We start from the raw sequence: 95,407 nt of genomic DNA on the forward strand, positions 1-95,407 counted from the left end.
ACGACAAGAAGACAGCCAGAGATGGAAGTCTTACAGGTATTCATGACAAGAACCATATCACTGAGGAGCCGTATGAGGTGAAAGTCTCACGTACGGTTTTGTAGACGAGTCGGTTGGGTGACTGACCGGCTTAGTTTAATATTATTCCGTTTTTAGTGGCGATTTTTGTAGCTATTGGGATGTTTCGTGCTAGTGGCGCTCTGGATATCCTCACAGCCATAGTTTCTCCCCTTACCTCACTCATCACCCTTCCCCCTGAAGCTTTACCCATGGCATTAATTCGCCCTCTTTCCGGTAGTGGTTCCTTTGGGTTGATGTCGGAAATTGTCAAAAATGACCCGGATGGTTTTCTGTCCTTTCTGGTTTCTACTATGCAAGGTTCCACGGAAACTACCTTTTATGTTATGGCAGTGTATTTTGGTAGTATTGGCATTGTTCGCACCAGTTATACACTTCCGGCGGCGCTGTGTGCTGATGCAGCAGGAATGTTGGCATCTTTGGCAGTCTGTCGCATAATGTTTTAAGTAGATGTATTCTCAGCCAATGAATATCTTTAAAACTGTTGTTACGATCATCAAAGTGATATCGACAATTTTTATCTCCGCTGCCATTGGCTGGGAATTGTGGAATATTTATACAGTTACACCCAGCAGCCTGAATTTTATTTTTTGGCTGGAACGTTTTGCCATTACCGCCCATTTAATTGAGGCGGTGATTGGGGGTTTTTATGCCGGGAGAAAACAAGAAACACCTATCAAATATGGGATTTATACGTTTTTTGTGGGTACGGTTGCTTTGATGGAATTGTTTGCTCCAGAGGAAAACAGTTGACTGTTGACTGTTGACTGTTGACTGTTGACCAGGGTTTAAGAGATCCGACAATCGGGAGACAGGGGTTAGAAACCCCTGTCTGATAGCTAAAGTCGGATAAATCCGACTGGAATAGATGACTAGGCTATCCCCTCAAGATAATCAAATACATGATCTTGCTTGTCACACAGATCCCCGACTTCTGGGCAAGTTATATGAGATTATCTTTAATTATCTAAGAAGTCGGGGATCTTACCCCCCTCCACAGATCCCCGACTTCTGAAACTAAATTATCCCAGACAATCTCTAATTATCTAAGAAGTCGGGGATCTTACTCACCCGCGATCTGCTTGCAGCAGCGCTTCGCTATCGCTATCTTTTCTGGGTGGTTGACTGTTGATGGTCATACCTCTTCCCGGTCAACAGTCAACAGTCAACAAATCCAAAAATACCTACCCCCGAATGACTGTAATATTTCTCCCCTGGGGACTCAGGGTTATTTCGGTGGAGGTGCGATCGCTAATGGGGGGTAAGTTAGGGCGACGGTCAAATATGATTAACCATCCCGTATCTAAATTGAGTCCTGATAAATATTTATCTAATTGTATCAATCCTTTGGGTAAGGGGTCGGCTTTACCCTGTTTCCATACCTTTAATTCCATCCCTAAGACCACATCCCCATACCTTAAACATATATCCATCCTCCCAGAGCCAATGGCGTATTCCCGCTCTAAGCTACCACCACCATTAACAACCCGGTGTAAAAATGCCATTAATACTAAGTGGGGGGCTATTTCTGGGTAGGGAGTACTTTTAAATAATGGCTCTCCATGTTGTCGCCAAAAGTCTAAGAATAAGTCTAATAATTTTTCTGGGATTAATTCACCACTGGTACTCAACCATTCAGGTTCAATCACCCCTAAGGACATAATGGGGGTATAGGCTAAAACTTTAGGTAAAACTTCTCTATATATGGGGTTGGCAATTTCTAAACCTCTGATGGGATGATAGCGACACAATCCTAAATCTAGGAGAAAACGAATATCATCATTAGGTACATCTGGTAATTCTTCCCCAGCTAACATGGGTTGAATAATCGCCTTAACTCTATCTTCTCGCAGTCGCTCTGCTAAACTATCTAGATGGGTGTCTTGCCTTTGAATTAAGATATCTTTAGCTTGATTGATTAAATCTACTGTGATGGGAATATTCACATCTTCTGCTAAATACTCTGTGACTTCCTTAGCTAAAGCATTGACTAACCAAGGTTGACCTTGAGTTAAATCATAGGCGTGGTTAATGGCTTGGTGGGTAAAGATTTGTCCTGTGGCTGCGGTGTGTTGTTCATACAGACTTTTTACCTCTTCTAAGGTGAAATTACTTAAAGTCAGAGAGCGCACCTTGATATTAAAGGGGCTAGAGGTATTTAACCTATCACTACCGCCAGAGGCTACCTTATAATCACGTACATCCCGCATCCCGATTAAGGCTACACATTGGGGGAAACCTTGGGGGCGACGGGGAAAACCATCCCTTAATTGCCTTAAGACAGTAATTAAAGTTTGATTTTGCAGGGAGTCAATTTCATCAATAAACACCACCAACGGGCGCACAGAAGTTTCCACCCAGGCAGTTAAAGCAGTATTTATCCGTTGTCCTGGTAGTGCATTCGGCCACACCGGTGGTTCTAGCTCCTTGGGTAGCCAAAATCTTGCCGCCTCTCGCCAAGCACCTAAAATTGCCTGTTCTGCTATTTCTGGCTGATTGGGAAAGGGCGAGCCTACTTCTGCTGATACCATGACGGCGGTGTACTTACCACTGGCTGTTAATTCCTGTGCTAGGGTGAGCATGGCAGTGGTTTTACCGGTTTGTCTGGGTGCATGGATGACAAAGTAATTCTCTTGCTCAATCAGGCGTTTTAACTCTGGTAACCGCTGACTGGTGGGTAAGGTATAGTGGATATTTGGCTTACAAGGGCCAGCAGTGTTAAACCATTTAGTCATAAAAGTTTAGGTATAGCTTGATTTGATTATAACTCCTATGATTGTTAACTGTTGACGGTTGACTGTTGACGGTTGACGGTTGACTGTTGACTGTTGACGGTAGAGTATTCTAGATAACCCACTAGTCCACTTTCAGTGGACTTTAGCTATCAGACAGGGGTTTTTAACCCCTGGCTAATGACTTTAGCTATCAGACTCTTAATTTATGCCATGGCTTCCTCAAAAATCTATCTTTAGATGGATGACAAACTTATTTAAATCTGATAATTTGATGTTTAATGTAAAAAAAAACACATACTTAACGAGTTACGTATTTTAAGTTAAAATCTCAGTTTTTTGGTTTTCAACGGCGATCATCGCCTAAAGGTAAGGTTTTTGCAGGTATTAAGTGAGGAGAAATTTATGATTATTGAATGGACAAAGCTATTGGGAACTACCAGCGGGGACATAGCCCATGCCCTAACCACAGGGGTGGATGGCTCTATCTATGTTGCTGGTTATACCGAAGGTAACCTAGATGGGCAAACCAATAGTGGGGCTGGGGATGCCTTTATCACTAAGTACCAACCCGATGGCACTAGGTCATGGACAAAGCTATTGGGAACTAGTAGCAGGGACGAAGCCAATGCCCTAACCACAGGGGTGGACGGCTCTATCTACGTTGCTGGTTATACCAATGGCAACCTAGATGGGCGGACTAACAGTGGTAATCAGGATGCCTTTATCACTAAGTACAACCCCGATGGCACTAAGGCATGGACAAGGCTCTTGGGAAGTCCTAGCCAGGACATAGCCAATGCCCTAACCACAGGGGTGGATGGCTCTATCTTCGTTGCTGGTTCTACCAGTGGCAATCTAGATGGGCAAGGTAACAATGGGGATGGGGATGCCTTTATTACTAAGTACAACCCTGATGGCACTAAGGCATGGACAAGGCTTTTGGGAACTGTTTTTTTCGACGAAGCCCATGCCCTAACCACAGGGGTGGATGGCTCTATCTATGTAGCTGGTTATACCAGTCTCAACCTAGATGGGCAAACTAATAGTGGGGGTAGGGATGCCTTTATCACTAAGTACAACCCCGATGGCACTAAGGAATGGACAAGGCTGTTGGGGACTGGCACTTCGGATGAGGCCAATGCCCTGACCACAGGACTTGATGGCTCTATCTATGTAGCTGGTTATACCAATCGCAACCTAGATGGGCAAATTAATAGTGGGGGTAGGGATGCCTTTATCGCTAAGTACAACCCCGATGGCACTAAGGAATGGACAAGGCTGTTGGGGACTGGCACTTCGGATGAGGCCAATGCCCTAAGAACGGGGGCTGATGGTTCTATCTATATTTCTGGCTATACTAGTGGCGACCTAAGTGGGCAACCTAACAATGGGGGTGTGGATGCCTTTATCACTAAGTATAAACCCGATGGTACTAAGGAGTGGACAAAGCTATTGGGAACTAGTAGTAATGAATCTGCCAGTGCCGTGACCACGGGGGTGAATGGCTCTATCTTTATTGCTGGTTCTACCTTTGGCGACCTAAATGGCCAAACTCATAGTGGGAATGGTGATGCTTTTATCACTAAGCTGATAGATGAGGAAATTAACCCTACTTTATCCATAGCCCCTACCAACGCCATACAATCAGAAGGGAACACAGGTACTACACCCTTCACCTTCACAGTTACCCGCACAGGAAATACAGGTACAAGTAGTGCTAACTGGGCTGTAACAGGTACAGGAACCAACCCCGCCAACGCCGCCGACTTTGGGGGAACCCTCCCCACAGGTAGAGTCACCTTTGCAGCAGGGGAAACATCTCAAGTAATTACAGTCAATGTCAGTGGTGATAGGGTAGTAGAACCAGACGAAACCTTTACCGTTACCCTATCTAACCCCAGTAACGCCACTATTACCACAGGTACTGCTACGGGGACAATTCTCAATGATGATGCGAGCCTAGACATCGCCCCCACCAACGCCATCAGGTTAGAAGGTAACACCGGAACTACCCCCTTGACCTTCACAGTTACCCGCACAGGAAATACCACAGGTATCAGCACAGTTAACTGGGCGGTAACAGGTACAGAATTCAACCCCGCGAACGCCGCCGACTTTGGGGGAAATCTTCCCACGGGTACTGTCACCTTTGCTGCAGGGGAAACATCTCAAGAAATTACAGTCAATGTCAGTGGTGATACCGTAGCAGAACCAAATGAAACCTTTACTGTTACCCTATCCAACCCCAGTAACGCCACTATTACCACTGCTACTGCTGCGGGGACAATTCTCGATGATGATTTAACAAATCCCCCTCAACTGGTGATTAACCCTGAAAGCAACAAGGTTACACCAGGAAGGGGAGATATCACCTTAAACTATCGTATTGATAACTTTAACGATTCTCAGATATCTTTTGCAGGATTTTCAATTTACTTTGATAATTCTGAACTGAATATTAACACTGGGGATGTTAATCTGTCTAGTTCTGTGGGGACTATAGTTAGCAAAACCATCATTGATGACACAGCAGATGCTGATAATGACCCTAACACTGATAAGGAATTGATTCTGACTATTAGCCCTCTTGAGTCTACTAACAGTGATAGCGTCTTTGTGAATATTCCCTTTACCACCACATCTGGTTTTGATGGGGAAAGTAGAGTTAACTTTGCTGCTAACAGTGGTAACCCTGGTGTGGATGTATTAGGAGTACCTTCGGTCACAGTCAGTGGACTGGCCGCCGATATTGATGGTAACGGTAGGGTAACAGGTGCTGATTTATTGTTCATTAGCCAATATCTGCTGTTACGGAATAATCCGAATGTGGATGCGATTTTACAAAGTTCTTTTAATCTGTTTAGCACTGAAACCGTGGGAGCCACAAATACTACCGGTGCTGCTTTGAGGAATGCGATTACTAATGGGGTGAACAGATTAGCCTTTGACGTTGATAGTAATGGTCAAGTCACAGGGGGGGATATTTTCTTAATTAACCAAGGGTTGTTACTGAAGAATAACTCTAATGTCAATGCCATTCTGCAAACTACCTTTAATCTATTTACCAGTGAACTCACAGGACCGAGAAACACAGGAGCCGAAATTAATGCTTTTATCTCTGAGTTGCTGGGGTAAATAAGTAACTGTTGACGGTTGACGGTTGACGGTTGACGGTTGACGGTTGACGGTTGACTGTTGAGGGGTCAGGGTTTAAGAGCTACGACCACGGGGAGCCAGGGGTTAAAAACCCCTGTCTAAAAGCTAAAGTCGGATAAATCCGACTGGCTGTTGACGGTTGACGGTTGACTGTTCACGGTTGACTGTTGAGGGGTCGGGGTTTAAGAGCTACGACCACGGGGAGCCAGGGGTTAGAAACCCCTGTCTAATAGCTAAAGTCGGATAAATCCGACTGGGTGTTGACTGTTGATTGTTGACGGTTGACGGTTGACTGTTGAGGGGTCAGGGTTTAAGAGCTACGACCACGGGGAGCCAGGGGTTAGAAACCCCTGTCTGATAGCTAAAGTCGGATGAATCCGACTGGGTGTTAAATATAACTTTATAAATAGGGTTAACAATGATTGCTTAGAGTATTATATATAACCTACCAGTCTACTTTTAGTGGACTTTCGCTATCAGACGCTGAATTTATTCCCCGGTTAATGGCTGTTGACGGTTGACGGTTGACTGTTAACTGTTGACGGTTGACGGTTGACGGTAGAGTATTCTAGATAACCCACTAGTCCACTTGCAGTGGACTTTAGCTATCAGCCAGGGGTTTTTAACCCCTGGCTAATGACTTCAGCTAAATGAGATTATCCCAATTATCTCAGAAGTCGGGGATCTTACCCGCCCAGGTGATGAAAGTCGATCGCATATGCTGTGTTTTTTGTGGCTTTAAATTTAAATTTAAACCTCAGAGTTTTCTGCCACCTAGGTACACAAGTAAAGGTAAAATTAAGAATCTATCTTGAAATCACCGCATCTATAAGCCCCATGTATTGCGATTACCTGGTACAAATTCTGACTGCTCGTGTGTATGATGTTGCCCAGGAAACCCCCCTGGAATATGCCCCTAATCTCTCAAAACGACTGAATAATAATCTCTTGCTGAAGCGGGAAGATATGCAGTCAGTGTTTTCTTTTAAGCTGCGGGGTGCTTATAACAAGATGGTAAATCTGACACCAGAACGGCTAGCTCAAGGTGTAATTGCCGCATCTGCGGGTAATCATGCTCAGGGTGTGGCTTTGGCTGCTAGTCGGTTAGGTGCGCGAGCAATTATTGTCATGCCGGTGACTACCCCCCAAGTTAAAATAGATGCGGTGAAAGCTAGGGGGGGAGAGGTGGTATTATATGGTAATACCTATGATGATGCCTACGCTTATGCTCGTGAGTTGGAGGCAGAAAAAGGATTGACTTTTATTCATCCCTTTGATGATCCTGAAGTGATTGCTGGACAGGGGACAATTGGGATGGAGATTTTACGGCAATACCAGCAACCCATCCATGCAATTTTTGTGGCTATTGGTGGCGGTGGTTTGATTTCGGGAATTGCAGCTTATGTTAAACGATTGCGTCCGGAAATTAAAATCATCGGTGTTGAACCTGTGGATGCTGACGCTATGTCACAATCGCTGAAGGCGGGACATCGTGTACGTTTACCCCAGGTGGGTTTATTTGCTGACGGGGTGGCGGTACGAGAAGTGGGTGCAGAAACCTTTCGTTTATGTCAGAATTACGTAGATGAAGTTATTTTAGTAGATACAGATGATACCTGTGCGGCGATTAAAGATGTGTTTGAGGATACACGTTCAATTTTAGAGCCGGCGGGTGCATTAGCGATCGCCGCTGCTAAAGCCTACGCGGAACGAGAACAAATTCAGGGAAAAACCTTGATTGCTGTAGCTTGCGGTGCTAATATGAACTTTGACCGTCTGCGGTTTGTGGCGGAACGCGCCGAATTTGGCGAACGTCGTGAGGCTATTTTTGCAGTAGCTATTCCCGAAGAACAGGGTAGTCTGCGGAAATTTTGTCAATGTATAGGCGATCGCAATCTGACTGAATTTAATTATCGCATAGCCGACGAAAAAGAAGCCCATATTTTTGTCGGTGTACAAATCCAAAACCGTGCTGATGCAGTCAAAATGGTAGAAACCTTTGAAACTTATGGTTTTAAAACCATTGACTTAACCGATGATGAACTGACAAAATTACACCTGCGCCACATGGTGGGTGGACATTCTCCCCTAGCTCATAATGAATTACTCTACCGGTTTGAATTTCCCGAACGTCCCGGCGCTTTAATGAAATTTGTCGGTTCTATGAGTCCTAACTGGAACATTAGTATGTTCCACTACCGTAACAATGGGGCAGATTACGGGCGAATTGTGGTAGGAATGCAAGTACCTCCCCAGGAAATGCAGGAATGGCAAGCATTTTTAGATACCCTTGGTTATCGTTATTGGGATGAAAGCCAGAATCTGGCGTATAAACTGTTTTTGGGGTAGCTCCCTGTCTACCCCAAATATAAGACAATTTTAGGCTTTTAATTCCGCGTGTTCTTCAAAGATAAAATGTTCATCTCGTCCCTTGATACTGTCGTCTGGCCATTTCACCCAATAATGTCTTTCTTCCAAACGAGCATCTAAAAAGGGATATTCCCCCGGAACAATATTTTCTAAAGTTTCTGGGAGTAAGTCTGAGGATTGATCTGTAGAAGGTTTGAGGATGGTTGGCTGTTTAATGATTAACGTACCAGGTAAACTGGTATCCTCTGGGGGAGGTGGAGGAGCATCTTTACCCACTAAGCCAACTTTGATCGCTTCGGCCATTTTTTCGGCATCAAACAGATCCATATCGGCTTTAGAATCAATAAAGCAACATTCTACTAGAATCGCCGGCATGGAAGTATTCCTGATGACAAAAAAAGCGGGTTTGCTTTTAACTCCTCTGTCCTTAAATCCTAGTTTGACAATTTCATTGAGCACTCTGCGAGCAATAGCTTGAGAAGCATTGCTAATGGCGAAAACTTCTGAACCTCTGGGAGCATTTGTAGGGGAAAACGCGTTGAAATGTATAGACACAAAGATGTCTACTTGATTGGCGTTAGCTTTATTAACTCGTTGACGAAGAGAATCAGGTGATGAGGTGGCGGTGCTAGGAGTGCAATTGATCACACTGTGTCCCAATGCAGTTAATTTTTGCATCAGGCGAGTGCCTACATCTTTAGTTAGGACATCCTCTCTTTTTATACCTACTGCACCAGTATCACGGGGAGGGCAGTTGTGTCCTATGTCAATTCCAAATTTCATACGAGGATTTCCTTAAAGGCTAATCAATCACGGTTTATTGACACTCTCCGGGCTGAATCCCCGGAGATTCTTGGTTCAACGAGTGCACTTACATTAGACACCTTGCGGTACTTAAACCAGAGGTGGTTCTCTCCTAAGCGCGTTAACTTTCCGAGTGCTCCTCGGTAGTTGGATTACTCCAAGAATTTGTTTGACTTAAATTCGCTTGTAGGCTTACTAGTATATGTAAATTTTTATCATACATATATTTTGAAGCCGGCCTTATATTTATAGCCATTAAAAAGACTTATGTCATCTATCTAAAGATAGATATTAGATAAATATTTTTCGTATCTAGGGTTACTATTTGATAGGGTAGGGTGGGGTAAACCATAAAAAACTCAGTACACAGGTAACACAGGATAATCAATCGATCGCCTTTTCGGTGTTCTCCTCCATAATGAATTGTGATAGCCATAGAAGTTTAGAAACGGTAAATATGCACAGCAGCGAAAAACTATCTCTCCCCCTGATGGGTTGCGGCACTTGGGCATGGGGTAATCAACTACTCTGGGGATATAATCAAAGCATGGATGGACAGTTACAAGCTGTGTTTAACCTGTGTGTGAGCAGTGGTGTAACTTTGTTTGATACAGGTGATTCCTACGGAACTGGAAGATTAAACGGACGCAGTGAGTCACTCCTGGGACGATTTACCAAAGAATATCAAGGTGCAAATCAAGATCATATCTGCATTGCGACCAAGTTGGCGGCTTATCCTTGGAGATGGACAAGTCAATCAATGGTCAAAGCTTGTCAGTCATCGGCTCAACGCTTGGGTAAAAATGTTGATTTAGTGCAGATGCACTGGTCTACAGCTAATTATGCACCTTGGCAAGAATCAGGTTTGTTAGATGGTTTAGCTGATTTATACGCACAAGGATTAGTTAAGGGGGTGGGCTTATCTAATTATGGACCCAGACGTTTACAATTTGTACATCAAAAATTTGCGGCGCGGGGCGTTCCCATTAAGACTTTACAAGTCCAGTATTCTCTACTATCTACCTATCCGGTGACGGAATTAGGTCTCAAAGATGTTTGTGATCAATTGGGGATAAAATTAATCGCCTATAGTCCTTTAGCATTGGGGATATTAACCGGAAAATATACAGAAACTGGGAATTTACCCCCTGGTATCCGGGGTTTATTATTCAGACAACTATTACCAGGAGTGCGATCGCTGGTGGAATGTTTGCGGGAAGTGGCAAAATCTAGAAATAAAACTATGTCTCAAGTAGCAATTAACTGGTGTATTTGTAAGGGAACCATTCCCATCCCCGGTGCGAAAAGTGTGGAACAAGCACAGGAGAATATTGGTGCTTTAGGATGGCGGTTAGACTCTGGCGAAATTACCGCATTAGATCAAGCTGCAGCCAGCACAGATAAAAAAATGGTACAAAATATATTTCAAACACGGTAAAAATATTGGTAGAGACGCACGTAATCACATCTCTACCCACAGGCTTAATTTTGGAATCTATGATTTACCCTCAGCTATCGCTATCAGGAAAAACCCATTGAGGTGGTTCCATGATTTTCTTGCGCAGGCGTTCTTCTGCGATCGCCAGCATTTGGTCTAGGGAAGTTTCTTGAATAAATTTGCTTGTGGCTTCTCTAAATTCGATATTGGGGCAATTATCCCCTAAAACGCAGCCGTTAACGCAGGCTTCGGCACAATTGATTTTTTGTTCCATAGTGAATTCCTCTCTAGTGAAAATATATGATCTCAAACTCTTGCTACTCTAAGAGCATATATATATATAAACCCAATACAATTTTTTGCTAAAAAGGGCGCTTATGTCGGAACTCTTAGCTATTACCGGAACCATCGCCGCCATCGCTACGGCTGTGGTTCCGCAACAAGGTAGCGTTACTATTGTACGGGTATCTGGTTCCCAAGCAATGGCGATCGCTCAAACCCTATTTTACGCTCCTGGGGGTCAGGTTTGGGAGAGTCACCGCATCCTTTACGGTTATATTCGTCATCCCCAGACCCAACAATTAGTAGATGAAGCTTTATTATTAATCATGGCAGCACCCCGTTCTTATACTCGTGAGGATGTGGTAGAATTCCATTGTCATGGTGGTATGATTACAGTGCAGCAAGTCTTACAACTGTGTTTAGAACAGGGTGCTAGACTGGCTCACCCAGGAGAATTTACTCTCCGGGCTTTTTTAAATGGACGACTAGATTTAACCCAAGCTGAAAGTATAGCTGATTTGGTGGGAGCGCGATCGCCCCAAGCTGCTCAAACTGCTTTAGCTGGTTTACAGGGAAAATTGGCTCATCCCATCCGACAGTTACGCGCTGACTGTTTAGATATTCTCGCAGAAATTGAAGCCCGGATTGACTTTGAGGAAGACCTACCCCCCCTGGATGATAAAGGCATCATATCACAGATTAATCAAATTGCTGCCGAAATTAGTAAATTATTAGCCACTAAAGATCAAGGTGAACTGCTGCGAACAGGTTTAAAAGTGGCGATTGTGGGACGACCAAATGTCGGTAAGTCCAGCTTATTAAATGCTTGGAGTCAGAGCGATCGCGCTATTGTCACTGATTTACCAGGTACTACCAGGGATGTAGTGGAGTCCCAGCTAGTGGTGGGGGGGATACCTGTACAAGTCCTGGATACAGCTGGAATTAGGGAAACCGTAGACCAAGTAGAAAAAATTGGCGTAGAGCGATCGCGTCGTGCTGCTAGTGCTGCTGATTTGGTATTATTCACCATTGATGCTGCTGCGGGATGGACTGAGAATGATGAGGAAATTTACCAACAAGTAAAAGACCGTCCCTTGATTTTAGTGGTTAATAAAATTGACTTAGTAGAAAATACATCTATTGTATCTAGTAAATATCCTGATAATGTTGAGGAAATTGTTACCACATCAGCGGCTAAAAATCAAGGAATTGATGCTTTAGAAACAGCCATTTTAAAGATAGTTCAAACCGGAAAAATACAAGCTGCTAATTTAGATTTAGCCATCAACCAACGACAAGCCGCAGCTTTAACTAAAGCTAAAATATCTTTAGAACAAGTACAAATGACAATAGCTGCACAATTACCCCTAGATTTTTGGACAATCGACTTACGAGGCGCAATTCAAGCATTAGGAGAAATTACCGGAGAGCAAGTTACAGAATCTGTATTGGATAGAATTTTTAGTAAATTCTGTATTGGTAAGTAAATCTTATGGTGTGGGTAGATTACCCCCTTTTACCCTACAGATTTAATCCCAGATAATCCTGAGAAAGTTACCACAGATAAACACAAATGGGGTAAAATACATTATGTTAATCCTCCATTCATCAAGATGAAATAAATGGCTTTTGGAAATTATCTTAATGCTGCTAATGCCTTAATTGTTGGTGCTAGTCAGGGGATAGGTTTGGGTTTTGTGAAAAATTTATTGGAAGATAGTAGAATTAAAAAAATTTATGCAACCTATCGTCAAAGAGAAACAGCAGGGGAATTAATCACTTTACAAAACCAATATCCTGATAAATTGACTTGTTTATCTATGGATATTACCCAAGAGTCCCAAATTGTCGCAGTTATCCAACACATCAAAGCCGAAGTCAACCAGTTACACTTAGTAATTAACTGTGTCGGAATATTACACGACGACACCTTACAACCTGAAAAAAGTTTAAGACAAATTAATTCAGAAAATTTACTACGCTACTTCCAAGTTAATAGTATTGGTTCTATTCTATTGGCTAAACACCTGTTAACCTTATTCCGCCATCCTGAACCCAGCGTTTTTGCGAGTATTTCTGCTAAATTAGCTAGTATTGGCGACAACCAACTGGGTGGTTGGTATGGTTATCGTGCTTCTAAAACCGCACTGAATATGTTTATGCGGACAGCAGCAATTGAGTATGGGAGAAGTTCCCCTAAAACGCTATTAGTTACTTTACATCCTGGGACAACAGATACAAGTCTATCCCGTCCATTTCAAACAAATGTCACCAAAGACAAGTTATTCTCTGTAGAACGTACGGTTAAGCAACTCTTACAGGTGATTTCACAACTGGAAGAAGGCGACAGCGGTCAATTTTTCTCTTGGGATGGAAGTAGGTTACCTTGGTAGCTGAAATTAACTGACGCTGAGGAAAACCCATGAAATTTTTTATTCCCGCTGCTAATGACCATACCAGAGCGGAAGATGTTTATCACAAGATTGCTCAATTCGCCCAAGCTCCAATTACTCAAAAGCGGATTTGGAAGTTAAGCTGGGTTGAGAACGGTGTCAAGATGGAATCTGAGGTGGGTAGACCTTTACCATTTCCATATCTCACCGGTCAAGAGCTAGTTTTAGCCATTTTTGATTGTGAAAACCTGTATAAAATTTGTACTCTCACTCATGGAGCAGTGAAGGGAACACCTGTGTTAGTGGTAAAAAACTCCCAATGCTCAGTAGTCTATTTTTCCGCTGATATCAATAGTAATTAAATCGGGAGGTTAACTTGTATTTGAACATCAAGAATTATGATTAACTCATGAGTTCCAAGAGGTTTGATTAAAATTTCTACTAACAAGTATTTTGTGCAAGACTCAGCTGATTTAACCCCCGCAACGATTGAGCGGGTAAAACAAGGTGTAGCTGCTGCCAGCGATCGCGCTGTACGGGATATAATCAAAGAAGTTCTTCAGGGTCTGGAAGTTATTAGTCAAGGACATCCAGAAACTAAAATTCATCCCCTGGTGCGTCGTTGGGTATTGCGAACTTTCATCCATACTTTGTTTCGCGTACGGGTGGAAAACCTGGAGAGAATACCGGAAAAACCAGCTATCCTCGCAGCGAACCATCTCCACCATATCGACCCCTTACTACTGCTCGGGGAACTCCCCACCCATCCCCAATACTACGTTCTGGGTGATGCTCGGACTCTTTATAATAAGTGGTGGAAGCGTTTTATATTGCGCTTCGTGGGTGGTGTGATTCCTTTAGAACGTATCTGGAAAGAAGAAATAGCAGTCATAGAAGCAAGTAAGCACCAACGACAAGACCTTCTAGAACTCGCTCAAGCAATTGAGGACAATGTACCCACCGGGGAGGATATCCCCACCCTGCGAAAAATTAACCGCATTGTCCAGGGTTTGTTATCCCGTGGTAACGGACTGGTTGTATTTCCCGAAGGACGCTTAGGAAGCACAGAGGGTCAGTTACATCCTCTGAAGCGAGGAACAGTAATTTATGCTTTGCGGGCTGGTGTACCTATAGTACCAGTCGTAATAATTGGTACACACGACCTGTATTTAGGCAAAAAGTTAACTGTACGCTTCGGGGAACCATTATACTTTTCTCAAACTTCCAGAATCAAGCGTCAGGAAGTAGATTCAGCATTAGAAACCTTACAAAACGCTTTACTGAGTCTGTTACCCACTGACTATGTAGAACCAAAAGGAATTAAGATTTTGCGTCATTTTCTCAATCATATGTTCTGGTAGTTCAGGAGAAGATCACTTCCCACGCCATAAGTTTTGTAACCACTGCAAAACTTTGACAATGATTTCTTCTAACCATAGTATAATTTTATCGAGCCACTCTAGCAGTTTCTCTAAAAGGTGCTTATCATAGCCCATAAAAGTTGCGGGAACTTCTATCCAGTCTGGCGCAAATTCCAGGTTATGGTACTTATTCTCAGTTGTAGCTGGGGAATTAACCCCTGGAGAGGTTTTTACAGACCTTTGCAACCAAGCAGATTTGGTCTGGATCTGACTATCAGACCCACTTAGGGATATGACTGTCGGATCATGACTAAACAAATCATGGAAATCTAACCAGGAATCTCCGACTAAATCTTCTGAATCAGGGTATTTTGCCAGGATTTTTTCCGGTGCTTTCTCCAGTTTTTTATGTTTATTTCCCCCAAAAAAGTAATTAATTGCAGCTGCAATTAAATCCCTAATATTCAGTTTATTAGTTTCTAAACTATCAGCATTGACTGCTATATCCTCTGGTTTGCCATAAATCAATATTTTTAGCTCAGTTTGAGCAATTGCAATCATCTCTTGGCTGCGCTTTTGTATAGGTAACAAAGCCTTGGTTTCCCATTTAGCCACAGATGTATCCAACCAGGAAATTAATTTATTAGTTAGAAATGAATTATTTGGTCTACCTTCCGGCAAAGCTGGTATATTTACTTTACTTATGCCGGTAATTGTTGCTAAAATATATTTTTTAATCTTGCTAATTAATTGACTGTGTGGTTGGTTTTCAGGTAACTGCCAAGGTGGTTGAGAATTTTCTAATTCAAAGATTATCCTGGCGGCTAATTTTGCTTGTTGGTTGGGTGTGAGAATATCTAAAATTTTATTCTCAGTAGTAACAAGTACCAAATTACGACTTACCAAGTGTGTAGCAATTCCCTGAATCACCTGATAGGGTGGGGTGGTTATCCTCCTACTACCATTCCCTAGCCATATGTTACGTTCATTTATAGGTAACGCCACCCTATCGCCATCAGAAAATTTTCTGGGTGGGGTAGGGAGATAACGCCCAAGTTTTGACCGCAAAAACCGGAAAAATCTCACAGGTGCAGATTCAGAGTCAGAAGGTAAACTTCTGACTGCTGCTAAGACTCGTTCAATGGGTGCGTCAGATTTAGGCTCTTGCGGTTGTAACTTCAGTCTGGGTGGTGATTTAGCCTCTAAAGTTTTATTTGCTAATTCTGTGGGATGAAATAATTGGTAGAGGGGGTAAAGCAATATTTCCAGACTCCACTTACTTGCAACTTGCAAATGTCGGAAGGTGTGATCCCACTGTTGTGTCAACCGCCGAGTTTGCTGGTGGACAAAATTTAGTAGTCTACTTTGATAACGACCCAGAGAACCAGACATAATAATGGTGATTTGCTTTTTTTGAGTCTTGTTGAGTGGAGAGACTCCCCCCCAAGAATAATATATGTAATTAACCCTATTTTATCGAAAATATGACCCTGCCCATGTCAAAATCTCACACTGAATTTATTTTGGCAACTATTGAGCAACTGCGCTCTTATTCTCAGGTAAATGTCCAGTCTGGTTGGGTAGGTTGGGAATGTGACTGTCAGATTACTGAAATTGATATATCTAAACTGTCAGATGGGAACCCTGTAAATCTCAATGCTAAAGCCCATATTGCTTGGACAAGGGGTAAAAAGGTGCTGTGGTTGGTACAAAAGTTTGTAGTTACCGCAAATTTACAGGGTTATTCTGTAGCGGGTTTGTCTTTACGCTTGGCTTTGGTGTGGTGGGCCGATGTGGCTGAGATTTATGTGAATGGGGAGTTAGTGCTACAGGGAGATTTATTTGATTGTTCCCCCAGGGTGCTGCTAAGTCAAGGGGTGAAGGCTGGGGATGAATTTGTTGTGACTATACGTTTAGTCAGTCCGGGACATGATGATGGTGCTTTGGTGCGATCGCATCTAATTTATGAGTCTAATGATCATGATCATCCAGATCCGGGTTTTATGGCTGATGAGTTGGCGGTGGTACAACTGTTTTTAGCAAAGTTTGCGCCGGAACGTTTGGTTGATTTGGCGCAGGGGTTGCGGGAGGTAACAAACCCCAGGGGGACACAGATCGCCAACAAGGAGCTACGGGAAGTTTATCAGCGGTTATCGGGGTTGATCAACAGTTTAAATCCTAAAATCTATTTATTAGGTCATGCTCATTTAGATTTAGCATGGCTTTGGCCGGTGAGTGACACTTGGAAAGCGGCGCAAAATACTTTTGAGTCGGTTTTGCGGTTACAGGCTGATTTTCCAGAGTTGATTTTTTGCCATTCTACCCCAGCCCTTTATGCTTGGGTAGAGGAACATCGCCCAGATTTGTTTAGGCAAATTCAAGCCCAGGTAGCAGCTGGACGCTGGGAGGTTGTGGGGGGTTTGTGGGTGGAACCGGAATTAAATTTGATTTCCGGTGAGTCTATTGTACGTCAGCTGTTGTATGGTCAGCGTTATATCCAAGCTAAGTTTGGTAAGTTGTCCCCGGTAGCTTGGTTACCGGATACTTTTGGTTTTTGTGCGACTTTACCCCAGTTTCTAGTTAATGCTGGTATTGAGTTTTTTGTAACTCAAAAGTTACGCTGGAATGATACTAGCCAATTTGATTATGACGCTTTTTGGTGGCGATCGCCTGATGGTAGTCAAATCTTTAGTATGATGTCCGCACTTATCGGTCAAGGCATTGACCCGGTACAAATGGCAACATACGCTTATGAATGGCAAAGCAAAACCGGTTTTAAACAGTCCCTGTGGCTTCCCGGGGTGGGTGACCATGGCGGCGGTCCTACCCGTGATATGCTAGAAACTGCCCAACGCTGGCAAAGGTCTGCTGTTTTCCCAGATTTAGAGTTTACCACCTCACAAAAGTATTTACAGCAAATCCAGGAGCAAGCTAGCAATTTCCTACCTACCTGGAATGACGAACTATATTTAGAATTTCATCGCGGTTGCTACACTACCCATGCAGACCAAAAACGGTACAATCGACGCTGTGAAAACCTCTTATATCAAGCGGAATTATTTGCTAGTTTAGCCTCCCTGATCTGTGGGGTGACCTATCCCCTTGACATCGAAAAGGCTTGGAAACAAGTTTTATTTAACCAGTTTCACGATATTTTACCTGGTTCCTCCATTACCCAAGTTTATCAAGATGCACTCCCAGAATGGCAGCAAGTGGAAGCAGTAGGAACAAAGATATTACAAGAATCTTTATTAGCGATCGCCTCCCAAACCATTCTACCCCCTCCCCCCCATCCCGAATCACAACCGATATTTATCTTCAATGCTCTCAATTGGCAACGTTCTGAGGTTGTCTGTGTCACACTACCTGAATCTCACCCACAATGGCAAGTCTACAACCTTTCAGGACAGCCAATTACTTCTCAAATATCAGCAGACAGAAAACTGCTGTTTCTAGCTCCTGAAATTCCCCCGGTAGGTTACCGCATTTTTTGGCTTTCCCCCACATCCCCAACCCCCCAACCCCCCAACACCCCAGACTGGACTTTAGAAAATGAATTTCTGCGGGTGATAATTAATCCCGACACGGGAGATTTATCTAGTGTATTTGATAAAACCCATCAACGAGAAATTCTAACTGGTGCGGGTAATCAACTACAAGCCTTTAAAGATAGCGGACAATATTGGGATGCTTGGAATATTGACCCCAATTATACCCAACATCCCCTACCACCCACACAACTAAAATCTTTAGCATGGTTAGACCAAGGCCTAGTACAAAGTCGTGTCCGGGTGGTGCGTCAATTAGGTAAATCGGAATTTTGCCAAGATTATATTTTACAAGCTGGTTCGCCATTGCTAAAAATTGCCAGCACCGTTAATTGGCAAGAAAATCAGGTAATGGTAAAAGCAGCCTTTCCTGTAAATGTAGAAGCTGATTTTGCAACTTATGAAATTCCCTGCGGTGTCATTCGTCGCCCTACTCAACCCCAAACACCCGCAGAACAGGCTAAATGGGAAGTTCCCGCCTTGCGTTGGGCTGATTTAACTGGGGAAACTCAGGTAAATGTAAATAATGTAAATACTTATGTAAATATTTATGGTGTCAGCTTGCTTAATGACTGTAAATATGGTTACGATAGTAAAAGCAATCAATTACGCCTCACCCTGCTACGCAGTCCCAACTGGCCTGACCCAAAAACAGACAGAGGACTACATGAATTTACTTACGCCCTATATCCCCACGGGGGTAGTTGGGAAACAGCCAACACAGTTCAGCGTGGGTATGAGTTGAATATTCCCTTACAAGTAGTTATCAATCCCCCCACTACTCAGGATGCTACAACCTCACCTGGTGAAAGTGTGAGTTTCCTCAATTTATCTGCAGCCAATTTAATCTTAATGGCCTTCAAGCCCTCTGAGGACAACCCCCAGCAATTCATCCTCCGGTGTTATGAATGTCAGGGAGACACAGCGCAGTTAAGTTTACAGAGTCATTTAGGGCTAAGTTTGGGAAATGCTGTAGATTTGTTAGAAGCGAAATCATCCCAGCCGCAAAACTCAATCATAGAACCTTGGAAAATTGCCAGTTTTGAGGTGAACAGTGAACAGTAAACAGCCTGCGCACTGTTCCCTCACTCTAGTCTTCGTGGTCTTCAAAGGGGTCTGCTAACTGCTTACTAGGAGGACCGAAGGAAATGTAAATGGCATAACCCGTGATGGCAACTAAGGCAGCGCCAACGGAAATACTAACAATTGTTGCGGTGTCCATAAATGAAGGATTAATTATGAGTGCTATTATGGTTAAATTTGGCCTGAGTCGGCACTGTTTATTTTAACATTTGTTTCGCTGTCACTAAAATTATTTTCCCTATGGCAAGTTATGACTCAGGCGCTTCGTGGTAATAGTAGAATATTACAGAAGATGAAAAAAAGCTTTGGTAACTGAATCTTAGGTGAACTATGGCACAACGCACTAGGTTGGGAGATATACTCAAACCTTTAAATTCTGAGTACGGTAAGGTTGCCCCTGGTTGGGGTACTACGCCTTTAATGGGTGTTTTTATGCTCCTATTTTTCGTGTTTCTGCTGATTATTTTGCAAGTTTACAACAAGTCTCTGTTGATTCAGGACGTAATGGTTGATTGGCGCTCTTTGGGCGGCTAAGTCAATACAGCGCACCTGTACCCGGCTTGTCCGGGTTTTTTTTTGGTTTTATACCAAAAACGTTAGCCTTAAATAAGTCAGCATGATATACATAAGGGGAGTTTTGATTTCGATTCTCCCCGGCCTAACTTGACCGCATTGTCTATTTATAGGAGAAAGGGCGTGAATATATTTGGTATCGGTCTACCGGAAATGGGTCTGATTATGGTAGTGGCTTTGTTGATTTTTGGCCCCAAGAAGTTACCAGAAATTGGTCGTAGTCTCGGTAAAGCAGTGCGGGGTTTTCAAGAAGCTTCTAGTGAGTTTCAAAATGAGTTTAAACGGGAAGCTGAACAAATAGAACAGGCTGTGAAAACTTCCGCACAAATCGAACCCAAGCAACTCGAAGCCACTAAATCTGAACAGGATGCGGCCGGTTCCTCCCCAATCAGTTAGGGAAGGACTAGCCAAAAAATTGATTTAAGGCATAATGACAGAAAGTGTTACGAAACCATCTCTGGTGATTCCTCAACTAATTGTCGGGTTGGGAAATCCTGAGCCTAAGTACGACCAAACACGCCATAATGTTGGCTTTGCTGCTATAGATGCACTGTCTCGTGCTTGGCAAATTCCTTTAGGGGAAAATCGCAAGTTTCAGGGTGAGTATGGCGAGGGAATAGCCCCGGGTAGGGGTAAAGTCCGCTTACTCAAACCTTTAACTTATATGAATCGCTCTGGACAGTCCATTCAAGCTGTGACTAGTTGGTATAAATTACCTCCTGAGTCCGTGCTGGTGATTTATGACGATATGGATTTACCTTTGGGGAAAACTCGTTTACGGTTGTCTGGTTCGGCCGGGGGACACAATGGGATGAAGAGTACAATTTCCCACCTTAACACCCAAAACTTCCCGCGTTTACGCATCGGCATTGGTAAACCCAATGATGGCAGTAATAGCGATAAGTCTGAATCAATCTCTCATGTTTTAGGCAAGTTTTCTGCAGATGAAAGTCAACTGATATCTCTTGTGCTTCAGTTTGTGGTTGAGTGTGTAGAATTTAGCCTGAAACAGGGAGTAGAAAAGGCGATGAATCGTTGTAATAGCCACAATATCCCAGTCTATCCATAAACTACGTGAAAATAATATACCCTCACCTCTGAGATGTGGTGGGGTATATCCAAAAATTTTATGTAATAATTAAGGCAATGTACTATTGCTGATGTTAGGTCAAGCCTAAATAGGTTTATTAAAACCTTCGCTTACGTCTAGCTGATACCGCCTTACGTTTGCGCTTTTCTAGAGGTGTTTCAAAGTGGCGATGAAACTTGACATCAGCTAATATACCAGCTTTAGACACCTGGCGTTTAAACCGACGCAAAGCTGAATCAATACCTTCGTTTTCTCCTAGAACGACTTGGGTCATTCTTACCGCATCCTCATAATCAATACTTTCCACTGCAATTTTAGCCTCAAACTCAGGCAAACATCCCAAGGTACAGTCGGCATTAGGGGCAATTTATTAAATTTCTATTTGAGTTCATTAATTGTAATTACACTGAATATACAGTTGTTAAATCACCAAATCTATGGTACAATTATTGCTCGTTATCATTGCCCAGAGAAAGGGCTAGTTGATACAGCTGACGGCGAGGAAGAGAGGTAATTTTTGCTAATTGCCGGCTAGCTTGCGATCGCGATATTCCCTGAGTCATGATCTGAAGCAACTCAGCTTTGAGTTGTTCCTCTGTCAATTGGGGATGGACGGGGGGATTTCCGGCCACAAGTAGGGTATATTCGCCTTGGGGTTCACGCTGGCTGTAATGGGCGATAGCTTCGGCAATGGTTCCCCGCCAAAATTCTTCGTATAATTTAGTTAACTCCCGTGCCAGCACAATCTGGCGATCGCCACCCCAGACTGTTGCCAAGTCTTGTAAAGTTTCTTGCAACCGATAGGGAGATTCATAGAAAATTAGGGTGCGGGATTCTGTCTGCAGAGACTCTAAATACTCCCGCCGTTTTGCTGCTTTAGCTGGAAGAAAGCCTTCAAACACAAATCTATCTGTAGGTAGCCCAGCTGCGCTGAGAGCGGTAATCACCGCACTAGCCCCAGGAATTGGCACGACTGTTATTCCTGCATCAATACAAGCTATCACCAGTTCATAACCAGGATCAGAAATACCAGGCATTCCCGCATCACTCACCAGAGCTATGGCCTGGCCATTTGCCATATACTCTAATAATTCCGGGATACGGCTTTGGCGATTGTGTTCATGGTAACTTATTTGAGGGGTTTTAATTTGAAAATGCTGTAATAGTTTCCCAGTATGGCGAGTGTCTTCCGCGGCGATTAAATTTACTGTTTGCAAAATGCGCACCCCCCGAAAAGTCATATCTTCCAGGTTGCCAATGGGTGTAGCAACAATGTAAAGTGTTCCTGGTTTGGGTTCAGTCTGCATGAGTAAAAAAAATTAGCGTTAGGTGACACACATGAATAATCTCAGATCCCACCGGGGTTTATTTGTGGGTTTAATGACTTTGGATTTAATTTACCTCGCTGATTCTACCCCCAGAAATAATCAGAAAATTGTCGCTACTGACTATACTTTAGCAGCTGGTGGACCGGCTACCAATGCCGCTGTCACCTTTAGTTATTTAGGTAATCAAACTCAAGTTTTGGGGGTGCTGGGTTGTCATCCCATGACCCAACTGATTCGGGGAGATTTGGCAAAGTATCAAGTGGCGATCGCTGATCTTCAGCCTAGTATGACTACAGCACCACCTGTATCTTCCATTATCATCACCCAAAGCACAGGTGAAAGAGCTGTAATTTCTCTCAATGCAGCCAAAACGCAAGCTAATAGTGGATCTATCCCGGCAAATATTTTACAAGATATTGATATTGTACTAATTGATGGGCATCAAATGGCCGTTGGTCTAAGCATAGCGGCAATGGCTAAAGCTGAAAATATCCCAGTAGTCATTGATGGTGGTAGTTGGAAACCAGGATTTGAGGAAGTTTTACCTTTTGTTGATTATGCCCTGTGTTCGGCTAATTTCTATCCCCCTGACTGCAACACCGAGGGTGAGGTGTTGACTTACCTGAGTAAATTTAATATTCCCTACATTGCTATTACTCACGGGGAGAAACCCATTACATATTTATGTTCTACTGGAATGGGTGCTGTGGATGTCCCTCAGGTTCGAGCTGTTGATACCCTGGGAGCGGGAGATATTTTTCACGGTGCTTTCTGTCATTATATTTTAGAGGGCAGTTTTATGGATGCCCTGGCAGTATCTGCGACAATTTCGGCTGATTCTTGTCGATTTTTTGGTACTCGTCGGTGGATGGATGTTTCGTAATTGTCCACAGATCAACACAGATGAACACAGATGAAGAGGGGGGAATGAAGGATTTACAAGCAATATTGGCGATCGCTCTTGAAGTTAGTTGGGGTGCTTCTGATCTACTCAGGTCTTATTATCATGGCACTGCCAAAAATCCCGATCTTGATATACAGTACAAACACAATGAGCCTGTAACTGTTGCAGATGTGGCTGTGAGTCGATATATTATCGAGGAGCTACAAGGGGCTTTAGGTAATCAAGATTTTGCCTATATCAGCGAGGAGACCTATCAATCACCACTCGGTAAGCAATCCTCTCCATGGGTTTGGATTATTGACCCGTTAGATGGTACTCGAGATTTTATTCAAAAAACTGGCGATTATGCGATTCACATCGCCTTAGTCCAGGAATCACGTCCAGTTTTAGCTGTAGTTGCTATTCCGGAAGCTGAAAAGTTATACTTTGCGACTAAGGGAGGGGGTACTTTTGTCGCCACCCGTGACCAATGTTTTCCTATACAGGTCTGTTCCGGTAAGCCTATAGAAGATTTAACTGTAGTGGTCAGTCGCTCTCACCGCAATGAACCTTTAGATTATTTATTACAAAATTTACCTTGTCAAAATCAGAAATCTGTTGGTAGTGTAGGTTGCAAAATTGCCACAATCCTGGAAAAACAGGCGGATATTTATATTTCCCTTTCCGGTAAATCTGCCCCTAAGGACTGGGATATAGCAGCACCTGAACTAATTTTAACAGAAGCTGGTGGTAAGTTTACTCACTTCGATGGCAGTTTGTTGCAATACAACACCCAAGATATTAATCAGTGGGGTGGTTTGCTTGCGAGTAATGGCGAACATCATCAACAGCTATGTAAGACCGCGGAAAAGTTAATGAGAGAGTGTCAAAGTTAAGTTTTTACGACCCTCTGTGAGTAAAAAAGTACCATCCTTAAACTTAAAAGCTATGAACTGAATCAACCTGAGAAGATTTAAAAATGCTGTGCTATATTCGTGGGTATAAAGATTATTTTCGGTGGAGTAACTCCTTTTGGTTTCTAAAAAGCGCCTCTCCGAATCTAACTCTCTACACTTCTCGGAATTCGGAGACATTCTATGTCAATTTACGTCGGCAATTTATCCTATCAGGTGACAGAAGATGACCTGAAGCTAGCTTTTCAGGAATATGGAAAGGTTAATCGTGTTCAGTTACCCACCGACCGGGAAACAGGTCGTCCCCGTGGTTTTGCCTTTGTAGAGATGGAATCAGACGCAGAGGAAACAGCCGCCATCGAGGCTCTTGATGGTGCTGAGTGGATGGGACGTGATTTAAAAGTGAACAAAGCTAAACCACGTGAGGAAAGAAGTTCCACACGTGGTGGTGGCGGCGGTAACTGGGGTAACAACCGTCGTGGCGGTGGCGGTGGGGGTGGCGGTGGACGCTACTAATCCCTAACATTGCCTTAGTAGTTCCCAAATGACCCTCAGCCCCCCCATTATAAATTTACTTTATGTTGGGGGGGATGTAATTGTGGTAATGTATATTTTTGTATCGATTTGGCAGAGTGATTGGACTGATAATCTCATTTTTGCTCAACCTGTAAGATGATTAGACCTCTTTAAGTATTGGCGGAACTAATAGCCATAAATATATATCTTTTATATTTACAAGGTGTAGTAAATATAATTACCCGGCAAGTTTTGGCTCAAGATTATCAGGAAAAATGTTGCGCGTTTATCATCTTGTTCTCGGTGCTATTTTATTAGCTTTAACCCCGGTGGGAGTAAAAACTATTCTCCCTAATTTTTCTGCTGAGGTAGTAGAAAAGCCCAATTCTGTAGTAGAGACAACTCACAGCAGTCCTTCTCAAACCACTACTGGAATTACTTCTAGTACCATGGAAGGAAATACTTGGCAGAAAATTTTGGGTAAAACACCTACACCCAAGGGCTGGGAAGTTGTCCCTTGTCAGGTAAACCCCTCCCTGCTGTGCGTTTCTTCCCAAGGGAAACTTTTGGGTACTGTGGAAATCGGAGTTTATCCGGTGAAAGAAAATCAAAAATTTCAAAAAAATCTCACAGATGCGGGTATTCCCCTGGGTTCTCAGCTAGATTACCAAAGTCCTGATTACCAAAACAAGTTATTAATTGCACTCCAGACTTGGGTGGCTGATTTCAACGCTAGTTTTGTCAAAGACCGCCGGGATATCTATGGAAACAAAATTATTTTCTCAGCTTACCCACCACAACCCGCATTAGTTGGTAAACTCCAGGGAATACGCTACGGGTTTGTGGGACTCAGTCCAGAGGGTGGAGTCGAAGAGTTACATATTAGTCATGTCGCCTTCGACGGTACGGCTATTTACGTGATGACTACAGCTTTTGGCGCTGACTCTGTTACAGGTAAATTTGAGCAACTGGAAAATTTAGCAATTTTTCAAGCTTACTTTTCGGCCATCGCTTCCAATTTAAAATTACCGATGTGAGGGAATCCACCCGCTGGAATGGGTTAAATCTCGGCTACAGCGCGGGAAATCAATCGTCTCGCCAAGGTTTGTGTACCTGTGTGTTCATAGTAATTGGTAGCTACATCTAGAAAAGCCGCCAGATAATCTAACTTATCATCGGCCAGTTGCACAAAATTTTGCAAATTGCCAACTATTGTTTGTGGCGTTAAATTATTTTGGGTAACTAACCCCCCCATCCAACCTTTAACGGAGTCAAAGCTTTCGCCAATGAAGTTCAACTTACTCCCAACATTGTTACCGGGAATCGCATCTTGAATACCTTGGAAAGTCGAGTTTTGCGCTAATTCCTGGGGATTCATGCTAGATAGTGCAGATAATGCTTTGTAAATAAAGTCTGGACCTAGGGGTAATAACCCATCGACACAAACTAAAGCTACCATGCGAATCAGGGACTCACCAGCATACTCACCCAAAGAAGCGACAAAATCGCCGATACTGTCCCCCGGAATCCCATTAATTTGGCAGAATGCTACTAACTCTACTACTAATTTTAGGCACAAATCAATAGTTTGGGCTTTGTCGGCTTTGGGGGTGATATTGTTTAAAAAACCCAACAGAGGTATTTTTTCACCGACCTTGTTAGCTAATGCTGCTGTACCTAGGGCTGTATCTGTCCTGTCCACAGTTTGATAAAGCCACATAGCCCGTTGGTATCCTTGGGATCTGTCATTGTACAGGTATATCGCCCTTTCTCCAATTTGTTGAATTAAATCTTCATCGGTTTCCCCAGTTACAGTTTTAATTGTATTGACAAACCCTACAGTATTTTGCCATTGACCAGGAGCGATAAAATCTAGGGAATTTAACATGGAAACTGTTAACCCCCTAGTTGGAAGTTCATCAACTAACTCAAAAATTGGTTTGTTCACAAAAATCTCCTAGTTCAATTTAGCTAGACCATCAAGATTAAATTTCTCTATCCAATCTGCGCGATCGCTGGCGGTAAATGATGGATCGCGGGATAATACTTTTACTTGGTAACGATTATTTATCAATATTGCTGTTTGAGTCTGGCCAATTTCCCGCGCGGGATAACCAGCAATTGTCATAGTGCTATTAGAGTAGCTGGCCGCTGTTGCTGGTGTGCTGCTGGTGTCAGAAATAGCTAACATAGCTACATCTTGACCATCTTTCTTTAATTTAGCTTCAGCAAAACCTTTTTTCTCCTGGGTAAATACTCTTTGGTAACCATCACTAGCTACGGGAAAGAATTTATTAAATTCTCCCCCTTGAGTAGCAGTTTCTACAACTGCTTGACCTCGTTTTTGCTGAGTACTTTCCTGCTGTACCTGGTCAAAACGTCCCGGTTCTGCGGGGGTACAGGCGGTAGCTAGTATTAATACTGATATTACCAACCCAGCGAAAATTTTAGACACGCGAGGGAAATTCATTGTTTGTTCCTGATGTTTCAAATCTCAGCAATGCGGTGTGCGATGACAGCATAAAATGGATCTCCACCACCAGCACCTAACCACTGTAAAAAATTTGGCACTGTGGATTTATTCACAATTACCTCTGGAACTGTAAATCCCGGTACTGAGGTGAAGTACTGCTTCACTAATTCCACCCTAGCGGGTTCGGAAGCATCTCGCCAAGCTTGAATCGCTTTTTGAAAAAACATCCGGTTAGAAAAGCTAATAATTGCTACACCACTAGGTTTAAGGATACGATAAATTTCTGAAAATATGGCTTCTGGATATTGTATATATTGCACAGAAACACAATTGAGAACCGCATCAAAACTCTGGTCTGGTAGGGGTAGTTGGGGATGCTGATTCAGATTTTGGACAAAGTAATGATTTAAACGACGATTACGTGCTAATTCCTCGGCGTTCAGTCCATGTCCCTCAATATGGCTAAATTCCATCTCTGCTGGTAGGTGGGATACCCAACTGCTCATCATGTCCAATATACGCGTGTCAGGGCGCAGGCGATCGCGATATAAATCCGTTAGCTGTTGAATAAATCCCTCATCTACATGGGTGACGAAGCGGGGATAGTCGTAAAATACCTGGTCGTCTGTGTTGTCTAATTTTTGCCTTTCTTCGGGTTTGAGGAGCATAATGACCCTATTTTTTACCTTTCTTAGTGGTAAATACCGTAGTAAACATCATTAACATACCACCCAACAGAATAGCGATCGCAACCCCTCCGGTGATTAAATCCAGTAAATTGCTGTTCTCCATGACTTAAAAATCTACCCCCCGCTTTAGTTCTACACCTTGATTCGCATAATGTTTGTGACAGTATACCTCAGAGTGAACGCTAGCTAAATCAAAGTAGGCGGGTTGTTGTTGACAGCGACCAGTAATAATAACCTCGGTATCCCGGGGTTTGCGAAGTAAGGCTTGAACTATGGGTTCAACCGGAAGTAATTCTAGGTCTACTGTGGGGTTAAGTTCATCAAGAATGATGGTTTTGTAGAGTCCCGAAGCGATGGCGGTTTTAGCAATTTCCCATCCTCTTTCTGCTTCTACATAGTCCAATTCCTGGCGAGAATTGCGCCACACGATTGCATCTCGACCGCAGCGTTGATGATCTACTACTTCTGGATATGATTGCTGTAAAGCGGCGATGGCTGAGTCTTCCGTATAGCCACTTCCACCTTTGAGCCATTGCATAATTAATACACGTGTAGAGCCGGGGTGATTAATTCCCCTACCAATTGCCTGTAAGGCTTTACCTAATGCGCTCGTAGATTTACCCTTGCCAGCCCCGGTATAAATTTCAATACCATCTAGAAAAAGTTCTTTAGCTATGGGGTGGTCTTGGGGTTTCATTTCCGAGTGTAAATCGGCAATATCAAGTAAAGCTTGGGGTGCAGCGCGTCCAGTAGCGATGATTTCTAATTCTTGGGGTTTAGATTTCAATGTCCGTACTACCTCATCCACCCCTAGTAAACCCAAATCTAAAACCGGGTTAATTTCATCCAATACTACAACGGAATATAAACCAGAGGCAATGGCTCCTTTGGCTACATCCCAACCCCGCGCCGCTTCTTCTCGGTCGAAAGAGATGATTTCCTCTGGTCCAAAAAATTCCGCTCTCCCGGTGCGAACCTGATCAATTAAATGGGGAAAACCCCTCTGTAAAGCTGCGATCGCTCCGTCCTCGTCATAATCCCGTTCTGGCCCTTTTAAAAACCGCAACAGTAAAACGCGGCTGGAATCCCCCGGTGTATTGATTCCCAAGCCAATTGAGCGCAAAACTACCCCTAAAGCTGCTTGGGACTTACCTTTACCCGCACCGTCGTAGATGTGAATTTGACCTGTGAGCCGTTCAGGACGCACTTGCGCTGTGCGAATACCGATGCCGTTCCTTGTCATTTCTTGAAAAGCTGTAACGTGGGAATATCCAAAATTTTACCATAACCCTGCTATACTCTAGATTATAGTATAATTTCATACTAAAAACTCTGGTATGCCTGGGGATTCTTGCTGCATAGATATTCCTAAAAATTTATCCACTCTCAAGTTGCATAGGACTTACCTACTCCAGAATAAATCAGGTTATACTGGCAGACCAGGATAACTACCGGATCATTGCCCTAATTACACCTATCCAAATCGATAATTTATGCTTGGACTTGAAAATCTCACAACTCCTAAAATCCTACCCCTCGGTGCAGTTTTGTTTGGATTTTTATTTTTACTAACCGCCATTCCTATAGAAGCATACGTTTTAAACCAAAGGCTAAAATTCGACAAAAAAACTAGTACTTTTTACGCCATATCTATAAATCTCCTTTCCAGTACTATTGGTTGGGTGATATTTTTTTTACTAGAACCAGTATTACCCATCAATTTAAAGTCAGAATTAATAAGTTACATATTTTTTAATACTTTTAGATCAGAAGCTAGTCAGGGCGTTCTTATTTTCACGGCTTTTACAATCTTCTTCTTTACCTTTTTCATGAAGTTCTTTCTTTTGAGGTTTCTCATACTCTCATTAAAAGAAGACTTGATAAATATCTATACAAAAACACCAGATAATAGTCGCTTAAAATGGCGGGTGACCAGCATTGCTAGATTACAAAATACAAATTTAGTTACCAGTATATTAATCGCGAACTCACTGAGTTACAGTGTGATTACCATAATTATATTTTTGAGCAGGAAGTAGACTTAAAACAGTTGTATAATTTTGAACAGATAAGAGGAGTGAAGGATGCAAACCTTATTTAAAGATGTTTTACTACTTTTTCAATTTATTGTCGGGATTTTTGAGGGAACTAGAAAGTTATTTGTGCCAAAGAAAGCTTATTCCTGGCAGACATTAATTTACTTGAGTTTTTATTCTTGGGGACTTTCACTGCTAGCTGTAGGTTATGTGCAAATTATAATTGCATTTTTAGGGTGGTTGTTTTTAATTGCTGGTACTGCCTGGTATACAACTGATGATCCTTTAAGAGTTCCTGGTACTTTTATGCCAGTGGGAGCAGTAATAACCGGGTTTTTAGTTAGTACTTTCGCCTTTGGTCATCCAGAGGATGTAATTACACCCAGAACTGTTGTTCTCTGGCCAACAATATCGGGAATAATTACAGCAATTCCAGAGTTTATTGAAGGTACCGAAACCAAGACTACAGCAAAAATTCCTAAACCAGAAGTTCGGGAAAAAATCATAGTTCTGGTGGCTAGTTGTATGTTAATTAGTTGCTGGATTCAGTTTTACTTTGTCATGGATAATTGGTTAACAAAATATCCCACCTTACTCACAGATAATTTTGAGCGTAGTAGCTTTGTGGTGAGAATTGCACAAGCAGAAACAACAGAAAAAAACCGGATCCCAGAAAATGGTGTAAATATACTCGATGGTATACAAATAAAAGTAGAACAACAATTAAATAAAACACCTTGGTCACAAGTGGAAAGATGGTTACTAGATGCAACAAATGAAGTAAGCAACTTAGGTAATCAAGTCATCAATGAGAAACTAGGACAATATGAGGAAAGTAAATTATGGAGTACGGATGCGCGGGTAGCTAATATTCCATCTGGATATGGATTAGATTTACTCAGTATCTGGCTAGGACCTAGTTCAGACCCCAAGGGGTATTTTTTACAAAAATCTTGTCGGATTGAACCAATAGCAGTATCTACCAGAACTCCCGTGAGTCTCGGACAGGTAGAGGGAAAAAATACAGTTGCAGAAATTGAATGCGATCGCCTGAGTAAATTTATTGCGGATGAAGTACCAGCCAAGCGTTGAGGGGATGAGGTTTTGGCTGTGGTTTAATCATCCCCCCAAGTTCGTAACTGCAAATAAACAAACACCAAAGTAAAAGCTAACAATACTGTAGCTGCGGCGGCGGCGTAGCCAAAATCAAATTGAGCGAAAGCTTCTTGGTAAATGTAGTAAACCAGCAAGTTAGTAGTATTGAGGGGACCACCGCCGGTAATTACATAAACCTGCTCAAAACTTCGCAATGTAAAAATTGCTGTAGTAACTATGGCAAATATTATAGTAGGTTGTAGTCCCGGTAGGGTAACGTGCCGGAACTGTTGCCAAGCATTAGCCCCATCTAGTTCTGCTGCTTCATAGCGACTGCGGGGGATTGCTTGCAACCCGGCTAAAAATACCACCATATTAAAACCGAGTTGTTTCCAGATACTCAAAATAATTAATACTGGCATAGCCCAAACTGTGCTACTTAACCAGGGAATGGGTACAATGCCCAGTAAGTCTAAAAATCCGTTGACGGGGCCAGTTGTTTGAAATAACCAGCGAAAACCTAAACCGGCGGCGACAAGAGAGATAATGGAAGGCAGAAAATAGGCACTCCTGAGCAGTCCCCGCAGCGCCAGGGATTTGTCTAATAGTACTGCTAGCCCCAAAGGAATAACTAAACTGGGAATGACCGTGGCAACGGTAAAATAAATTGTGTTACCTAAGACTTGCCAAAAATCTTGGGTCAGTAGCAAGCGCCAATAATTCCTTAAACCTACCCAAGTAGTACCTGCGGAGGTGAAACTACCAGCAGTAAAACTGAGGTAGAACAAATAAGCGATGGGCCAAATGATGAAGATGATCAGTAAAATCAGGGCGGGAGACAAAAAAATCCAAGCCGCAAAGGTATCATTATCTAACCAGGACTTAGTATATGTTTTTGGCATTTATCATTTTTCCTCTTTGCTGTTATGACTCTTTGCCCTGATTCTACCCTTAGCCTGGTTGCTCCCAGTATTAGTAAACGCCTTTTATCACTCAGTCAGCCCTTAAAATTAGGGATTATGGCTTCTGGTAGTGGCAGTAATTTTGAAGCGATTGCCCAAGCGATCGCAGATGAGCAATTAAACGCTCAAATTGAGGTTTTAATTTATAATAACCCCTTAGCCAAAGCTGCCATACGGGCGGCTAATCGGGGGGTGGACGCTGTATTATTAAATCACCGTGACTACGGCAGCCGCGAAGCATTTGATGGTGCAATTGTCAAGACTTTGCAGCAGTATGATATCGATTGGGTGATTATGGCTGGCTGGATGCGTTTGGTGACACCAGTGTTAATTGATGCTTTTACAGACAAAATTATTAATATTCACCCCAGTTTACTGCCTAGTTTTAAAGGCATTAATGCCGTAGAACAGGCTTTAGCATCTGGAGTAAAAATTACTGGCTGTACTGTACATTTAGTTTGTTTGGAAGTAGACAGTGGTCCGATATTAATCCAAGCGGCGGTGCCAGTATTACCTGAGGATACAGTCGAAACACTCCACGCTAGGATTCAAATTCAGGAACATATTATTTTACCACAGGCGATCGCACTAGCGGCGCAAAGGTAGTTAACTGGTACAAGTGCGACACCTCATATCTTAACTTAGGTGGAATTGAACCACAGATGAACAAAGATAAATCTCATTTGAGTAGATTATGTTTGATCCATTTTGGTTTGGCGGAATTTCCAGAAAAAGCCGGAAATCCAATTTGTGATCATGTGGGCAATAATTGGCACTAACAAGTTACCGGTGAGCAAGGCGCTAAACCCCAGCATTAAGCCAATGATAGTTGCCCAAATTACATAGGGCCATTGTTGGGGTCCACTTAGATGTAAAATACCAAAGGCTAGACTAGATACAATTACGGCTACATTATCTAGGCCTAGGGCTGGTAGCATTACTCCCCGAAATAAAAGTTCTTCACTTAAGGCCGGGAGTAAGCCTAGCCAGATTAGGTCGGGTAAAGCTAAAGGCTTGATGACTATGTTGAGGTAATAGTCTGCGCTTTGACGGTAGGGAGGATAAAGGCGATAAGCTAAACCACTTAAGGCGGCGATGATTAAACCTAGCCCTAAGCCTAAGAGTAAATCTTTTGCTGACCAGTACCATCTTAATAAGTAAACATCGCCATAGCTTAACCACACTCTGGCGACTATCCACAACACAATTGCAGTCACCCCCATAGCTACTAATACTTGGGTGCGTGTCAAGTAGGGAATTTCTGGTTCTTGATTTTGTTGTTCAACCACGACTTGTAATTACTGGCTTCAATGAGGATATTTTAGGACTGAGGGCGGCAGGATTGATGCCGGCTTTATGGGCTACTATTACACCTACGGCCTCTAAATATGAGTTTACCTGCATGGCTGTGATTCCTAAAGCCTGGGCAGGAACCTGGATCAGGGTTTGATTTTCTGCTACGGTAATAATTTGGCATGGCTTTTGATTTAAGCTGATTAAGGCACTACTACCACAAGCATTTGCAGGTACGATGGCTGCATCTACTTCATCTGCCCAAATATCATCTGGTAAAGATGTAGTTGGCTGTTTTTCTGTAATAAATTGGGGGGCGCGACTTAAACCCACAAGTACACATGGTAAAAAAGTATAACCTAATTCTTCGGCGGCAGAACGAGGTGATAAATAGGGGTCTGGGGGTGCGGTTGCTAAGGCTGGAGCGTGGGCGCAGGGTATTTGGAAGGTGCGCACGATTAAATGGCTGATTACTGCTTCCGCACCCGCTAAGGGGTCTACTCCTTTGCCATGACGGTAGTTTTGTACTGCTTCCTCATCCATGTCATCGGGGAAACGGGCGACAACGGCGATCGCTTCTGCGCCGGCTTTGTTAATTAATATTTCTGCCCCTCTAAGGAGACTGTCAGGGTTGCCAATGGTTCCCCAACTAACTCCGGACTTAGATAACCGTAATTCTACGTTTATTGGCGCATCTGTAATTACATAGTCTGTAAGAGTTAAACCCAGGGTTGCTCTGGCAGCATCGGCTGCTTGTAAGTGTCTGAGCCGTAACTCTGGTTCAATCCCTTGGTCTAAAAGTAAACCTATCTTATTATTACGCACGGGACGTAAACCCCAGCATCCAGAGGCGAATTTGTCAAGTCCGTAACCTTCCACATACAGGGTGTTGGGGAAGTTCCAATACAAACTTGCACCATTGAGAACATTGGGGTGAGTGATGAGGCGATCGCAAACCTGTGATATAACTCTAGCTACAGGTAAACCATCACCAGCGTAACCGCCAATGGCAGCCCCCACCCCAGTAGGTATAATTAAAATGGCTGTATAGGGGCGTTGATTCACTCGACTGATGCACAGTCCAAAGTCACAACAGCTTCAACAACAGCTTTTTGCTGTGCTTGATCCACAGAAGTAATCGCCCAACGCAGGGGTTCACCTTGTTTTTGCAATTCCGCTGTAATTGCTGTTTCCAACTCTGTAGGAGTAGCTTGTAAATCAACTTCAGCAGTAATAAAATGGGTTGTCATGGCGGTAAATCTTTGATATTTCCAGTTTCTACAATAACTGATATCAGTTACCAGTTATCAAATAAGTTCATAGTACTGATAACTGATAACATAACTTATCTATTGGTCTTTACCAAATTGCAGCTGATAAACTATTTCTTCCTTTTCGGTTTCCACTTTCAAGTCAGAACGGGGATAAGCAACACATAGCAAGGCGTAACCTTGTTTTTGTAGTTCTGGACTCACGCCCATCCCATCAGTTTGATCTACAGTTCCCTCGGTAATTTGACCAGCACAAGTGGTACAAACTCCTGCATGACAAGAACTCGGTAAATCTAGACCAGCGGCATCGGCTACTGATAATATTGTTTCATTTTCTGGTACTTGTAAAGTATGAGTTTTGCCTTGGTGATGAATTTCAACGTTGTAAGTTTTCGACATATACAAAAGCAGGTGATGCCACGCACAAATTAATTATTTTATCTGACTTAGTTAAAGATATTCAAATTTCACTATAAAAGTTTTTTGTTGCGAAATGTATGGCAACTAATTCCTAAAAATTTGTAGAATAGTCCAGAAAGACACATAAATGCTGAATATTATGCGCGATCGCGTTGTCTTAAAAACTGTATCTGTCAGTCTGCCTTTTGGCATTGGTTCTATGTCTTGGAATACTGACCCCACAGAACGGAAAGCCGCTTGGTCGCTGTATGTGGAATTGGTGACGCGCATTGCTGTACAGCCCTTGGAAGTTGACCAGGGTTTGGTACGGGAAGCATTGAACTCTCTTTATAGTTTATTCGGTACGACTCGCGAAGTTCTCAAAGCCGCCGGGCCAGATGTGGGTGCTGCTCGTGATTCTGTCGGGGGAATCGCCATTAGTGTATTAAATAATGGGTTAAGACCATTTTTGGCTAAATGGCATCCTTTGTTGCAAGCTTGGGAAGCTAGACGACCTGTGGGGGTGAGTCCCAAGGAGCATGAGCAGAGCTGGTCGGAGGAACACCAGTTGCGAAGTGAGTTGGAAGCTTTGCGCGGTGGGTTGGAAGAGTACGCCCAGGCGTTGGCAAAAATTGCAGGTGTGGAGAAGTGATAGGTGGAACAAAAGGAAAAGTTTGATGTATTTTTTTGCCACAATAGCAAAGACAAGCCTGAGGTGATTAAAGTTGCCGAACAACTACAGCAACAAGGAGTTAAACCGTGGTTGGATCAGTGGCATTTACGCCCTGGTTTTCCTTGGCAACGTGAATTAGAGAAGCAGATAGAGCAGATTGCATCCGCCGCAGTCTTTGTAGGAAAATCAGGATTTGGCCCTTGGCAGAGTCAAGAAATCGATGCGTTTCTCAGAAAATTTGTAAATATCGGATGTCCAGTTATTCCGGTACTTTTACCAGAAGCACCAGAAGAACCAAAATTGCCTCTATTTCTCGAAGGTTTAATGTGGGTTGATTTCCGTTCCCAGTCTCCTGAACCTATGGAGCAGTTGATTTGGGGTATTACTGGCAAACGGAAACGGTCAAGTACAAAACCCATCATTCAAGCACCTACTACACCCCCTCCACTAGATAACCTCGCATCAGAACGCAGCATAGACTACACCAGACTGCGCGAGCTATTAGCAGCAAAAAACTGGAAACAAGCCGATGCAGAAACCTATCGGGTGATGATTAAAGCAGTAGGTAAGGAAGAACGCGAATGCTTCAGATCAGACGAAATGTTATATTTTCCTTGCACTGACTTACGCACAATTAACCAACTATGGGTAAAATACAGTGAAGGACAGTTTGGGTTCAGCGTCCAGAAGGAAATATACTTGGATGTCGTCGGCGGTGAAGCTGACGGCCGTCCACCCACGACGGAGCAATGGCAAGAGTTTGGCGATCAAGTGGGATGGGTTAGGCGGAATCAATGGATTGGGTATAATGATGTAACTTTTGACAAATATAGGTCACCAAAAGGACACCTCCCAGCGATGGGGGAACTGGGGTATTGGGGTTGGTGGAGAGGGCATGATGTGCGAGTGAGGGGTGAGATGGTTTTCTCTTCTTTCGCCAGGGCTATTTCACTCTGTATGAGATAGAGAGAACAATAATTTTAGAACGATATGGTTTAAAAATTATTAGGTTTACAAATAGTCAAGTTTTAAATCAGGTTGATAGTGTGTGTATGCAGATAAAGAGTTTAATCATCCCTAAACCATAAACCTCATTTTTACAGAGAAACTTTCTCAAAGTCCCCTTTTTTAAGCAGTATTTAGGGGGATGGAAAACTTGTTAATTATGATGTTAAAAAGTGATTTATCCCCTTACCAGGGTTACCAAGGGTGTTTAAGTTCCTCAAATTCCTCCTTTTTAAGGGGGATTTAGGGGATGAAAAAGTTTTTTATACATCAGGATAAACTCTGAAAACATCCTCTTATATTCTATGAAAGTTTAACGATATTCAGTTGAGGGAAAAAATACTTTGAGTATAAAACAAAATTACTAATAACCAATCACCTGTGAGGCTTTTAGGTATAAAAATCAGGTGAACTTTGATAGCTAAATTTTGCCGAAAAATATTTGATAATTAAAGAGAGAACATCCCAATGGAGAACACCAAAATGCTAGAACAATACCGTCATCATGTTGCGGAACGCGCCCAACTCGGTATTCCCCCTTTACCATTGGATGGGAAGCAAACCTCAGAACTTGGCGAATTGTTGCAAAATCCGCCAGTAGGTGAAGAAGATACATTATTACATTTATTGCGCGATCGCGTCCCCCCCGGTGTAGATGCAGCAGCTTATGTGAAAGCGGGATTTCTCACAGCCATTGCTAAAGGCGAAATTACCAGTCTTTTAGTTTCCCCCATCGCCGCAGTAGAATTACTGGGAACGATGGTAGGAGGATACAATGTTCAATCCTTAATTGATTTACTGCAAATTTCCGGGGATGAAGCGATCGCCGCCCACGCAGCCACTGCCCTGAGTAAAATTCTGTTGGTGTATGATGCCTTTCATGATGTTTTGGAATTATCCCAAAGCAATCCTTACGCCAAGCAGGTAATTGACTCCTGGGCTAATGCGGAATGGTTTACCAGTCGTGAGAAACTAGCAGAAGCGATTACGGTGACAGTATTTAAAGTCCCAGGGGAAACCAACACCGATGACCTATCCCCCGCCACCCACGCCACCACCCGCCCGGATATTCCCTTACACGCCTTAGCCATGCTAGAATCAAGGCAACCTGGGAGTTTAGAAACCATTACCGAATTAAAGCAAAAAGGACATCCTGTGGCTTATGTGGGCGATGTTGTGGGTACTGGTTCCTCGCGCAAATCTGCCATTAACTCGGTATTGTGGCATTTAGGAAATGATATTCCTTATGTACCGAACAAACGCGCCGGGGGTTATATTTTAGGTAGTGCGATCGCACCGATTTTCTTTAACACGGCTGAAGATGCTGGTGCTTTACCCATTCAATGCGATGTAGGTAACTTAGAAACCGGTATGGTAATTACCATCCATCCCTACAAAGGCGAAATTACCAACGAGTCCGGCGAGGTCATTTCCACCTTCACCCTCAAACCCGAAACCATCCTAGATGAAGTCCGCGCTGGTGGACGTATCCCCCTACTCATTGGGCGTACCCTCACCGACAAAACCCGGGAAGCCTTGGGTTTATCACCCAGCACTTTATTTATTCGTCCCCAACCACCCCATGATACAGGCAAAGGTTATACCCTCGCCCAGAAAATGGTAGGTAAAGCTTGCGGTTTACCCGGTGTCCGTCCGGGGACATCCTGCGAACCCCTGATGACTACCGTTGGTTCTCAGGACACCACAGGCCCCATGACCAGGGACGAATTAAAAGAACTAGCCTGTCTGGGTTTTAGTGCTGACTTAGTTATGCAGAGTTTCTGTCACACTGCGGCTTATCCCAAACCAGTAGACATTAAAACTCACCAAGAATTACCAGATTTCTTTGCCCAGCGTGGTGGTGTAGCCTTACGTCCTGGGGATGGTATTATTCACTCTTGGTTAAACCGGATGCTATTACCTGACACTGTGGGAACAGGGGGCGACTCCCATACCCGCTTCCCCTTAGGTATTTCCTTCCCCGCAGGTTCTGGGTTAGTAGCCTTTGCGGGTGCGTTGGGTGTCATGCCCCTGGATATGCCAGAATCAGTATTAGTCAGGTTCAAAGGTGAATTACAACCGGGTATCACCTTACGGGATATTGTCAATGCTATTCCTTACGTGGCCATTCAAAAAGGTTTGCTGACCGTAGAAAAGAAAAACAAGAAAAACGTCTTTTCAGGGCGGATTCTAGAAATGGAAGGCTTACCCAATTTGAAAGTAGAACAAGCCTTTGAACTTACCGATGCTTCCGCAGAACGTTCTTGTGCAGGTTGCACAATTAAGCTGAGTGTTGAGACAATTTCGGAATATCTGCGTTCTAATGTCACCCTGTTAAAGAACATGGTAGCTAGGGGTTACACCGATGCACGTACCATTATGCGCCGGGTGGCGAAAATGGAAGAATGGTTAGCTAACCCCACGCTCATGGAAGCTGATGGAGATGCAGAATATGCACAAATCATTGACATTGATTTGAATGAAATCACAGAACCCATTGTCGCTGCACCTAATGACCCTGATAATGTGAAATTATTATCAGAGGTTGCCAATGACCCGGTACAAGAAGTTTTTGTTGGTTCTTGTATGACCAATATCGGTCATTATCGCGCCACTGGTAAGGTGTTAGAAGGTGCTGGTGTCGTGAAAACTCGCCTGTGGATTTGTCCGCCTACCCGCATGGATGAACACCAACTCAAACAAGAGGGTGTGTATAATATCTTTGAAGGGGCTAATGCACGTACAGAAATGCCTGGATGTAGTTTATGTATGGGTAATCAGGCGCGAGTTGCAGATGGGACAACTGTTTTTTCTACTTCGACTCGTAACTTCAATAATCGCATGGGTAAAGATGCGCGAGTTTACCTTGGTTCTGCGGAGTTAGCGGCCGTTTGTGCGTTGCTGGGGCGCATTCCTACAGTGCAGGAATATTTAGATATGGTGGCACAAAAGATTCATCCTTTTGCTGATGATTTGTATCGGTATTTGAACTTTGATCAAATTGCTGGTTTTGAGGATGAAGGGCGAGTTGTTGCTGTGGAAGATATGCCCAAACTTGAGGATATTTTAGGTATGTCAGCAGCGACGAGGTAGATTATTAATTGGGGTGGGCTTTGCTCACCTGATAGTACAGGAGTCAAAAGATACTTTTTTACCTCCTGTGCAGTTCTTTAAGCAGAGGGTTGGGGCAATTCATTTATTTATTGCCCCTGGCTAAGGTTGAATTAAACTGTACGTTGCTGGATTAAAGCTTCATAAGAAGCTTGGAAATCATCAACAGTAATCTTGATGGCAGAAGTATCTGTTTCACCTTGAGACCTAAACCGGCGAATTGCTTCTACGGCGGCCTGATTGCAGAGTAATACTAAATCCGCACCATTCCAACCTTCTGTCACCTTAGCCCAGTGTTCCAAATCTACATTTAAAAGAGGTCTGCCTTGATTGTAAACTTGCAAAATCTTGCACCGACTATCTAAATTCGGTAAATCTACTTTTAATTGTAAATCTAACCGCCCTGCCCGTAACAGAGCAGGATCTATGGCATCAGGACGATTTGTAGCCCCAATTACCAAAATATTTGCGCCGGTTCCTAAACCATCTAATTCCGTGAGTAATTGTCCTACTACCCGGTTACTGACTCCCGAATCACCGGTGTAAGTCCCCCGTGCTGGCGCTAATGTATCAAGTTCATCGATAAATATTACACAGGGATCTGCTTGTCGCGCCTTAGCAAATAACTCCCTAACTGCTTGTTCACTGGCTCCCACCCAACGGCTGAGTAAATCTGGTCCATTAATACCAATAAAGTTAGCTCGGGCTTGGGAAGCCACAGCCTTGGCTAATAATGTTTTCCCAGTACCGGGCGGACCCCACAAGAGTATTCCCTTGGGCGCTCTGGCTTTTGTTTCTTTGTAGAGTTCTGGATACAACAAAGCCCCTTCCACAGATTCCCGCAAGGTCTGTTTTATGGTTTCCAAGCCCCCAATATCGTCCCATTCCACATGAGGAACTTCAACTTCCATACTACGCAGTACTGCTGGTTTGATTTCCTTGAGCGCTTGCAAGAAATCAGATTGCTGCACCGTAATAACTTCTGGAATTGGCATATCAATGGAAGGAACCTGACGGCGTAAAGCTGTGTATGCTGCTTTTTGACAGACAGCTTTTAAGTCAGCCCCCACAAATCCCACGGTGCGATCGGCAATAAACTCCAGATCAACTGTATTATCTAAGGGCATAGCACGAGTCAGGACTTGCAGGATTTCTTTGCGCCCATTGATATCTGGAACTCGAAACTGAATTTCTCTGTCGAATCGTCCGGGACGGCGTAGAGCTGGGTCAAGATGATCAGGGCGATTAGTAGCTCCGAGTAAAATCACGCCTTTGTTGTGGGAGAAACCATCCATGAGGCTCAATAGTTGGGCAACTAAACGCTTTTCTACTTCCCCTTCTACTGCACTACGGTCTGGGGCCAAGCTATCGATTTCGTCAATAAAGATAATACAGGGAGCATTTTTAGCAGCTTTTTCAAAAATAGCCCGCAGTTTTTGCTCTGCTTCACCATAATATTTGGTGATGACTTCAGGGCCAACAAGGGCAATGTAGTTAACCCCCAGTTCTTCAGCTAACGCACGGGCTGTGAGTGTTTTGCCGGTACCGGGGGGACCTACTAATAATACCCCATGTGTAGGTTCGAGTCCTAACTTAACTAGCAGGTCAGGGCGTTTTAAAGGAATAGCAATCAGTTCTTTGAGTTCTTTGAGTTCTTGGTTCAATCCCCCAATATCTTTGAGGGTTATACCTAAATTACCTTCAGGTTGTATATTTGGGTCAGATGCACCTGTATCACGTGCAGGGGAAGATGGGGTACGAATGGAAGTAGTACCAACATTACTAGTTGTATTATTATTAGTACGGGGAATGTTCCCGGTTCTGGGAATACTGCTTAATGAACGTGAGTTAAACTGCACATCAGTTTTAATTTCTCCATTTTCCACTTTTTCTTCTAGAGTTTTCACCAACTCTATAAACTGCTCAAATCCCTTGAATAAATCACTCATAAAGTTCCTCGAAAAATGAAGTGAGAAAATATATCTTAGGCTACATACAGCTTAAATTTGATCTTGATTAATCAAAGTCAAATAAAAGATTTGCAGCTGCTTGAATACGGGCAATTGGTTCTACTGATCTAGGTAAATTGGGTAAGCGGATGATTGTTTGTTCGGGAAATAAGCTGGAGTCAATTCCTATTTCTTGAGTATAGCGATTTTGCACTACATAACGTTGTTGGATTCCCATATCTTTCAGGGATGCTGTTAGGCGTATATGTTCAGATATAATCGCACCTTCTGCCTGAATTACTCCCACAAATTGCGTATGCTTTGGATTTTTTAATTTCTTTTGGGCTTGGACAACTTGTTGACGTAAATTCCGCAACCGCCCAATTAAATCTAGTCTACCTACAACGTTCTGGTATTTTATCCATAACTTAAATATCCACGATAACCAATCTCCTAAAGCAGATGGCATTGCCAAAAATTGTAGCAGATGACCGGTGGGAGCAGTATCTAAAATAATCAAGTCTTGCTGGTTACTATCCAATAAGTCCATAATAGTGATTAGGGACAGTATCTCATCAATACCTGGTAAAGCTTGAGACATAATCTGTCGCCAAGCTCCTGGAAGATAAGCAATATCTATTGTGCTATCAGTTTCTGTTCCTTCACCACTAATCATATCCGCTAATTCCCAAAGATAATCCGTACGAAACTGATCTAATATTTCATCAGCATCAATTTCTTGTCCGGTCAAATTAGTTGCCAATGATGAGGCTTGATGTCCCAATTTTTGTCCAAATGCATCGCCCAAGGAATGAGCAGGATCTATGGAAATTATCCGAATTTTTTGTTGAGGATGACGATTAGCTAAACCCCAGCCTAAAGCTCCTGCAACTGTTGTTTTACCAACTCCTCCTTTACCCCCCACAATAATTAGTTGACATCCTTCGGATACAAAGTCACTGAAGCTTGGGAGGATTCTACTTGGCCATTGAATTACTGGCGGGGTAGAAAGTTCGACGCTGTCAATTTTTTGAATTTGTCGTGCCAGGTCATCCAATGCCAAGGAACCTAATGGTTCTTTTGCTTGTTGTGGTACAATGAAAACTGGTTGATTGCCGGCAATTTTTAAGAATTTATCGGTCAAATTTTGTTGCTCTGCATAGCGGTCTGTATTTATATCGCTATCTGTGATGATGCGATTTATCAGAATTCCGGTATAATGAATATTGAGAGTTTTTAAATTATCTAAAAATCTTTCAGTTTCTGCTAAACACATGGGTTCAGCAATTGTGACTACCAAGCAACCTGTAAATGTCTCATCTTGTAGCAGTCGTCTCCCTTCTGCTAATTGAGATTTCATATCCTCCAGAAAATCATCTACTTCATCAGATTTATAGCTCCCTCTGAAACTCTCTGTGATCACACGATGTTTTTGTTGAAATAATTCAAAGGAATTTAAAATTACATCGAAGAAATCTTTTAATTGCAACAAATTTAATGTATGACCTGAAGGAGCCATATCAAGCACTATCCGGTCTACGGTTTTTTCTGAAAGTAGACGCTGAATTTCTAGCAATCCCATCAGTTCATTTAAGCCGGGCCAATTTAGATCCCAAACCGGGGCTAAATCTTCTCCGTCAGCTAAACTCCCTCGCTCAACTAGCAGTTCTAAGAACCGGCTATATTTGGACCTAAATTCCACTAATAGTTTTTCAGCATCTAATGCTCGAACACTCAAATTAGGTAAATCTTCTACCTGTGAACCATCATCTGTGACTTTTGAAAGTAATATATCTCCTAAGGAATGTGCTGGGTCTGTAGAAAGTAACAAAATTTTTTCTTCTGGAAACTTTGTCGCCCAGTAACGAGCAAAACTGCAAGAGATAGTAGTTTTACCAACTCCGCCTTTGCCGCTAAACATAACCAAGTTAAGTGAGTCGTACTGCTTCATAACTTTAAAAGAATTAGGAAAAGAATAAATAAACTTTAATTAAATAAAGTGGTAAGGAGGAAGAGAATCTCCTAACAATAAATTCCAACGAGGACAAGCTTTTTGCCAATTTAAAGTTTGTTCTAAAAACCAATTTTTATCTTCAATATTAACCAGCATATGAATGCTTACTTCTTGCTCTTTTTCTTTAACAACAACCGGATAATTATTGGTTGTTGTTATTAAATCAATGAGATAGTGTTTTTCTGCTGCTTGTGCAATACTAAAGTCTTTTTGGTTTTGATACTGTTGCTTTTTAGCTAAAAAGTAATCTTTTCCCCTGGCCTTTACTGGTGCTACTTCCTCTAGTATTACAGGAATCAATTTCAAAGTAAATTCAGTCTTACCATGAATTTTTTGTAGCTGCTGGCGATATTTTTCGGTATTTGATTCTAGGTGAATGAGCAGATTTTTCTGAGAATTAAAGCATATTCCAAACTGCACGGGTAAAACTGTAATCTGCTGGTAAAGCTCACAAATAACTCGGTCATGGCATAAAGCCATCTCGATAATTTTCTGCTCATTATGTTGGAATGACTCTAAAGATATTCCAGGCTCAACAATAGCCGAAAGATTAGTACTCTTAATCAGCACTACTTGACTAGCAGCACCTTGTGGTAAAATTAAGGGCAAGCTAGGTGTTTCTAAAAAGGCATAACTATAGAGGTTTTCTGATTCCATATACTGCACCTAGATAGTTGTATAATTTTAACTAATTCAGTTTCCGCTCCCACATTGTAATAATATTAAATTATCATCCTCGATTTGGTAAAAATTATACCATATTTTTATATTTTTGGTGATAGTGCCAGATTTTGAAGACTTATAGAGTTAGTTTAAAGTATTGCTGAAAATATTTACATATTCTTGAAAGATTTACAATGACACCTTAGTTAGCTATAATTAATAATTAATAACAATTCAGACATTGTTCATGAAAAATACTCCTAAGCGTAGTGTTATCAGACCTAAGATTAGTACAATGCCTCGCAATAAGAACGAGGCATCGTGCCAGCTGGAACTGTATCAAATGGTGACTGAAAAGGAACGTCTTCAAAGGGAACTATATTTCATTAGAGAGCGAACAAGTTTACTAAACAGGCGTTTAACTACCCTGAATCACCAAATAGAAGAAACCGAGAAAACGATTAAGAAATTCCGTCAAAATGATCCGGAGTTAACAAATACTCAAGATATAGGCTCTCGAAAAAATATATATGTTGAGTCTATTGAATCGGTGCAATCTAAGAACTACAATGTTCTGGAAATTGAATATTAAGTCGGTCATATTGCCGAAAATTTGACAACTCCCGGTTGGATCTTGATCTAGTTAAGTCTATGCTCTCACCTGATTTTGTTCTTCCAAGGCTTCGTATTCTTCAGATTCTGCTTCCAGTCGGGCTTCTTCTTCCAATTCTTGGAGTTTTAAAAGAATTTCTTCTTCTTGAGCGTCATACTCTTCTTCGGTAATGTCGCCCATGTCTAGGGAAAGCTGCAGGGTCAATAATTGTTTGTTCAGGTTTTCTTGATCATTAAATTCGGTATTAGCACGCTCTTCAATTTTCTCTGCAATCCATACAACTCCATTAATTGGACCCATTATTGGAGATAGTAAAAGTTTCATCAGCATAGTCATAAATCCTTGGTAGTTGATATTGCATTTTTAAAGCTATTATTACATACAGCAAGAGGGATGGTAATAAATAGCTGCAATTGGGTCTATGGTTCAGCCAGTTGTGCAAATGTGTAGGGAGCAGTGAAATTGTTGTAGCGAATACGTAGGCGATCGCCAAATTTCATATCAATTGCTTCTACGATTTCACCGAATTTAGATTCACTTTCCCAAGGAATCAAAAATGCGGTGTTATAAATCATGTCCTCTGTCATAAGTTCACCCTCTATAACCTCTGTTGCTAAAGGATTTAGCTCATTAGAGAAAACTTCAATCACAGATTGTTTGCGAGCGGATAAATTACTTTCAATTAATTGTCCAATGTGAATCACCTCCTCTATACTTAATTTTCTACCTTCCATATTGTCACGCTCCTGTTTCAAAGCGAGATTAGATTCCATCATGGCTTGCAATTCAGACTTGCTATCCCAAAAAATCTTAACACTCACCTCTCTTTGTCCGGCCAGTTTTTGAAATAAGTTGTGCAATTGCTCTTTATATGGTTCGATGAGTTGTGTGGTTATTGCGTCCCAGTCTTTAATAACTAATCCGAACTGGAGAGGAAGAAGGACATTAAATCCTGCTTGCATTGTCTCCTCTAACACTTTTTCATGAGTTAATAAATTGCGTCGAGAAGCCAAATATTTCTCTTTAGATGCTTCTGAATATAAAAAAGTCAATCCATCAACTACCTGACTATAAACAGGTTTCCCGTCCAATCCTGTAATAGAAACAGAGCTAGGAATTATATCGGGGAAAATCCCATACAAATAAAGACCAAAATTCATTAATTTATTAACCCATTGAGTTGGAATTTACAACTGATCACTTTTGATTACATTGTTTTGGCGGTCAAAACTAACCGTAACTTAGCATGAATCAGGTCTAGTTGAGCTAAACCGATATCTATCTCACCGTCTACAACAACTCCAGTATTTAAAAGCCGGTCTAATAACTCTACCACTGAAGCCTGATTGCTAGTTTCCCCTGGATAATAAGAACCAGAGGGAGGTAAAAGACTACCAAAATCTCCTAAATTTACATTGAGGTCTGATGGCTCAATTTCAAATATCTGACAAAAATCTAAAATTTGTGACTCTAACTTTTGCAAACTTTCCGCCGCTCGGTCTAAATCAGATTCACACAGTAACTCCTGTTCCATACGCCGAATTACTTGCGCTTCCATTAGTTGACGCAGCAATTCTAATACAGTCAATAATAAAGGAGCTAAACCCGCTTCGTTATTTTTAGAAGCCTTGGTTGGTAAATCCTTAAAGTCTTCCGATGGATTACAAACCATTTCTATAAATGTAACCTAAACTTTCAGTTTCTTTGAATGCAATTCAATCAGTCATTTTTCAATAGTTATTAACCGTCCCAGTCTGTTTGACTTTCGCTGGTTCAAACAGAAATTTTAACCAATTACTCATCTAACTGGGAATCTCGTGATCAAATAATTTCCTGGTTATTTAATCATGTTGAATATTCTCTGGTAATGGAGTTTGATCTTGGATACTCGCAGACTTAAGTAACTTTATTTCGGATTCTAGACTCTCCAGGCGATTTTGAAGCTGTTGATTTTCTTCAATTAATCTTTGGGCTTTACTGCTCAGATAAGGGTCATTTTCCCACCAATTAATACCCATTTCCTTGGCTTTATCAACGGAGGAAATTAACAAGCGAATGCGAATATGTAAAAGTTCAGTTGATGCGATAGATATAGAAATATCGCCCGCAATAACAACGCCCTTATCTAAGACTCTTTCCAGAATGTCCGCTAAGTTTGAGCCTTGAGTAGATGTGTTAATAGTTCGACTTGAGTTTGTCTGATGACGTGTTGGTAGTATGGGGGTAGAAGTCACGAATAATTCAACTCTTGAATAGTATAAAGACGATAATTTTGCTCACAAACAATTTGTGTTCCAAAGAACCAGAAGCATTTAGTATTAGATGCAATCTGGAGCTAAGTCTTTGAAAATTCTAGTTATTACTTGACTTTTTGGTATGAGTTTAGTGATTATAAACTTCTTTATCAAAAAGATCAGCATTTTCTAAATCTGTCTTTGGCTGTGAAAGTTCTGTTTGGAAACTAGTCTTGCTAAGTAATTCCATTAAAATATTTCTCGCTTCACTCATCGCTAAATTACTGCGGTTGCACAGAACATCAATAGCAATCTCCTGAAAGTCTGGATTTTCTACTTCTACTAGAATGTCATTGTCCGCACATACTTTAGCAATCATCAAACAAGACCGTAAACCTGAAGTTTTCTCTGCTTCTATAGCCAGACGAAACGCTCTTACCAACTGCACTATTAAGTAAGCAGATTCTCGAGATATGTTTGTTTTCTGAATTAATATTTCGCCTTGAGTTATCTCATCTGGTTCTGGCATATTAATAGTTACCAACCTATCCATCAAAGCATCTTGGGTTGAATGAACTCCGCAGTATTCTTCGGGATTGGATGTAAATATAGCGCGAAATTTCGGATTAACGTGTAGATACTCTGGCTGATTACTACTAGGAGGTAGGCTGAGAATTTTTTCTTCTAAAGCTGAAAGTAAAACGTTATTAACTTCTGGACGTGAACGGTTAAATTCATCATAGACTAAGGTAAAACCTTCTCGACAGGCTAAAGTCAGTCTAGAATCAACCCAGTTCTGTTGTAATTGGTCTTCTACTTTAACGACGTTGTGAATATAATTGTCCAGTAATTTCTTGCGAGTATAACCAGTTTCACTACCAATCAAATCCGAACTTTTAAATTCGTCATCGCCAAACAGTAACATTACTGGGCTCTCGAGACAGTGCGCTATGTGGAGTGCTAAAGTTGTTTTACCTGTTCCCGCAGGGCCTCGCAAGTGAACGGGAAACCCTGATTTGAGATAACGCAATGCTCTAGCTGCTACTTTCTCAATCGCAGGTGTCATGACAAACTGTCCTGGACGGACACGAATAACTGCTCTTTTGTGATTCGTATTGGTGATAGCCATAAATTGAAGCTGGTAATAAATTGAAGGTGTGTGAGACTATAGACTGAAAGATTTCAAGTGTTACTGTCAATTGGGATTTGCCAAGGGACTCTCTGCACTTTAAAGGTGTGTAGTGATATCAAATTTTTCTAGCGGTCTAGTTTTGCAAGTACCAGGCTAGGTTTTGATTTTTTCTATTCACTTCACTTGATGATCTTAACATTTTGGACGCTAACTAAAACCAGGATTGCTGATCCAAATCCCAGTTATAAGTTGAGAAAGCATGGAACTATTTTTATATTCAATCAGAGGTAAATTAAGGTGCGATTATTGATTTAATGTGACAGAGTTCCTCTCTATCGTACTATATAAAGGTAAATAAATCTAAAACTCTAGTTAAGTAACACTATTGACTTTATTCGTTCAGCAAATATTGGAATCAGTGGGTTAGCAATACAAGCCTATTTTACTAAAGTCTCGGAACACTTTAATTTTATTAATTAACCCCTTGTATTAGCAGTTTTGCAACTGAAAGATAAAGGGGGTTTATTATTTAGCCCAATTTTGAAACAGATGAGATGTGTTTATTGCGAATCTTTATTAAAGTCCGGATCCACCAATAACACTCATAAACAAATCCTGACGGAATTGACGCAGTTCTGCTGCTTGGGCTTTGGCCTTAGCAACACGTTCTTTAGCAGTGGTGGCTAAAAATTGCTCAGTTTCTTGCTGCAGGTTTTGTTGGAACTCAAGCAATGCTGCTGCTTGTGCTTTCGCTTGAGCAACACGTTCTTGAGTTGTGGTTGTTAAAAATTGCTCAGTGGATTGCTGCAGGTTTTGATAGAACTCAAGCAGTTCTGCTGCTTGGGCTTTTCCTTGAGCAACACGTTCTTGAGTTGTGGTTGTTAAAAACTGCTCAGTTTCTTGCTGTAGGTTTTGTTGGAACTGACGCAGTTCTGCTGCTTGTGCTTTCGCTTGAGCCAATCGAGCACTCTTGGTGCAATCAATAAACTTATTTACATTCTCGAATATTGACCGGTTTTCTTCCCGGATTCTTTCCATCAAAGCAGACATGAACTTCTCCTGAATAATGATAAAGTGGTCTAAACCATTTGATAATTAAGCAGGAACTGCTGCAGACTGAGTGAGTCCTACTGCTTCTGCATATTTCAGGTAAGTTTCTACAGAAGCAATGACAATTCTAGCTTCAATAGCCAGTAATTCAATACCAACTAAAGAAACACGAGCCCAGGCATCGATGACGATACCTTTGTCCAGGATTCTATCAATAACTTCTGCCAAGCTGGAGGAAGAGTTAGTTTTTTCAACTGCCATATGTTTACACCTTACAATCCGTTGGAACCGTTAGCTATCAAGCTTTTTTAAAATTTGGAAAATGCAGAATAACGCAGAATAACTATAAGAAACTTATAGTTATTCTACAAAAATGGATTTTATTGTGAGAATTATGCAGGAACTGCAGCAGACTGAGTCAGACCTACTGCTTCTGCATATTTCAAGTAGGTTTCTACAGAAGCGATTACGATTCTAGCTTCAATAGCCAGTAATTCGATACTAACCAAGGATACACGAGCCCAAGCGTCGATAACGATACCTTTGTCAAGGATTCTGTCGATAACTTCTGCCAAGCTGGAGGAAGAGTTAGTTTTTTCAACTGCCATATGTTTACACCTTAGATAATTGTCGCAAAGTTTACCTGTGGCAAAAAAAGAATGTGTTTTTTTACTCACAATTGGAACATTAGCATCTCTCCCCAGCATTTGGCAATACCTTGGAAGAAAAAAAGTGTAAAAAAGTGTAAAAAAGTTAATTTATGAAAATGATGTATGAAAAAAGTATATTTTTAGGAAAAAGAGTCACAAATTTTGACAAATTGCTGTATAATAATAATTTTTGTGACTTTTACTCTGTTTTAATACTATTTACGGCGTCTATAAGGAGCATCGCAGTTTGGAAAGTGCAGGATAGAACATCCCCCCAGCTTCGGGGGGCGCGATTGCGGTATCACTGAAGTTCCTCGCTTTTATTGATCTCGCGACCAGCCGAACTAGAAAGAACATTATGTTTTATGCTGGTAATTGTAAATGTGGGAGTAAAAAACTATGGTATCAGCACCGCATCTGCTGACAGACCCATTTTTGCAACTGCCAACTACCAACTCAGTGCAAGTAGTTTGGTTTACTGAATTTGCAGGTCAAGAACACGTGGTTTACTACGGTGAAAATCTGGATCAATCGAGATTGGCAAAAACGAGTAAACTTAGCCGCACAAGAGAAGACCAGCAATCAAAAGTAGCAAATACAACTATAAATCAACCTGTCAAACGTCATATTTGGCGACACGCAGCTGAGGTGACGGGGTTAACCCCCGGTGTGCGTGTTCCCTATTTTGTTATGAGTGTGCGAGAAGATGGTGCAAGTGTTAGGAGTGATGTTTTCACTCTCGCGACTACCCCGGAGCGGGGTCAAGCAATGAAGATTCTATTGACTTCAGACCATCAATTAAAACCGATGATAGCAGCCAATCTGCAAAAGGTGGTGGAAACAGTCGGACAAATAGATGGGGTATGGTTCGCTGGTGATTTAATTAATGTGAGCGATCGCGCCTCAGAATGGTTTGATGATCATCGGGGTGGTGCGTTCTTTCCGGCTTTACAAGGTCGTGCTAATTATAAGATGGCGCATAATGGTGTTGAAACCATTTATACAGGTGGTGAAATCATTCAACACGCCCCCATGTTTACAGCCATTGGTAATCATGAAGTCATGGGGAGAGTTGGGAGAAGCAATAGTTTAAACAATGAGTTTAATGATACCATTCCCCGTGCTGTCGCCGAAAAATTATACAGGGGAAAGTCTTTAATAGATAATTCCTTTAATACACAGACCTACGAAGAGATTTTTAGCTTACCTGAAAGTGAATCCGGCGGTAAAAAGTATTATGCAGTGAGCTTTGGGGATGTGCGTCTAGTAGTACTGTACGTAACTTGTATGTGGCGAACCCAAAAAATAAATACAGTATACAGAGGTAGATATACAGAAGCAGTCCAGGATTTAGACAATCCTGAAAATTGGGGTTATGGACAGTTTATTTTTGAACCAATTGCCAAAGGTAGTGAGCAATATAATTGGTTAGAAGCAGAACTTGACAGTGAAGAGTTTCAACAAGCCAAATATAAAGTAGTGATGTTCCATCATCCCCCCCACACTCTGGGTGATAACATCGTCCCTGCTTATACTGACCCAGTGCAGACCATAGAACGTGATCACAAAGGTAAGATTACCGCTGTCCGTTACGAGTACCCCAAAGACACAGACTATATTAACCGTGATCTTGTCCCGTTACTAGAAGCGGCTGAAGTGCAACTAGTATTATATGGACATTCCCACCTGTGGAATCGGTTTATAAGTCCTAGTGGAATGCAGTTTCTAGAAACATCGAATGTGGGTAACTCCTATGGTGCTGCTTGGGGGAACAATAAACGAGAAATACTGACGGTATCTCAAGAAGATTATATTGCAGTGGGTGATCCTTACGGATTAGAACCAGTAGTCCCAAGCATAGCACCTTTGTTAAGGGAAGATAATCAGCCCATTCCTTACATAGCAAGTAACGACATCACGGTTTTTAGTATATTTAACACAGGCACTGGGATAGTAACTAGCTATTATTTTGATATGCGTAAACCAGATTCAGATGTAGTAAAATTCGATGAATTTAAATTAAAATAATCCCATCCCAGAAACCTCTGTGTTTGTCTATGTAGTTCCTTTATAGTTAGCACAAAAAAATATAGCAACCTCAACAGGTTGTGATAAACTCTCAGCCAGAGAAAATAAAAAGGTACTAAAAATGACTAAGCTGCGGGTGGGACTGCTGTTTGGGGGTCGTTCGGGGGAACATGAAGTTTCAATTAGTTCAGCACGGGCGATCGCCCGTGCCTTAAATGTACAAGAAAATGCTCACAAATACGAAATATTGTCTTTTTACATCCAGAAAAATGGCTGCTGGTTAGGGGGAGAACTAGCACAGCAGATTCTAGAAACTGGTATTCCTCAATTAGAAACCCAAAACTTAAACCCGTGGCGATTACCTGACCAAGTAACAGAAGTGGATGTTTGGATTCCCATTCTGCACGGTCCCAACGGAGAAGACGGTACTATTCAGGGGTTGCTGACATTAATGCAAGTTCCCTTTGTGGGTTCTGGGGTCTTAGGTTCGGCTGTAGGTATGGATAAGATTGCCATGAAAATGGCTTTTGAGCAAGCCGGATTACCCCAAGTGAAATACAAGGCCTTAACTAGAGCGGAAGTTTGGTCAAATCCCTGTGTGTTTCCCAAACTATGCGATGAAATAGAGTCAGCCTTACACTATCCCTGTTTTGTGAAACCTGCTAACTTAGGTTCATCAGTGGGTATTGCCAAAGTGCGATCGCGTTCAGAGTTAGAAGCGGCCTTAGATAATGCTGCTACTTATGACAGACGAATAATTGTGGAAGCGGGTGTAGTTGCTAGAGAAGTAGAATGTGCCGTATTAGGTAATGATCAAACTAAAGCCTCCATTGTAGGAGAGATTACTTTCCACAGTGACTTCTATGATTACGAAACTAAATATACTGTAGGTAAGGCAGATTTATTAATTCCTGCACCCATTCCAGATGGTGTGAGCCGCCAAATCCAAGATATGGCCTTACAAGCCTTTGCAGCTGTGGATGCTGCTGGGTTAGCAAGGGTAGATTTTTTCTTTGTGGAAGCTACTGGGGAAGTATTAATTAACGAAATCAACACCTTCCCAGGCTTTACTGCTACCAGTATGTATCCCCAGCTTTGGGCTTATAGTGGTATACCCTTTGCGGAATTAGTGGATCGGTTAATTCAATTAGCTCTAGAAAGGTATTCTGGTCATGAATCCAAGTGATCACTAATCTGAGCAAAAATTTGACATCTCCCCTGGTTGAAACACAGGGGACTCTAAGATGTTGCTACGCAGGCTGAAGCAATGCTACGCAACGTTTACAATATTATTTACTTAATCTATGAAATAAATTATGTTGTCTTGGGAGTGTCAAAGCTCCCCTACCCACCTTGGTCTGAAGGTCATACCTAGCTGTGTGGCTACTTAAGTAAAGCATATGAACGGGTTTTTCACCATACTTGCTGATGCTATTTTATAGCAACTGAACAGAAATGCTTTGTAAATACCTGTCAAAACCTTTTTGTTAAGGATACGACAGGATAAATCCTGTTGAGTCACGTTTCATACCCTCTCTAAAGAGTAGGTAGGGGTTCTCAGGCTCCCACTATGTTTTGATAGGATTCGGTAGCTGAATGTTTCCAAAAAAAAGCTACTGAATTGCACACCTGGCTACTGATACCTGATGTCTAAGCCTCCACTACAATCATGAACTAGAGGGGCGTAAGTTGAAACTAACCATGGAACATAGTCACAGTAGACAGTATGAGGCGAGGCAAATCAGAAGACCGGGAAATAGGAAATCAAAATTAGTCGATAATTTCAACATTTTTATCTATGTGCTGATACGTCATCCAGGGTTATTGTTGACTGGGTTGTTCACAATCCTCATAGGAATTACCGCCTTAGCTTTGTATAGCTTGGGTGATGTTGGTAGTAAACATAAGGTAGAGCCCCTAGAAATACCGGCTGTAGTGGCCAAACCAATGACAAGGCCTTCCGACAAGAACAATCCTACACCTTTATGGATGGTAGCGGCCATCGCCCTGAGTTGTGCCAGTGGTTGCTTAATGATTTTGCGACTAGTCAATCACCAGGTATCAAGAGCGGACAAACCCATCACTAGTCCAAGAGCAAAATCAAGGATTTTAAATAGTTCACCTATTGTTGCACCACTCGAACCCAGGCTAAGGAAATCAGATACACCGGAAACGGTTCTAGCATCAGAAGATATGCATCCACTGGATAAAAGGCAAGAAATTTTGGCAGAGTTGATGGATATTCGTCAAAAAAATTCTTGGTCGGCAATTTTATTGTCCAAATCTCAACCTGGTTCCTAAGTTGATCAAATGTGAGCTTTGTCCATAATCCCAGGGGTAACCAATAGCCATGATAACAATCTAAAAAACTGCCAAAATGGCAACCATACTGAGATTTAGTGGGTTAGATTAAAGAAGACAAAAACAAGACGGGTTCTATTAATTGGGATTATCAAGAATAAACTTACCTTGATAAAGGATAACGGTTTTAATCAATAGTTTTGGTATTTGTCGCACCGGGAATATTAAATATATCCGCGTTGTCACTGTATATACATTAGCCCCCTAAATCAATGACAGTGCTGATAAATATTCCTGAACACTACAGCAGCAAATACCAGAGTGAGAGGTTCAAGGCGATTGGTATGCCTTCTCTCACTCTTTTTTTTTCGGTCAAAAATTTGTCTTGTGCAAAAAATCAAGAATAGCTGCATTGATCACCGCTGAGGAACCAGTCGCAGCATCATGACAGCAGTTATCTAAAATTCTTAGCTGGGAATGAGGGATAGATAGATGTAACTTTTTACCATGACTGAGGGGGAACCAACTATCTTGATCTCCCCACATAATCAGTGTGGGACATTTAATATTACCTAAATTATTTTGAATCTGACTGAGCATATTAGGTTTATTAAGTTGCCAGTTCTCTATTTCCTGTGCTGCTATTTGTAACTCCTCAGCGACTTTGACAATAGTCCCAGGAAACTCAATAAATGGATAGGTTATCCAATACACATCTTCTTGTGTCAACAGTGATGGGTCGAAAAGCACTCCACGCCTTTCTATAGCCATGATTTCTCGTAATATAGGGGCAAATAGATAAGCTAAACGCAAAGAGTCTATTGTATCTAATACTTCTATTGGCGTTTTAGCAAGTATCCACATTGCCCAATGGGGTAACCGTTCGGTGAAAATAGGTACATTGACAACTATTAACCGCCCCACTAATTGGGGATTGTGTTGAGCTAGGGCCAGGGCTACTAATCCCCCTAAAGATTCTGCTACAATGGCGGCGGGTTGATCACATAAAGCCTGAATAATTCTTTCTAACTCAATAACTTGATGACCGTTCTGTTCTTTACGTAACCGAGGTTTTTCCGAAAAACCATAACCTTTGGCATCAAAGCAAATGACTCGAAAATGTTTAGATAATGGAGCAATACTATGGCGCCAATTGTAGCTCCAACTACCCATACCGTGTAATAGAAATAATGGCTGACCAGTACCTACTTCACCATAGGCAATTTCTACGGGATGTCCATGTGTATCACTAATAATGAGAGTTTGTCTACCTTGAGGAAACGTAGCCTGCCACCAATCTTTCATTCCTTTATGCATAAGTTGTTTAAGGCATTCTCATTATTATCATGGGAATGCTATTAAGACAATGGCATGAAAATATAGATTTTCCTAATTTTTGCAGCTGTGCTGAGTTATTTGTGGAAAAATATCAGCCTATGGGCTAATGAATAAACCTACTGACAAATCAAATAGGAATGCTAAAAATTTTGGTATTTATTTGCTCCGAGGTAGAGTCAACTGTAAATGCTCTTCCAATAGCTTGATATTATACTCATTAGCTGTCCAGGCGAAATCAAATAAGTCTCCCATGATGAGGACAGTACCTACTAAGCCATCGATGATCACATTCAAGACCATTCTGCTTAACATACCTTTAGGAACACCTATTCTGGCGGCTTCGATAACGATGTAACTAGCCAGGATGACTCCCAAAATGTCGCCACCAATGGGTAAAAATCCCACAAGGGGATCTAAACCAATGTGAATTGGGGTTCCGGGAATGGTGACAACTTTATCAAGGATGCGACTTAGCTGACGCAGCCGTTTGAGTGTGAGTGCTTGAGGGTCGGAATCAAGATGAGAAACACGTCGATAAGAATCAGGCATGGGGGCGATCGCTTATTTGAGGTGAAATTTTTACTAGTGTATGGATTTTGCGATTATTTGTCGATATGACTACTGGGGGCTATCTCGATGATTTTAATGTAAGTTGGATTACCGCCCTAGGTTGAGATTCTGCTCCTGTTTGCCAGTCTATGCGATCGCTGCTAATTTGCCATTGTAACCCCAAATATTCTATCACTGCTTGCGATCGGTCTAGGACAAGTTCCGCTAACTCATTTTCTCCCTGATTAATGATCATTTGTAGGTTTAAACCGGGCTGCTGCTGTAAAATTTTACCTGCACGGTCTAATAATTGACGGTCATCTGACCTAATTTCTGATTTCTGATTCTCAAAAGATATAGCCCCTAAAGAAGTAGCTACTCTCTGCATACTCACCTGAACAGACTGATCATCTAGGAGACTTCTGACGCTATCGGCGACTAAAGTTTGAGCATCTCTATCAATATCCCGTTCACTGAGATACACCACCCGGATGCTTAAAGGCGCAACTGGACTAGTAGTTAACTCGTAATTAATCATTTTTGCTGGTGGGGGAAGCCGCAAATCAAGCAATGCAGATTGAATTTCCTGCACAAAAATTGATTGTAACTGGGCGATGGTTAACACTGGTTCAGGGGGTTGTTCCTTTGGTACTGGGCGTAAGAGTTCATTGGATGCGGTGGGAATTTCCACCAGCTTCAGCGCTAATAATTCTTGAGGTCTTCCCAAGCGGGAAGCTAAGATTTGAATATAACTATCCTGCTCCTCTGCTGAATATTGCTGACTTGTAAACACCTGAAGTTGAATTGTCAGCTTATCCTTTTGTTCTGAAGTCGAGATGTTGCTAATGAAAGAACGTGCTTCACCATCGGCAAAAGTAGCAAAGTTTTTCTGCCACACATCCTTTGCGGAACTACGAATACGATTTTCCTGTTGCTGGAGAGCAATTTCCCGTCCGAGTTGACTCAGGGAACGATTGAGCGGGAAAATAATCGCGCCAATGGTGATAATTATTAACAATAGTCTGCCTGGAAGCGAGCCAATTTTGCCCAGTTTGCTATAAGCGGGTACTTTTTCCAACCAATTCTGCACCCAGAGACTCTCTGGATGTGTGTTACGCCATTCCCTAACTCTTTCTCTTACCTGATGATTGTCAATATTTAGTCCCAGAAACACCAGCATGGCAGTAAAGGTAATGGCTACCAAGTTAGTGAAAAAAAGTAAGCCGCCACCACTAGCTACCTGTATTCCTTGGACGCTATTGAGGCTGATAGCCACCCCAATACCATAGCCGACAACACATAGTGGCGGCATCAAGGCCACGGCAATCGCAACACCAGGAATGGAAGTAGCCACCCCTTTGGGCTCTTTACAAATTGCCACAGAACCCACTGCACCGGAAAACAGGGCGACTACTAAATCCAGAAGATTAGGTTGAGTCCTGGCTAAAATCTCACTGGTAATTTCTTTGAATGGCAGCAATGATACTAGTATTACAGCAAAGGAAATGGCAACTAGACAACTTAATATTAAATTCAGCAGTGAGCGGATGGCTAAGACGACATCACCCGCAGCTAGTGCTAGTCCATTGGCGAGAATACCCCCCATTAATGGAGAAATCAGCATGGCACCAATAATCACAGCGGGACTATTCAGAACTAGTCCTAGGGTAGCAATACCAGCGGAGAACAAAACTTGAATCCAATAACTAACATCGTCCAGGCTGAGTGAACTACATATTTCCAGGTATACTTGCTCTTTACGAGCTTGACCTACTCCCAAGTTGTTGGCAAACCAGTTTCTAAACATATAAAATCCTCATAGCAGCCCCAATCAAAAAGTACCGGTAAGTTAGGCATAATTTAAGTGTTTTATCATTCTATGGTATATTTATATGCTATTGAAAAATAATTATCTCATTACCAACAACTGGGTTACGGGCTATAAGCTTGTCTTGGGAGTCAATAATTTCTAGATGGGTAAAATCAAGTTCTTGAGAGCGTTGTAATATTTCCCCAGCTAGTTGCTTTTGTTCAGATTCTGGGAGATTGTACCAATCATCATTAATTTTGACAGTCAAATTACTAGTACGGAAGTTAGCTTGTATTGATTGTATTAAACCAGATGCAAAGCGATCGCTAATTTCGGCTACTTGATTTTTAATGGCTGCAATCAAGGTTTCTTCTGGTGTCAATTTTAAGATGGGTATTGGTTGTGGTTCCGGTATGACTTCCGGGGTGGGTATTGCTTCTGGTTCCGGTATGACTTCCGGGGTGGGTATTGGTTCTGGTATGGGTGCTGGAACTTCCGCAACCGGCGCAACTGTAGCTACTTCAGTTTGATTTTGCATAAAGATACTTACAGTTGACCACATTACCGCCACAGTGATCATGGCTAAAATTCCGCTCAAAACTGCATCCGACAAGTTGTTAGACACATTTGATGGTAGAAACAAGCGGACTTGTCTTAAAAATCTATTCCATTGTATTACCAGACCTTGCCAAAAACGGGGTGTTTCTTCACTACCTGGTAGTACTGGAGTCTCAAGTTTAACTACCGCGCTTTCTAAAATTCCAATCGTCCCTCTGATAATTTGGATAATTTTAACTTTCCAAAGGGGTACTTGGGGCGAAGGAGAAGGTTGTGAATTTTGATTGTCTTGTGACATGGAATTTTGACTGCTGCTGCTTGTGCCTTAATGTATCACTTCGTTGATCATGAGTTCTTCGGCTAAACTGACTAGATATTGAGTTTGGTAAGTTTTATGAACCTGAAACGCCGTCAATTCTTATTTTTAGGTACTCTTGGCACTATGGGGAAAGGACTTTTAGGCTGGACGCTCACTCGTCCCAATAGCCGAATTAATAATAATATGCCAAATTCAAGAGTATTAGCCACCACCCCACCCAAAAAGGACTTACTATTACGTTTTACCTCCGTTGCGGATACTGGGACTGGCGCTAGAGGTCAGTATAGCGTGGCTGGGGCAATGAATTATTATCACCAAGAAAATCCTTATGATTTAGTGGTTTTAGCTGGAGACAATATTTACAATGATGGCGAAATTGAAAAAATCGGTGCTGTTTTTGAACGTCCTTATGAAAAATTATTGACACAGAATGTAAAATTTCATGCTTGTTTAGGTAATCATGATATTCGCACTGAGAACGGCGACCCTCAAATCAAATATCCCGGCTTTAATATGCAGGGGCGTTATTACACATTTCGCCGCGATGCGGTGCAATTTTTTGCTTTAGATACCAACCGTAATGCTGACTGGGAAAATCAAGTTATTTGGTTAGAACAGGAATTAAGCCGCAGTGATGCACCTTGGAAAGTGGTATTTGGACATGATCCATTTTACTCATCGGGTCACTATGGAGTCAGTCAATCACTAATTAAACGCTTTACGCCTTTATTTAAAAAGTATAATGTGCAGCTTTACGTGTGATTCGTTCTCTCGAAATGAGCATTTATGCTCAGGGATGAGAGGTAAGGTCTGGTGAAAACCAGATTCTTATAACTATGTGTTCATGTGGGTGAGAATCCTACCCCCTAGGTGCAAGGGTGACAGCATCTTCCTTACGGTAGCGACTAGCCATCAATCCGCAAAGCAGGAGGAAAAGGCGTTCTTACTGGGAGCCTAACCTGGTACACGTCGAGCAAAGTACCCATGAGTAAAACGAAAGTTGAAGATGTGTTTGAAACGTCGTTAGCACAAACCAGCCAAATCAGGCTGACAGGCTGGAACCAAAAGGTAAAGGATAAGGAAACGGCTAATGTAATATAGACCGTTAAGCACTTCCGATAAACCCGGCGTATAGCATCACTCTAAAGGTACATAGAATGGACACATGGAACGAAGTAACCCCTTGTTGGCTCTTTTAGAAAGGTCGAATCTAAAAGTAGGTGCTAACCGGATGCTGCAAGTGGGGAAGATTGAGTCAGAAGCGAACGCTTAGGGTAATGCCTAAGATATGCTGACAGATTCACGGTGATATGGATGATAAAGTTGTAAGTAGGAATTATGTCTAAAACGAGTGTAAAGACTACGGTAGAATGGAACACGATTAACTGGAAACAGTTAGAACGTCGCGTTTACAAAATCCAAAAACGAATTTATCAAGCCTCAGCTCGTGGTGATGTCAAGGTTGTTCGTGGACTCCAAAAGGTGCTGATGAAATCCTGGTCAGCCAAAGCTTTGGCTACACGTAGGGTAACTCAAGACAACCAAGGAAGGAAAACCGCCGGGGTTGATGGGATAAAATCTCTAAAACCTAGCGAAAGACTGGAATTAGTTGGTGAGTTAAAACTAGGGTCTAAACCCAAACCAACCAGAAGAGTTTGGATAGACAAACCTGGAAAGGATGAAAAAAGACCCCTAGGAATACCCACAATGTATGATAGGGCATTACAAGCGCTTGTCAAACTAGCTTTAGAGCCAGAATGGGAAGCAAAGTTTGAACCTAATTCATACGGATTTAGACCAGGGCGCTCATGTCATGATGCCATACAAGCAATATTCTTGTCCATAAAAGTCAAACCCAAGTTTGTACTAGATGCTGATATTGCCAAGTGTTTTGACAAGATTAATCATCAAGCATTGTTAAAGAAACTGAACACCTACTCCAAACTACGCCGTCAAATAAGGGCATGGTTAAAAGCAGGTGTGGTTGATAGCAAAGTCCTATTTCCTACAGAAGAAGGCACACCACAAGGTGGTGTCATATCCCCTCTACTGGCAAATGTAGCCTTACACGGTATGGAGGAAATTCTCAAAGAATATGTCTCAAATATACCAGGTGGACGCAGAGAAAGAAAGGCTAATGCAATATCAATCATTAGATATGCAGATGATTTCGTCGTCTTGCATGAAAATTTGGCAGTAATTGAACAATGCAGAGAAATCTTAGTTAAATGGCTAAATGAAATGGGATTGGAATTAAAACCTAGTAAGACCAGATTGTCTCATACTCAGTATGAACATCAATCAGAGAGACCAGGATTTGATTTTCTTGGCTTCAATGTGAGGCAATACTCAGTTGGCAAATACAACTCAGGATTAAACACGAAGAAGGAAATACTAGGATTTAAAACCATCATTACCCCATCCAAGAAATCTGTTAAGAATCATTACGAAAAGATTTCTACTACCATTAAAAGAAATTTACCAACACCACAATTGGGATTGATAAGTAAACTTAATCCTATAATCAGGGGATGGTGTAACTACTACTCATCAGTAGTAAGTAAAGAAATCTTCAGTGGTATCTCTAACCAGGTCTACCAACGGTTGTTCAGATGGGCAAAGCGCCGACACAATAACAAAACCGACAAATGGATAACTAATAAGTATTGGCATACCATCGGAGGCAACAACTGGGAGTTTGCAGTAAAGATAGATGATAAGTTCATCAAACTGTATAGACACCCGGAGACTCCCATTGTACGTCATATCAAGGTTAAAGGCAACGCCTCACCATTTGATGGTAATTGGGTATATTGGAGTTCAAGAATGACAAACCATCCTGAAGCTAACAAAAGAGTATCGACTCTACTTAAAAAGCAAAAGGGTAAATGTCCAGAATGTGGGCATTACTTTAGGGACGGTGATGTAATGGAAGTAGACCACATCTTACCCATCTCCAAAGGTGGAAAAGATGAACATAAGAACCTACAATTATTACACAGACATTGCCATGACAAGAAGACAGCCAGTGATGGAAGTCTTGTAGGTATTCATGACAAGAACCATATCATTGAGGAGCCGTATGAAGCGAAAGTTTCACGTACGGTTTTGAAGACGAGTCGGTTGGGTGACTAACCGGCTTAGTATAATATCAATGGTCACGACCACCATTATGAGCGCACTGGTAATATTGATGGTACCACCTATTTAACTACTGGTAGTGGTGCTGGTGTTCGTCCTGTGGGGCGTTCTCAGTGGACAGAACATTCTGCCGAAAGATTGGCTTTTGCTGCTTATGAGGTGTATCGAGATAGAATTGAGGTGAGGGCGATGGGTGCTGATAAACGAATTTTTGATCAAGGTGTGATTCAGTTTAAGTCTGTTTAATCTCTGAGTATCTGGTGGCTAATACCCACCAAATAAATTAGCACTATCAAACTGAAAACGCCTTTCTTGCTTCAAGACCAACGTTCTTATAGCTCCTAGGAGGATTGACTTGGCTAAATCAGTCAGTCTACTCTTTGTAACTGGGCTAGGTGGGGGTCAACAATTTTCTGCCCCAAACTGGCGAATTTAATCGCTACGGATACCTTATTCCCTTGTCCGAAAATATGCGTAATTTTACCTATACCAAATGCTTTATGTAATACCTTATCGCCTACTTGCCAAGTTTGGGGTGTATAAGGCTTACCGCCGGCTTTAGCAGCAGTTTTGCTCTGGGTATGACGGCTTTGATGGTGAGTAGTTAATAATTCTTCTGGTAATTCATTGAGAAATTGCGATCGCATCGCCGGCTCACGAGAACCATATAAACGACGTTCGCGGGCGTATGATATATATAACCTTTCTTGGGCGCGAGTAATGCCAACATAACATAGGCGGCGTTCTTCTTCTAAAGCTGCTGGGTCGTTAATAGAACGGTAATTAGGAAATAATCCCTGTTCCAAGCCCACTAAAAACACCACGGGAAATTCTAACCCCTTAGAAGAGTGCAAGGTCATTAAAGATACCGCCTTTTGCCCTGCTTTTAAATTATCCAAATCAGAACTGAGGGCGCTACTTTGCAAAAAGGCTGTGAGGGAAACGTCCTCACTTTCTTCTTGAAATTGGAGTACGGCGTTATAAAGTTCCTGAACGTTTTGAATTCTATCTTCGGCCTCATCTGTGGCTTGGTTTTTCAGGTCTTGAGTATAACCAGACTGCTCTAGCAGTTCTTGTAAAAGTTGGGAAACTGAAACTGTTGCGGCTTTTTCCTTACAGTTGTTAATCATTTGAGCAAAGTTATTCACAGCTTTGGCAGACCTTCCCGCCAATGTATTAACTGATGTTTCATCACTGAGTATTTCCCACAGTGTTATCCCCAGTTCTTGAGAGGCGTTAACTAAGCTTTCAATGGTGGTTTTACCAATACCGCGGCGGGGAGTATTGATGATTCGCAGTAAACTAACTGTATCAGCAGGATTGGCGATCGCTCTGAGATAAGCTAAAATATCTTTAATTTCTTTGCGATCATAAAACTTCATTCCTCCCACAACAGTATAAGGAATTTGATTCCTGACTAAAAACTCTTCAAAAGGTCGTGATTGGGCATTAGTCCGATAAAGAATCGCAAAACTACCCCAGTCTAACTCAGGATTTTGCTGTTCTAAACCAAGAATTTGCTCAATGACAAACTGGGCTTCCTCAATTTCATTATCTGCTTTATGACAATAAATTTCCTCACCCCTTCCTCGGGTGGGTTTGAGGACTTTATCAATACGTTGAGTGTTATTCTCGATTAATTCATTAGCTGCTTGCAGAATATTCTCACAAGAGCGGTAATTTTCTTCCAGCTTCACCATGGAACGGGTATCATCATCAGCTAAACCATCACCGAAGTCTTGCTGAAATTCTAATAAAATAGTGAAGTCAGCCATTCTGAAGCTGTAAATAGACTGGTCTGCATCACCCACCACAAACACTGAGCGGTTTTGCCATTCCCATGCACTTTTGTTCTCTTCACCATTAGTCACTAACAAGCGAATCAAATCATACTGAGTGCGGTTAGTATCTTGATATTCATCTACCAGGATATGGCCAAACTTACCATGCCAGTAACCTAAAACCTGCTCGTTTTGCTGAAACAACCTTGTAGGGACGAGAATTAAATCATCAAAGTCGAGAGCGTTATTTTCTGCTAACTTATCTTGATAACAATTATAAACCTCGGCGATCACCCGCCCGCGATAATTGGGTTGTTGCTGCTCAAACTCCCGGGGTGAAAAGCCTTGATTTTTAGCGTTACTGATGGCATAGCGCACAGAGCGCGGGTCAAATTTCCTATCGTCTAAATTTAGCTGTTTGCTGACAATCTCCTTAACTAGACTTTGGACATCGGATTCATCAAAAATCGAAAAATTACGAGTCCAAATCCGTCCTTTTTCATCTTGGTATTTCTCAATATCAAACCGGAGAATCCGAGAAAATAAACTATGAAAAGTCCCACACCACAAGTCTTTAATGGTATTTTTATAGACTTGCGATCGCAACTGCATTTGCTGGTATTCTGTCAACACCTCAAATTTTTGGCCATGTTGTTTCATCGCCAAGTCTTGAGCAAATAGCGTTTGAATGCGTTCCTTCATCTCCCGCGCAGCTTTATTAGTAAAAGTAACCGCCAGGATATTCTCTGGATGAACACGGTGTTTGAGAATCAGGTTAGCAATGCGATATGTCAGCGCTCGTGTTTTACCCGAACCTGCACCAGCAACAACTAATAGCGGACCACAATAGTGTTCGACGGCTTGACGCTGACTGGAGTTAAGATGGCTAAGAAAATCAGTAGTTGTTGTCATAGCCGTGTAGGTAAATCATTGACTACTTGCATATTAGCAGAGTATGTGAGCCATAAGATTTTACCTACCTGCCTTAATCTTGCATAGTCAGTGGTAAGTGAACAGTGAAAGTAGATCCCACTCCGGACTGGCTTTTAACAAAAACCTCACCACCCATCATCTGGCAAAAGTGGTGGGTAATTGCTAAACCCAATCCCGTACCACCATACCTTTTTGTGGTTGATGTGTCCCCCTGTGTAAAAGGTTTAAATAATTGTTGCTGTTGAGTCTCAGACATCCCAATTCCTGTATCAGTGACGCTGAAAGTAATTATACTAAAAGGACTATCTGGGAGTACGTCTGTCTTTTCCCGTTTGACGTTTAAGGTTACCTTACCATTGGTGGTAAACTTAGCAGCATTACTGAGTAAGTTTAATAATACTTGCTTCATCCTCGTGCGATCTGCGTACATTGTACCCAGTTCCTGATCACAATGCACTTCTAGGATATTCTGATTTTTGTCCATAGCGGATTTAACTGTCAGAACCACATTATTGATCAGCGCCGCAATGTCGAATGTCTCTGGGTAGAGAGTCATTTTCCCTGCTTCAATTTTTGACAAGTCCAGGATGTCATTAATCAGTTCTAGGAGATGTCTACCAGCCAAATTAATGGTTTCTAAGTCAGTGATAAAATCTGGAGATAAATTTAAATCTGTGGCGTCATCTTCTAGCAGTTGACTCAAGCCAATCACGGCATTTAATGGGGTGCGTAATTCGTGGCTGACGTTGGCTAAAAATATGCTTTTGGCTCTACTTGCAGCTTCGGCTAATTCTTTAGCTTGTTCCAGTTCCTTTGTGCGTTCAGATACACGTTCAATTAATCGATTTAGGGACTTGGCTAATAAGCCAATTTCATCTTCAGTGGTGACGGGAGCGCGTAAATCAAAATTAGATTTTCTTGCCACTTGTTCAGCTACTTGAGTTACAGTAATTACCGGTTCAGCGATCGCGCGACTAGTACGCCAAGCAATAATGGCCGCAGTGACCACTGATACCAGCATACTCATAATCACAATAAACCTCTCAACTTTTTTAGCCTGCTCTACGTCTTGTTGCCTTGCTTGTTCTTGGTTTTCGGCAATTTTCAGGATATTAGTTAATCTTTGTGAGAGTTGGTCGAGCTGCATGGCTGTTTCACCAGCCATGATTTTTAATAATTGTTCTCGTGTAACTGCAATCTTTTGTGGTTCAGGGTCAATGTCCTGTAAGACAGTCTCTATTTCATTTAGGTATGATGTTAAGCTAAGACCATAGTCATGTAATAAAACTTGTAAGTTATAACTGTTTGCCGCTAATCTATCGGGCTTTCTGTCTATATATTGGGCAATATCCTGCTCTAAACTCTTAGCTGTCTTAACACTTTGCAAAAATTTGGTTTTTTTATTGAGTAATCGTTGTGAATTTTCCAAGACCGCCACTAAATTGGAGCTATAGAATTGTGCATCTAATACCGCATCCTTATAATTTGTAAGTAGTTGTCTTTGTTCTTGGGCTTGATTGAATTGTCTGATTTCTCTTCCTCTGTAGTAATTGGCAATTACTAATCCAGTAAGTGCGCCAAAAAAGCCAATTCCGATGGCTACAAAATAACCATAACCAATCTTTTGATGTATGCGCCAGGAACTGGCTTTGAGTTTCCCCGGTGAGGGAAATTCTATAGTTGGGAGTTCAGTCAAAGGCTCTTCTGCTGGCACTTTTTTGCTTTTGGAACTGCTATTAAGAGGAATTGGTTTTTGAGTTTGCATTGATCAAATCTCCTGAACCTCCCGCCAATATAACCCCATCAGCCTTGCTTTTAAGATCACATTTATTCATGATTAGCATTTGACATGATCTTTTGTCATAGAATAAGGAATTAATGACTAGATAATTATCAAGGATAAATTATTTTACGAAGATACAAAAATCCCTGATTAGTCCAGCTTCCTGACCACTATACCAGTTCTCACCTGAATCAGGTATACCTATAGATTGCCTGGTGTAACCATAGAACAGATATATACACAAAGTAGGGGGGTTTGTGGATGTCATGCTTAATGGTTGATCATATCTGTTAACCCGTCCCTAATGACCGCTGGGTACACAGATAATTACGTTATTTGTGGCAATATTAGGACTATTGGCTCTATGCCTCCTATATTAGCTCTAACTCTTAGAAATGCACAGAGTTAATCTAGGTTTTTTGATGGGGAACCTAGAAAACCCAGTCCCATTACTAGGGTTATATGGCTATCTTGACACTGTTGCTACAGTCTTTAGTGGACAGCAGCGGAAAGCGACTGCGTTACTAGCTGCTTCAACAATTCAGCTTTATCGGTGCGCTCCCAAGGCAAATCTAAATCATTCCGCCCAAAGTGACCGTAAGCTGCGATGTCCTGATAAAAACGTCCGCCTCGTTCACTTGGTAAGTTACGTAGATTGAAAGTATCGATAATCCCTGCTGGACGTAGTTCAAATTGGTCTTTGACTAATTCCAGTAAAGTTTGATCATCCACTTTCCCAGTACCGAAGGTTTCCAGAAAAATGCTCACTGGTCGCGCTACACCAATGGCATAACTTAGCTGAACTTCACACTTTTGAGCCAAACCAGCCGCGACAATATTCTTGGCCATATAGCGAGCAGCATAAGCAGCAGAACGGTCTACCTTTGTGGGGTCTTTACCGGAAAAAGCGCCGCCGCCATGACGGGAATAGCCACCGTAGGTATCAACAATAATTTTCCGTCCTGTCAGACCAGAGTCTCCTTGGGGTCCACCAATGACAAATTTGCCAGTGGGGTTGACTAAGAAACGTGTTTTGTGATCTGGCTTAATGTCAATGTCACCAAAAACAGGTTTTACTACTGCTGACCAGAGGTCCTGTTTAATTTTGGCTTGTATTGCCACTTCCTCGGTAATTTCATTGATAGCTTCTGTGTGCTGAGTCGAAATCAGAATAGTGTCAATACCTACCGGATATCCGTCTTCGTAGGCCACAGTCACTTGTGTTTTGCCGTCGGGGCGGAGGTATGGCAATTCACCTGTTTTGCGAACTACTGCCAGTCTGCGGGCAATCCGGTGAGCAAGACTTATGGGTAAGGGCATCAGTTCTGGTGTTTCGTTGCAGGCAAAACCGAACATTATACCTTGGTCACCCGCGCCAATTTGATCGAATAGTTGATCACTAGCCTGCTGGCGTGTTTCTTGGGCAGTATTAACACCTTGGGCGATGTCGGGTGATTGTTCATCTAAAGCTATGAGAACACTGGCGCTGCTCGCAGAAAAGCCATTAACAGCATCTATGTAGCCAATTTCGGCTATTTTCTTACGGGCAATGTTAACGTAATTCACATGGGCTTTACTAGTAATTTCACCAGTGATTAGCACCAAACCAGTATTAACTACTACCTCAGCCGCGACACGACTGCTGGGGTCTTCTGTCAGTAAGGTATCTAGGATAGTATCAGAAATCTGATCGCATATCTTATCTGGATGACCTTCGGTAACTGATTCGGAGGTAAATAAATAACGTCTAGACAAAGAGCATTCCTCCTGTTCCAATAGTTGTTACTGGCTAAATTTTGGTTATTTATTTAGTTCAGCAACTAATGTATGAAATCATAACAATATTTATGCACTCAGCAGTTAGTATTTGATTTATTTTTTTCAAATTACACATTGACGTTAAGTACTCTATGAGTACGATAAGATTTGCTTGGGTAGTCAGTAGTGATTAGTTATTGAGGGTACATACCCCCCACCCCATGGCTACCCTAGCCAAGCTATCTTAGGTGTCGTTAAGGAATAATCACTGCTACCACATAGCTGGTGAACTGAAATATTTTGCTGATACAAGAAAGGGGGAAACCCAGAAGTACCCCCGAAACCTCCGACACAGCTAAAGACGACTTAAACTTGAACTGCCAGTTTAGCTTCTTTTGCTGTTAACCGCTCGTAGACGCTACGCATTTTCAAACCTGCCAGCACTTGGAACAGCCCAGTTCCATTGTTGGAACCTGGATACTCACGGTGTTGGAGTAGCAAGTGAGTCATCTCACCTTGATATTTGGTGGATGTTTTACTCAGATGGGTTTCGATATAAATAACTTCATCAAGGTTGTCAAATTGACCGTCTATTTCTAATACAGAAACGTAACGTCCGTAGTAAACATCGGATCCATAGTATACTTGCATACCAGGATACGAGCAAGTGAGTTTCCGTCCGCAAGGTGTCCAGTTAATGGTTGAACCTTCATCAAACAAGTAGGTTGGTTCAAATCCTTCCTTGTCTTCACGTTGGAGCATACGTACCCGTAGGACTTTGCGCTCAGTATCATTTTTAATCAGGTTCGTGGGGAGTACTTGCAGCACCACATCAGCGAATTCTCTTTGTGGCTCGATGAATTTTTCAAAATCGGGTTTACGAGAATTGATTTGAGCTAAAACGTCTTCGTAGCGATGTCCCCTTTCTGCCATATCCCGCTGGATTTTCCAGGCAATTTTGACTTCATCACTAATATCGAAATAGACGCTGAAATCAAGTAGCGATCGCACGCGCTCGTCATATAAAGGATGTAGTCCTTCCACAACTATGATGTGATTGGGCTCGACGCGCTCGGGTGGATCGATCATACCGGTTTCGTGGTTATAAATCGGCTTATTAATCACTTGACCTTCTTTGAGCGCTTTGATTTGCTCATACATCAGGTCAAAATTGTTGGCTCTGGGGTCAAGTGCAGTTATCCCAGTTTCTTTACGCTGTTTGCGATCTAGGGAATGATAGTCATCTAGACAGATAACTGTCATGAACTCTTCACCAAATAAATCTATTAAACGACGCAAAAAGGTAGATTTACCGCATCCTGAGTCTCCCGCTACTCCAATCAATACCACGCGTTCGGGTTTAGTTGTCATAAATTTCCTCTAAATACTAAATGTGTCAATCAATATTTTTTCACACAGAAGATTTTGAAACCAGGAGTTGACGCCATTAGTTGATCCTGTGTTCTTGCTACTCCACAGGCATATGAAATATTGAGACGGACATACAACCAAGTTATAGTTGTATTTCATCCGGCTAATATTTAATTACCTGACGGGTAAGTATTTAATCCTAGTGGTGTCCTTGATCTTAACAGAAGTGGGTATTCCACCACAATATTTGCTGTGGGAAAGAATCTCCTGCTTTACAAGCATCCTCATGATTTAGTTATTCATTTTAAATGACCAGGGATCATTCTTAAAACCGTTGTGTGAAAGTTTTACACTTATATTTATTTGGCTTTTAAGGTATAATTTATTTAAGGTGACAATTTTTCCTCTAAATAATAAAATTAGAATTAGCCGCCGGTGATATAATGGATTTTGCAAGAAGGATCACCAGAGACGTGTTAAAAAATCCTAGTACCGAGCAATGCCGGGAACGGAAATACAGTGAACGTTAATGCCTTGATATAGGCTTGAACAAATGCTTGTGCAGGTAAATCTGGAGAGGGTTTTAGGGCAGAGATAACTGCAAACTAGACAAACCCTGATGTGGCAAGAATCTGCCGCTAAAATTGCCTTTATAGCGGTGAGAGTGTCAAAAGTCATTGTATCTTAGCCCTTGGGCGGTGAAAAGCTATCTCCCTCACAGGGGTAGTATTTCACGAAAAAAAAGATTAAATTGACTCAATATTAACATTATGCCCAAAATTTCTCCTATACCTTAGAAGGTGAACAGGTGTGTTTTTTGCTATCCCTGTATGTCTTTGGTGAGTGATCCTAGTAAGGCATTAGCTGATGATGCCGCTTTCCCAAGGCGTCAGTTTTAGTAACCGAAAATCCGATAAACTAAAACTGGCAAAAGGAAAGAATTTTTGAGAAACGGTTAAGTAAAAATCGGAGTGTGAGAAAGAATGTACAATCAAGGTGCTGTTGAGGGTGCTGCCAATAGAGAATTAGGTAGCCGCGTCTTCGTTTACGAAGTGGTGGGTCTGCGCCAAAACGAAGAAAGTGATCAAACAAACTACCCAATTCGCAAAAGTGGCAGTGTGTTCATCAGAGTACCTTACAACCGCATGAATCAAGAAATGCGACGGATCACTCGCCTAGGCGGCAAAATTGTTAGTATCCAATGTGTAAGTGCTCTAGAACAACTGAATGGTAAAGGCTCTCATAAAAGTGCTGAAAACAACCAAGAGTCTGTAGTTACGTCTGAAACATCTGCTAACAGTGAGGGAAATGGTAAAGCCACACCTGTGAATGCAAATAGTGAAGTCAAGGGCTTTGCTAAACCACCAGCTGAAGAACAGCATAAGAAGAAGGACAAGAAAGGTAACACCATGACTCAAGCAAAAGCCAAAAAAGGTGCTGACGTTCCTGTGAACACTTATCGTCCTAATGCCCCATTTGTTGGTAAGTGTATATCTAATGAGCCGCTGGTTAAAGAGGGCGGTATTGGTATTGTTCAGCACCTGAAGTTTGACCTGACTGGCAGTGATTTAAAATACGTAGAAGGGCAAAGCATTGGCATTATTCCCCCGGGTGTAGATAAGAACGGCAAGCCTGAAAAACTCAGATTGTATTCCATTGCTTCCACCCGTCATGGTGATGATGTGGATGATCAAACAGTGTCGCTATGTGTCCGTCAGTTAGAGTACAAGCACCCGGAAACCGGGGAAACAGTCTATGGTGTTTGCTCTACTCATCTGTGTTTCTTGGAACCCGGCGCAGAAGTGAAAATCACTGGACCGGTGGGTAAGGAAATGTTGTTACCTGATGATCCTGACGCTAAAGTCATTATGATGGCAACGGGAACAGGTATTGCTCCTATGCGGGCTTACCTATGGCGGATGTTTAAGGATGCAGAAAAAGCTGCTAACCCAGAATACCAGTTCCAAGGATTCTCTTGGCTGATATTTGGTGTGCCCACCAGTGCGAACATCTTATATAAAGAAGAACTCGAGGAAATGCAGGAGAAATATCCTGATAACTTCCGCCTGACCTATGCCATTAGCCGGGAACAGAAAAATGCCCAAGGCGGTAGGATGTATATCCAAGACCGTGTGGCAGAACACGCAGATGAACTGTGGCAATTGATTAAAGAAGAAAAAACTCACACTTACATCTGCGGTTTACGTGGTATGGAAGGTGGTATTGATGAAGCCCTGACAGCTGCGGCGGCTAAGGAAGGAGTAGTTTGGAAGGATTACCAAAAGGAACTCAAAAAGGCTCATCGTTGGCACGTGGAAACTTACTAAGTTAAGTCCATAGTCATGACTCATTAGACTGAGGCGACTAACAAAGGATAAAAGGACAGTCAGTAGGGTGGGTGAATAACCCACCCTAAAATTGTTTTATTGGATAGCTGAGAACAGATTTCTCGGTGCTGGATTCACACGAAGCAGAAAATAGGGTGCAAAATTTGTGGCCGTGAAACTAGGAATATTAGGATTGGGCACTGTCGCCACAGGTACAGTGCAATTACTGCAAGATGTGGTGGGACGTAACCCGTTATTGCAGGAAATAGAAATATATCGCGTGGGAGTGCGATCGCTCGACAAAATTCGGGAGGTAGAATTACCATCCCATGTGTTAACTACAGATTTAGAAGCCATTGTTAACGATCCGGCTGTGGATATAGTGGTTGAGTTAATCGGTGGACTAGAACCAGCGCGATCGCTGATGCTCACAGCTTTAAAGAATGGTAAACAGGTTGTCACTGCGAATAAAGCCGCCATTGCGCGTTTTGGGTCAGAAATTTTTACAACTGCCAACCAATCGGGGGTATATGTGATGTTAGAAGCTGCTGTGGGGGGCGGCATCCCAGTGATTCAACCTCTAAAGCAGTCCTTAAGTGTTAACCGTATTAATACTGTCACTGGTATTATTAATGGTACAACTAACTACATCCTTACCCGGATGCAAACGGAAGGTAGCAACTTCAGCGATGTCTTAGCCGATGCCCAAAGATTAGGTTACGCAGAAGCTGACCCCACCGCTGATGTGGACGGTTTAGACGCAGCAGATAAAATTGCCATTCTCGCATCATTAGGCTTTGGTGGACGCATCAACCTCGAAGATGTCTATTGTGAAGGCATTAGGCAAGTCACCAAGACAGATATTACCTACGCCGAAAAATTGGGATTTGTGATTAAATTATTAGCGATCGCTAAACAATACACAGACTCATCTCCTCTGTCTGTCAGAGTTCATCCCACCTTAGTACCCAAAACACATCCATTAGCCAGTATTAACGGTGTTTATAATGCGATTCTTGTAGAAGGAGAACCAATTGGGCAGGTAATGTTTTTTGGTCCTGGTGCTGGTGCGGGTGCCACGGCTAGTGCTGTGACCTCAGATATCTTGAATTTAGTTGCTGTCCTCAAAACCAGTACAACCAAGCCAAATCCACTATTAAGCTGTGGACACCAAGATTATTGTCAAATTGCCCCCATAACAGAACTAGTGACGCGATTTTATGCGCGTTTCCTGACCAAAGACCAACCTGGAGTGATTGGAAAATTGGGTACTTGCTTTGGCAATTATAGCGTTAGCTTAGAGTCAGTAGTGCAAACGGGCTTTCAGGGAGGACTCGCAGAAATTGTTGTTGTCACCCACGATGTCCGAGAAGGAGATTTTCGGCAAGCCTTGGCAGAAATTGAGAATTTAGAGGCCATTGATAGTATTCCCAGCTTACTGCGAGTGCTGTAACAGGAGACAAGTGGACATTTAATCGAGATATTGCCAATATCACTAGGAACACCTAGATAACTAGATAATATTAAGCAAGATTAGACCCTAAGCAAACCCGAGTAGTAATGTCGAGCCGATATCTTGCCAACTAGTTACCATCCCCCAGATCCTTGACAACGGACTGGGGGAATTGCCACCAGGATTAATTAACCTTCCGGGCTATTTTTGCCGACAACTTGCGATTTTAGAGTGGTGATTTCACTAGTTAGCTCTTTCCGGGTCGAGGCTTTGAGCAAATAGCGATAAACGAACCAAGCCGAGTAGCCAATACCAATCAATTCAAAAGTCGGTGCTACTAAAGGAATATCATTCAAAGAGTCTAATATTGCCAAAAGTACCTTAACCGAAACAATTGCTGCGACAATTAAACCAACACTAACCAAGGGCTGCTTATATTGATTAAAGAAGCTTCCCAAGTACTCGGGCAGTGTTGCTAAAAAACCAGAGATTTGTTCACCGTATTTTTGCCATTGCTCTTGAGATTGCATAGGAGGCTGGAGTTTAGTAATGCTTCCTGTTTGGTTATTAATATCTGGCACTGCTGCCTCTTGAGATTTGGTTTCTGGGTATTCCGGTTCTTGCATTTTCACTCCTATAGATTGAACAGTTGAGTTTATCTAATCCGGACAATGACAACCAAAAGGCTGTTGATTAGGCAATGCACGAGGGCATCAGTACAATTGGTTTGGATCCACAAAAGCTTTGAGTGTCCTATAACCATAATTGCCTCATCAGCTCTACTGCATCAACTACAAGGTAGACAGTCAGCATGGAGATAGAAGTCAGAAAGCGGCAATAGCTCTTAAAATCGGCTTTCTGGGTTCTAGATTTTGTAAATCAGTTGGAATCGTCAGGTTGTGATTATCCCATACCATAGCAGGTGAGCTATTTCAACGTTAAGGCACGAAGATGCCTATCTTGAGAGCCGGGTTCTGACAATCAAATCATGCCAAAATCAGACTACCTCACATTTATACAAGTTTAAAGGCTGATTTCAACTGATATTCAAGCTATCTTAAGCCGCCTTCGTGAATTAACTCATTGAAAATTCATCTTAATATGTAATAAAAATTTTTATGTCTTTAAATACACTTGACACAAAATATATTTTATGGTAGTTATATTGCGGTTATTACTAGTCAGAATCATACCAAAGAATATATAGCCTTTTTCAGGCTCATGAAGTACACACCAATTCCCTATTCCCTATTCCCTATTCCCTATTCCCTATTCCCTGGTCCCTCAAACTAAAAAAAATTGTACCTCACGAGCATAGTAAATGCTAAATAATACCACAGATATTAATATCTGACTATATTTTTGTTATTCAAACTGAATACTGTTGATACTGCGGAGTACCAATTAAGCGCAATTAGTAAAGGCGCTTTCAGTGCGCCTAAGAAAGTTCTTTTATGGACTCTTGAGAAGGCCTCCTATCTTTAGACAGGAGAAGCTTAAAGAGGTGCTAATCCCAGTCGGGGAAAATATCTGCCGCATCTCCACCAATACCGATGCCAGTATGATAAATTTCTGCACCAGTGATTACCATGTCATCCATGGATGCACCATAGACATTAGAGTCATAAATCTGAGCGCGAGTCAGGTTTGCTCCGTTGAGATTAGCTTTCTTGAAATTAACGTTGGTTAGCAAAGCGGAAGTTAAATTTGCACCCTTCAAATTAGCATTAGTTAAATCTGCGCCTTCAAGATTGACTCCTTCGAGGTTAGCGCCGGAGAGATTTGCACCTCGTAAATCAGCACCAATTAAATGAGCACCTCTGAGGTTAACTCCCGATAAATCGCACTCAACACATTCTCTTGTTAAATTTAGCCTTTGTAAATCCTGGTAATTACCAGCGTTAACTCTGCTAATTATAATTAGGGGAGTTGCTAAGGCCAGAACCGCGAATAGCTGGGTTTTCATATGTTTTCCCCCTCATCCTTCCACTAAATCCGTTCTTTTCCTCACGTTCTTATTATCTCACTAAATTGTCGAAAATTTTGATTTTCATACACAAGTTGATAGTGAGCTTATATAAATGGTTTGGTGATGTGAGACCTAGTGTTAACTAGGTTTTTGGGCGATTACTTAGCCATCAAATCTACTGATTTGGATGATTAAGGTAATGTTAAATATTGTGAATAAGCTGTATTATTTTGTATAGTTTCACAGGGAGTATTAATCTGTCGTTGAATACTAGGAAAATGACAGTGTATACAATGAAAAAACAGTATTATAAAGCACTATAAAATCCCTTATATACTAATTTACGAGGATAGAAAGCAAAAGAGGGAGTTTAGCTCCCTCAAGAAATCAGATAATTATTTATAGCCTTTTTCAGGCTCATGAAGTACACACCAATTCCCTATTCCCCATTCCCTGTTCCCTGTTCCCTCAAACTAAAAAAAATTGTACCTCACGAGCATGGTAAATGCTATATTTCAACCGGGGTCAGGAATTATAAACGTTCCTTTGGTAAGAAGGCAATAGGATCGATTGCTCCCTTACCGGAAGGGTGGATTTCAAAATGAGTGTGTGGACCGGTGCTGAAACCAGTGCTACCCATTTCAGCAATTTGTTGTCCTTTAGTCACTTGTTGACCGACGCGTACCAAAGTCCGGTTATTGTGAGCATAGCGAGTCAAGCTACCATCGGAGTGGCGAATATCGACAAGGATGCCGAAACCACCTCGGTTCCAGCCAGATGTTTCCACCACACCATCAGCAGCCGCGTAAATTGGGGTACCAGTGGCGTTAGCAATATCAATACCCCTGTGCATTCTTCCCCAGCGTCTACCATACCCGGAGGTAAGCACACCTCGTGCCGGCCACATGTAGGTTGTTGAAGTTGTCGAAAGGGGAGGGGTAGTGGCGTCAATAGGTTGGGGTAGGTATTGGTCCACTGCGGCCAAAGGTGGTAACTGTGGCTGTAATTGTGGAGTCACTATGGTTCCCCTGCGGTTTCCTAAACTGTCAGAGATATCAGTACCAGTGGGAAATGTTGTTGATTTTTGGTCAGATGAAGTGAACGTACCAGAAAACTCGGGATTAATTGCCTGGTTACCACGAGTACGGTTTTGGGAATTAGCAGATTGAATACCATAGGATGGAACAGAAATGGGAATTGAACTATTCTGTCCTCCTGTAGTGGGGCTAGAAGGGGCGGTATGACCGCGTGTAACAACAGGAATAGGTATGGCTGCTTTTTCTGGTTCTGTAGCCACTAGGGTATTGGCGTTCCCAGACTTTTGATTGCGGTATTGCTGGCGTAATCTCTCGATGTCAGCTTCTAGGCTATTGGTTTGAGCCTGAGGAATGGTTGTGGGAGCTTTTTCCGGTTCTGTAGCCACTAGGGTATTGGCGTTCCCAGACCTTTGATTGCGGTATTTTTCCCTTAATCTCTCGATCTCGGCTTCTAGGCTATTGGTTTGACCCTGAGAAACAGGTATGGGAGCTTTTTCCGGTTCTGTAGCCACTAGGGTATCGGCATTCCCTGTCTTTTGATTGCGGTATCTTTCCCTTAATCTCTCGATGTCCGCATGTAAGCCACGGAGACCTTGATGATCTGTTGTGCTGGCCCCTTCCTCAGAGGACTTTTGAGCCTGCTGCGTTTGCTCGGAGATGGTTGGTATGGGTATATCGCCACCTAATCCCTCGTCATTAATACTAGTAGATTCCGTATCTGTATATACTTTTTGCTGCTGATTGGCAATTACTGGTATGGGTATACTAACACTCTCGTTATTGGTATATACTGGTAACTGTGATGAAGCAACAGGTAGACTAGGGTAGATACTGGGGATGGTGACAGGGGATTTGGCTGGCTGGGGCGCAGTACTAGAATAGATACTATTGGAGTTAAGTACAGTTGGTACCTGAATGGCTCTAAAGCTCTTAATCTCAGAGGCGGGAATAGTCAGCCTTTGGCTAATTTTGAGATCGTCTGGATTGATCAGATTATTTGCCTGGACTAGTTCTGAAATGGAAATATTGTACCTAGTGGCGATCGCAGCTAATGTATCTCCAGGTTTAACTTCGTAATTTCTATGACCCGACAAGGCTGGAATTTGCCGGGGTTTTGTTAACCCTTGCGAGTTCGACTTATTTGTTTCTGGTCTTTGTGTAAACTCGGATAATAAATCTTTGTTATTGTCATTATTGACAGTGGATAACTCTTCTACGTTTGCTATCCCTTTCGGCTGTGTGGAACCTCTGTCAGTTTTTGATAAATTTTTTGTCTCCTCAGACCGCAACTCCGCCAGACTCTTTCTTAAACGGTTCGATTTTTCTTGTAAGCGATTTAGGGCAAATTCTTGCTGCGCCTTGAGTTGAGCATTATTTTCATCACTGGTATCTGTGTTTTCCAGTACTTGTAGTTGTGGTTCCCCTGTGAGGTTCGCTGTCTCCGTTGATAATTCCTGTGCTGCTGGGGATTGTGACTTCCAGGATGTAGAAACAGGAACCAGATCAGACATTTCGCTCTCGGTAACTTGCAATCTAGCTTCCAGTCCAGGTAACTGTGAAATCGCTGTTGGTTCGAGGATGATAGAATTTTTGGGGATCCTTGCTGAGAAGACTGTTTGGATCTCCGGCTTTATGGAAGCAAATTTGACTGTGGTGTCAGACGCAGCAGGAATTATTGAAGTTACTTTTTGTCCACCCACAGAAGCTGCTGCGTGGGCTTCATCGCTTTGTCGAGTCACCAAAAGGCTGGTTGCTCCCATTGAGATGGCCAAACCAATCATGGCCGCTTGTTTACCTACCCGGCGGTTAACCTTGGGATGAACTAAAGTAGTATTTAGGTTTTCTATGTTTTCCACTGGGGTATCATCACTGCTGGGGGTATTTTTCAGCACAGCCTCTTCTCTTTTTTTCAATGCTCGTTTCAAAGACGACCTCCTATTATCACTAGTGCTTAACTGATATCGATTTTTCAGTCGGATACTAGTCAATGGTTTAGATCACATCGAAATGATAGATCAAGATCAACCTCACCAGAGATACTTACGCAAGATTAACTTGCTTCTCTGATTTAGACAAGTTCACACATGGAACCGAAAACTTTAAAGTTGCTGTGCTCACTTGTCCAGTTTATTTCTACACACCATAGAACTTTTGCTTTTGACCGTTGTCTTTACTGCTTGTGTGACCCTTGCTAGGAGTTAGTGAAGAATATTTATTATATGTTCACCCTGCCAATTGTGGACTTGAGCAATATAGAGGCTCGGACTTTTGGAAAAGCTATGCCCTATGTTCTAGATATATTCAAGGTTTTTCTACTCGATCCGCCTTATCAATAGGAGACTTTACGTTAATTTGTCCCTAAAAATCAACCGTACACACTTCTAACTACTTTTCTAATCCTCGCAATTACTTATCCCACATAAATGTCTCAAATCAATAAAACATAAAGGGTTTGAGCTTCTTTGAGATCCTCCTCATGCTGCCTGTGTCTTCATCAAAATCTATAATATAAGTTCCGTAGACTCGCGAATTCAATATACAAATTTCTTATATAACTATGTTAATTTTGGTGAGTATTTATTACTAAGACTATCCTGAAGAGATTTTTGTATAAAATTTAACTATATTTTCTCTTCCCAGAGTGTGTTTGGCGGGGATAAATTACACTCTGAGATCAAGATTTGCGATCGCATCAGGATTGTCAGAGTAAATAGCCCAACTGACGATGAGCTTCAAACAAACTGACTGCGACACTGACGGAAAGATTCAGGCTGCGAACATGAGGCTCTGACATTGGAATATACAGTTTCGCATCGCAATCTGACAGCACTGTGGATGGTAACCCTGTGGTTTCGCTACCAAAAAGCAACCAATCATCGGCTTGAAATTGAAAGCTGGCATAATTAAAATTACCTCGCACAGTGAAGCCTAAGCATCTGCCTCCACGTTGTCGATGTGTGGATTGAAAGGCTGCTAGGGATTCGTGATAGTGTAGTTTGACATAAGGCCAATAGTCTAAACCAGCTCTTTTGAGGTAGCGATCGCTAATTTCAAACCCTAAAGGAGCCACTAAATGTAATTCCGTACCCGTGGCGGCACAAGTACGGGCAATGTTACCTGTATTTGGTGGTATTTGCGGATAAACTAAAACTATCTGGGGCATTGTCTGTAAACTATTTTTTGTATAACTCTATACTGAAATCCTTATAAGTCTATCATTAGATAGAGTCGATTCATAGGTTTTTCTAATAAATCTTCAGTAAAACCTCGATATTAATTTTTTTAAACAAAAAACAAATTCCCTAAAACCCCAGACACCAAGAATCTTGGGGATAGAAAATAATTCTGGGGTTTCTCTGTCCAAATCTACCTTCAGGATGAAGACGGAACCATTAAGCTACCAGGGGCGAACATAATTTGTTTTCTAATTCAACTTCCCGTTCTTCAGTGGCGACAATAGCTTGAGTCAGGACACGCTGAGAGTCAAAACCCACTGCGTGCAGTTGTAACCATTGTTGGGCTTCGTTCCCGGCGCGGAGAATTTTCTGCACAGGAGATAAGAAACAGCTAAAACCATGTTCTTTAGCCATCCCCCAAACTTCTTGATATAATTGGTTAATCCAGTCTCTGGCAAGGATAGGTCTACCGTCTTGCCAATGGTGTAATTGAGCATCAAGACTAGCACTAGCTGCAGATGCTTCGTTGCTGGCGGTGATAGTCAGCAATTCTTCGGGGGAAAAACTACTTTGGGTTAACGGGTCGAGTTCGGGGTTTGCCATTAACTGTAACAAACGCGCTTCCAGCAAAGCACTAATGGCTAGCAAAGCAATGGGGTCGGTAACTAAGTCACAAATACGTAATTCCAAACGATTCAAGTCATAAGGACGATCATCGCCATTTGGTCTAACTGATGTCCACAAATGCCGGACATTTTGCATAGTTCCCGCAGCTATTTGTGCTTCCATCCATTCAATATGATGGACATGACTAGTAAATAAGGGCACATGGGCGGGAGTTTGAGGAAACACAGCCCAACGGGTGGAATGATAACCCGTAGCCTTGCCATCCAGGAAGGGGGACGAGGCGCTTAAAGCCAGGAATAAAGGGGCTTCTAAACGAATGAGCCGACAAGCCCGCATTAATACATCAGGGTCACTGATGCCGATATTAATATGAACGCTGGCAGTAACTACTTTTGTCCCGTAGGTATTTTCAATGTATTCATGATATGGGTTATTGGGGTTGGAACGAAAAAAGCGATCGCTGCCGCCCAATGATAAAGTGCTACCAGGAATTAAAGTATAATTACCCAACTTATGCAGGTAGCGTCGCAAATTGCGGCGGGGACAAAGCAAAGCACACAACAATTTCTCATAATCACTCAATGGCTGGGTGGTGTATTCCACATTACGGCTATCCGGTTCCCGCACAAATCCATCCAAAGAGTCTACAATTTTGTCGGAGAGACCGACTATTTCACCTTGAGGCGTACCAGTATACATCTCAATCTCAAAGCCTTTTAATAGGACCACTTTGTTCTCCTCGCCTCTCCTAATGTAAGAATTGTATCGAATTAGACGAATTTTTGCATCTACATTTAAGTTAACTTATAATTTACAATTATTTAATAATAATCTCAGAAAGCACAAAGACAGCGAGTATAAACAATGCAGAGGCTGTTTAAAGCCTATTTTCTGCAATTTTTAGACTTAACCCCAGAGCGTGAGACTGATTGTTTCTTCTGATGCGGTAAATTTTGTGGTATAATGAACTTGCCGGGTGAGTCATCCTCCTGAGCAATATTTAGGCGGACAAAATCAGCCCATACTTCATTACTGAGTAAGTTTAAAGCGGTTTCCGGTTGATAATATGCTATGGTCTTGATGGTTTTACGCCATCCCTGCTGTAAGGATTCCATAAAGGTTTCCTCCCCAGAAAGCTGATTCAACAGGGAAAGCGCCGAAGCTATAGAATCATTTAGTAAATTCTTTGAATTTAAATCTGTAATTACAATATTTAACCACTCTGGCAGAAGTTCCAACCAGTTGCTTTTTTTTATCTCCCTGAGTGCGATATTTTGCATACCCAGGAAACCCCACACAGACAAAGACTCTACAGCTAATTGCAAATCACGGTTTTCTAAAGCTATACCCCATTGAGTTTGTGCATGATTTTGGTAACGAGCAACCAGAAACTGATATGCTTCCTCAACTTGCTGGGGAGCAGTGACTTTATAAACAGACTCACCCTGTGGTAAATATTCCCCACCAGAAGAAACCCAGTCATAAAATCCACAAAAATAAGTTTCTTGATCAACTATAACCTCTTTGACATGGGAATCAGCCAGACAGAAAACCTGTACAGATGATAAACAGTGAGGCGTTTTGAGAGAGCGTAATTTTTCTATAACATCTGCTGGTGAAATTCCATATGCGATTAAAACCCGCACTCCATCATTAGTCAACTTTTGCAACAGCGTTACAAATTCGTTATTGATAATATCTTGACTCAAACAAGGAGAATAGATGATAATTTGCCGTTTAGCAGAATTTAAAATTTCCCGAAAAGTGGGAGTAATTTCCCCATCGCCTAACTTTAAAGCTGTTGGGGTAAGTTTTTCTAATCGAGATTCTATTTGAGTATTTTTATAATTAAGAGTAGCTTCACGCTCCTTAACGGCTTCATCGGATAATTGACATAAAGCAAGATACGGTATTTTACCTTTACCTTGCAATACTTCCATGCGTTGTGATGCTGATGCCGAAATTTGCTTACCGCTTCTAATTTCGATCCTGAGTTTTTGTGTGACAGCATCGCAAATTACAAACAGTGATATACTTTTCCAGATAATTTGCGCTGGGGCTAAAACTTTACAGTGAGTAACAATTTTACCTAATTCTGGGACATGAAAATCTAAACCTGATAACTGAATACATTTCTGGATTTTTTCAATGCTTAAAGCAGGTATATCATTAATTTTACGGGCAATTTTGATAAAATCTGCTAAATCAGGTAAATTTAACGAGACATCATCCCAGGGTTCAGTAGAAAATATCAGCTTTCCTTCCAAAGCATCGGAAACAGCATATATTTCTACAGGATATGCAGGTTGTGGTACAGAACCTTGGGAGTAAAAAGTTCGTCCTTGATTTGTCACTGTAATGGGGGATGTTGCGGATAAGGTTTCCAACCTTTGCAAATTGGCTGCGGTACTGCGGACAAATATAGGGTCAAGTCCTAATATGGATGCTAATTCATCTTCTGTGGGTGGAGGCGAAAACTCAATTCCAGCACGGATAATAAATTCTTCGAGTACATTAAATTCCCGGGGTTCCTGGATAGATATTTCTACAGGAGTTTGATGTAAACTATAGCGAAATTCATGGGCTGCTAAAACTGATAAGTGAGGATTTTGGGCGGTAATTTCCTCTACTAAATTTATGAGTTTTTTGTCAATAGGTTTAGCCGCAGCACCTAGAAACATCAACGAAACCTCCTTGACGATTTACAGTACGGGAAATATCTAAATACATATCTCCAACTTTTCCACCTTGACGGGTAAATAAATCATGACAACCTACAATTACTAGTAGTTCTTGGGCGCGAGAAAAAGCTACGTTTACCCGTTCTGGCTTATTCGCAAAACCAACATCACCTTGATGATTATTCCGAACCATACTCACAATGACCACAGGGCGTTCCATTCCCTGAAATCTATCCACTGTCCCTGTGCGAATTTCCAAAGAAGGAAATAGTTCCGGTTGTAAACGTTGCTCAATTTTTTTCAGTTGTGCGCCATAGAATGTAATGACTGCAATTTCCTTTTTGGGTGCACCATTGGCGATTTTAGTAGCCCAAGTATGCTCGAATTGCTGACACAGGCGTTCAATTATATCTACTTCGCGAGGATTAAAATAGGAAGTATTTTCCCGTTCTTCTTGGAATTCCAGATCCCTGGGAATGTTTACCCAGATAAGATGGTGATTTTGGTCGATAATTTCCCCTGTCAAATTATGGGCGCGTTGGCTGTCAGGTGCTAAAAGCCCACATTCTAATTTACCCTGATAAAATTGATTGATGGCTGCCATAATGGAGGGGTGCATTCTATATTGGGTAGTCAACATTTGTTTAATGCTTTTGTCAGCAGCTTCAAACTGAATTTTAAATAATGATTCTTCTAAAAATTGCAGTTCTGATTTTGTGCTCCCCAGTGATTGAGCAACTTCTGCTACTGTGCTAGTATCAAGCATGGGTGGTAATTGGCGATGGTCACCTACCAAGACTAACTTTTTGCCTTTTAAAGCTGGAATGAGTAACTCTGGTGGGGTACATTTACTGACTTCATCGATGATGACCACATCAAAGGCTTTAAATTCTTGGGTAAAGTTGTAATTTGCAGCTTGGACACAAGTGATACCGACGACGTTAGCGTTATCTAAGTAAATGCGTTTTAAGTCGTTGCGATCGCGCTCTGAGGGATTTTTGACTTTAGCAATCCAATCTTGGGTAAAATCTTGGTAGCGGTTGAGATAAGTTTCTTCTTGACTCAGTTGGTGTTGCCAAGCATCAAACTGGGCTGTGATAGTCTGTAAAAATTCCCGATCAAATAAGCCTAAATCAAGATTTTTGGGCTTAAATTTATCAGGTATGGTTTCCCAGAACTGTTTCCACCAATTTCTGGATAAAATTAAATCTTCTGTGGGTTGTATTTCGGGTTGTTGATTTAATTTTTCCAGTTGGCTTTGTGTTTCTTGCAGTTTGTGTTGAGCCTGTGTGTTTTGTTGTTGTATAATCACCACTTTGTCATCTAAAGATTTTTTAATTACCTCCAAGACTGCAACAGGTTGAATGGAACTGATGACAGTTTCTAAATTGAGGAGATGACCCAACCCAGTATTGACATGAGTAGCAAATTCTTGAGGATGTTGCCAAATTTTTGATGGTGTTGTCAGATATTCTGTCACCAAACCGCGTAATTTATCAGGGACATTTTGCTGTTGGTTGAGTAACTGCAAAATCTTGATCACCTGTTCTACTTTTATTTGAGATGAAGTAGCGGATATTTGCTCTTGGGTGGTTCTCTCCAGTTGAGTTAGTTGCTGTTGGAGATACTCCAGGTGTTTTTCAGTTTCAGTTTTAACTCGTGCGACACATTGACGCGCATTGGTGAGAATATCCGCGAGTAATTCTTCACTAACCCGCTTCAGGGTAGAGTCGAGGTGATTTAATTCCCAAACTGTACCATAGACTGACTGCATTCTCAGCAAAAACAACTGGGTGTTTTCCACCAGTAATTGGCGCTGATGTAGGTTCAGGAGTTGATAGTTACTAAACTCTTCGTATATTTTACGCCATTGAGTGCGATCGCTCCCAGATAGGATTATGGGAATTTGACTAAAACTTTGCTCTACAAAGTAACTGAAACTGTGCCGTTTACCGATTCTATCAACAAAGCCCCCCTCCGTTTCATAAATAAAGGCTTTTGCTAAAGCTGACAAATCTGGCAAATTCACATGATATTTATGAGGTAATATAGGTAACTTTAACTGCTGGGCGAACAGCAACAAACCCAGTGGTAACTGTAGCAATTCCGGCGTTAAGATTTGTCCCGACTGCTGGCATTCTTTAATTATTTGATATAATACCACAGGTGCTGTAAACTTCCATTCTTTAACAGCTGCAATTACATAATCAATCTCGCGTTTACGGTTTTGCCAACCTTGAATTGTCTGCTGTAAATTTTGCTGTTTAGCTATAAATTCCTGCTCATTAATGGCTGTTGAAGAATATTGGGAAATCGGAGATACTGCTTTAACAAGCTCCGACATTGCCACAATTATATCTTGGGCGTAATGGAATGCTGTTTTAAAATCAGCTAATTGAGTAGCTACATTTTCACACAACCAAAATGCTAAACCAAATGCACCATGAGCAGGACGGACTAAACCCAGTTTATCAGTCCACTTGATAGCTTGACCCACATTGGTCAAAAAATCAGCGACCGAACTATTATTTTCTGTATATAAATGAAGCTGTGGTAAATAATTTTTAACTTCTGGTGCTTCCCAATTAATATTTGGCACATTTTTTAGTACATAATCTAACCCTAATCCAATAGATTGTAGCTGATTTTTTTCAGATAAACTTTCTTGATAAATGTCTGCTATATTTTTACAGGTTGCTGCTAAAATTTGCTTTTGCTGATTTAATTGATTTTGTTGCTGATTTAGTTCCTCTTCTAACTGTAAATAATCTTTAAATTGTGGGAATGCTAACAACAACTCAGCCAATATTTTCACATTTTCCCGACGTTTAGCCAAACTATTTTCACAGTCATTCGCCGTATTTTCCAGCCATGTACCAATAACTTGATCTTCTAAAAATGGCTGTCCTTCTTCCCCCACTTTGTGGGCGCGTCCTTTGCGCACCGCGCGGATAACTGGGTTGTGAACTAATCGACTCAGAGCATTATCCACCGCTAAGTTAGCTTGAGAAGCGATAAGAGTACGTCCACCCCGCAGGGCTATTTGATAACAAATTTCTGCAATTACAGTAGTTTTACCAGTACCGGGAGGACCTTGGATGAGAACTAAATCTTCAGCTGCTAAGACCTTCTCCACAGCTGCTTTTTGTCCAGCATTAGCAGAAGATAATAATAAATCATCCCCTTGCAGTGACACAGTTTTCTTAATACACCTGGACTGGGAAGCATCGAATAAAAAGTTACCCAAGTAAGGATTTTGAGTGTGTCCCTGCTTTAATTGTTCTAAAGCTTCCTTCTTGCGCCTAACTTGTTGAATATCACCAGCAGCATCAAAAAATAAAAATCCCTTCACTGGTATTTGATAACGTTGTGTAGCGATATATTCCGCTACTTCCCGTTCTAATTTGACTTTGATTAAACAATTTTTCACATCAACTTGATCAATTGTACCTAGTTGAGGAATTTTGTAAGTTAGTTTCCCTATAGGAACAGTTTCCGCAAGTTTAACTTCTTGGTTTTTGGAACGTTTTACCCGTTCCCAGAAACTGGAGACATTTAAATAATTTTCTTCAGCACCATCGAGAGTAGCCGAGGTAACATCTACTTCAAAGGTAATATCTCTGCTGTTACGCCCATAATTATTACTAACAAATGCCACACAAAACTGACGGGATTTAGCAATATTTTCCTCAACTTGCAAAAATGCTTTCCAGGCTTGTAACTGTTCTTCTGTGGGTATATGCTCACCGCAAATAGGCATTTTTTCCATGCGTGCTAATGCAAGTTTAGGAATACCTAAACGATGTTGAGCATGAGACAGCAAACGTAAGGTAAAAGCAACAGAGTAACCATCAGCCCGTCCCCGGGAAAGTGGCAAAAACCGAATTGATAAAATTTTTAAACCGCCTATTCCATCCTGGGAAATAGCTGCAATTAAACTTAATGTTTTACCTTGCTTTTCCATCTGTTTAGGTAAGGGAAAATCATCTCTATCAGTGGCAATTGTTAACTGCCAAATTTCCTCATCTTGATGTTTTCCTGCACCTTGACGACGCACATAAAACAGACAAACTTCCTCACCCAGTAAATCAATTATCTCATTTTGAGCCACTGAATTAACACATTTATAGCTCCAGGTTTGGTAATTTTGCTTGTGGGAAAAAGTGGGCATAGATACAGTGGAATTTACTGATGTGTGAGATAATATAGTTTAGCACCTGGGAAAAAACAAGGAACCACTGCGCCAAGGTGGGGAACTAATTTATAGCCTATACTGATGATAAACCTGAGTAGCAGCACGATGTAACAAAGAGTGTCGCCAAACCAGAGACCTCATATCATCGGCGTAACCCCCTCCAATAACACAAGCTACAGGATAACCAGCACCCACGCAGGTACTTAAAACCTGCATTTCGCGGCGGAAAATTCCCGTATCACTCAGGGCTAATTTTCCTAAGCGATCGCCGATATGAATATCTACCCCTGCATCGTATAATACTAAATCAGGGCGAATCTTGGACAGCAAATCTGGTAAATAATTCGCCAAAGTTTGTAAATATTCATCATCTTCCATTCCCACCCTCAGGGGAACATCCAAATCACTGGTTTGTTTAGTACCAGGAAAATTAACTTCACAGTGCATGGAGAAAGTAAACACACTCTCATCTGTTTGGAAAATGACAGCTGTACCATCCCCTTGATGTACATCTAAATCCACAATCAGAACTTTTTGCACAAGTCCGAGCTTTTGTAACACTCGACAAGCGATCGCTAAATCGTTGAAAATACAAAAACCAGAACCATAACTAGGAAAAGCATGATGAGTACCACCGGCTGTATTACAAGCTAAACCCTGACTCAGTGCCATCTGGGCAGTAAGTATTGTACCACCAACCGCGACGCAAGTACGATTTACCAGTGCTGGACTCCAAGGTAACCCAATACGACGCTGTGCTTTCGGTTCTAGTGTTCCCTCGCAGTAAGCTTGAACATATTCTGGAGTATGAACCAACTTAATTAACTCGCGGGGTGGGGGTAATGGTGTGTGAAATTGTGCTGTTTGCGCTACACCGTCAGCTAACAGCAATTCATAGAGTTGTCGGAACTTGGACATCGGGAAGCGATGCCCCGGTGGTAATGATGTAATATAATCTGGATGGTAAATAATTGGCAGTTCCATAATCTAAAATTACCAGTAAATCAGGCAAATAGACAAGCTAGAATTTAGCAAAAATATAAAACTCTAAATTAATTATGCAGCAATGGATTGTACCAATAGTATTTATTCTCCTTGGCTGGATGGCTGGATTGATTGGGGAAAAAGTTTTTTTTAAAAAACTCAGAGAATTTGTTCTTGAAAAGCAGATACCAGGCGGTGAAATCATATTTACAGCTTTACACCGCATGACATTTTTTTGGTTTTTGCTAGCAGGTTTCTCTGGGGCTTTTTTGTATTCTTCCCTGAATATCAACAATGATATTAAAATTATCCTGCAAAAAATAATTACCATTTTATTACTTTACTCAGTCACCTTAGTCTTAGCTAGATTGACTGCTGGTTTTGTAAATTTATTCATACAGAGAACAGCAGGAGTACCTGCATCTTTAATTTCTAATTTAGCTAAGATTGGTGTTTTCATCTTGGGAATACTCATCCTCTTGCAAACTATAGGTGTGCAAATTACACCCATAGTCACAACTTTAGGAGTTGGTGGTTTAGCCGTTGGTTTGGCGCTCCAAGATACATTGGCTAATTTATTTTCTGGTTTTTATCTGATTATCTCTAAGCAAGTGAGAACTGGAGATTATCTGAAATTAGATGATGGATATGAAGGTTATGTTACAGATATCAATTGGCGGAATACAACTATTAAAGAGATTAAAAATAATATTATTGTTGTTCCTAATTCTCGCCTAGCATCAGCGATTTTTACTAACTATCACCTACCAGCTAAGGTAATTACTTTAATCATGGATATCGGTGTCGGTTACGAAAGTGATTTAGAAAAAGTAGAAATAGTGACTGTAGAAGTAGCCAAAGAAGTGATGCAAGAAATTGCCCCGGACTTAATAGAAAATGAACCTATTATTAGATTTCATACCTTTAATGATTTTAGTATAGATTTTAAATTATCTATGCGGGTAAATGAATATTTTGATCAGCGCATTGCGAGACACTTACTAATTAAGAAATTACATAAACGTTATCAACAAGAAGGAATCCAAATCCCCTTTCCTGTCAGAGAGGTTTATTTCCATAATCAGGGATCTGAAAATTCAAATCTTGATGTAAACTAATTCACCGCCCTCAAAAATAATACTTTTTTCGTTGTCGAAAATTAGCTACCGACTGCACTAAACCCAAAGCAATGAAATTCGTCAACATAGCCGAACGTCCGTAACTCATCCAAGGTAGGGGAATTCCTGCTACAGGGGCTAAACCAACAGTCATCCCTATGTTAACAATTAGCTGAAATAAGATCATTGACAAAACCCCAATAGCTAACAATGAACCAAAGTTATCTTTAGCAGTTTCAGCTATACGTAATAGGCGAAAGCAGATCAAACAGAAGACGAAAAGCACCACTAAACAACCCACAAAACCCAGTTCTTCCCCCACGGCGGAGAAAATAAAGTCTGTATGTTGTTCGGGAACAAAATTTAGTTGTGTCATCGGACCTTTAAATAAACCCCATCCCCAAACTTCACCAGCACCTATAGCGATGCGAGACTGGTGTTGATGATAGCCAACTCCAAAAATATCGTGTCCAGGTCTGAGAAATACAGTTAGGCGGTTTTTCTGATAATCCCTCAATATATGCTCCCAGACAAAAACTCCCAATTCACCACCTAACAAGTTGAGAGCTGAGGCACCAATAGCATTGAGGGCAGATTTCCGCCAGGGGAGAGTATACCACCCTACAATACCCATAGCCACTACCCAAACTAACCCTAAAACTCCGAAAGATAATATGTTAAATACATTTACCGGCTCTGACAAAGGCCAATTTATACTAAACAGAATAGCAGAAATTATCGGCGAAATCATCAGCACCAGCCAGCCAGGATGAGCATTTGCCCAGTACAGCATTCCTAAGACGATGGCACCAAACACCAAAGATGTGGCCAAATCTGGCTGTAAAAATACTAATCCCCAAGGAATAGCAGTAATTGCCAAAGTCCGAAATACACTTTCCAGGGTGGAAGCTGTGCGCTTGTGTAATACAGCCGCTAAGGTGATAATCACTCCGATTTTGGCAAATTCCGAAGGCTGGACGTTAAACCCACCAATGCTAATCCATCGCTGCGCTCCTTTCGCGCTAGTACCAATGATCATGACCGCGATCAGACTGAGATTTGTGAGTGCGTATGTTACCCAATGCCAGTGCATCAGATTTTCATAACGGCTACGAGCTAAAAACAAGGCTATCACAACGCCAATAGCTGCTACCAACCAGTGCCAGAACCAGTCAGTCACCGGTTGTCTTAATTCCGTACTCAATATCATTAAGCCACCAAATGTACTAATGCCTATAGTCAGCCAAAATAGCATCCAATCCATTTGCTGCCAGGAATTAAGCCAATGTTGCCGGCGAATTTGGGGGATAAAACGTTTGAAGATCATGTGCAAATTTATCTTTAATATTGAATCTGCATTCCTGGGCTATTACCCAGGAATCAAAAAAGAACTACTTGATTATGTCAGAGCGGCAACTGATATTTTACCGGCGATATTTAGAGCGATCGCTTTTAATGCTTGTGCTGAGGCTGAATCTGGATCTGCTATAACTATTGGTACACCACTATCACCACCTACTCTGGTGGAAATCTCCAGAGGAATGCACCCCAGTAAAGGTACTCCCAACTCAGATGCTGTCTTGGAACCCCCACCGGAACCAAAGATGTCATAGTGCTTATCTGGCATATCTGGGGGAATAAAGTAGCTCATATTTTCTACGATTCCCAACACAGGGACATTCATTTGCTGGAACATTCGCAAACCTTTACGTGAATCTAATAGGGCGACATTTTGTGGTGTAGTAACAATTACAGCGCCTGACATCGGCACTGCCTGGGTTAAAGTTAATTGAGCGTCACCGGTTCCCGGTGGCATATCGACGATTAAATAATCCAGTTGTCCCCATTCCACTTGATAGAGAAACTGGCGAATCACACCATTAAGCATGGGACCGCGCCAAATCACTGGCTGGTCTGGGTCAATCAAAAAGCCCATTGAGACTAATTTGACACCGTGATTAAAAGCAGGTTCGAGAATGTCACCTTTGTCTGTGGAACGCACAACAATTTCAGCATCAGCTAGCCCCAGCATAGTTGGGTCATTAGGTCCGTAAATATCGGCATCTAGCAATCCCACTTTTGCCCCTGTTTGTGCTAAAGCTACAGCTACATTCACCGCTACTGTGCTTTTACCAACACCGCCTTTACCACTGGAAACAGCCAGAATATTCTTCACACCAGTAATTCCAGTCCTATCTGGTAAGCTTTTTTGTTGGGGTGTTTCTGCAGTAACATCTACACTTACCTCTGTAACACTAGGTAGCTGTTTAATCGCTTTTTTGCAATCTTCAACTATAAATTCACGTAGGGGACAAGCTGGTGTGGTTAACACCAAAGTAAAGCTAACCTTGCCATCCTCAATTTTGACGTTGCGAATCATATTCAGTTCCACCAAACTCTTGCGGAGTTCTGGGTCTTCTACTGGTCGCAAAACTGCTAAAACTGACTCGGAATCAAGAACATCGTACATACTCTTGTAAAAAAAATTAAGAAAATTTTAAGATCATCTAATATGATCTTAACTTTGTTTGGGAAGTGGTCTGGATTCCCTAAAAATCAAAACAACTATCATGGAGTGATTTTTTCTTCCCTGAGACTGTTGCTAATCCAGCCTTTTCTACGTACTGCACTAAGGAACGTGCTACACGATCTGCATAAGGGCGTGATAATGACCAAATTAGGGGGGACAACCAACCCCGGAGAGTGACTGAATAAGATAAACAAGTACCACAAACTGTAGACTCTACTCGGTAAGTAACTCGTTCTTCGATACCTGGAATCGCCATGACTCGGATACTTAACATTTCATGAGGTTTAACACCCTCGACAAAAATCCGGATGGCAATAGGCGAAAAGCGGGTGATGGCTTGGTAAATTAATCCCGGTTTGGGTACTAATCCATAGGGTACATTAGTACTCTTGAGCAGGGGATGCCAGGAAACATCTGTTAAATCTACTACTTTCAGCCACATCTCATCTACGGATGCAGAACTAATCTCTCGATACGTTCGCACCAGAGAAGCGCAAAACTGACGACGTTTGCGGTGGATGCATTTGGATAACCAACTTCGCATTTGCCTCATCCTCCTTCCTATGCATCTGCTGATGACTCTGGTATGGTGAATCAGATTACCTCAAAGTAGAGATCGCTCATAGAGTCATTCACCAGAGTCTAGTGTTGATACCAGAATGTTTACATCAAGAAGTACAAAAAAAACTCAGTTAATATACAAGCCTATACGCATTTGAGGGAAAATAACTCTAGTCATGCCCATCAATCTTGTAAATGCTGACAAGTAAGACAAAAGCAGATTAGGCAAATTAAGCCGATAAATTGGCTGGATTTGTCCACAAATTTGAGAATTAACAAGTTTGTGGCTTTTTAGAAAATGTAATTTAAGTCTCGGAATCTATGTTGACTAATTCGCAAACGCCAACTGTAGACGCAACACCATCCCAGTTTTTACCTCCAACTGATTCTCAGTCGAGGGTAAGTCAGTTTATGAAACAGTTACAAGATGAAATTACCCAAAAACTGGCTGCAGTAGATGGTGTAGGTAAGTTTCATGAGGATAGTTGGGAACGTCCGGAAGGAGGTGGCGGGCGATCGCGTGTGCTGCGTGATGGTGCAGTATTTGAACAAGCTGGTGTAAATTTCTCTGAAGTTTGGGGTTCTCATCTACCCCCATCAATTTTAGCCCAACGCCCAGAAGCCTCAGGACAGGGTTTTTATGCTACAGGTACTTCACTGGTACTACACCCCCACAATCCTTATGTGCCCACAGTTCACCTGAATTACCGCTATTTTGAAGCCGGACCAGTATGGTGGTTCGGTGGCGGTGCTGATTTAACTCCTTATTACCCCTTTGCTGAAGATGCAGCGCATTTTCATAACACACTTAAGCAAGCTTGTGACCAACATCACCCAGAGTATTACCCAGTGTTTAAGCGCTGGTGTGATGAATATTTTTACTTGAAACATCGGAACGAAAACCGTGGTGTCGGTGGGATATTTTTGGATTACCAAGATGGACAGGGTCTGTTATATCGCGGTCCTGACCCCAATGGCCAGGCGGCTATTTATAGCCAACAAGTCGGGGTACCAGCAACCCGCAATTGGGAAGATTTATTTGCTTTGGTGCGAGATTGTGGCCGGGCATTTTTGCCGGCATACACGCCCATTGTGGAACGGCGACGGGAAATGGAATATGGCGATCGCGAACGGAATTTCCAACTCTATCGTCGCGGTAGGTATGTAGAATTTAACTTGGTTTATGACCGAGGCACTATTTTCGGACTCCAAACCAACGGACGTACAGAATCCATTCTCATGTCTTTACCTCCTTTGGTCCGTTGGGAATACGGTTACCAGCCAGAACCCAATACTCCAGAAGCCGAGTTGTATGAAATTTTCCTCAAACCGCAAGATTGGGTCAACTGGACAAGTAAAACTCAATAAAACCGCCGGTAATTCCCCATCTAGACTCATGTTAGATGGGGATCAAAGTCCAGGGGTGGCGAGCAGAGTGTAAAATCAATCCCCCTGTGGTTTTCCTGTATCCGTTTCAAGCTCTCAAATCTTTGTGGGATTGTTAAAATATTAGCTGGCTCGCCAAACAAGGGCTAAAGATGTCCATAGACAAACCAAACTCAATACTTACCCAAGGCAATTAAATTTGGACAAAAACTTATAAATGATACGGATCGGAAACCTGAACTTGGCAAAGTCACCTTTAAGCGACAAAATGTAATAACGTCGCTCTTAACATTCTTAACATTTTATTCGTGAATAACGTCCGTACTGTCTCAGATACAAAACGAACTTTTTACTCCCTGCACACCCGACCGATTAACACCATTTATCGTCGGGTAGTTGAAGAGTTGATGGTGGAAATGCATCTGCTATCAGTCAATAGTGGTTTTACCTACAATCCAATTTATGCCTTGGGTGTAGTCACCAGCTTTGACCGCTTTATGCAAGGCTACCAACCAGAACGAGATCAGGAATCGATTTTTAATGCCTTATGTCAGGCTGTGGAACAAGAACCGCAACGTTACCGAGAGGATGCCCAACGGCTGCAAGCTTTAGCCCAAGACCTACTAGTACAGAATTTAATTGCTTGGTTAAGCCAAACCACTCATTTAGATCGAGATCCTGATTTACAAGGACAACTCCAAGCGATCGCCAACAATTCCCAGTTTAAATACAGCCGCTTATTTGCGGTTGGTTTATTCACATTATTAGAACAATCGGCTCCTGAGTTAGTCAAGGACGAAAAACAAAGAACCGAAGCATTAAAAAGCATTGCGGCTGGTTTACATCTATCCGATGAAAAACTTACTAAGGATTTGGAACTATACAGTTCTAATCTGGAAAAGATGGCTCAAGCCCTGGTAGTTATGGCAGATATGGTATCTGCTGATCGCAAGAAACGCGAACAGCGTCAACAACAAACCAGTACCCCAGTTGCTCCCCCATCTGTAACCGAATAGTCACTATAATTCGTAATTCGTAGTTCTTGCTCAGGAACAAATTTGATTGTTTCCATTCATAAGTTGAGGATTTGCTACCTCAATTAATTAGGAATTACGAACTACGAATTAATCCTTTTTTCCTAAACACCTAATAATTTGTAAATCAGGCTGTTGATGATACTCAAGGCAAAAGCTCCTAGTACAGCACTCCAGATGCCAAAACGTAAGCGGAACCCCTCTACTAACCAAGCGGCAATACTAAAACACACAACGGCAATCATAAATGTGAAAATGCCGGATAATAAATTGAAGGTCAGTAAATCGGGGACTGTAAATATGAGGCTTAAAATAGGTCTCACTACTGCTGTGACAATACCCAGAACTGCGGCGGAAAAAAATGCCTTTTGTGGAGAGTCAATTTCCACACCCAAAGGGAGCTTACTAATAATCAATAAGCTGATAGATGTTACCAACCAAACAATTAAAAGCGTCACAATATTCATGCCACAACCCTTGAAACGTGAACGGTGATCGGCGCTAAATTACTAAGTCTGACCAGGGATAAATTTTTGAAGCTTAACCAATTATTTATAAATTAACAGATATTTTTATCTAAACATACTTTATTCCAGATATCTTTAGGTTTAACCCCTTCGAGTTGGGCTGAAAATACACCCATCTCCTAAGCAACTATCCATTACCCGGATCTTTCTTAACATTCGTGAGAGCGATCGCTCGCAAACCCCCAAACCTTAATCCTCCGTTGATGATTATCAATAAAATAAGGTTTTTATCAATAAGAATAAGGTACATTTTGTCAAGAGTAGGGAA

At 41.8% G+C, this 95,407-nt stretch carries 82 protein-coding genes and 2 pseudogenes; 36 read left to right on the plus strand and 48 right to left on the minus strand.

The window, feature by feature from the left end:
- The first annotated feature begins 143 nt into the window (after nt 1-143).
- Nucleotides 144-524 carry a nucleoside recognition domain-containing protein gene (locus NWP21_RS13865; RefSeq protein WP_348519781.1) on the plus strand — a complete coding sequence of 127 codons (381 nt, stop codon included), beginning with the start codon at nt 144-146 and terminating at the stop codon, nt 522-524.
- Nucleotides 525-543: 19 nt separating this feature from the next.
- Nucleotides 544-831 carry a hypothetical protein gene (locus tag NWP21_RS13870; RefSeq protein ID WP_280793137.1) on the plus strand — a complete coding sequence of 96 codons (288 nt, stop codon included), beginning with the start codon at nt 544-546 and terminating at the stop codon, nt 829-831.
- Between the two features lie 431 nt (nt 832-1,262).
- Here the strand turns inward: NWP21_RS13870 and NWP21_RS13875 are convergent, their stop codons facing one another.
- Nucleotides 1,263-2,813, minus strand: a complete 1,551-nt coding sequence (locus NWP21_RS13875) for an ATP-binding protein (protein ID WP_280793138.1) — start codon at nt 2,811-2,813, stop codon at nt 1,263-1,265.
- Nucleotides 2,814-3,215: 402 nt separating this feature from the next.
- Here NWP21_RS13875 and NWP21_RS13880 point away from each other — a divergent pair, with 402 nt between their 5' ends.
- A complete protein-coding gene (locus tag NWP21_RS13880) occupies nt 3,216-5,948 on the plus strand; it encodes an SBBP repeat-containing protein (protein ID WP_280793139.1) in 2,733 nt (910 codons plus the stop codon).
- 858 nt (nt 5,949-6,806) lie between these two features.
- The gene (ilvA, locus tag NWP21_RS13885; RefSeq protein WP_280793140.1) at nt 6,807-8,318 is read left to right on the plus strand and encodes a threonine ammonia-lyase, biosynthetic; all 1,512 of its coding nucleotides are present in this window, start codon (nt 6,807-6,809) and stop codon (nt 8,316-8,318) included.
- A 30-nt stretch (nt 8,319-8,348) separates the two neighbouring features.
- On the opposite strand, the gene NWP21_RS13890 is transcribed toward ilvA, so the two are convergent.
- A complete protein-coding gene (locus tag NWP21_RS13890; protein ID WP_280793141.1) occupies nt 8,349-9,122 on the minus strand; it encodes an N-acetylmuramoyl-L-alanine amidase in 774 nt (257 codons plus the stop codon).
- Nucleotides 9,123-9,417: 295 nt separating this feature from the next.
- Nucleotides 9,418-9,579: a hypothetical protein gene (locus NWP21_RS13895; RefSeq protein ID WP_280793142.1), complete on the minus strand. Its 162-nt coding sequence runs from the start codon at nt 9,577-9,579 to the stop codon at nt 9,418-9,420.
- Nucleotides 9,580-9,600: 21 nt separating this feature from the next.
- Between NWP21_RS13895 and NWP21_RS13900 the strand changes: the two genes are divergently transcribed.
- On the plus strand, nt 9,601-10,581 hold the full coding sequence (locus NWP21_RS13900) for an aldo/keto reductase (protein WP_280793143.1): 981 nt from the start codon (nt 9,601-9,603) through the stop codon (nt 10,579-10,581).
- A gap of 70 nt (nt 10,582-10,651) precedes the next feature.
- Here NWP21_RS13900 and NWP21_RS13905 read toward each other — a convergent pair whose 3' ends face one another.
- Nucleotides 10,652-10,855 carry a hypothetical protein gene (locus NWP21_RS13905; RefSeq protein ID WP_200988967.1) on the minus strand — a complete coding sequence of 68 codons (204 nt, stop codon included), beginning with the start codon at nt 10,853-10,855 and terminating at the stop codon, nt 10,652-10,654.
- A 103-nt stretch (nt 10,856-10,958) separates the two neighbouring features.
- Between NWP21_RS13905 and mnmE the strand changes: the two genes are divergently transcribed.
- The 4 genes from mnmE (at nt 10,959) to NWP21_RS13925 (ending at nt 14,617) form a co-directional block, all read left to right on the plus strand.
- Nucleotides 10,959-12,350 carry a tRNA uridine-5-carboxymethylaminomethyl(34) synthesis GTPase MnmE gene (gene mnmE, locus NWP21_RS13910; RefSeq protein WP_271732647.1) on the plus strand — a complete coding sequence of 464 codons (1,392 nt, stop codon included), beginning with the start codon at nt 10,959-10,961 and terminating at the stop codon, nt 12,348-12,350.
- A gap of 135 nt (nt 12,351-12,485) precedes the next feature.
- Entirely contained in the window at nt 12,486-13,256 is a 771-nt protein-coding gene (locus NWP21_RS13915; protein ID WP_280793144.1) for an SDR family NAD(P)-dependent oxidoreductase, read from the plus strand.
- Between the two features lie 29 nt (nt 13,257-13,285).
- A complete protein-coding gene (locus tag NWP21_RS13920; protein ID WP_280793145.1) occupies nt 13,286-13,618 on the plus strand; it encodes a hypothetical protein in 333 nt (110 codons plus the stop codon).
- A 93-nt stretch (nt 13,619-13,711) separates the two neighbouring features.
- Complete coding sequence (locus tag NWP21_RS13925; protein WP_280793146.1) at nt 13,712-14,617, plus strand: 1-acyl-sn-glycerol-3-phosphate acyltransferase; 906 nt, start codon at nt 13,712-13,714, stop codon at nt 14,615-14,617.
- A 12-nt stretch (nt 14,618-14,629) separates the two neighbouring features.
- Here the strand turns inward: NWP21_RS13925 and NWP21_RS13930 are convergent, their stop codons facing one another.
- Entirely contained in the window at nt 14,630-16,009 is a 1,380-nt protein-coding gene (locus tag NWP21_RS13930) for a hypothetical protein (protein WP_280793147.1), read from the minus strand.
- 92 nt (nt 16,010-16,101) lie between these two features.
- Between NWP21_RS13930 and NWP21_RS13935 the strand changes: the two genes are divergently transcribed.
- Nucleotides 16,102-19,230, plus strand: a complete 3,129-nt coding sequence (locus NWP21_RS13935) for an alpha-mannosidase (protein ID WP_280793148.1) — start codon at nt 16,102-16,104, stop codon at nt 19,228-19,230.
- 25 nt (nt 19,231-19,255) lie between these two features.
- On the opposite strand, the gene psbN is transcribed toward NWP21_RS13935, so the two are convergent.
- Complete coding sequence (gene psbN / locus NWP21_RS13940) at nt 19,256-19,387, minus strand: photosystem II reaction center protein PsbN (RefSeq protein WP_200988972.1); 132 nt, start codon at nt 19,385-19,387, stop codon at nt 19,256-19,258.
- Nucleotides 19,388-19,578: 191 nt separating this feature from the next.
- On the opposite strand from psbN, the gene psbH reads away from it, so the two are divergent.
- From psbH to pth, 3 genes are all read left to right on the plus strand, one after another.
- Nucleotides 19,579-19,782: a photosystem II reaction center protein PsbH gene (gene psbH / locus NWP21_RS13945; RefSeq protein ID WP_200988973.1), complete on the plus strand. Its 204-nt coding sequence runs from the start codon at nt 19,579-19,581 to the stop codon at nt 19,780-19,782.
- Between the two features lie 162 nt (nt 19,783-19,944).
- Entirely contained in the window at nt 19,945-20,217 is a 273-nt protein-coding gene (locus tag NWP21_RS13950; protein WP_271732655.1) for a TatA/E family twin arginine-targeting protein translocase, read from the plus strand.
- Between the two features lie 34 nt (nt 20,218-20,251).
- A complete protein-coding gene (pth, locus tag NWP21_RS13955) occupies nt 20,252-20,890 on the plus strand; it encodes an aminoacyl-tRNA hydrolase (RefSeq protein WP_271763832.1) in 639 nt (212 codons plus the stop codon).
- Nucleotides 20,891-21,008: 118 nt separating this feature from the next.
- On the opposite strand, the gene rpsU is transcribed toward pth, so the two are convergent.
- Together rpsU and rsmI are read right to left on the minus strand one after the other, a co-directional pair.
- Nucleotides 21,009-21,185: a 30S ribosomal protein S21 gene (gene rpsU, locus NWP21_RS13960; RefSeq protein WP_200990068.1), complete on the minus strand. Its 177-nt coding sequence runs from the start codon at nt 21,183-21,185 to the stop codon at nt 21,009-21,011.
- Nucleotides 21,186-21,357: 172 nt separating this feature from the next.
- Entirely contained in the window at nt 21,358-22,218 is an 861-nt protein-coding gene (gene rsmI / locus NWP21_RS13965) for a 16S rRNA (cytidine(1402)-2'-O)-methyltransferase (RefSeq protein ID WP_280793149.1), read from the minus strand.
- Nucleotides 22,219-22,249: 31 nt separating this feature from the next.
- Between rsmI and NWP21_RS13970 the strand changes: the two genes are divergently transcribed.
- From NWP21_RS13970 to NWP21_RS13985, 4 genes are all read left to right on the plus strand, one after another.
- Complete coding sequence (locus NWP21_RS13970; protein WP_280793150.1) at nt 22,250-23,122, plus strand: sugar kinase; 873 nt, start codon at nt 22,250-22,252, stop codon at nt 23,120-23,122.
- A 44-nt stretch (nt 23,123-23,166) separates the two neighbouring features.
- Nucleotides 23,167-24,018, plus strand: coding sequence for a 3'(2'),5'-bisphosphate nucleotidase CysQ (locus NWP21_RS13975; RefSeq protein WP_280793187.1), 852 nt, complete (start codon nt 23,167-23,169; stop codon nt 24,016-24,018).
- A 201-nt stretch (nt 24,019-24,219) separates the two neighbouring features.
- Nucleotides 24,220-24,552, plus strand: a complete 333-nt coding sequence (locus tag NWP21_RS13980) for an RNA-binding protein (RefSeq protein ID WP_280793151.1) — start codon at nt 24,220-24,222, stop codon at nt 24,550-24,552.
- A gap of 275 nt (nt 24,553-24,827) precedes the next feature.
- Complete coding sequence (locus NWP21_RS13985) at nt 24,828-25,589, plus strand: hypothetical protein (RefSeq protein ID WP_280793152.1); 762 nt, start codon at nt 24,828-24,830, stop codon at nt 25,587-25,589.
- A gap of 23 nt (nt 25,590-25,612) precedes the next feature.
- Here NWP21_RS13985 and NWP21_RS13990 read toward each other — a convergent pair whose 3' ends face one another.
- The 4 genes from NWP21_RS13990 to NWP21_RS14005 all read right to left on the minus strand — a co-directional run bounded on the left by NWP21_RS13990 (nt 25,613) and on the right by NWP21_RS14005 (nt 28,957).
- Complete coding sequence (locus NWP21_RS13990) at nt 25,613-26,500, minus strand: hypothetical protein (protein WP_280793153.1); 888 nt, start codon at nt 26,498-26,500, stop codon at nt 25,613-25,615.
- A gap of 9 nt (nt 26,501-26,509) precedes the next feature.
- Nucleotides 26,510-27,022 carry a hypothetical protein gene (locus tag NWP21_RS13995; RefSeq protein ID WP_271732667.1) on the minus strand — a complete coding sequence of 171 codons (513 nt, stop codon included), beginning with the start codon at nt 27,020-27,022 and terminating at the stop codon, nt 26,510-26,512.
- Between the two features lie 17 nt (nt 27,023-27,039).
- Nucleotides 27,040-27,693 carry a class I SAM-dependent methyltransferase gene (locus NWP21_RS14000; RefSeq protein WP_271732668.1) on the minus strand — a complete coding sequence of 218 codons (654 nt, stop codon included), beginning with the start codon at nt 27,691-27,693 and terminating at the stop codon, nt 27,040-27,042.
- 127 nt (nt 27,694-27,820) lie between these two features.
- Entirely contained in the window at nt 27,821-28,957 is a 1,137-nt protein-coding gene (locus NWP21_RS14005) for a cob(I)yrinic acid a,c-diamide adenosyltransferase (RefSeq protein WP_271732669.1), read from the minus strand.
- A 250-nt stretch (nt 28,958-29,207) separates the two neighbouring features.
- Between NWP21_RS14005 and fraC the strand changes: the two genes are divergently transcribed.
- On the plus strand, nt 29,208-29,753 hold the full coding sequence (gene fraC / locus NWP21_RS14010; protein ID WP_280793154.1) for a filament integrity protein FraC: 546 nt from the start codon (nt 29,208-29,210) through the stop codon (nt 29,751-29,753).
- A 45-nt stretch (nt 29,754-29,798) separates the two neighbouring features.
- Nucleotides 29,799-30,842, plus strand: a complete 1,044-nt coding sequence (gene fraD / locus NWP21_RS14015) for a septal junction protein FraD (protein WP_280793155.1) — start codon at nt 29,799-29,801, stop codon at nt 30,840-30,842.
- A gap of 23 nt (nt 30,843-30,865) precedes the next feature.
- Here the strand turns inward: fraD and NWP21_RS14020 are convergent, their stop codons facing one another.
- A complete protein-coding gene (locus NWP21_RS14020) occupies nt 30,866-31,747 on the minus strand; it encodes a sugar ABC transporter permease (protein WP_280793156.1) in 882 nt (293 codons plus the stop codon).
- Between the two features lie 24 nt (nt 31,748-31,771).
- On the opposite strand from NWP21_RS14020, the gene purN reads away from it, so the two are divergent.
- Entirely contained in the window at nt 31,772-32,413 is a 642-nt protein-coding gene (gene purN, locus NWP21_RS14025) for a phosphoribosylglycinamide formyltransferase (RefSeq protein WP_271732673.1), read from the plus strand.
- An 86-nt stretch (nt 32,414-32,499) separates the two neighbouring features.
- Here purN and NWP21_RS14030 read toward each other — a convergent pair whose 3' ends face one another.
- The 4 genes from NWP21_RS14030 to NWP21_RS14045 form a co-directional block, all read right to left on the minus strand.
- Nucleotides 32,500-33,096 (minus strand): CPBP family intramembrane glutamic endopeptidase, encoded by a 597-nt coding sequence (locus NWP21_RS14030; RefSeq protein WP_271732674.1) that lies wholly within the window; start codon nt 33,094-33,096, stop codon nt 32,500-32,502.
- Nucleotides 33,089-34,165 carry a DUF3326 domain-containing protein gene (locus NWP21_RS14035; RefSeq protein ID WP_280793157.1) on the minus strand — a complete coding sequence of 359 codons (1,077 nt, stop codon included), beginning with the start codon at nt 34,163-34,165 and terminating at the stop codon, nt 33,089-33,091. The genes NWP21_RS14030 and NWP21_RS14035 overlap by 8 nt, the downstream gene beginning before the upstream one ends.
- On the minus strand, nt 34,162-34,350 hold the full coding sequence (locus tag NWP21_RS14040; protein ID WP_271732676.1) for a hypothetical protein: 189 nt from the start codon (nt 34,348-34,350) through the stop codon (nt 34,162-34,164). The genes NWP21_RS14035 and NWP21_RS14040 overlap by 4 nt, the downstream gene beginning before the upstream one ends.
- Nucleotides 34,351-34,449: 99 nt before the next feature.
- The gene (locus NWP21_RS14045) at nt 34,450-34,770 is read right to left on the minus strand and encodes a 2Fe-2S iron-sulfur cluster-binding protein (protein WP_271732677.1); all 321 of its coding nucleotides are present in this window, start codon (nt 34,768-34,770) and stop codon (nt 34,450-34,452) included.
- Between the two features lie 160 nt (nt 34,771-34,930).
- Between NWP21_RS14045 and NWP21_RS14050 the strand changes: the two genes are divergently transcribed.
- From NWP21_RS14050 to acnB, 4 genes are all read left to right on the plus strand, one after another.
- Complete coding sequence (locus NWP21_RS14050; RefSeq protein WP_280793188.1) at nt 34,931-35,422, plus strand: hypothetical protein; 492 nt, start codon at nt 34,931-34,933, stop codon at nt 35,420-35,422.
- 3 nt (nt 35,423-35,425) lie between these two features.
- Nucleotides 35,426-36,409: a GUN4 domain-containing protein gene (locus tag NWP21_RS14055; RefSeq protein WP_280793158.1), complete on the plus strand. Its 984-nt coding sequence runs from the start codon at nt 35,426-35,428 to the stop codon at nt 36,407-36,409.
- Nucleotides 36,410-36,447: 38 nt separating this feature from the next.
- A complete protein-coding gene (locus NWP21_RS14060) occupies nt 36,448-36,531 on the plus strand; it encodes a hypothetical protein (RefSeq protein WP_280793189.1) in 84 nt (27 codons plus the stop codon).
- Nucleotides 36,532-36,931: 400 nt separating this feature from the next.
- On the plus strand, nt 36,932-39,541 hold the full coding sequence (acnB, locus tag NWP21_RS14065) for a bifunctional aconitate hydratase 2/2-methylisocitrate dehydratase (RefSeq protein ID WP_280793190.1): 2,610 nt from the start codon (nt 36,932-36,934) through the stop codon (nt 39,539-39,541).
- A 131-nt stretch (nt 39,542-39,672) separates the two neighbouring features.
- Here the strand turns inward: acnB and NWP21_RS14070 are convergent, their stop codons facing one another.
- From NWP21_RS14070 to NWP21_RS14080, 3 genes are all read right to left on the minus strand, one after another.
- Entirely contained in the window at nt 39,673-41,508 is a 1,836-nt protein-coding gene (locus NWP21_RS14070; RefSeq protein ID WP_280793159.1) for an AAA family ATPase, read from the minus strand.
- Nucleotides 41,509-41,575: 67 nt separating this feature from the next.
- Complete coding sequence (locus NWP21_RS14075) at nt 41,576-43,459, minus strand: ArsA family ATPase (RefSeq protein WP_280793160.1); 1,884 nt, start codon at nt 43,457-43,459, stop codon at nt 41,576-41,578.
- A gap of 39 nt (nt 43,460-43,498) precedes the next feature.
- Nucleotides 43,499-44,179 carry a GvpL/GvpF family gas vesicle protein gene (locus NWP21_RS14080; RefSeq protein ID WP_271732681.1) on the minus strand — a complete coding sequence of 227 codons (681 nt, stop codon included), beginning with the start codon at nt 44,177-44,179 and terminating at the stop codon, nt 43,499-43,501.
- Nucleotides 44,180-44,528: 349 nt separating this feature from the next.
- Between NWP21_RS14080 and NWP21_RS14085 the strand changes: the two genes are divergently transcribed.
- Nucleotides 44,529-44,777 carry a hypothetical protein gene (locus NWP21_RS14085; protein WP_271732682.1) on the plus strand — a complete coding sequence of 83 codons (249 nt, stop codon included), beginning with the start codon at nt 44,529-44,531 and terminating at the stop codon, nt 44,775-44,777.
- 57 nt (nt 44,778-44,834) lie between these two features.
- Here NWP21_RS14085 and NWP21_RS14090 read toward each other — a convergent pair whose 3' ends face one another.
- The 8 genes from NWP21_RS14090 to gvpA (NWP21_RS14125) form a co-directional block, all read right to left on the minus strand.
- Nucleotides 44,835-45,128, minus strand: coding sequence for a gas vesicle protein GvpG (locus NWP21_RS14090; protein ID WP_280793161.1), 294 nt, complete (start codon nt 45,126-45,128; stop codon nt 44,835-44,837).
- Nucleotides 45,129-45,217: 89 nt separating this feature from the next.
- Entirely contained in the window at nt 45,218-45,958 is a 741-nt protein-coding gene (locus NWP21_RS14095; protein ID WP_271732684.1) for a GvpL/GvpF family gas vesicle protein, read from the minus strand.
- A gap of 47 nt (nt 45,959-46,005) precedes the next feature.
- On the minus strand, nt 46,006-46,470 hold the full coding sequence (locus tag NWP21_RS14100) for a gas vesicle protein K (RefSeq protein ID WP_271732685.1): 465 nt from the start codon (nt 46,468-46,470) through the stop codon (nt 46,006-46,008).
- Between the two features lie 169 nt (nt 46,471-46,639).
- On the minus strand, nt 46,640-47,032 hold the full coding sequence (locus tag NWP21_RS14105; protein WP_271732686.1) for a gas vesicle protein: 393 nt from the start codon (nt 47,030-47,032) through the stop codon (nt 46,640-46,642).
- Between the two features lie 148 nt (nt 47,033-47,180).
- Nucleotides 47,181-48,161 (minus strand): gas vesicle protein GvpN, encoded by a 981-nt coding sequence (gene gvpN, locus NWP21_RS14110; protein WP_280793162.1) that lies wholly within the window; start codon nt 48,159-48,161, stop codon nt 47,181-47,183.
- Between the two features lie 579 nt (nt 48,162-48,740).
- The gene (gvpC, locus tag NWP21_RS14115) at nt 48,741-49,214 is read right to left on the minus strand and encodes a gas vesicle protein GvpC (protein ID WP_280793163.1); all 474 of its coding nucleotides are present in this window, start codon (nt 49,212-49,214) and stop codon (nt 48,741-48,743) included.
- A gap of 45 nt (nt 49,215-49,259) precedes the next feature.
- Nucleotides 49,260-49,475: a gas vesicle structural protein GvpA gene (gene gvpA, locus NWP21_RS14120; protein ID WP_063873375.1), complete on the minus strand. Its 216-nt coding sequence runs from the start codon at nt 49,473-49,475 to the stop codon at nt 49,260-49,262.
- A 131-nt stretch (nt 49,476-49,606) separates the two neighbouring features.
- Complete coding sequence (gvpA, locus tag NWP21_RS14125; protein ID WP_280793164.1) at nt 49,607-49,822, minus strand: gas vesicle structural protein GvpA; 216 nt, start codon at nt 49,820-49,822, stop codon at nt 49,607-49,609.
- A 441-nt stretch (nt 49,823-50,263) separates the two neighbouring features.
- Between gvpA (NWP21_RS14125) and NWP21_RS14130 the strand changes: the two genes are divergently transcribed.
- From NWP21_RS14130 to NWP21_RS14140, 3 genes are all read left to right on the plus strand, one after another.
- The gene (locus NWP21_RS14130; protein ID WP_280793165.1) at nt 50,264-51,892 is read left to right on the plus strand and encodes a metallophosphoesterase; all 1,629 of its coding nucleotides are present in this window, start codon (nt 50,264-50,266) and stop codon (nt 51,890-51,892) included.
- A 121-nt stretch (nt 51,893-52,013) separates the two neighbouring features.
- Nucleotides 52,014-53,078 (plus strand): D-alanine--D-alanine ligase family protein, encoded by a 1,065-nt coding sequence (locus NWP21_RS14135; RefSeq protein ID WP_280793166.1) that lies wholly within the window; start codon nt 52,014-52,016, stop codon nt 53,076-53,078.
- A 515-nt stretch (nt 53,079-53,593) separates the two neighbouring features.
- Nucleotides 53,594-54,193, plus strand: a complete 600-nt coding sequence (locus NWP21_RS14140; RefSeq protein WP_280793167.1) for a hypothetical protein — start codon at nt 53,594-53,596, stop codon at nt 54,191-54,193.
- Nucleotides 54,194-54,565: 372 nt separating this feature from the next.
- On the opposite strand, the gene NWP21_RS14145 is transcribed toward NWP21_RS14140, so the two are convergent.
- The 4 genes from NWP21_RS14145 to NWP21_RS14160 all read right to left on the minus strand — a co-directional run bounded on the left by NWP21_RS14145 (nt 54,566) and on the right by NWP21_RS14160 (nt 58,746).
- Nucleotides 54,566-55,498, minus strand: coding sequence for an alpha/beta hydrolase (locus NWP21_RS14145; RefSeq protein ID WP_271732693.1), 933 nt, complete (start codon nt 55,496-55,498; stop codon nt 54,566-54,568).
- 189 nt (nt 55,499-55,687) lie between these two features.
- Nucleotides 55,688-56,080, minus strand: coding sequence for a DUF4112 domain-containing protein (locus NWP21_RS14150; RefSeq protein WP_280793168.1), 393 nt, complete (start codon nt 56,078-56,080; stop codon nt 55,688-55,690).
- Nucleotides 56,081-56,159: 79 nt separating this feature from the next.
- A complete protein-coding gene (locus NWP21_RS14155) occupies nt 56,160-57,887 on the minus strand; it encodes a DUF389 domain-containing protein (protein WP_280793169.1) in 1,728 nt (575 codons plus the stop codon).
- Between the two features lie 88 nt (nt 57,888-57,975).
- Nucleotides 57,976-58,746, minus strand: a complete 771-nt coding sequence (locus NWP21_RS14160) for a hypothetical protein (RefSeq protein ID WP_280793170.1) — start codon at nt 58,744-58,746, stop codon at nt 57,976-57,978.
- Nucleotides 58,747-58,842: 96 nt separating this feature from the next.
- On the opposite strand from NWP21_RS14160, the pseudogene NWP21_RS14165 reads away from it, so the two are divergent.
- From NWP21_RS14165 to NWP21_RS14175, 3 genes and pseudogenes are all read left to right on the plus strand, one after another.
- A pseudogene (locus NWP21_RS14165) lies at nt 58,843-59,526 on the plus strand (metallophosphoesterase); the annotation flags it as partial.
- Between the two features lie 579 nt (nt 59,527-60,105).
- Nucleotides 60,106-61,902, plus strand: a complete 1,797-nt coding sequence (ltrA, locus tag NWP21_RS14170; protein WP_280793171.1) for a group II intron reverse transcriptase/maturase — start codon at nt 60,106-60,108, stop codon at nt 61,900-61,902.
- Between the two features lie 15 nt (nt 61,903-61,917).
- Nucleotides 61,918-62,154: pseudogene (locus tag NWP21_RS14175) on the plus strand (metallophosphoesterase); the annotation flags it as partial.
- 122 nt (nt 62,155-62,276) lie between these two features.
- On the opposite strand, the gene pcrA reads toward NWP21_RS14175, so the two are convergent.
- The 4 genes from pcrA to NWP21_RS14195 form a co-directional block, all read right to left on the minus strand.
- The gene (gene pcrA, locus NWP21_RS14180; protein WP_280793172.1) at nt 62,277-64,601 is read right to left on the minus strand and encodes a DNA helicase PcrA; all 2,325 of its coding nucleotides are present in this window, start codon (nt 64,599-64,601) and stop codon (nt 62,277-62,279) included.
- Nucleotides 64,602-64,674: 73 nt separating this feature from the next.
- Nucleotides 64,675-66,387, minus strand: coding sequence for an ATP-binding protein (locus tag NWP21_RS14185; RefSeq protein WP_280793173.1), 1,713 nt, complete (start codon nt 66,385-66,387; stop codon nt 64,675-64,677).
- Nucleotides 66,388-66,897: 510 nt separating this feature from the next.
- The gene (gene metK / locus NWP21_RS14190) at nt 66,898-68,160 is read right to left on the minus strand and encodes a methionine adenosyltransferase (RefSeq protein ID WP_280793174.1); all 1,263 of its coding nucleotides are present in this window, start codon (nt 68,158-68,160) and stop codon (nt 66,898-66,900) included.
- Between the two features lie 369 nt (nt 68,161-68,529).
- Nucleotides 68,530-69,534, minus strand: coding sequence for a phosphoribulokinase (locus tag NWP21_RS14195; RefSeq protein WP_271732704.1), 1,005 nt, complete (start codon nt 69,532-69,534; stop codon nt 68,530-68,532).
- A 983-nt stretch (nt 69,535-70,517) separates the two neighbouring features.
- Here NWP21_RS14195 and petH point away from each other — a divergent pair.
- On the plus strand, nt 70,518-71,861 hold the full coding sequence (petH, locus tag NWP21_RS14200; protein WP_280793175.1) for a ferredoxin--NADP reductase: 1,344 nt from the start codon (nt 70,518-70,520) through the stop codon (nt 71,859-71,861).
- 166 nt (nt 71,862-72,027) lie between these two features.
- Nucleotides 72,028-73,314: a homoserine dehydrogenase gene (locus tag NWP21_RS14205; RefSeq protein WP_271732707.1), complete on the plus strand. Its 1,287-nt coding sequence runs from the start codon at nt 72,028-72,030 to the stop codon at nt 73,312-73,314.
- 188 nt (nt 73,315-73,502) lie between these two features.
- On the opposite strand, the gene NWP21_RS14210 is transcribed toward NWP21_RS14205, so the two are convergent.
- From NWP21_RS14210 to NWP21_RS14245, 8 genes are all read right to left on the minus strand, one after another.
- Nucleotides 73,503-73,940 (minus strand): CAAD domain-containing protein, encoded by a 438-nt coding sequence (locus tag NWP21_RS14210; protein ID WP_271732709.1) that lies wholly within the window; start codon nt 73,938-73,940, stop codon nt 73,503-73,505.
- A gap of 881 nt (nt 73,941-74,821) precedes the next feature.
- Complete coding sequence (locus NWP21_RS14215) at nt 74,822-75,280, minus strand: pentapeptide repeat-containing protein (RefSeq protein WP_280793176.1); 459 nt, start codon at nt 75,278-75,280, stop codon at nt 74,822-74,824.
- A 535-nt stretch (nt 75,281-75,815) separates the two neighbouring features.
- The gene (locus NWP21_RS14220; protein WP_280793177.1) at nt 75,816-78,233 is read right to left on the minus strand and encodes a peptidoglycan DD-metalloendopeptidase family protein; all 2,418 of its coding nucleotides are present in this window, start codon (nt 78,231-78,233) and stop codon (nt 75,816-75,818) included.
- 788 nt (nt 78,234-79,021) lie between these two features.
- Complete coding sequence (locus NWP21_RS14225; protein WP_271732713.1) at nt 79,022-79,483, minus strand: tRNA (cytidine(34)-2'-O)-methyltransferase; 462 nt, start codon at nt 79,481-79,483, stop codon at nt 79,022-79,024.
- A gap of 229 nt (nt 79,484-79,712) precedes the next feature.
- Nucleotides 79,713-80,852 carry a glutamate--cysteine ligase gene (gene gshA, locus NWP21_RS14230; RefSeq protein WP_280793178.1) on the minus strand — a complete coding sequence of 380 codons (1,140 nt, stop codon included), beginning with the start codon at nt 80,850-80,852 and terminating at the stop codon, nt 79,713-79,715.
- A gap of 155 nt (nt 80,853-81,007) precedes the next feature.
- Nucleotides 81,008-82,804 (minus strand): hypothetical protein, encoded by a 1,797-nt coding sequence (locus NWP21_RS14235; protein WP_280793179.1) that lies wholly within the window; start codon nt 82,802-82,804, stop codon nt 81,008-81,010.
- Nucleotides 82,782-86,975 carry an AAA domain-containing protein gene (locus tag NWP21_RS14240; protein WP_280793180.1) on the minus strand — a complete coding sequence of 1,398 codons (4,194 nt, stop codon included), beginning with the start codon at nt 86,973-86,975 and terminating at the stop codon, nt 82,782-82,784. Before NWP21_RS14240 ends, NWP21_RS14235 begins: the two co-directional genes overlap by 23 nt.
- A 90-nt stretch (nt 86,976-87,065) precedes the next feature.
- Nucleotides 87,066-87,983: a histone deacetylase gene (locus NWP21_RS14245; protein ID WP_280793181.1), complete on the minus strand. Its 918-nt coding sequence runs from the start codon at nt 87,981-87,983 to the stop codon at nt 87,066-87,068.
- 74 nt (nt 87,984-88,057) lie between these two features.
- Between NWP21_RS14245 and NWP21_RS14250 the strand changes: the two genes are divergently transcribed.
- Nucleotides 88,058-89,101 (plus strand): mechanosensitive ion channel family protein, encoded by a 1,044-nt coding sequence (locus NWP21_RS14250; RefSeq protein ID WP_280793182.1) that lies wholly within the window; start codon nt 88,058-88,060, stop codon nt 89,099-89,101.
- A gap of 10 nt (nt 89,102-89,111) precedes the next feature.
- Here NWP21_RS14250 and rodA read toward each other — a convergent pair whose 3' ends face one another.
- The 3 genes from rodA to NWP21_RS14265 form a co-directional block, all read right to left on the minus strand.
- A complete protein-coding gene (gene rodA, locus NWP21_RS14255) occupies nt 89,112-90,428 on the minus strand; it encodes a rod shape-determining protein RodA (protein ID WP_280793183.1) in 1,317 nt (438 codons plus the stop codon).
- Nucleotides 90,429-90,500: 72 nt separating this feature from the next.
- On the minus strand, nt 90,501-91,571 hold the full coding sequence (locus NWP21_RS14260) for an Mrp/NBP35 family ATP-binding protein (RefSeq protein ID WP_271732723.1): 1,071 nt from the start codon (nt 91,569-91,571) through the stop codon (nt 90,501-90,503).
- Between the two features lie 79 nt (nt 91,572-91,650).
- Nucleotides 91,651-92,175, minus strand: coding sequence for an SRPBCC family protein (locus NWP21_RS14265; protein ID WP_280793184.1), 525 nt, complete (start codon nt 92,173-92,175; stop codon nt 91,651-91,653).
- A gap of 338 nt (nt 92,176-92,513) precedes the next feature.
- Between NWP21_RS14265 and hemF the strand changes: the two genes are divergently transcribed.
- Nucleotides 92,514-93,560, plus strand: coding sequence for an oxygen-dependent coproporphyrinogen oxidase (gene hemF / locus NWP21_RS14270; RefSeq protein WP_280793185.1), 1,047 nt, complete (start codon nt 92,514-92,516; stop codon nt 93,558-93,560).
- 326 nt (nt 93,561-93,886) lie between these two features.
- Nucleotides 93,887-94,594 carry a photosystem II biogenesis protein Psp29 gene (gene psb29 / locus NWP21_RS14275; protein WP_280793186.1) on the plus strand — a complete coding sequence of 236 codons (708 nt, stop codon included), beginning with the start codon at nt 93,887-93,889 and terminating at the stop codon, nt 94,592-94,594.
- A gap of 122 nt (nt 94,595-94,716) precedes the next feature.
- Here the strand turns inward: psb29 and NWP21_RS14280 are convergent, their stop codons facing one another.
- Complete coding sequence (locus NWP21_RS14280; protein ID WP_271732730.1) at nt 94,717-95,079, minus strand: phage holin family protein; 363 nt, start codon at nt 95,077-95,079, stop codon at nt 94,717-94,719.
- Nucleotides 95,080-95,407 lie beyond the last annotated feature (328 nt).

The sequence above is a fragment of the Anabaenopsis sp. FSS-46 genome, from assembly GCF_029891665.1.
Lineage (GTDB): Bacteria > Cyanobacteriota > Cyanobacteriia > Cyanobacteriales > Nostocaceae > Anabaenopsis > Anabaenopsis arnoldii.

Excerpts from the sequence above, each read along its gene's own strand:
- NWP21_RS14150 (WP_280793168.1), bottom strand. The coding sequence starts at position 56,080 with ATGCCTGATTCTTATCGACGTGTTTCTCATCTTGATTCCGACCCTCAA.
- hemF (WP_280793185.1), top strand. The coding sequence starts at position 92,514 with ATGTTGACTAATTCGCAAACGCCAACTGTAGACGCAACACCATCCCAG.
- NWP21_RS14235 (WP_280793179.1), bottom strand. The coding sequence starts at position 82,804 with ATGTTTCTAGGTGCTGCGGCTAAACCTATTGACAAAAAACTCATAAAT.
- NWP21_RS13995 (WP_271732667.1), bottom strand. The coding sequence starts at position 27,022 with ATGAATTTCCCTCGCGTGTCTAAAATTTTCGCTGGGTTGGTAATATCA.
- NWP21_RS14090 (WP_280793161.1), bottom strand. The coding sequence starts at position 45,128 with ATGCTGATGAAACTTTTACTATCTCCAATAATGGGTCCAATTAATGGA.
- NWP21_RS14210 (WP_271732709.1), bottom strand. The coding sequence starts at position 73,940 with ATGCAAGAACCGGAATACCCAGAAACCAAATCTCAAGAGGCAGCAGTG.
- NWP21_RS14005 (WP_271732669.1), bottom strand. The coding sequence starts at position 28,957 with ATGACAAGGAACGGCATCGGTATTCGCACAGCGCAAGTGCGTCCTGAA.
- NWP21_RS13935 (WP_280793148.1), top strand. The coding sequence starts at position 16,102 with ATGACCCTGCCCATGTCAAAATCTCACACTGAATTTATTTTGGCAACT.
- NWP21_RS13980 (WP_280793151.1), top strand. The coding sequence starts at position 24,220 with ATGTCAATTTACGTCGGCAATTTATCCTATCAGGTGACAGAAGATGAC.
- NWP21_RS14100 (WP_271732685.1), bottom strand. The coding sequence starts at position 46,470 with ATGGTTTGTAATCCATCGGAAGACTTTAAGGATTTACCAACCAAGGCT.
- NWP21_RS14160 (WP_280793170.1), bottom strand. The coding sequence starts at position 58,746 with ATGTCACAAGACAATCAAAATTCACAACCTTCTCCTTCGCCCCAAGTA.
- NWP21_RS14280 (WP_271732730.1), bottom strand. The coding sequence starts at position 95,079 with ATGAATATTGTGACGCTTTTAATTGTTTGGTTGGTAACATCTATCAGC.
- pth (WP_271763832.1), top strand. The coding sequence starts at position 20,252 with ATGACAGAAAGTGTTACGAAACCATCTCTGGTGATTCCTCAACTAATT.
- NWP21_RS14075 (WP_280793160.1), bottom strand. The coding sequence starts at position 43,459 with ATGAAGCAGTACGACTCACTTAACTTGGTTATGTTTAGCGGCAAAGGC.
- gvpN (WP_280793162.1), bottom strand. The coding sequence starts at position 48,161 with ATGGCTATCACCAATACGAATCACAAAAGAGCAGTTATTCGTGTCCGT.
- NWP21_RS14020 (WP_280793156.1), bottom strand. The coding sequence starts at position 31,747 with ATGCCAAAAACATATACTAAGTCCTGGTTAGATAATGATACCTTTGCG.
- NWP21_RS13895 (WP_280793142.1), bottom strand. The coding sequence starts at position 9,579 with ATGGCTATCACAATTCATTATGGAGGAGAACACCGAAAAGGCGATCGA.
- NWP21_RS13930 (WP_280793147.1), bottom strand. The coding sequence starts at position 16,009 with ATGTCTGGTTCTCTGGGTCGTTATCAAAGTAGACTACTAAATTTTGTC.
- NWP21_RS14130 (WP_280793165.1), top strand. The coding sequence starts at position 50,264 with ATGGTATCAGCACCGCATCTGCTGACAGACCCATTTTTGCAACTGCCA.
- NWP21_RS13920 (WP_280793145.1), top strand. The coding sequence starts at position 13,286 with ATGAAATTTTTTATTCCCGCTGCTAATGACCATACCAGAGCGGAAGAT.
- NWP21_RS14245 (WP_280793181.1), bottom strand. The coding sequence starts at position 87,983 with ATGGAACTGCCAATTATTTACCATCCAGATTATATTACATCATTACCA.
- NWP21_RS13870 (WP_280793137.1), top strand. The coding sequence starts at position 544 with ATGAATATCTTTAAAACTGTTGTTACGATCATCAAAGTGATATCGACA.
- mnmE (WP_271732647.1), top strand. The coding sequence starts at position 10,959 with ATGTCGGAACTCTTAGCTATTACCGGAACCATCGCCGCCATCGCTACG.
- rodA (WP_280793183.1), bottom strand. The coding sequence starts at position 90,428 with ATGATCTTCAAACGTTTTATCCCCCAAATTCGCCGGCAACATTGGCTT.
- NWP21_RS13985 (WP_280793152.1), top strand. The coding sequence starts at position 24,828 with ATGTTGCGCGTTTATCATCTTGTTCTCGGTGCTATTTTATTAGCTTTA.
- NWP21_RS14145 (WP_271732693.1), bottom strand. The coding sequence starts at position 55,498 with ATGAAAGATTGGTGGCAGGCTACGTTTCCTCAAGGTAGACAAACTCTC.
- NWP21_RS14000 (WP_271732668.1), bottom strand. The coding sequence starts at position 27,693 with ATGCTCCTCAAACCCGAAGAAAGGCAAAAATTAGACAACACAGACGAC.
- rsmI (WP_280793149.1), bottom strand. The coding sequence starts at position 22,218 with ATGCAGACTGAACCCAAACCAGGAACACTTTACATTGTTGCTACACCC.
- NWP21_RS14240 (WP_280793180.1), bottom strand. The coding sequence starts at position 86,975 with ATGCCCACTTTTTCCCACAAGCAAAATTACCAAACCTGGAGCTATAAA.
- NWP21_RS14185 (WP_280793173.1), bottom strand. The coding sequence starts at position 66,387 with ATGCAAACTCAAAAACCAATTCCTCTTAATAGCAGTTCCAAAAGCAAA.
- purN (WP_271732673.1), top strand. The coding sequence starts at position 31,772 with ATGACTCTTTGCCCTGATTCTACCCTTAGCCTGGTTGCTCCCAGTATT.
- NWP21_RS14040 (WP_271732676.1), bottom strand. The coding sequence starts at position 34,350 with ATGACAACCCATTTTATTACTGCTGAAGTTGATTTACAAGCTACTCCT.
- pcrA (WP_280793172.1), bottom strand. The coding sequence starts at position 64,601 with ATGACAACAACTACTGATTTTCTTAGCCATCTTAACTCCAGTCAGCGT.
- rpsU (WP_200990068.1), bottom strand. The coding sequence starts at position 21,185 with ATGACCCAAGTCGTTCTAGGAGAAAACGAAGGTATTGATTCAGCTTTG.
- NWP21_RS14195 (WP_271732704.1), bottom strand. The coding sequence starts at position 69,534 with ATGACAACTAAACCCGAACGCGTGGTATTGATTGGAGTAGCGGGAGAC.
- NWP21_RS14135 (WP_280793166.1), top strand. The coding sequence starts at position 52,014 with ATGACTAAGCTGCGGGTGGGACTGCTGTTTGGGGGTCGTTCGGGGGAA.
- NWP21_RS13875 (WP_280793138.1), bottom strand. The coding sequence starts at position 2,813 with ATGACTAAATGGTTTAACACTGCTGGCCCTTGTAAGCCAAATATCCAC.
- petH (WP_280793175.1), top strand. The coding sequence starts at position 70,518 with ATGTACAATCAAGGTGCTGTTGAGGGTGCTGCCAATAGAGAATTAGGT.
- NWP21_RS14050 (WP_280793188.1), top strand. The coding sequence starts at position 34,931 with ATGCGCGATCGCGTTGTCTTAAAAACTGTATCTGTCAGTCTGCCTTTT.
- NWP21_RS14265 (WP_280793184.1), bottom strand. The coding sequence starts at position 92,175 with ATGCGAAGTTGGTTATCCAAATGCATCCACCGCAAACGTCGTCAGTTT.
- NWP21_RS14250 (WP_280793182.1), top strand. The coding sequence starts at position 88,058 with ATGCAGCAATGGATTGTACCAATAGTATTTATTCTCCTTGGCTGGATG.
- gvpC (WP_280793163.1), bottom strand. The coding sequence starts at position 49,214 with ATGTCTGCTTTGATGGAAAGAATCCGGGAAGAAAACCGGTCAATATTC.
- fraD (WP_280793155.1), top strand. The coding sequence starts at position 29,799 with ATGCAAACCTTATTTAAAGATGTTTTACTACTTTTTCAATTTATTGTC.
- NWP21_RS14070 (WP_280793159.1), bottom strand. The coding sequence starts at position 41,508 with ATGAGTGATTTATTCAAGGGATTTGAGCAGTTTATAGAGTTGGTGAAA.
- NWP21_RS13975 (WP_280793187.1), top strand. The coding sequence starts at position 23,167 with ATGAAGGATTTACAAGCAATATTGGCGATCGCTCTTGAAGTTAGTTGG.
- ltrA (WP_280793171.1), top strand. The coding sequence starts at position 60,106 with ATGTCTAAAACGAGTGTAAAGACTACGGTAGAATGGAACACGATTAAC.
- psbH (WP_200988973.1), top strand. The coding sequence starts at position 19,579 with ATGGCACAACGCACTAGGTTGGGAGATATACTCAAACCTTTAAATTCT.
- NWP21_RS13970 (WP_280793150.1), top strand. The coding sequence starts at position 22,250 with ATGAATAATCTCAGATCCCACCGGGGTTTATTTGTGGGTTTAATGACT.
- NWP21_RS14095 (WP_271732684.1), bottom strand. The coding sequence starts at position 45,958 with ATGAATTTTGGTCTTTATTTGTATGGGATTTTCCCCGATATAATTCCT.
- fraC (WP_280793154.1), top strand. The coding sequence starts at position 29,208 with ATGCTTGGACTTGAAAATCTCACAACTCCTAAAATCCTACCCCTCGGT.
- NWP21_RS13905 (WP_200988967.1), bottom strand. The coding sequence starts at position 10,855 with ATGGAACAAAAAATCAATTGTGCCGAAGCCTGCGTTAACGGCTGCGTT.
- NWP21_RS14140 (WP_280793167.1), top strand. The coding sequence starts at position 53,594 with ATGGAACATAGTCACAGTAGACAGTATGAGGCGAGGCAAATCAGAAGA.
- NWP21_RS14225 (WP_271732713.1), bottom strand. The coding sequence starts at position 79,483 with ATGCCCCAGATAGTTTTAGTTTATCCGCAAATACCACCAAATACAGGT.
- NWP21_RS14260 (WP_271732723.1), bottom strand. The coding sequence starts at position 91,571 with ATGTACGATGTTCTTGATTCCGAGTCAGTTTTAGCAGTTTTGCGACCA.
- NWP21_RS14155 (WP_280793169.1), bottom strand. The coding sequence starts at position 57,887 with ATGTTTAGAAACTGGTTTGCCAACAACTTGGGAGTAGGTCAAGCTCGT.
- NWP21_RS14215 (WP_280793176.1), bottom strand. The coding sequence starts at position 75,280 with ATGAAAACCCAGCTATTCGCGGTTCTGGCCTTAGCAACTCCCCTAATT.
- gvpA (WP_280793164.1), bottom strand. The coding sequence starts at position 49,822 with ATGGCAGTTGAAAAAACTAACTCTTCCTCCAGCTTGGCAGAAGTTATC.
- NWP21_RS14080 (WP_271732681.1), bottom strand. The coding sequence starts at position 44,179 with ATGGAATCAGAAAACCTCTATAGTTATGCCTTTTTAGAAACACCTAGC.
- NWP21_RS14085 (WP_271732682.1), top strand. The coding sequence starts at position 44,529 with ATGGTGACTGAAAAGGAACGTCTTCAAAGGGAACTATATTTCATTAGA.
- acnB (WP_280793190.1), top strand. The coding sequence starts at position 36,932 with ATGCTAGAACAATACCGTCATCATGTTGCGGAACGCGCCCAACTCGGT.
- psbN (WP_200988972.1), bottom strand. The coding sequence starts at position 19,387 with ATGGACACCGCAACAATTGTTAGTATTTCCGTTGGCGCTGCCTTAGTT.
- ilvA (WP_280793140.1), top strand. The coding sequence starts at position 6,807 with ATGTATTGCGATTACCTGGTACAAATTCTGACTGCTCGTGTGTATGAT.
- gvpA (WP_063873375.1), bottom strand. The coding sequence starts at position 49,475 with ATGGCAGTTGAAAAAACTAACTCTTCCTCCAGCTTGGCAGAAGTTATT.
- NWP21_RS13880 (WP_280793139.1), top strand. The coding sequence starts at position 3,216 with ATGATTATTGAATGGACAAAGCTATTGGGAACTACCAGCGGGGACATA.
- NWP21_RS14045 (WP_271732677.1), bottom strand. The coding sequence starts at position 34,770 with ATGTCGAAAACTTACAACGTTGAAATTCATCACCAAGGCAAAACTCAT.
- NWP21_RS13915 (WP_280793144.1), top strand. The coding sequence starts at position 12,486 with ATGGCTTTTGGAAATTATCTTAATGCTGCTAATGCCTTAATTGTTGGT.
- NWP21_RS13890 (WP_280793141.1), bottom strand. The coding sequence starts at position 9,122 with ATGAAATTTGGAATTGACATAGGACACAACTGCCCTCCCCGTGATACT.
- NWP21_RS13900 (WP_280793143.1), top strand. The coding sequence starts at position 9,601 with ATGCACAGCAGCGAAAAACTATCTCTCCCCCTGATGGGTTGCGGCACT.